Origin of the sequence: Klebsiella sp. BIGb0138, assembly GCF_004342285.1 — a bacterium.
Classification (GTDB): domain Bacteria; phylum Pseudomonadota; class Gammaproteobacteria; order Enterobacterales; family Enterobacteriaceae; genus Klebsiella.
This window is the reverse complement of the sequence record NZ_SMCV01000008.1, coordinates 170,850-284,980: the sequence shown is the minus strand read 5'-3', so window position 1 is coordinate 284,980 and position 114,131 is coordinate 170,850. Positions and strand designations below refer to the sequence as shown.

General features: G+C 57.3%; 101 protein-coding genes, 3 tRNA genes, 4 pseudogenes and 1 riboswitch (2 of these 109 cut by a window edge). Of the genes and pseudogenes, 53 read left to right on the top strand and 55 right to left on the bottom strand.

Translation table 11 applies throughout. The features are described from left to right. The 3 genes from EDF73_RS18905 to EDF73_RS18895 all read right to left on the bottom strand — a co-directional run. Positions 1 to 193: the start of an MFS transporter gene (locus tag EDF73_RS18905; protein ID WP_132730590.1), read on the bottom strand. Its footprint begins 1,034 nt before the window's first position; only the first 193 of its 1,227 coding nucleotides appear in the window; its start codon is at positions 191 to 193; the stop codon falls past the left edge of the window. A gap of 25 nt (positions 194 to 218) precedes the next feature. After that, the gene (locus tag EDF73_RS18900) at positions 219 to 536 is read right to left on the bottom strand and encodes a hypothetical protein (protein WP_132730589.1); all 318 of its coding nucleotides are present in this window, start codon (positions 534 to 536) and stop codon (positions 219 to 221) included. 322 nt (positions 537 to 858) lie between these two features. Beyond that, positions 859 to 1,389: a GNAT family N-acetyltransferase gene (locus EDF73_RS18895; protein WP_132730588.1), complete on the bottom strand. Its 531-nt coding sequence runs from the start codon at positions 1,387 to 1,389 to the stop codon at positions 859 to 861. A 155-nt stretch (positions 1,390 to 1,544) separates the two neighbouring features. Here EDF73_RS18895 and EDF73_RS18890 point away from each other — a divergent pair, with 155 nt between their 5' ends. Continuing rightward, positions 1,545 to 2,435, top strand: a complete 891-nt coding sequence (locus tag EDF73_RS18890) for an oxidoreductase (protein ID WP_132730612.1) — start codon at positions 1,545 to 1,547, stop codon at positions 2,433 to 2,435. A 70-nt stretch (positions 2,436 to 2,505) separates the two neighbouring features. On the opposite strand, the gene EDF73_RS18885 is transcribed toward EDF73_RS18890, so the two are convergent. Beyond that, positions 2,506 to 3,078, bottom strand: a complete 573-nt coding sequence (locus EDF73_RS18885) for a DUF1349 domain-containing protein (RefSeq protein WP_132730587.1) — start codon at positions 3,076 to 3,078, stop codon at positions 2,506 to 2,508. 266 nt (positions 3,079 to 3,344) lie between these two features. Between EDF73_RS18885 and EDF73_RS18880 the strand changes: the two genes are divergently transcribed. Both EDF73_RS18880 and EDF73_RS18875 read left to right on the top strand, forming a co-directional pair. Continuing rightward, positions 3,345 to 3,746 (top strand): VOC family protein, encoded by a 402-nt coding sequence (locus tag EDF73_RS18880; protein ID WP_132730586.1) that lies wholly within the window; start codon positions 3,345 to 3,347, stop codon positions 3,744 to 3,746. A 565-nt stretch (positions 3,747 to 4,311) separates the two neighbouring features. Then, entirely contained in the window at positions 4,312 to 5,865 is a 1,554-nt protein-coding gene (locus tag EDF73_RS18875; RefSeq protein WP_132730585.1) for a peptide MFS transporter, read from the top strand. Between the two features lie 66 nt (positions 5,866 to 5,931). Here the strand turns inward: EDF73_RS18875 and EDF73_RS18870 are convergent, their stop codons facing one another. The 3 genes from EDF73_RS18870 to EDF73_RS18860 form a co-directional block, all read right to left on the bottom strand. Beyond that, positions 5,932 to 7,107, bottom strand: coding sequence for a TCR/Tet family MFS transporter (locus tag EDF73_RS18870; RefSeq protein WP_132730584.1), 1,176 nt, complete (start codon positions 7,105 to 7,107; stop codon positions 5,932 to 5,934). A gap of 26 nt (positions 7,108 to 7,133) precedes the next feature. Next, on the bottom strand, positions 7,134 to 7,775 hold the full coding sequence (locus tag EDF73_RS18865) for a TetR family transcriptional regulator (protein WP_132730583.1): 642 nt from the start codon (positions 7,773 to 7,775) through the stop codon (positions 7,134 to 7,136). A gap of 205 nt (positions 7,776 to 7,980) precedes the next feature. Continuing rightward, on the bottom strand, positions 7,981 to 8,760 hold the full coding sequence (locus tag EDF73_RS18860) for an acetoin reductase (protein WP_132730582.1): 780 nt from the start codon (positions 8,758 to 8,760) through the stop codon (positions 7,981 to 7,983). A gap of 198 nt (positions 8,761 to 8,958) precedes the next feature. Here EDF73_RS18860 and EDF73_RS18855 point away from each other — a divergent pair, with 198 nt between their 5' ends. Further along, entirely contained in the window at positions 8,959 to 11,691 is a 2,733-nt protein-coding gene (locus EDF73_RS18855) for a LuxR C-terminal-related transcriptional regulator (protein ID WP_132730581.1), read from the top strand. Between the two features lie 59 nt (positions 11,692 to 11,750). Here EDF73_RS18855 and EDF73_RS18850 read toward each other — a convergent pair whose 3' ends face one another. Genes EDF73_RS18850 through EDF73_RS18835 form a run of 4 tightly spaced genes read right to left on the bottom strand, consistent with a single transcriptional unit; the run spans position 11,751 to position 16,477 of the window. Then, on the bottom strand, positions 11,751 to 13,214 hold the full coding sequence (locus EDF73_RS18850) for an MdtP family multidrug efflux transporter outer membrane subunit (protein ID WP_207896655.1): 1,464 nt from the start codon (positions 13,212 to 13,214) through the stop codon (positions 11,751 to 11,753). A gap of 5 nt (positions 13,215 to 13,219) precedes the next feature. Beyond that, the gene (locus tag EDF73_RS18845; RefSeq protein WP_132730579.1) at positions 13,220 to 15,160 is read right to left on the bottom strand and encodes an FUSC family protein; all 1,941 of its coding nucleotides are present in this window, start codon (positions 15,158 to 15,160) and stop codon (positions 13,220 to 13,222) included. Between the two features lie 9 nt (positions 15,161 to 15,169). Beyond that, positions 15,170 to 16,198 (bottom strand): multidrug transporter subunit MdtN, encoded by a 1,029-nt coding sequence (gene mdtN / locus EDF73_RS18840; protein ID WP_132730578.1) that lies wholly within the window; start codon positions 16,196 to 16,198, stop codon positions 15,170 to 15,172. 6 nt (positions 16,199 to 16,204) lie between these two features. Continuing rightward, positions 16,205 to 16,477 carry a YtcA family lipoprotein gene (locus EDF73_RS18835; RefSeq protein WP_132730577.1) on the bottom strand — a complete coding sequence of 91 codons (273 nt, stop codon included), beginning with the start codon at positions 16,475 to 16,477 and terminating at the stop codon, positions 16,205 to 16,207. 271 nt (positions 16,478 to 16,748) lie between these two features. Between EDF73_RS18835 and yjdI the strand changes: the two genes are divergently transcribed. Continuing rightward, a complete protein-coding gene (gene yjdI / locus EDF73_RS18830; protein WP_132730576.1) occupies positions 16,749 to 16,979 on the top strand; it encodes a 4Fe-4S mono-cluster protein YjdI in 231 nt (76 codons plus the stop codon). A gap of 11 nt (positions 16,980 to 16,990) precedes the next feature. Continuing rightward, the gene (locus EDF73_RS18825; RefSeq protein WP_132730575.1) at positions 16,991 to 17,263 is read left to right on the top strand and encodes a GNAT family N-acetyltransferase; all 273 of its coding nucleotides are present in this window, start codon (positions 16,991 to 16,993) and stop codon (positions 17,261 to 17,263) included. 79 nt (positions 17,264 to 17,342) lie between these two features. Here EDF73_RS18825 and EDF73_RS18820 read toward each other — a convergent pair whose 3' ends face one another. The 3 genes and pseudogenes from EDF73_RS18820 to EDF73_RS27735 all read right to left on the bottom strand — a co-directional run bounded on the left by EDF73_RS18820 (position 17,343) and on the right by EDF73_RS27735 (position 20,177). Further along, positions 17,343 to 18,581, bottom strand: coding sequence for an MFS transporter (locus tag EDF73_RS18820; protein WP_132730574.1), 1,239 nt, complete (start codon positions 18,579 to 18,581; stop codon positions 17,343 to 17,345). Between the two features lie 339 nt (positions 18,582 to 18,920). Further along, entirely contained in the window at positions 18,921 to 19,649 is a 729-nt protein-coding gene (locus EDF73_RS27740; protein WP_347812717.1) for a mechanosensitive ion channel domain-containing protein, read from the bottom strand. 107 nt (positions 19,650 to 19,756) lie between these two features. Next, positions 19,757 to 20,177, bottom strand: a pseudogene (locus tag EDF73_RS27735) (hypothetical protein). 356 nt (positions 20,178 to 20,533) lie between these two features. Between EDF73_RS27735 and EDF73_RS18810 the strand changes: the two are divergent. Further along, positions 20,534 to 21,010: a GNAT family N-acetyltransferase gene (locus tag EDF73_RS18810; RefSeq protein ID WP_132730572.1), complete on the top strand. Its 477-nt coding sequence runs from the start codon at positions 20,534 to 20,536 to the stop codon at positions 21,008 to 21,010. A 373-nt stretch (positions 21,011 to 21,383) separates the two neighbouring features. Here EDF73_RS18810 and EDF73_RS18805 read toward each other — a convergent pair whose 3' ends face one another. The 11 genes and pseudogenes from EDF73_RS18805 to EDF73_RS28005 all read right to left on the bottom strand — a co-directional run. Continuing rightward, entirely contained in the window at positions 21,384 to 22,802 is a 1,419-nt protein-coding gene (locus EDF73_RS18805) for an EAL domain-containing protein (RefSeq protein WP_132730611.1), read from the bottom strand. A gap of 55 nt (positions 22,803 to 22,857) precedes the next feature. Then, entirely contained in the window at positions 22,858 to 23,763 is a 906-nt protein-coding gene (locus EDF73_RS18800; protein ID WP_132730571.1) for a fimbrial protein, read from the bottom strand. Positions 23,764 to 23,780: 17 nt separating this feature from the next. Next, complete coding sequence (locus EDF73_RS18795) at positions 23,781 to 24,284, bottom strand: fimbrial protein (protein WP_132730570.1); 504 nt, start codon at positions 24,282 to 24,284, stop codon at positions 23,781 to 23,783. Positions 24,285 to 24,296: 12 nt separating this feature from the next. Then, positions 24,297 to 24,824, bottom strand: coding sequence for a fimbrial protein (locus EDF73_RS18790; protein WP_165905747.1), 528 nt, complete (start codon positions 24,822 to 24,824; stop codon positions 24,297 to 24,299). A 13-nt stretch (positions 24,825 to 24,837) separates the two neighbouring features. Continuing rightward, positions 24,838 to 27,474 (bottom strand): fimbrial biogenesis usher protein, encoded by a 2,637-nt coding sequence (locus EDF73_RS18785; RefSeq protein WP_132730569.1) that lies wholly within the window; start codon positions 27,472 to 27,474, stop codon positions 24,838 to 24,840. A gap of 74 nt (positions 27,475 to 27,548) precedes the next feature. Then, on the bottom strand, positions 27,549 to 28,274 hold the full coding sequence (locus EDF73_RS18780) for a fimbria/pilus periplasmic chaperone (protein ID WP_132730568.1): 726 nt from the start codon (positions 28,272 to 28,274) through the stop codon (positions 27,549 to 27,551). Between the two features lie 35 nt (positions 28,275 to 28,309). Next, the gene (locus EDF73_RS18775) at positions 28,310 to 28,849 is read right to left on the bottom strand and encodes a fimbrial protein (protein WP_132730567.1); all 540 of its coding nucleotides are present in this window, start codon (positions 28,847 to 28,849) and stop codon (positions 28,310 to 28,312) included. A 72-nt stretch (positions 28,850 to 28,921) separates the two neighbouring features. Continuing rightward, a complete protein-coding gene (fimA, locus tag EDF73_RS18770) occupies positions 28,922 to 29,470 on the bottom strand; it encodes a type 1 fimbrial major subunit FimA (RefSeq protein ID WP_132730566.1) in 549 nt (182 codons plus the stop codon). A gap of 494 nt (positions 29,471 to 29,964) precedes the next feature. Next, entirely contained in the window at positions 29,965 to 30,561 is a 597-nt protein-coding gene (gene fimE / locus EDF73_RS18765) for a type 1 fimbria switch DNA invertase FimE (protein WP_132730565.1), read from the bottom strand. Between the two features lie 538 nt (positions 30,562 to 31,099). Continuing rightward, positions 31,100 to 31,705 (bottom strand): tyrosine-type DNA invertase, encoded by a 606-nt coding sequence (locus EDF73_RS18760; protein WP_132730564.1) that lies wholly within the window; start codon positions 31,703 to 31,705, stop codon positions 31,100 to 31,102. Between the two features lie 1,080 nt (positions 31,706 to 32,785). After that, a pseudogene (locus EDF73_RS28005) lies at positions 32,786 to 33,158 on the bottom strand (hypothetical protein); the annotation flags it as partial. Between the two features lie 139 nt (positions 33,159 to 33,297). Between EDF73_RS28005 and EDF73_RS18750 the strand changes: the two are divergent. Then, positions 33,298 to 34,254, top strand: coding sequence for a nickel/cobalt transporter (locus EDF73_RS18750; RefSeq protein WP_132730609.1), 957 nt, complete (start codon positions 33,298 to 33,300; stop codon positions 34,252 to 34,254). On the opposite strand, the gene EDF73_RS18745 is transcribed toward EDF73_RS18750, so the two are convergent. After that, a complete protein-coding gene (locus EDF73_RS18745) occupies positions 34,251 to 34,757 on the bottom strand; it encodes a MarR family transcriptional regulator (RefSeq protein WP_132730563.1) in 507 nt (168 codons plus the stop codon). The genes EDF73_RS18750 and EDF73_RS18745 overlap by 4 nt on opposite strands. A gap of 81 nt (positions 34,758 to 34,838) precedes the next feature. Between EDF73_RS18745 and EDF73_RS18740 the strand changes: the two genes are divergently transcribed. Next, positions 34,839 to 35,711: an EamA family transporter gene (locus EDF73_RS18740; protein WP_132730562.1), complete on the top strand. Its 873-nt coding sequence runs from the start codon at positions 34,839 to 34,841 to the stop codon at positions 35,709 to 35,711. Positions 35,712 to 35,804: 93 nt separating this feature from the next. Here the strand turns inward: EDF73_RS18740 and EDF73_RS18735 are convergent, their stop codons facing one another. Beyond that, entirely contained in the window at positions 35,805 to 36,017 is a 213-nt protein-coding gene (locus tag EDF73_RS18735; protein ID WP_015585822.1) for a YdgH/BhsA/McbA-like domain containing protein, read from the bottom strand. A 384-nt stretch (positions 36,018 to 36,401) separates the two neighbouring features. Here EDF73_RS18735 and EDF73_RS18730 point away from each other — a divergent pair, with 384 nt between their 5' ends. From EDF73_RS18730 to EDF73_RS18695, 8 genes are all read left to right on the top strand, one after another. Beyond that, positions 36,402 to 36,728 carry an antibiotic biosynthesis monooxygenase gene (locus EDF73_RS18730; protein WP_132730561.1) on the top strand — a complete coding sequence of 109 codons (327 nt, stop codon included), beginning with the start codon at positions 36,402 to 36,404 and terminating at the stop codon, positions 36,726 to 36,728. After that, complete coding sequence (locus tag EDF73_RS18725; protein WP_132730560.1) at positions 36,721 to 37,110, top strand: amino acid-binding protein; 390 nt, start codon at positions 36,721 to 36,723, stop codon at positions 37,108 to 37,110. Before EDF73_RS18730 ends, EDF73_RS18725 begins: the two co-directional genes overlap by 8 nt. A 6-nt stretch (positions 37,111 to 37,116) precedes the next feature. Beyond that, positions 37,117 to 37,818 carry a winged helix-turn-helix domain-containing protein gene (locus EDF73_RS18720; RefSeq protein WP_132730559.1) on the top strand — a complete coding sequence of 234 codons (702 nt, stop codon included), beginning with the start codon at positions 37,117 to 37,119 and terminating at the stop codon, positions 37,816 to 37,818. A 498-nt stretch (positions 37,819 to 38,316) separates the two neighbouring features. Next, positions 38,317 to 38,925, top strand: coding sequence for a fimbrial protein (locus EDF73_RS18715; protein WP_132730558.1), 609 nt, complete (start codon positions 38,317 to 38,319; stop codon positions 38,923 to 38,925). Between the two features lie 96 nt (positions 38,926 to 39,021). Next, positions 39,022 to 39,723 (top strand): molecular chaperone, encoded by a 702-nt coding sequence (locus tag EDF73_RS18710; RefSeq protein WP_132730557.1) that lies wholly within the window; start codon positions 39,022 to 39,024, stop codon positions 39,721 to 39,723. Positions 39,724 to 39,734: 11 nt separating this feature from the next. Beyond that, on the top strand, positions 39,735 to 42,221 hold the full coding sequence (locus EDF73_RS18705) for a fimbria/pilus outer membrane usher protein (RefSeq protein ID WP_132730556.1): 2,487 nt from the start codon (positions 39,735 to 39,737) through the stop codon (positions 42,219 to 42,221). After that, a complete protein-coding gene (locus tag EDF73_RS18700) occupies positions 42,212 to 43,204 on the top strand; it encodes a fimbrial protein (RefSeq protein WP_132730555.1) in 993 nt (330 codons plus the stop codon). Before EDF73_RS18705 ends, EDF73_RS18700 begins: the two co-directional genes overlap by 10 nt. Positions 43,205 to 43,218: 14 nt before the next feature. Next, on the top strand, positions 43,219 to 43,869 hold the full coding sequence (locus tag EDF73_RS18695) for a type 1 fimbrial protein (protein WP_132730554.1): 651 nt from the start codon (positions 43,219 to 43,221) through the stop codon (positions 43,867 to 43,869). Between the two features lie 46 nt (positions 43,870 to 43,915). Here the strand turns inward: EDF73_RS18695 and EDF73_RS18690 are convergent, their stop codons facing one another. The 6 genes from EDF73_RS18690 to EDF73_RS18665 all read right to left on the bottom strand — a co-directional run bounded on the left by EDF73_RS18690 (position 43,916) and on the right by EDF73_RS18665 (position 49,291). Then, positions 43,916 to 44,632, bottom strand: coding sequence for an EAL domain-containing protein (locus EDF73_RS18690; protein ID WP_132730553.1), 717 nt, complete (start codon positions 44,630 to 44,632; stop codon positions 43,916 to 43,918). A 152-nt stretch (positions 44,633 to 44,784) separates the two neighbouring features. Continuing rightward, complete coding sequence (locus EDF73_RS18685; RefSeq protein ID WP_132730552.1) at positions 44,785 to 45,360, bottom strand: LuxR family transcriptional regulator; 576 nt, start codon at positions 45,358 to 45,360, stop codon at positions 44,785 to 44,787. Between the two features lie 5 nt (positions 45,361 to 45,365). Continuing rightward, positions 45,366 to 46,070, bottom strand: a complete 705-nt coding sequence (locus EDF73_RS18680; protein ID WP_132730551.1) for a PilZ domain-containing protein — start codon at positions 46,068 to 46,070, stop codon at positions 45,366 to 45,368. Positions 46,071 to 46,480: 410 nt separating this feature from the next. After that, positions 46,481 to 47,347 carry an aldo/keto reductase family oxidoreductase gene (locus EDF73_RS18675; RefSeq protein WP_132730550.1) on the bottom strand — a complete coding sequence of 289 codons (867 nt, stop codon included), beginning with the start codon at positions 47,345 to 47,347 and terminating at the stop codon, positions 46,481 to 46,483. A gap of 116 nt (positions 47,348 to 47,463) precedes the next feature. Continuing rightward, a complete protein-coding gene (locus tag EDF73_RS18670) occupies positions 47,464 to 48,693 on the bottom strand; it encodes an amino acid permease (protein WP_132730549.1) in 1,230 nt (409 codons plus the stop codon). A 136-nt stretch (positions 48,694 to 48,829) separates the two neighbouring features. Beyond that, positions 48,830 to 49,291, bottom strand: coding sequence for a multidrug/biocide efflux PACE transporter (locus tag EDF73_RS18665; RefSeq protein ID WP_132730548.1), 462 nt, complete (start codon positions 49,289 to 49,291; stop codon positions 48,830 to 48,832). A 137-nt stretch (positions 49,292 to 49,428) separates the two neighbouring features. Here EDF73_RS18665 and EDF73_RS18660 point away from each other — a divergent pair, with 137 nt between their 5' ends. The 3 genes from EDF73_RS18660 (at position 49,429) to EDF73_RS18650 (ending at position 52,544) form a co-directional block, all read left to right on the top strand. After that, positions 49,429 to 50,298: a LysR family transcriptional regulator gene (locus EDF73_RS18660; RefSeq protein ID WP_132730547.1), complete on the top strand. Its 870-nt coding sequence runs from the start codon at positions 49,429 to 49,431 to the stop codon at positions 50,296 to 50,298. 117 nt (positions 50,299 to 50,415) lie between these two features. Further along, positions 50,416 to 51,594, top strand: a complete 1,179-nt coding sequence (locus EDF73_RS18655) for an acetyl-CoA C-acetyltransferase (RefSeq protein WP_132730546.1) — start codon at positions 50,416 to 50,418, stop codon at positions 51,592 to 51,594. Between the two features lie 254 nt (positions 51,595 to 51,848). Beyond that, positions 51,849 to 52,544 (top strand): oligogalacturonate-specific porin KdgM family protein, encoded by a 696-nt coding sequence (locus tag EDF73_RS18650; protein WP_132730545.1) that lies wholly within the window; start codon positions 51,849 to 51,851, stop codon positions 52,542 to 52,544. A 176-nt stretch (positions 52,545 to 52,720) separates the two neighbouring features. On the opposite strand, the gene EDF73_RS18645 is transcribed toward EDF73_RS18650, so the two are convergent. Next, entirely contained in the window at positions 52,721 to 53,896 is a 1,176-nt protein-coding gene (locus tag EDF73_RS18645; RefSeq protein ID WP_132730544.1) for an oligogalacturonate lyase family protein, read from the bottom strand. Positions 53,897 to 54,446: 550 nt separating this feature from the next. Between EDF73_RS18645 and kduD the strand changes: the two genes are divergently transcribed. Both kduD and EDF73_RS18635 read left to right on the top strand, forming a co-directional pair. Then, positions 54,447 to 55,208 (top strand): 2-dehydro-3-deoxy-D-gluconate 5-dehydrogenase KduD, encoded by a 762-nt coding sequence (gene kduD, locus EDF73_RS18640; RefSeq protein WP_132730543.1) that lies wholly within the window; start codon positions 54,447 to 54,449, stop codon positions 55,206 to 55,208. 65 nt (positions 55,209 to 55,273) lie between these two features. Next, a pseudogene (locus EDF73_RS18635) lies at positions 55,274 to 55,540 on the top strand (MFS transporter); the annotation flags it as partial. Here EDF73_RS18635 and EDF73_RS18630 read toward each other — a convergent pair. Beyond that, positions 55,520 to 56,515: a LacI family DNA-binding transcriptional regulator gene (locus tag EDF73_RS18630; RefSeq protein ID WP_132730542.1), complete on the bottom strand. Its 996-nt coding sequence runs from the start codon at positions 56,513 to 56,515 to the stop codon at positions 55,520 to 55,522. The pseudogene EDF73_RS18635 and the gene EDF73_RS18630 sit on opposite strands and share 21 nt — an antisense overlap. 244 nt (positions 56,516 to 56,759) lie before the next feature. Here EDF73_RS18630 and EDF73_RS18625 point away from each other — a divergent pair, with 244 nt between their 5' ends. The 3 genes from EDF73_RS18625 (at position 56,760) to EDF73_RS18615 (ending at position 60,922) form a co-directional block, all read left to right on the top strand. Continuing rightward, positions 56,760 to 58,001 (top strand): MFS transporter, encoded by a 1,242-nt coding sequence (locus EDF73_RS18625; RefSeq protein ID WP_132730541.1) that lies wholly within the window; start codon positions 56,760 to 56,762, stop codon positions 57,999 to 58,001. A gap of 18 nt (positions 58,002 to 58,019) precedes the next feature. Next, entirely contained in the window at positions 58,020 to 59,453 is a 1,434-nt protein-coding gene (locus EDF73_RS18620; protein ID WP_132730540.1) for a glycoside hydrolase family 32 protein, read from the top strand. Between the two features lie 125 nt (positions 59,454 to 59,578). Beyond that, complete coding sequence (locus tag EDF73_RS18615) at positions 59,579 to 60,922, top strand: carbohydrate porin (protein WP_132730539.1); 1,344 nt, start codon at positions 59,579 to 59,581, stop codon at positions 60,920 to 60,922. A 102-nt stretch (positions 60,923 to 61,024) separates the two neighbouring features. On the opposite strand, the gene EDF73_RS18610 is transcribed toward EDF73_RS18615, so the two are convergent. The 6 genes from EDF73_RS18610 to EDF73_RS18585 form a co-directional block, all read right to left on the bottom strand. Then, positions 61,025 to 62,152 (bottom strand): oligogalacturonate lyase family protein, encoded by a 1,128-nt coding sequence (locus EDF73_RS18610; protein WP_132730538.1) that lies wholly within the window; start codon positions 62,150 to 62,152, stop codon positions 61,025 to 61,027. 63 nt (positions 62,153 to 62,215) lie between these two features. Beyond that, the gene (locus tag EDF73_RS18605; protein WP_132730537.1) at positions 62,216 to 63,502 is read right to left on the bottom strand and encodes an ABC transporter substrate-binding protein; all 1,287 of its coding nucleotides are present in this window, start codon (positions 63,500 to 63,502) and stop codon (positions 62,216 to 62,218) included. Between the two features lie 16 nt (positions 63,503 to 63,518). Beyond that, entirely contained in the window at positions 63,519 to 64,646 is a 1,128-nt protein-coding gene (locus EDF73_RS18600) for an ABC transporter ATP-binding protein (protein WP_132730536.1), read from the bottom strand. A 12-nt stretch (positions 64,647 to 64,658) separates the two neighbouring features. Then, on the bottom strand, positions 64,659 to 65,561 hold the full coding sequence (locus EDF73_RS18595; protein WP_132730535.1) for a carbohydrate ABC transporter permease: 903 nt from the start codon (positions 65,559 to 65,561) through the stop codon (positions 64,659 to 64,661). After that, entirely contained in the window at positions 65,554 to 66,444 is an 891-nt protein-coding gene (locus EDF73_RS18590) for a sugar ABC transporter permease (RefSeq protein WP_132730534.1), read from the bottom strand. The genes EDF73_RS18595 and EDF73_RS18590 overlap by 8 nt, the downstream gene beginning before the upstream one ends. 474 nt (positions 66,445 to 66,918) lie before the next feature. Beyond that, positions 66,919 to 67,245 carry a cupin domain-containing protein gene (locus EDF73_RS18585; protein WP_132730533.1) on the bottom strand — a complete coding sequence of 109 codons (327 nt, stop codon included), beginning with the start codon at positions 67,243 to 67,245 and terminating at the stop codon, positions 66,919 to 66,921. A 137-nt stretch (positions 67,246 to 67,382) separates the two neighbouring features. On the opposite strand from EDF73_RS18585, the gene EDF73_RS18580 reads away from it, so the two are divergent. Continuing rightward, complete coding sequence (locus EDF73_RS18580; protein ID WP_132730532.1) at positions 67,383 to 68,075, top strand: aspartate/glutamate racemase; 693 nt, start codon at positions 67,383 to 67,385, stop codon at positions 68,073 to 68,075. Here the strand turns inward: EDF73_RS18580 and EDF73_RS18575 are convergent. Further along, on the bottom strand, positions 68,062 to 68,988 hold the full coding sequence (locus tag EDF73_RS18575; RefSeq protein WP_132730531.1) for a LysR family transcriptional regulator: 927 nt from the start codon (positions 68,986 to 68,988) through the stop codon (positions 68,062 to 68,064). The two genes, EDF73_RS18580 and EDF73_RS18575, sit on opposite strands and share 14 nt — an antisense overlap. 134 nt (positions 68,989 to 69,122) lie before the next feature. Between EDF73_RS18575 and lysA the strand changes: the two genes are divergently transcribed. Next, entirely contained in the window at positions 69,123 to 70,385 is a 1,263-nt protein-coding gene (gene lysA, locus EDF73_RS18570; protein ID WP_132730530.1) for a diaminopimelate decarboxylase, read from the top strand. Here lysA and EDF73_RS18565 read toward each other — a convergent pair. Continuing rightward, entirely contained in the window at positions 70,382 to 71,380 is a 999-nt protein-coding gene (locus EDF73_RS18565; protein ID WP_165905746.1) for a LacI family DNA-binding transcriptional regulator, read from the bottom strand. The two genes, lysA and EDF73_RS18565, sit on opposite strands and share 4 nt — an antisense overlap. A 217-nt stretch (positions 71,381 to 71,597) precedes the next feature. Between EDF73_RS18565 and EDF73_RS18560 the strand changes: the two genes are divergently transcribed. Beyond that, entirely contained in the window at positions 71,598 to 72,077 is a 480-nt protein-coding gene (locus EDF73_RS18560; protein ID WP_132730528.1) for a GNAT family N-acetyltransferase, read from the top strand. On the opposite strand, the gene galR is transcribed toward EDF73_RS18560, so the two are convergent. Beyond that, positions 72,038 to 73,054, bottom strand: a complete 1,017-nt coding sequence (gene galR, locus EDF73_RS18555; RefSeq protein ID WP_132730527.1) for an HTH-type transcriptional regulator GalR — start codon at positions 73,052 to 73,054, stop codon at positions 72,038 to 72,040. The two genes, EDF73_RS18560 and galR, sit on opposite strands and share 40 nt — an antisense overlap. Positions 73,055 to 73,778: 724 nt before the next feature. Between galR and aas the strand changes: the two genes are divergently transcribed. Next, the gene (aas, locus tag EDF73_RS18545) at positions 73,779 to 75,938 is read left to right on the top strand and encodes a bifunctional acyl-ACP--phospholipid O-acyltransferase/long-chain-fatty-acid--ACP ligase (protein ID WP_132730526.1); all 2,160 of its coding nucleotides are present in this window, start codon (positions 73,779 to 73,781) and stop codon (positions 75,936 to 75,938) included. Next, complete coding sequence (gene lplT / locus EDF73_RS18540; RefSeq protein WP_132730525.1) at positions 75,931 to 77,127, top strand: lysophospholipid transporter LplT; 1,197 nt, start codon at positions 75,931 to 75,933, stop codon at positions 77,125 to 77,127. Before aas ends, lplT begins: the two co-directional genes overlap by 8 nt. A gap of 126 nt (positions 77,128 to 77,253) precedes the next feature. Here lplT and EDF73_RS18535 read toward each other — a convergent pair whose 3' ends face one another. From EDF73_RS18535 to EDF73_RS27725, 5 genes and pseudogenes are all read right to left on the bottom strand, one after another. Continuing rightward, entirely contained in the window at positions 77,254 to 78,294 is a 1,041-nt protein-coding gene (locus tag EDF73_RS18535; RefSeq protein WP_132730524.1) for an NADP(H)-dependent aldo-keto reductase, read from the bottom strand. Positions 78,295 to 78,509: 215 nt separating this feature from the next. Beyond that, a complete protein-coding gene (locus tag EDF73_RS18530) occupies positions 78,510 to 78,728 on the bottom strand; it encodes a YgdI/YgdR family lipoprotein (protein WP_004867116.1) in 219 nt (72 codons plus the stop codon). A gap of 123 nt (positions 78,729 to 78,851) precedes the next feature. Continuing rightward, positions 78,852 to 79,565, bottom strand: coding sequence for a TerC family protein (locus tag EDF73_RS18525; protein ID WP_132730523.1), 714 nt, complete (start codon positions 79,563 to 79,565; stop codon positions 78,852 to 78,854). A 63-nt stretch (positions 79,566 to 79,628) separates the two neighbouring features. Further along, the gene (mutH, locus tag EDF73_RS18520) at positions 79,629 to 80,324 is read right to left on the bottom strand and encodes a DNA mismatch repair endonuclease MutH (protein ID WP_132730522.1); all 696 of its coding nucleotides are present in this window, start codon (positions 80,322 to 80,324) and stop codon (positions 79,629 to 79,631) included. Between the two features lie 135 nt (positions 80,325 to 80,459). Continuing rightward, positions 80,460 to 80,564: pseudogene (locus tag EDF73_RS27725) on the bottom strand (hypothetical protein); the annotation flags it as partial. Between the two features lie 453 nt (positions 80,565 to 81,017). On the opposite strand from EDF73_RS27725, the gene rppH reads away from it, so the two are divergent. From rppH to recD, 12 genes are all read left to right on the top strand, one after another. After that, positions 81,018 to 81,548 (top strand): RNA pyrophosphohydrolase, encoded by a 531-nt coding sequence (gene rppH, locus EDF73_RS18510; RefSeq protein ID WP_132730520.1) that lies wholly within the window; start codon positions 81,018 to 81,020, stop codon positions 81,546 to 81,548. Between the two features lie 12 nt (positions 81,549 to 81,560). Continuing rightward, complete coding sequence (ptsP, locus tag EDF73_RS18505) at positions 81,561 to 83,807, top strand: phosphoenolpyruvate--protein phosphotransferase (RefSeq protein WP_132730519.1); 2,247 nt, start codon at positions 81,561 to 81,563, stop codon at positions 83,805 to 83,807. A 254-nt stretch (positions 83,808 to 84,061) separates the two neighbouring features. Then, a complete protein-coding gene (lgt, locus tag EDF73_RS18500; RefSeq protein ID WP_132730518.1) occupies positions 84,062 to 84,937 on the top strand; it encodes a prolipoprotein diacylglyceryl transferase in 876 nt (291 codons plus the stop codon). Between the two features lie 6 nt (positions 84,938 to 84,943). After that, positions 84,944 to 85,738, top strand: coding sequence for a thymidylate synthase (thyA, locus tag EDF73_RS18495; RefSeq protein ID WP_132730517.1), 795 nt, complete (start codon positions 84,944 to 84,946; stop codon positions 85,736 to 85,738). 187 nt (positions 85,739 to 85,925) lie between these two features. Then, positions 85,926 to 86,393 (top strand): prepilin peptidase-dependent protein, encoded by a 468-nt coding sequence (locus tag EDF73_RS18490; RefSeq protein ID WP_132730516.1) that lies wholly within the window; start codon positions 85,926 to 85,928, stop codon positions 86,391 to 86,393. Next, positions 86,384 to 86,947: a prepilin peptidase-dependent protein gene (locus tag EDF73_RS18485; RefSeq protein ID WP_132730515.1), complete on the top strand. Its 564-nt coding sequence runs from the start codon at positions 86,384 to 86,386 to the stop codon at positions 86,945 to 86,947. Before EDF73_RS18490 ends, EDF73_RS18485 begins: the two co-directional genes overlap by 10 nt. Next, positions 86,944 to 87,351: a DUF2509 family protein gene (locus EDF73_RS18480; protein WP_132730514.1), complete on the top strand. Its 408-nt coding sequence runs from the start codon at positions 86,944 to 86,946 to the stop codon at positions 87,349 to 87,351. The genes EDF73_RS18485 and EDF73_RS18480 overlap by 4 nt, the downstream gene beginning before the upstream one ends. After that, positions 87,336 to 87,659, top strand: a complete 324-nt coding sequence (locus EDF73_RS18475; RefSeq protein WP_132730513.1) for a prepilin-type N-terminal cleavage/methylation domain-containing protein — start codon at positions 87,336 to 87,338, stop codon at positions 87,657 to 87,659. The genes EDF73_RS18480 and EDF73_RS18475 overlap by 16 nt, the downstream gene beginning before the upstream one ends. Positions 87,660 to 87,671: 12 nt before the next feature. Further along, on the top strand, positions 87,672 to 91,043 hold the full coding sequence (gene recC / locus EDF73_RS18470; protein ID WP_132730512.1) for an exodeoxyribonuclease V subunit gamma: 3,372 nt from the start codon (positions 87,672 to 87,674) through the stop codon (positions 91,041 to 91,043). 123 nt (positions 91,044 to 91,166) lie between these two features. After that, positions 91,167 to 94,052: a pitrilysin gene (gene ptrA, locus EDF73_RS18465; protein ID WP_132730511.1), complete on the top strand. Its 2,886-nt coding sequence runs from the start codon at positions 91,167 to 91,169 to the stop codon at positions 94,050 to 94,052. Next, complete coding sequence (gene recB, locus EDF73_RS18460) at positions 94,049 to 97,594, top strand: exodeoxyribonuclease V subunit beta (RefSeq protein WP_132730510.1); 3,546 nt, start codon at positions 94,049 to 94,051, stop codon at positions 97,592 to 97,594. Before ptrA ends, recB begins: the two co-directional genes overlap by 4 nt. Next, positions 97,591 to 99,429, top strand: a complete 1,839-nt coding sequence (gene recD, locus EDF73_RS18455; RefSeq protein WP_132730509.1) for an exodeoxyribonuclease V subunit alpha — start codon at positions 97,591 to 97,593, stop codon at positions 99,427 to 99,429. Before recB ends, recD begins: the two co-directional genes overlap by 4 nt. Positions 99,430 to 99,535: 106 nt before the next feature. Here recD and argA read toward each other — a convergent pair whose 3' ends face one another. Further along, entirely contained in the window at positions 99,536 to 100,867 is a 1,332-nt protein-coding gene (argA, locus tag EDF73_RS18450) for an amino-acid N-acetyltransferase (RefSeq protein WP_132730508.1), read from the bottom strand. Positions 100,868 to 101,095: 228 nt separating this feature from the next. Here argA and amiC point away from each other — a divergent pair, with 228 nt between their 5' ends. From amiC to cobS, 6 genes are all read left to right on the top strand, one after another. Next, positions 101,096 to 102,349, top strand: coding sequence for an N-acetylmuramoyl-L-alanine amidase AmiC (amiC, locus tag EDF73_RS18445; RefSeq protein WP_132730507.1), 1,254 nt, complete (start codon positions 101,096 to 101,098; stop codon positions 102,347 to 102,349). A 17-nt stretch (positions 102,350 to 102,366) separates the two neighbouring features. Further along, positions 102,367 to 103,452: a threonine-phosphate decarboxylase CobD gene (cobD, locus tag EDF73_RS18440; RefSeq protein WP_132730506.1), complete on the top strand. Its 1,086-nt coding sequence runs from the start codon at positions 102,367 to 102,369 to the stop codon at positions 103,450 to 103,452. An 84-nt stretch (positions 103,453 to 103,536) separates the two neighbouring features. Beyond that, positions 103,537 to 103,700, top strand: a riboswitch (cobalamin riboswitch). Positions 103,701 to 103,853: 153 nt separating this feature from the next. After that, positions 103,854 to 104,813: an adenosylcobinamide-phosphate synthase CbiB gene (gene cbiB, locus EDF73_RS18435; protein ID WP_132730505.1), complete on the top strand. Its 960-nt coding sequence runs from the start codon at positions 103,854 to 103,856 to the stop codon at positions 104,811 to 104,813. A gap of 93 nt (positions 104,814 to 104,906) precedes the next feature. Beyond that, on the top strand, positions 104,907 to 106,430 hold the full coding sequence (locus tag EDF73_RS18430; RefSeq protein ID WP_132730504.1) for a cobyric acid synthase: 1,524 nt from the start codon (positions 104,907 to 104,909) through the stop codon (positions 106,428 to 106,430). Next, complete coding sequence (cobU, locus tag EDF73_RS18425) at positions 106,424 to 106,969, top strand: bifunctional adenosylcobinamide kinase/adenosylcobinamide-phosphate guanylyltransferase (RefSeq protein ID WP_132730503.1); 546 nt, start codon at positions 106,424 to 106,426, stop codon at positions 106,967 to 106,969. Before EDF73_RS18430 ends, cobU begins: the two co-directional genes overlap by 7 nt. Beyond that, complete coding sequence (gene cobS / locus EDF73_RS18420; RefSeq protein ID WP_132730502.1) at positions 106,966 to 107,709, top strand: adenosylcobinamide-GDP ribazoletransferase; 744 nt, start codon at positions 106,966 to 106,968, stop codon at positions 107,707 to 107,709. Before cobU ends, cobS begins: the two co-directional genes overlap by 4 nt. Positions 107,710 to 107,881: 172 nt before the next feature. On the opposite strand, the gene EDF73_RS18415 is transcribed toward cobS, so the two are convergent. The 3 genes from EDF73_RS18415 to EDF73_RS18405 form a co-directional block, all read right to left on the bottom strand. Then, positions 107,882 to 107,958: transfer RNA gene (locus tag EDF73_RS18415), tRNA-Met, on the bottom strand. Between the two features lie 46 nt (positions 107,959 to 108,004). Continuing rightward, positions 108,005 to 108,081 (bottom strand) — tRNA-Met (locus EDF73_RS18410). A 50-nt stretch (positions 108,082 to 108,131) separates the two neighbouring features. Further along, a tRNA-Met gene (locus EDF73_RS18405) sits at positions 108,132 to 108,208 on the bottom strand. 214 nt (positions 108,209 to 108,422) lie between these two features. Here EDF73_RS18405 and mltA point away from each other — a divergent pair. Together mltA and tcdA are read left to right on the top strand one after the other, a co-directional pair. Beyond that, on the top strand, positions 108,423 to 109,520 hold the full coding sequence (gene mltA, locus EDF73_RS18400) for a murein transglycosylase A (RefSeq protein WP_132730501.1): 1,098 nt from the start codon (positions 108,423 to 108,425) through the stop codon (positions 109,518 to 109,520). A 123-nt stretch (positions 109,521 to 109,643) separates the two neighbouring features. Beyond that, on the top strand, positions 109,644 to 110,450 hold the full coding sequence (gene tcdA / locus EDF73_RS18395; RefSeq protein ID WP_132730500.1) for a tRNA cyclic N6-threonylcarbamoyladenosine(37) synthase TcdA: 807 nt from the start codon (positions 109,644 to 109,646) through the stop codon (positions 110,448 to 110,450). A gap of 121 nt (positions 110,451 to 110,571) precedes the next feature. Here the strand turns inward: tcdA and csdE are convergent, their stop codons facing one another. Next, complete coding sequence (csdE, locus tag EDF73_RS18390) at positions 110,572 to 111,012, bottom strand: cysteine desulfurase sulfur acceptor subunit CsdE (RefSeq protein ID WP_132730499.1); 441 nt, start codon at positions 111,010 to 111,012, stop codon at positions 110,572 to 110,574. After that, complete coding sequence (gene csdA, locus EDF73_RS18385) at positions 111,012 to 112,217, bottom strand: cysteine desulfurase CsdA (RefSeq protein ID WP_132730498.1); 1,206 nt, start codon at positions 112,215 to 112,217, stop codon at positions 111,012 to 111,014. The genes csdE and csdA overlap by 1 nt, the downstream gene beginning before the upstream one ends. 443 nt (positions 112,218 to 112,660) lie before the next feature. On the opposite strand from csdA, the gene gcvA reads away from it, so the two are divergent. The 3 genes in view from gcvA to rlmM are tightly spaced (at most 19 nt apart) and all read left to right on the top strand, a layout consistent with a single transcriptional unit that may run on beyond the window. Then, positions 112,661 to 113,578, top strand: coding sequence for a glycine cleavage system transcriptional regulator GcvA (gene gcvA / locus EDF73_RS18380; RefSeq protein ID WP_015585849.1), 918 nt, complete (start codon positions 112,661 to 112,663; stop codon positions 113,576 to 113,578). Positions 113,579 to 113,597: 19 nt separating this feature from the next. After that, positions 113,598 to 113,993, top strand: coding sequence for a DUF423 domain-containing protein (locus EDF73_RS18375; protein ID WP_132730497.1), 396 nt, complete (start codon positions 113,598 to 113,600; stop codon positions 113,991 to 113,993). Continuing rightward, on the top strand, positions 113,986 to 114,131 hold the 5' end (the start) of the coding sequence (gene rlmM, locus EDF73_RS18370) for a 23S rRNA (cytidine(2498)-2'-O)-methyltransferase RlmM (RefSeq protein ID WP_132730496.1). Its footprint extends 955 nt past the window's final position; 146 of the gene's 1,101 nt are visible here — the first part of the coding sequence; the start codon lies at positions 113,986 to 113,988; its stop codon lies beyond the right edge, outside the window. The genes EDF73_RS18375 and rlmM overlap by 8 nt, the downstream gene beginning before the upstream one ends.

The following is a 114,131-nucleotide window of genomic DNA, read 5'->3' as shown; positions in this document are numbered from 1 at the left end:
TACCGGCGGCAAACATACTCGAGAACGCGCCGGCGACAGTAATGAGGGCAAACGGGATCGTGGCCAGCTCGCAAGAAGGTGCCAGCTGATAGCCCACCAGGGTGGCAATCGTCAGGTCTACGGATACGGCGCAGGTAAAGAAGAGATTACCGATCGCAAGGATAACCGGTATCCTCCCTGGAATATATCGCATGATGCCCTCCTTAACAGGGATATGCTTATCGGGAATAAAGTGAAAGAGCGGTCTGATCATCGCCGCCTGAATACTTTAGGGCGGACACAGGAAGGGACAAATAAATCGGGAACCGCTTGCGTCCAGCGATATTCACGCCGGTATATTCGGCAGCGCGGGCCTCTTTACAGGATTTATCTGGATCCTGATGGGAAACAGGATTAATCGCGATAGTGGCTATTCTCTCTGCAAAATTTTGAAGCAAATAGCCATCTGTATGACTTATCCATGAGCCTATCTGTACGAAGGGGCGGGCATCATGGCTCATATTGTAATTGCATAATCCAGACGCCATATTCATCATCTCTCTATCCGGGGAAATGGACTTAAGCAAAAAAGATGCCATGGAATAAACCGTTAAACCCATCCAGGATAATTGTCTTTTTGCACCTTATATGGGCAGGAATATTGATTTCTGGTGCAATGTCATTTGATTTACCAGCGTTATTATAGATATTGAATCGAGTCTCGTTTTTGCTGAGAAAGTTCTTTTTATCTGTCGCACGATGAGCGGGAGCGCAAGGCGAGTATCTGAACACCCGGGCAGGCTACCGGGATGTTTGGTCGGCGCTCAAAAACGTGCTCTGTTGCAATACGGTATGTGGCTGCTGCCATTCCCGGGAACCTCACCGACCTGACCACTCATGACGGCTGAGGCTGAACAGCAGGCTGGGTGGCGCATTGGCGACATCATTAATTTCTCTGACATATTTCAACCCGGCTTTTGACAGCACTTTTTGCGAGGCCAGGTGATTGCCTCTGACGACGGCTGAGATGGTATTGAGGGATAATTCCGCAAAGCCATAGCCAACGGCAAATCGAGAGAACTCGGTTGCCAGCCCTTTTCCCCAGGCCTCGGTCGCAAAACGGTAGCCAAGGTTATTGAGCGTTATCCCGGCGTAAGTACTCACGCTCAGGCCGCCAAACCCGATCACCCTCTCCGGCGCTTCATTCAGTGAAATGGCCCAGTTGCCGAAGGCCTGCGCTTTGCGGTGCGCTATCCAACGGCAAAGCACCGTTTGTGCATGGGCGATATCGGGGTAGGGACCGGCAGGGTTAAAGGTATTGGTGGCCGGATCGCCATAAATTCTGAACAGGTCGGCAACGTCGAATTCAGAAACAGGCCGCATGGTCAGACGTTGCGATGTGATATACATGTTGTTCTCCGCTGCGGGTAGGGACGTCAGAAGTTATAGCTCAGCTACGTATCCGTATGCCAATAAACAATCGCATTGCCGGCGACGGTCGGCGGTGCGACGAGTGTTCACCCCAAGCCGCTCAGGCGGCCACGGATAATCAGGAGATGTGCATGATGGCAAAAAATCCCAGCGTCGCGCTGATTGGCCCAGGCGCCATCGGAACCACGATAGCCGCCGCGCTGCATGAAGCCGGGCGTACGCCGGTGGTGTGCGGCCGCACCGCGCATCCGCAGCTGGTATTACGTTTCGACGGCCAGCAAATCATCGTACCAGGGCCGGTATTAACCGATCCGGCGGCAATTAAGCAGCCTTTTGACCTGGTTTTCGTTGCGGTGAAGACCACACAGCTGCCCGCGACGGCCGCGTGGCTGGCGGCGTTATGTCAGCAGAACACGGTGGTTTGCGCCTTGCAAAACGGGATCGAGCAGCAGGCGCAGTTCGCGAACTACGTCGCTGGCGCGACGGTGCTGCCCTCGGTGGTGTGGTTTCCGGCGCAGCGCGAAGCCGATGCTTCGGTCTGGCTGCGGGCTAAGCCGCGCCTGACATTGCCGGATACGCCGGCCGCGGAGCGGGTACTGAAGGTTTTGCAGGGGACGCGTTGCGAGGTTGAGGTCTGCGCCGATTTTCATACCGTGGCGTGGCGTAAATTATTGCAGAACGCGGTCGCCGGTTTAATGGTGCTGACAGGGCGTCGCGCGGGGATGTTCTCCCGCCGCGATATCACCGATCTGGCTTTCGCTTACCTGCAGGAGTGCCTCGCGGTTGCGCGGGCCGATGGCGCGAAACTGGGGGATGACGTCCCGCAGGAGATTATCGCCGGTTTCCATCGCGCGCCGGCGGACCTGAGCACCTCTATTCTTGCCGACCGCGAGGCCGGGCGCCCGCTGGAATGGGATATTCGTAATGGGGTGGTGCAAAGATTTGGCGGTCATTATGGCATTCCTACGCCGATGAGCGATCTGATTGTCCCGCTGCTTGCCGCCGCCAGCGACGGCCCCGGTTGACGGGAGATTGCTCTGGCTCTGCGGGCGGGCAGCAAGCGGATGAAAAGGCTGTGACTCAGGACGTCGGGAGTCAGCTCAGATCGTGCAGCGGCTTATCCAGCGGCGGGGAGAGCGCCATATCCAGAAACTCCACCGCTAGCCCGCGACGTTCGGGCGTACAGCACATCACGCCCACTTTCGCCGCACCGCGCGGGAAATGGCATAGCCGCAGCAGCGGCCAGTGATGGCCTTCCGCCGAATACTGTAATCTCAGCGCGTCGTCTTTACGGGTCAGCCGCAGCCAGAACTCTCGCGGATTACCGGAGAACAGACCGGTTGCCCAGTCCGAATGCTCCAGCGTCAGCACGCTACCGATGGCCGGCGCGCCGTCGTTGAATTCAATCCCCGCTTTCAGCCAGTGCCGCTCATCGGACATCAGCATGATGCCGGCCTGGTCATACAGCATGCTGAAATCCGCGCGTACCTTCACCTGGAAAGTAAAATCCCCGGCGACGTCAGTGGCGAAGATATGGCCGGAAAAACGTTCAAACCCGTACCAGGTTTTTCGCCAGAAATCGGTTTGCTCATCGGTGATGACGCTGAGCTTATCGTTATCGCGCTGCCATTGAGCGGGTGGGTTAATCCAGGAAAAAGAGCTGAGCATCGGGCCTCCGGGGCGGGGTTGTCGAAGTCCAGTATATGACTTCGCCGGGCGAATGTCGTGTCGCGTGCGCTCGCTTTTATTAACCCATCTCCGGGGATTCATTTGGATCAGCCACGCAACGTTCAGACGCTATCGCCAGTTCCTTCGCCCCTGGCTGCCCGGAGAGCAAGGGCTCTTCTCGACAAATGGCCACCTGAAACGTGGATAGATTAAGGGGGATGCCCTCCATCGCGGAGCGCGCGCCAGACCCGGAGGAGCCGGTTGCCATGTTTAGCCATATGCGAATTGCCCGACCCGTCACCCACCTTGAACGTACCTGCGCCCTCTACACTCAGGGGCTGGGGCTGATGCGAATCGCGGACTTCGTCGATCATGCCGGCTTCAGCGGGATTATGCTGGGCGGCGCGGATTTGCCCTGGCATATTGAGTTTACCCACTGCCATGTTCATCCGGTCCAACCCGCGCAGACCGAGGAAGATTTACTGGTTCTGTATTACCCGGACCGCGCCGACTGGCAGCGCGCCTGCGGCAGGATGGCGCAGGCTGGTTTTTGCACGGTCAGGGCGTTTAATCCCTACTGGGACGTTAACGGGCGGACATTCGTCGATCATGATGGCTACCGGGTGGTGCTCCACAACCGGAGCTGGCCAGTCTACGCCAGGTCATAGTTCTCTCGCCGGGGGGGAATGCGCTCTGGGTCGACCCGATGGACGAAATGGCAAAAAAAACAGACCGTTGGTACACATATATCGCGCAATAATCCCCGGCGGGTTAGCCGTCTTTAGCGTCCTTCGACGCACTTTCTCATCCTCGCCGCCGAGCCGCCATTTTACAAAAACCACAATAGCGCCATTTATCGCAGCTTGTTGCCATAGATAGCGCCAACCTCGTATTTACCCTGCTTTTTATCGTGTTATATCGCCAGCGCCCTCCGGCGATGAGTTTCCATATTCAATTTCACAACACATTGTTTATAAAGGTATAAGTTGGTTGTTTGTTATGATTTGAGATGTCAATCACATTTTGTCGTTAGCCAACTTAAAATCTATAAAAGTAGACGTTTGTCGACTTTTCATCTAAAAGATGGGGTGTAGGGGCTAGACAAAACCATTATCTGGTTATCAAATAGTTAAAAAACATCATGCCTAATGTAAATGATTGACCAGGTGAATAAATGGTCAACACGCTTTCCGCGGTTTATCAGCGCTGCGGCGCACCTTATTTGGAGAAGTTATGCATTCCTCTGTTAATAAAAATGAAAGCCGGACCTTCTTTGGTCACCCTTATCCGCTAGGTTCGCTATTCTTTACCGAAATGTGGGAGCGATTCTCATTTTACGGCATTCGTCCCTTACTGATCCTGTTTATGGCGGCCACCGTTTATGACGGCGGGATGGGGCTGGCGCGTGAAAACGCCTCGGCGATCGTCGGTATCTTCGCCGGCAGTATGTATCTGGCGGCGCTGCCCGGCGGCTGGCTGGCGGATAACTGGCTGGGTCAGCAAAAAGCGGTGTGGTACGGGTCGATTCTGATTGCGCTCGGCCACCTGTCGATCGCCTTGTCCGCGCTGATGGGCGACAGCCTGTTCTTCATCGGCCTGATGTTTATCGTGCTCGGTTCCGGTCTGTTCAAGACCTGTATCTCGGTCATGGTGGGGACGCTGTACAAGAAAGGCGATGCGCGTCGTGACGGCGGGTTCTCCCTGTTCTACATGGGCATCAACATGGGGTCGTTCATCGCACCGCTGATTTCCGGCTGGTTGATCAAATCGCACGGCTGGCACTGGGGCTTCGGTATCGGTGGTATCGGGATGCTGGTGGCGCTGGTGATCTTCCGGGTCTTTGCCGTTCCGGCAATGAAACGCTACGACAGCGAAGTGGGCCTCGACTCGACCTGGAACAGCCCGGTGGCGAAGAAGAACGGCGTGGGCGCCTGGCTGCTGGCGCTGGCCGTCGGCGCGGCGGTTATCATCACCCTGATTGCGCAGGGCGTGATAGTGATTAACCCGGTGGCGGTTGCCAGCATGCTGGTGTACGTGATTGCCGCCTCGGTGGTGCTGTACTTTATCTATCTGTTTATGTTTGCCGGATTAAGCCGCAAAGAGCGCGCGCGCCTGCTGGTGTGCTTTATTCTGCTGGTCTCTGCCGCCTTCTTCTGGTCGGCATTTGAACAGAAACCGACCTCGTTCAACCTGTTCGCCAATGACTACACCAACCGCACGATCGGCGACTTCGAGATCCCGGCGGTGTGGTTCCAGTCGATTAACGCCCTGTTTATCATTCTGCTGGCGCCGGTATTCAGCTGGGCATGGCCAGCGCTGGCGCGCAAAAGCGTGCGCCCGAGCAGCATCAGCAAGTTTGTCATCGGCATTCTCTGCGCCGCGGCCGGCTTTGGCCTGATGATGCTGGCGGCACAAAACGTGCTGAGCAACGGTGGGGCCGGCGTATCCCCGTTCTGGCTGGTGGGCAGTATTCTGATGCTGACGCTGGGCGAGCTGTGCCTGAGCCCGATTGGTCTGGCGACCATGACCCTGCTGGCGCCGGAGAGGATGCGCGGCCAGATGATGGGGCTATGGTTCTGCGCCAGCGCGCTGGGGAACCTGGCGGCAGGCCTGATTGGCGGTCAGGTGAAAGCCGATCGGCTGGATATGCTGCCGGACCTGTTCGCGCGTTGTTCGATTGCGCTGCTGATCTGCGCTGCCGTACTCTGCGTTCTGATCGTGCCGGTGCGTCGGATGCTGGAAAATGCCCAGAACAAAACCGCACAAAAACCGGTGACCAACGCCTGACGGCAATGGCTACTGGCTTCCCGCAGGCTGGCGCGTAATGCGCCAGCTTTTTTTTCGTCTGGCCCATCAGGACGGCGCGCGGGTGCAGCGATAGATCAACGGCACCGCGAAGATGTAGAGAACTACAACCGACAGCCAGATAGCCCCGGGCCATTCGCTACGCAAGCCGAAATATAAGCTTGAGAACACCAGCGGGGCGACAATCGATGCCAGGCTGACGGTTGACGCCAGCACCCCCTGAAGCTGCCCCTGCTTGTCGGCCTGCACCTGGCGGGTGGCCAGCGCCTGCAGGGCCGGCGTACCGATGCCGCCGAGGGCAATCAGCGGCATTACCGCGAAGACTATCCAGCTCTGCTGGGCCAGCGACAGGACAATTAATGCCGTGCTGGAGCAGGCTATCCCGCCGAGGATCGCCCCGCGCTCTCCCAGCAGACGGGTGGCCGGGCCGGGTAAAAATGCCTGCGCCAGAGTTTGACACACCCCGAAGGCGGCGAGCGACAGGCCAATCCATAGGCCGTTCCAGTGAAACATATCCTGACCCCACAGCGCCCAGCAGGTGCCATAGACCTCGCCGCTGGCGCTGAGGAAAAAGAACACCAGCGCGATAGTCAGCAGCCCTTTGACGGAGAATAGCCAGCGCATGGGGCGCAGGGGATTAAGCCCGGCGAACGCCATTTTCTGCCTGGCCGGCCGGCGCGACTCTTTCAGGGCGAAGAGGGCCAGCAGTACATTCGCGCTGTTCAGTCCCGCGGCGACGATAAAGGGTAGCCGGACGCCGTAATCCCCCAGCAGTCCGCCGAGCAGCGGGCCGATAATAAAGCCCGCGCCGAAGGTGGCGTTAAACAGCCCGAAACGGCTGGCGCGTTTCCCGGCGGGCGTAATGTCCGTCAGCCATGCCATCGCCACCGCGATATTCGCGCTGGTCAGCCCGGCGATGGCCCGCCCGAGCAACAGCAGCCACAGATGGCTGGCAAAGGCCATGATCAGGTAGTTAACCACCGCACCGGCCAGGGAGATCAGCAGCACCGGCCGTCGACCAAAATTATCGCTTAGCGCGCCAGCCAGCGGAGCGAAGATAAACTGCATCAGGGCATACAGCGCCGCCAGGATGCCAATGTAGTGGGCGATATCCGCGGTCTGCATCACCTCTTTGAGAAGCTGCGGCAGAATCGGAAAAATCAGCCCGATGCCAATCGCATCGAGCCAGATGGTCATAAAAATAACGCTAAGGGTTCTGTTCATGATGAGGTCAGTTCCGGCCGCGTGGCTCAGGCATAGGGCGTATCCTGCGCCGCCGCTTCAGCGGCGCGAAACCCGCTATCAAGCAGTGTCAGAAAGCGCTCCCGCACGGCGGTGGCGGCAAGATGTTCGGGCTGACGCAGCGCTTCGGTAAAAGCGATACGCCAGCTATTCAGAATGATGCTGGCAACCAGGCCGGCAACGGGATCGTGCTCAGGCGCAGAGAGACGCGCAGCGAGCATATTGCTGAGCGCCCGCGTCAGTTCGGCAAACTGTTCCAGGGCATACACCCGTAGCGCCGGGCTTGTGGCCACGCCTTGCCAGAAGTCGGCAACCCGCCGATCGATCCTGATAAGCGGATGTTCCTGCTCGATCAGTTCCCGGGTCAGGGCTCTGAGCGCCGCGACCGGTGACAGCGCACGGTGACGTTCCAGAGCCTCCTGCAGGAGCTGGTGGATTTCGTCGATGCGATCGAAGTAGAGCTCTTCCTTGCGCGGGAAGTAGTTAAACACGGTCATTTTCGACACCTTCGCCGCTGCGGCAATATCGCTCACGGTGACGTTATCAAAGCCCTGCTTAATAAACAGTTCGGTGGCGGTATTGGAAAGCTGCTGGCGCGTGAGACGCTTTTTTTGCTCACGTAATCCTTCCGCTTTTTGCCGGGTATTCATTGATGATGCGCTCCCTCAGCAGGCCTCTGCTGATGATTTTATTTTACCTGGTAAAAGTTTATGATCGGTATAAAATTAAGTCCAGCGCTTTTGCTACTGCGCTGGCAGAGGGCGGGTACGCTAATGAATGCTAAGAGCTACGCGAGGGGACAAAAACGGGAGAGCGGCTGACCGGGCTGGCGCAGACAACAGCCCGGTTCGGGGATTAACGGTAAACGATACCGCCATCAATCAGGATTGACTGGCCGGTGATATAATTGGAGTCCGGGCCGGCCAGATAAGAGACCAGGCTTGCGACGTCATCCGGCGTTTCAGCGCGGCCCAGGGCAATGCCTTCAACGTATTTTTTATAGGTTTCACCGACCGGCGCGCCGGTAATTTCGGCAAAGCGTTTGTCGATCTCGGTCCACATACCGGTCCCGACAATTCCCGGGCAGTAGGCGTTCACGGTGATCCCGCGGCTGGCGTACTCTTTCGCCGCCGCTTGGGTCAGGGCGCGAACGGCGAATTTGGTCGCGGAATAGATCCCCAGCAGGGCGAAACCGTCGTGCCCGGCAATGGAGCAGGCGTTGATAATTTTGCCGTTCTGCTGACGATCGATGAATTTTTTCGCTGCGGCCTGAATCCCCCACAGGGTCCCCTGGACGTTGATGCGCATGATGCGGTCAACCTCTTCAGGCGTGACGTCGGCGAGGGCCTGCACCTGAGCAATCCCCGCATTGTTGACGATAATATCAAAGCCGCCGAGCTCCGCTTCCGCCCGATCGACGGCGGCAAATACCTGTTCACGATCGGCGATATTGGCGACGAAGGTGGCGGCTTTGCGGCCCAGGGCCTCGACTTCCGCGGCAACCGCGGCAATCCCCTCAGGATTGACGTCGACGAGCATCAGCGACGCGCCATCGCTAGCCAGACGTAAAGCAATACCGCGGCCAATGCCCTGGCCGGCCCCGGTCACTAAAGCAACTTTATTTTCGATAGCCATGTTCTGTACTCACCTTGTACTGATTAAGAAATGTGGGATGCCTGATGGGCAAAGGCTGGCCGCGTGAAGCCGCACGTCTGGCGTAGCGCCCATCGGTTACCGTGGATAAAACTACTCTATAGGTATGGATAACCGTGGCCTACCCCCCGGTTGGGGGGGGATAATGGGGAACGCATGGGATGAAGAGGTAATGGCGCTATGGAATTTTTGCCCTTGACGGATGAGTCACTCACCGCGTTTGTTCACCAGGAACCGTTCCGCCTGACGCGCGGCTTACCGCTGATCGCCACCCGCTTTACGCCCCCGCGTTCGCCGGGCGCGCTGCAGCGGCGCGAGCGCCTGTTACAACGCCTGGATGCCGCTGCCACCAGCGCGTTGACGTTGGTGTGCGCCCCTGCCGGATTTGGCAAAACCACGCTGCTGGCTCAGTGGTATCGCCACCGCCAGCAGCAGGGCGATACGCTGGCGTGGCTGAGCATCGACGAAGACGACGGTACGCCCTGGCTGTTTATGCGCTATCTGCAGGAGGCGCTGCGTCCACTCTGGCAGGAGGGCAACCCGCCGTCGGCGGGGAATCCAGAGGGAGATTTCCGGCTGTTTCTGGCGGAGCTGATTAACCAGCTGCATCGCTGCCCGGCCCCGCTGTATCTGATTCTGGATGACTACCAGAATATTACCCACCCCGATGTGCATGATGGCCTGAACTGGCTTTTACAGCACGCGCCGCCGGCCTTGCATCTGATTATCGCCAGTCGCCGTCCGCCGCCGCTGGCGCTGAGCCGTCTGCAAATCGAGGATCGGCTGGTGGAGATCTATGATAATGAACTGCGTTTTGACCTTACCGAAGCCAGCACCTACTTTGCGAACGCGCGATCGCCGACGCTCGACCCGCAGGATATTCCCCGGCTGATAGCCCTGACGGAAGGCTGGATCGCGGGGATGAAAATGACCGCGCTATCCTGCGGCAACGCCCATGCTTATCATCCCGACGGTAAGCTAAACACCGCTTCCCGCGCTATCTCCCGCTATCTGGACGAAGTTATCTTCGCGCCCCTGCCGACGGAGGTTTTCGCTTTTCTCCTGCACACCTCGATGCTTAACCGCCTGCACCCGGCGCTGTGCGATGCCGTCACCGGGAAAAACAACGGCGAAGCGATGCTGGCGTGGATAGCGCAACGCAATCTGTTTGTTTCCGCTCTGGACGAGAGGGGGGTGTGGTTTCGCTACCATCCGCTGATGCGCGAAGCGCTGCTGGAACGCCTGCGGCAGAGCACGGAGGTTGATATCCGCGTCCTGCATGAACATGCCAGCAGCTGGTTTGCCGGCCAGCAGCTGTGGGCGGAGGCGATACGTCATGCGCTGGACGCCGGAAAGGCGGGAGCCGGGCATGCGGAAGCGGGGGCGCAGTCGCTGGCGGAGGAGGGGGATATCGACACGATGGTGCGCTGGATCCGCTATCTGCCGGCGAATCTGGATCCCTCAAGAATTGAGCTGCAAACCCACCTCGCGTGGGCGTTAGCGCACCGCTTTCGCTTTCAGGAGGCTCGCCAGCTGCTGGACACTATCGAATCGCTGGCGGCGGCCAGCCGTAGCGAACTAGCCCACAGTTCATGGGTGAAGTTACGCGTGGTTCGGGCTATTTGCGAAGCTTTTGCCGACAATATTGCGCAGAGTATTGCGATCGTCGAACCCTTATTGCATGAGGTTCCCTGCGGTGATGTTTGGGTCGACGGCCTGGTGTGCAATATTCTCAGCTATTGCCATCTGGCGCACGCCCGGCCACAGCAGGCGCTGGATGTGCAGCAGCGGGTCGCCGGCGTGCGGACGGCAAACCGCAACCTGTTCGTGGCCGTGTATCGGGCTTTCGTGATGGCCCAGGGGTATCTGCGCCAGGGCAACCTGGCCGAGGCGGAGCGACAGGCCATGCGCGCGTTCCGTCACGCCGAACAGCATACCGGCCCGTATTCCAGTAGCGGCGCAACGCTGGCGCCGATCCTCGCGGAAATTGCCTGGGAGCAAGGCGAGGTGCAGCGCATTCATGGCCTGCTGACGCTACGCCTGGCGATGATCGATGACTTTTGCCCACCGGAGGGCTTTAGCCGTTGTTATATCGTGCTGGCGAGGCAGGCGCGGCTCAACGGTCAGCCAGACGAGATGGCCTCATTACTGCTGCATGCCGAAGGTCTGGCGGTTCAGCGCGGGTGGCTCCGGGCGCAGGCGCCGCTGTTGGCAGAACGTATTACCCACGCGCTTGAGGCTGGCGATCGCGCCGCTGCCGAAGGCCTGCTCCAGCGGCTACAGCGGCTGGCGCCTGCGGCGGCGGGGAGAAATGACGGGGTTGCCGCCTGTATTATGTTGAGTCAGAGCCGCCTGTGGCTGGCGACGGGAGAACCTCTGGCGGCCGCGCGGCAGCTGGATTCACTGGCCGATGAGCAGGAACGCGGCGGGGAGTGGCTGTTCGCCGTGCGTCTGCGGCTCATTCAGACCGTCGCCCTGTGGCGGGCGGGGGAGCAGGAGCAGGCGCTCGCGCTGTGCATTCCCGTGCTACGCCGCGCGTTTCGCCAGAAGCTTTTACGTAGCCTGCTGGATGGCGGGAGGGATCTGGCCTTGCTGCTGGCGGTTTTGCAGCAGCGCGGCGGACAGGACGAGGCATTCAGCGACGATCTGGCGCAGCTCATCGCCAGATTTAGCGCCGCCGGGATCCTGCCGGCAGCCCCTCGCCTGGCTCCGGCGAATCTCCGCTTAACCGAGCGGGAACGGCAAACCCTGCTCCTGATTGCCGAGGGCTACTCGAATAAAGAGATGGCGCGGGCCTTAGGGATTTCAGCGGAAACCGTGAAATGGCATCTCAAGCAGCTGTATGAGAAGCTGCAGGTGAAGGGGCGCATTCAGGCGCTAAATCAGGCGCGGGAATGGCAGGTATTAAACTAACGCCCTGCTCCCGGCGGGCGAGCGTCGACGGGGCGCTTTTTGCCGCCCCGTCGACAGGCTTATCGTGCCAGCTTCTCCAGCGCCGGGCCGCGATAATCCCCGCCTAACGCCTTGATCAGCGTAATGTCGCTACTGAGCTGCTGCGCCTGAATATCCAGCAGCAACAGCTGCTGGGCGATAGCCGGACGCCGCGCTTCCTGGGCCGCATAGTAGCTGACCAGCCCCCGCCGATAGTGGGCGCTGGCGCTGTGAGTGGTCGCCATCGCCGCCGTCACTTTCAGCTTTTGCAGCGCTACCTGCTGGTTAAGATCGTTCAACTGACTGGAGCCGATCGCCACATCGCGCACGGCGTCCAGCACCGCCTGATTGTACTGCTTGATCAGAATATTGCTGGCGGTTCGCACCGATTTCAGATTGGCATTCAGACGCCCGCCGTCGAAGATCGGCAGATACAGGCCCGGCAGCAGATTGATCTGCTGGAATGATGATTTAAACAGATCGCCGACGCTGAGCGCGTTGTATCCCCAGAAGGCCTTGATATCGAAGTGCGGGTAAAATGCCGCTTTCGCCGCGTCCACCTGGTTTAATGAGGCGGTGACGTAGCCGCGCAGCGCCTGGAGGTCCGGACGGCGGGCCAGCAGCTCAAAGGAGAGCGAGTCGGGCAGCGTCTCCTGCAAGGTCGGCAGCGGCACGGGATGGATCGCCGGCATGCTCTGCGCGTCGGCGCCGATCAGCGCCCGCAGCGTCTCCCGGTACTGCGTCAGCGTGCCTTTGGCCGTAATCACCTGCTGCTGCGCCGCCAGCAGTTCGGCCTGGGCATTGGCGATATCGACGCTATCCTCAACCCCGCGCCGAGTGCGATGTTCATGCGCCTGCACCGAGAGGCGGGCAATCTCCTCCAGCTGGTTGAGCAGCTCAATCTTCTGGAAGGTGGCCTGCATCGCAAAGTATAGCTGCGCCACGCTGCTGGCGAGATCCAGCTCAATACCGGCGGTCTCAGCCTGGCGGGCGTTTTTCTCGCCAATGGCGGCGGCAACGTGGGCGCGATCGGCGCCCCATAAATCGATATTCAGCGTCGCGCCGACGCCGACGGTATTCAGCGTGTACCAGGGGCCGTTTTTATCGACCGGCAACGAATAGGAGTAGGGCCAGGTGAACTGCTTGTTGGTCACCCGCAGCCGGTTCTGCGCCGCCACGGCGGTGGCCTGCACGCCCAGCGCCGACTGCGCCAGCTCAACGGTGGACTGAGATTGCGCAATTCGCAGCCGGGCGGCCTGCATCGTCGGAGAGTTTTGCAGCGCGCGGTTAACCAGCATGTTGAGCTGGGCGTCGTGATAGCCTTCCCACCACCTGGCCGTCGGCCAGCCGCTGTTGGCCAGGTGAATCACCTGCGCGAGTTCGGCCTGCTGTGGGTTCACTATTTTCACCTGGCCGGGGTCGTCCTGAATTAACGCGCACCCGGTGACCAGCGTCAGGGCGAAGGCGAGGGGGGAATAGCGCAGGAAGCGCGCCACGGTGTCCATTTTTTTCATGACTTATCTGCCTGTCGCGGGATCGCTGAAGGTGTGGACGACCACCGCGGGAGTGTCGTCAGCAAGGTGGTCAGCGGCGCGCCAAAAGGATTATGGGGATCCGGATGTAGCGCGCCGGGGCGCGCCGGGGCCGCCTGCTGCTCAATATCATCGGCATAGGTCTGGAGCTGCGCGGCGCAGCGCTGGAGAAAATCATCTCCCGGCGCGGCATACAGCCGGTAGCCTTCGCTAAAGCGCACGATCTCCTGAGCCTGGCCGTAGGTCGCCTTCACCGGCCACGTTTTTGCCTGCGGATATGGGTGGGCCCAGGCATTGAGCGGTTCCGCCGCGACCCGGTGCATCAACGTTTCGGCGCCGTTCAGGGAGTGAAAGAGCGGCACCAGTTCGACCTCATCATCGCCGGCGCGCAGGGCATCCGCTATCTGCCGGTAGAGCCGCGCCAGCCGGGATTTAAGCTGCAGGGCTTCGCTATCCGGCCACAGGTAGAGATGCACAAGCGAGGAGACCAGCACGCCGAGCAAAATGCCGATCACCCGATCGCGCAGTTCGGTGAGATTGGTCAGCGGGCCAAACCAGCTGAGGAACGCCAGCGAAAAGGTAAAGCCGATCTGAATCCCGGCGTAGGCGATGCGTTCCGAGCCGGCCGCGATCCAGGCCGACAGCGCCATCACCGGCAGGGTCATGGCCAGTAGCCCGACGATAGATTCAGTATGCGGCTGCACATACACGATCATCAGCAGCGCCAGCAGCGTCGCCAGCAGGGCGCCGCCAATCCGTAGCCAGGTTTTTTGCAAGGTCGCGCCCAGTCCCGGCTGGGCGACAATCACGCAGCTGAGCATAATCGTGTGGATGCCCTGCCAGTCGGCGGCGGTATAAAAAACGTAGCACAGCAGCGTCGCCAGCAGCGTCTTTAAGGCGAAGTGCAGATAGGCCGGATTGGTCCAGGCGTCGGGCAGCAGCAGAGGTGCTTTTTCCTCTTCCCCGGCCGGCAGCGCGACCGCTTCGCCGCGCGCCAGTTTGCGCAGCGTGGCGGCCATTTCCTGCAAAATGACGCTGTTTGCCGTATCCCGCGCGATCGCGTCAGGCTGGTCGGCGCTTAGCGCGCCGCCGTGCAAATGTTCTGCCAACGATGAGAGCGTAGCGGAAAGCCGCTGGCGCTCGGCGGGGTGGTCATCCCCCGGCTGGAGCAGCGCGGACAGATGGTAGCAATGCAGCGCGGCCGCCATCAGCGACTGCCACGCCTGCGGGTCGGCGGCAATCTCAGGGCTGGAACGGGTAGCCAGCTTAAACAGGGACTGCAGCTGGGTCGATTGTTCGGCGATCGCTTTAAAGGTCGGCTGGTTTTGCAGCGTACCGCTCTGTACAACCAGCTGCGCCACCTGGCGCAGCAGTACGATGATTCGCGCTTTGAACTGATAGCCGGGAAACGCCTGTTGAAAGCAGGCGTTAACCAGCAGGGTGACCACGATGGCGAGGTTGATGACCACCCACAGCCACAGCAGCAGGCGCACCAGAATCTCACTCTGGCTGGTCATCGACGGGAAGGTCTGGGCGTAGATCACCACCAGCGCCACCACGAAGAAGGCCATCCCCAGCTTGCCCAGCACCCGCATCAGGTAGATGGCGCCGAAAAACAGCAGCACCGAGGCGACGAGGCGGATTAGCGGATAGTCATAGGTCCATTTGATGATCAGCAGCACGCAGCCCAGCGCGATGCTGACGGTGAGAAAAAACACCACGCTCACCAGTTTGATCATCAGCACATTGGGCTGGCTGACGTAAAACACCACGATCAGCGCCACGGCTAAAAAAGGGATCTGCAGGGTCATAAACAGGGTAATCAATACCGAGCAGCTGAGGGTCAGACGCAGGGTATAGTTCGCCCGCCCCGGCACATCGCGGAGTTCCCGGTGCAGAAACGACCACAAGTTGTGCATACCGCTTCCTTATTGAGGCTGAAGCACGGCGCTGGCCGAGGCGCCCATGCGGAACAGTTCCGGGTCGGGGTCTTGCACCGCGATTTTCACCGGGAAGCGCTGTGAAACGTGGACCCAGTTAATACTCTTCTGAATAATCGGCAGACCTTCAATCACGCTCCCGCCTTCGGGCAGTACCCCGGAACCGACGGAGTCGACCACCCCGGCGAAGGATTTGTCATGGTTGGTCATGATGGTGACCCGCGCCGGTACGCCGGGACGGACGTTTTTAAGATCGGTTTCGCGGAAGTTGGCGATCACGTACCAGCGATCGTCATCCATGAGGGTAAAGACCGGTTTCAACGCCGAGGCGTACTGGCCGACGGTGGTTTTCAGCGCCACCACCACGCCGTTGAACGGGGCGCGGACTTCGGTAAATTCAAGGTGCAGTTCGGCCAGCGCAATCTGCGCCAGAATCCCCGCCCGCTGTGCGACCATCGCATCGACGCCGGTGACGGCGGCGGAAGCCTGCTTCGCCTGTAATAGCGTCGCCGCCAGTTCAGCGCGGGCGGCTTTTTCCGCCGTCCTGGCCTGATCGAGATCTTCCTGCGAAGCAAAACCCTGCGGCACCAGCGGTTCCAGCCGCGTGCGCGACGAGGTGGTTTGTTTAACCAGCGCTTTGGCGCGCTCCACGGCGGCGGCCACCGACTGTGCGTTGTACTCCTGAGCCTTAATCGTACGTTGGGTCAGCATGATTTGCGCATCCAGGGTGGTGAGTCTCGCCCTGGCGTCATCGAGCATCGCCTGATAGGGACGTGGATCGATACGAAACAGCAGCTCGCCTTTTTTCACCCGCTGGTTGTCGCGGATCGGCAGCTCGACGATCCGACCGCTCACTTCAGGCACCACATCGATGGTGTCAGTATAGACATAAGCGTCATTGGTTTCCGGCGACGTCTGGAGCTGCCAGATAACCAGAATGAGCGCCACGATGGCGGCGAGGACGAGGGCCAGCAGAGGCCACTTTTTGCGGAATACGCTTGGGCTGGAGTTTGTCATAGCGGCTTAGTTAGCAAAGAAAAGGAACCACAGGATCGTGGCGAACAGGAACATCAGAGCCAGGTAGCTGAATACCAGCGGCGAAAACCGCGCTTGCCAGCCTTTACGGACGATCAGGATATGGCAGGGGATAAGTAAAAGCACACCGCCCAATAAACAGAAAAACCAGCCAGGAAATACGGCGCCTAATACCGGAATCGCTGGCGATAATGTACAACCAGAGAGGGAGAATAAAATTAAAAATAGTGCCGGGCGTGCCAGCTTCACCAGACGATTCAAGGGATCTTTCCTGAGCGCTCATACCATTGTGGAGTGAGTTTAATCGCCCTTATCCATAAATAAAAGCCAGCGGACAGACTAACTTCTTCTATTTCTGCCGTTCGTTGCGGGAAGGTTTGGCTAAAAAGATGAATAGCAATGCGTTTATTTCGCATTAACAATGGAGCGCCTGGCATATATCAGCGAGCGGTTTCTGTTGACGCCTGTGGTCAGCATCTGTGGCGAGGACTATGCTTAGTTGCTGAATAATAAAAATAACGGAGGCAATGTCATGGATAAGGAACTGCTGGAAGCGGGCTACCGTGCCTATAGCGGAGAGAAGATAGATGTCTACTTCAATACGACCATCTGTCAGCACTCGGGTAACTGCGTGCGCGGTAGCGCAAAGCTCTTCAATCTGAAGCGTAAGCCGTGGATCGTCCCGGATGAAACGGATGTCGCCACGGTGGTTCGCGTCGTCGATACCTGCCCGAGCGGCGCCCTGAAGTATCGCCAAAAATAAGCGAGGAGATAATGGAAATACTGGAAGGCTACAATAAATTTTACGTCAATGATGCCGAAGGGAATCAGGTCGCTGAAATTGTGTTTGTTCCCACCGGCGAGCATCTCAGTATTATTGAACACACCGATGTCGACCCCAGTTTGAAAGGGCAGGGGGTAGGTAAAAAACTGGTGGCGAAGGTGGTGGAAAAAATGCGGGGCGAGCAACGTAAGATCATCCCGCTATGCCCGTTTGCCAAACATGAGTTTGATAATACCCGCGCGTATGATGATATCCGCGCCTGAAATAAAGGCACCGGTGAAAACCGGTGCTAAATTTCAGGCTGCTGTGATGAAGGAGGAGCGTCTGCCTCCTGAAGATAAATCAGGTTACGCTTTCATTTTCCAGCTTCTGCCTTTTGCGCAGATGCGGGAAAATGGTCATCCATATGGCAACCACCACCAGCGTGCCTATACCCCCAAGGGCCGCAGCCGGAACGGCGCCCATCCATGCGGCTAGCAGGCCGGATTCAAATTCCCCAAGCTGGTTCGAGGTATTAATGAAGATGGCGTTCACCGCATTCACGCGACCACGCATCTCATCCGGCGTATCCAGCTGCACCAGCGCGCCGCGAATCACCATGCTCACCATGTCGAAACCGCCAAGCGTGGCCAGTGCCAGCAGGGAAAGCCACAGCTGCGTGGAAAGCGCAAACACCAGTGTCGCCAGGCCAAAGCCGGCGACCGAGGCAAACATGATCAAGCCAACGTTTTTCTCCAGCTTGTGGCGGCTAAGCCAGACGCCTACCAGCAGGGCGCCAACCGATGGCGCACCGCGCAACATCCCCAGACCCCAGGGGCCAGTATGCAAAATATCCTGGGCGAAGATCGGCAGCAGCGCCGTCGCCCCGCCGAGCAGCACGGCAAACAGATCGAGTGAAATCACGCCCAGCACATCTTTGCGCTCGCGGATAAAACGCACGCCGGCAAACAGGTTAGTGAGATTCATTGGCAGGCGGGTTTGCGTCGGCCGCTCGTAGCGCAGTCGGCTAACCAGCACAAGAGAGAACAAATAGAACAGCGCGGAAACGCCATACACGACTTCCGGACCCGCCACATACAGCAGGCCACCCAGCGTCGGGCCGATAATTACCGCCGCCTGCCCCCCGACTGAGCTGGCCGCCATCGCGCGTGCCAGGATCGGCGGCGGTACCAGCGCCGGCAGCATCGAGGTGATCGCCGGCCACTCGAGGGCCTTCGCCACCGAAATCAAAAAGACCAGTCCCCAGATCTCAATCTTGTCCGCCCAATGCAGCAGCGTCAGCGCCACCAGCCCGAGCAGCGCCACCCATTCAATGAATTGACCCAGCAGCACAATCCTGCGGCGATCGAACTGATCCGCCAGATGTCCGGCAGGTAAGGCCAACAATACTGAAGGTAAAAATTGCATCAGACCGATCATCCCGAGCGCCATCGCGCTATGGGTGATGGCATAAATTTGCCAGCTTACGGCAACTGAAAACATCTGAAAACCAAATGATGAACAGGTACGCGCCAGCCAAAATGCGACGAACGACCTGTGCCGCAGCAGTGAGTCTTCTGCTGTGGATACCTGTGAACCCATAGTCTTATCCCATTCTTGAACAAAATTATTCCGGCCGGCGTCGTGGCACCGGCCTGGTGAAAAGTCCGTAACGGACTCTCCTTATCTTTTTTCAGGTGACAAAGTGCGGCATCTTGTCTGTTCAGGCAGTGGCAAGGCGTGCGCTTTGCAAATCGTGCCTTATCTTAAAGAGTTTTATAGAAGTGCGTTAGTCATCGTTCAGGCCATAAATGGGGGCGATGTCAGCGGAGGGCCGGAGCTGAAACCGGTGACCATCTGGGGAACGTCATGGGCCGCTCTCAGCCCCGCTTCGGCGAAGCGCGGAAGATAGGCCGCACGCCGGAGCGGTATTTGAACAGCTTAACCATCCGCTGGAGGCCGCGCGCTATCCCGGATGCCGCTTTCCTGCGATAGGCGCCAGAAATCGTGACCCGCCGGATATTGATATAAGCGCAGGGAGAATTGTCCGGCGACCGCAGTAATATATTCAAATATTGCTGATTGAGTATTCTCATACTCCATCCACAACGTAGAAGAGGTAAAGCAATAAATTTCCAGCGGGATCCCGGACGGCGAGGGCTTCAACGTCCTCACCACAATGTACATATCTTTAATAATATCCGCTCGTTCGGCGAGATAGGCCATCAGATAGTGACGAAACAGCGTTAAATTCGTCAACCCGTTATCCATAAACCAACTGTCCGCCACCCCGGTGGGATCACGGCCATCGAGCAACTTTGCCAGCGGCTCATTCACCCCCCGTAGCGCAAGCATCGGGGCCAGCGTCTCCTGAGAGAGAAAGTTCACCGAGTGCTGATCGATATAGGTACTGCGCATAATTCGCCGCGCCCCGGAAGAAAACATGGCCTGCCAGTTGGTATAGGTTTCGGTCAGGAAATTTTTAGTCGGAATTCGTGAGATCGTATTATCCCAGTTGCGGATAGTAATCGTGTGTAGCGCAATATCGGTCACCTCGCCGCTCAGGTTTTTATCGGGCATTTCAATCCAGTCCCCCAGCTGGAGAACGTCATTTGACGAAAGCTGGACGTTGGCGACGAGCGACAGCAAGGTATGCTGAAACACTAACATGAGCACCGCCGCCACGGCGCCGAGGCTGGAAATAATGATGGCGGGCGATTTGTTCGACATGACGGCGAGGATCATAATCGCCGCAATGACGTGAATTAATATTTTTCCTATCTGGATATAGCCTTTAATCGAGTGATTTTTACGCTTGGTTTTGCGCAAATAAGAGCTGTTGACAATATCCAGCATCTCATTGAAAAAGACAGACAGAAAAATAAAAAACAAAATCCCACAGAAGGTATTAATCGCCGTCACCAGCGATGCCGGCATATTCGGCATAAACTGCAAAACGTAATAGACGATAATAACCGGAATGAAATTTGACAGCTTTTCGGCAATGCGCCGGTCCTTCTCCAGAGGAACGTCGTGTTTATGGCTGGCGAAGAAGACTCTGCGTACCACTTTAATCAGCAAAAATTTGCACATAAGGTGCGAAAACAAGCCAGAAATGATCAGCAGAATGATATTAAAACCCACCGCCAGCGCAGGATTTTGTTCAATAAATGTTAATAAATAATTCAAGTACGCCATCGTTCATCGCCTGAATAAGTATGCCATTTTGTATTCGCCACCGCCGGTGGACGACATATACAAAAATTTAACCCATTCGCATCATGACATGTCGGGGAGGTATAAGTCCACGCCTTAGGGCGCCTGACGTACCGGCATAAACTGTCACGCTCAGCCCCACCGTATTGTTGCAATTCAACCGAGATATCGCGTCTATCGCTTGAACTCACCGCCAGAAGTGGACGGTGAGATACCGCTTTAAGGCCATCAATTGCAATCAACCTGCTACCACCAGGGAATAATAATGGCGTTGCGTAGCCGTTAGCGCTATTAATATTGTCCTTTCATCCGTAGGGACTATCGCTAAGGAGTAATAAATGATCTCGTTTCACTCAATGACTGAAGACGAGTACCCTGCTTATCTTGAATATTTTATTCCTGATTACGCAGATGAGATCGCGTCAAATTATGGACTATCCCGCAGTGATTCCCTCGCGAGAGCGAAGCAGGAAATAGCGGAAGCGCTTACTGAGGGAGTTAATACGCATGGGCAAGTTTTACTGTCTCTTGTTGCGCAATTAGATGAGTCTGACAGGCATGTAGGCTATCTGTGGTATAAACCAGATGCGGCCAGGCGTAGCGTTTTTATCTATGATTTTCATATTTTCAACGCCTGCCAGGGACAGGGGCTTGGCAAACAGGCTCTGCGTGCTTTTGAAGCGTATCTGCGGGAGAAGGGGGTCAATGAGATCAGACTGCGTGTTGCAGGAGATAATACCCGAGCCCGCCATATCTATGAGACCAGCGGTTTTGGGGTCACGGGTATCAATATGCGCAAGGCTATCGCGGACTGAAATACTAAGAGCCTGTCCCATTAGGGCTATTTTACTTGCCATTTTGACGCTGCGCAGTGCTCGAAACCCTCACGTACTACGTGTACGCTTCGGTTTCTCCGCGCTGTCCGTGGTCAAACTGCCTGCGATAATAACGCCTACAGGGATAGGCTCTAAAGAATAGTCAGGGTAATGAGAATAACACGCTCGCGCCTCGCTCATTGCCGTCCTTTACTCCTGATGCGGCTCGTTTCTGCCAGAGGCTGAGATGACGAACATCGCGATACGTCGTCAGTCGCCGCAGGGCACGGCGCTGCGTGCGATGTCTTTTGTCGCTTTCGTCATCCGGCCTACGGCTGGGGAATGGCGCGGTCACTTATTCAGTAAACAGCGATTATCCGGCAATGCTGGTGGGGTAACGGCCGGGTGAAAAGCGCTGGATAAGAGCCGTCAGATTGTCGCCGCTGACCGGCGGGGAGATCAGGTAGCCCTGAAAACGATCGATGCCCAGCGTCTTCAGCCGGTTAAATTTCTCCAGGCTGTCAACCCCCTCGGCAATACAGCGGCTGCCGGAAAGCTGGCAGTAATAGATCAGGCTTTTGATCAGCGCCAACGCCTGCGGGTCGCTCTGCAGATCGTTGACGATGCTCATGTCCAGTTTGTACTCATTAAAGCGCACCGATCTGACCGGAAACATCACGCTGCTTTGTGAAAAGCAGTCGTCGAGCATAATACGAAAGCCCTGCTGCTGTAATTGCGTGATATTTTCACCGATTTTGCCATGACGGTTAAGATCGACAGTTTCGGCAAATTCCAGTACCAGTCTGTCCGCCCACGCAGGCTCCAGCAGCTGCTGCCGCGCCGTCTCCATCATGCGGATAATGTTGTCATTCCCGGCAATCTCCGGCGGGACGTTAACGGCAAAATAGTAGTCGCCCGGGTGTTGGTTAATCTGCTGTACCGCCTCCTGCAGGACAAACGCGGTTAACAACAGCCAGGCGTATTCCGCTTTGATCTGCGGCAGAAACTCGCAGGGACGCAGTACCTCACCATTGCGTCGCCAGCGGGAGAGTACTTCGATACCCTGCAACATCAAACGACCGTCGGTAATCGGCTGGAACACCGGAAAGATTTGCCGGCAGTGAATGGCATGGACGAACTCGCGTTCAAAGGCCGAAAGCGTGGTGAAGATCCGTGCCTTCGGCCCTTTTATCTGGCTGCCGGGAAAGCGGCCGGCCAGGTGGGGATGATGTTCCAGCATCTTTTTTAGTCCTGAACTTCTCTGGGTATAGAGGGTTTTGTGGCTGAGCCCCCGCCGCTGCGCCTGGTGATTGATGCTGTCTCCGGCGAGCCAGCCCAGCGCGGTCTCCAGCTCCGGTTTACTCACGCCTGCCGCCGGTTTGCCGCAGGCGGCCATCTCCTGAAACGCCAGTTGCTCCAGTAGAGGATACTCCGGCAAAGCATTGTGCCTGAGCAGCCTTGCCAGCTGCCGGCAGGGCAGGTCTGAGGCGACCGCGCGTACCGCCCCGAGATGGCGGCGGTGGGTGACCTGATAGAGCAGCGTGTGCCATAGCCAGTTTGCCGGGCTGCGGCTGAGAATCAGCATCGGTAGCGGAGCGGGGCTCTGCTGCAGTAGTCCTGCCGCCTGTCGCAGGGTGAACAGCAGCCAGAAGGGATCGTCCGGCAGGAACACCACAATGCGTCTGACCCTGGCCGTGTCGGCAATCCCGCGCCGATCGTCGGGGCGGAGGGATAAGCGCGCGGGGCGATATGGGCCGCCGCTCATCAGCGAGGAGAGCCCCTCGGCGGCCATCGCGCAGGGGGAGAGAATGTAGTCCTCCTGCGTCGCGTCCGGCGCCGGGCCGGCATTATTGATAGACAAACGTCACTCCAATAATGGACTGCACGTTGCCCGCCGTCACCTGACCGCTGGTTCGCGCGTAGGTGGCGGTTAAACCGAGGTTCACCGGCGAGGTGCCGACCGTGCCGAGAGAGACCGTGGTGTTGGCGGGCACGATGCCGCCGTTACGCGTCATCTGCACGCCAATCCCCTGCGCCGGCGAGGAGGACGCGGTATTGCTGAAAACCGAGTTGGCGGTATCGGCGGTGGTGCCCGAGAGATAATAACCAAGGTTCTGATTTTGCGCGCAGTGCACCGTGACCGGCACGGCCATCGAACCCGGGTAATCCGGTAAGGTCACCGTGACATCGCGGGCCGAAACATCACAGCCGCCGGTCGGCACCACCACATCATTATTCGCGTAAATGTTCCACACGAACTGAAAGTCGTCGCCGTCTTTGTTGTTGGTCTGCCGGAGAATAAGCACGGCGATTAATGATCCGGCGGAAATCGCCACCCCGCCAGCGGTGCTGACCGGCGTCAGGTAGAGCAGGGTCGGCCATGGCTTATCGGTTTTCGAGTCATAAATGACGCGGGCGGTTTCCGTGGTGGTGGGAAAAGGATATGAGGAACCGTTGTATTTTACGGTGCCGGAAAAGTTCGACAGCACGCCGCCGTAGGCCGATCCGCGCTGTAGGGTCACGTAGTCGGTAATGGTCTCCGGGTAATCGTTATGGCAGAAGATCTGCGTCGATAGATCGACCACCAGATTCTGCCCGACGTTGACCGCGGGCGTCAGGTTGACGTAGACGTTGGCGCTGCCGCCGCCGATGGGAATCGTTGCTCCGGAGGCGGTTTTACAGGCGAAGGACCAGGCATTGAGCGACCAGCTCATCAGCAGCAGCGTGGTTAACAGGGTGATCACTTTTTTCATCAACTTACTCTCCTGTTTCAGGCGTAGGTGTAGGTGACGTTAATCACCGCCTGAAGGGTCCCCTGGGTGGCGCCGCCGTTGACCGTCAGCGCTCTGACCTGCAGCGGGAAATGGGCGGACTGCGTCGCATCATCCACCTGCACCGATTTCTTCGCCCCATTATTCAACGTGGTGCCGCCGTCATCCTGCAATTCCAGCTGAATATTGCCCGCGGTCCCCTGGTTTTTGTAATACCCGGTGGCGTCCGCGGTGCCGCTAAAGCTGGCGGTGACTCGCGAGGTGCCGATCGGGCAGTTGCTCAGATCGAGCGCTACGCTGTGCCAGGCCGAGGCGGAACCTGGCGAAACCAGACTGAAGGTGTAGAGATCGCCGAGATCGACGGTGGCATTGGTGGTGGAAACCGTGCACGGTTTGGCGACCACCTTGCCGTTTACGGTGATGGTGATATCGGCCGCCTGCTGCGGGAAGGAGGCCAGGGCCAGCACGCCCGCCAGAAGCCATCCTGGGTGAGTCCATTTCATCTCAGCCTCCGGTTATTGAAATTCCAGCGTGAATGTCGCTGTCGCGTTGACGTGCCCGGCGGTGACCGGTACCTGGGTAGCCATCAGACGGGCATAAAAGTTCAGGATATTGGTTTGCCCGGGCGATAGGGTGGTCCAGGCGATGGTTGGCGAGGCGGCGTTCAGCGGCAGCATACTCTGCTGACTATCCAGAATTTGCACCCCCATGCCCGCCGCCGCCGAGGCGCCGCTATCGAGCTTTAACAGGCTGGCGTTGTTGCTATCCGCCACGCCGGTAAAACCGACTTTGACCGCAGTGACCGAGGTGCCGCAGGGCGACAGGACGATGCGAAACGGCACCACGGGAGTGGTGGCGCCGATGGTATTGAACTGTTTGGCGGCGTTATCCATCAGATCGACGGTAAAATCTTTCGACTCTCCCGCTACCGCGCAGGCGTTATCCCGGACATAGCCGCTAATGGAGATGGTGCTGTCCGCCGCGCACGCGTTGGCGATGGCCAGCGACAGCACGGCCGCCAGCAGATACAGTGATTTTGTCATCATCATTCCTTCCTTAGCGACACACGGCCGACAGCTGGCTCAGCGCCTGCTGCTGGCTCTCTGGCGGCAGGCGATAGTCGGCCACGCAGCGGGCGTCAGGCCCTTCTCCCCACGTCACCTGCACCCGGCCGGCCAGCGGCATCCCGCTGAGATAGACCTGGCCGTTATCCGCCACAATGCTGCCGTTCTGGTTACTCGTTGACGTCACTATGGCGCCGAAGGGGATCGGCTTGCCGTTGCGGGTCAGGGTCATCAGCAGTTTCATCCCCACGTGCGCTTTGAAATCAGCGCGCACGATGGCGCCGTGCGTCGGTACCACGCTGACCACCGCCTCATCAAGATCGACGTTGTCCGCCAGGGTATTGGTGTCCAGCGCCACCCGGTTTTCGCGATATTCGGTGGCGTAAGGCAGTACCGCATATCCGCGCCAGTCGGTACGCACCCCGGTCTGGTTTTCGACCTTCACGCTATCGGCCCCCGGGGCTTTGATCAGCACCACCGTGTCGTTCAGCGGCTGGCTGAGGGTGACCCCGTTACTATGGGCGAGCACGCCGCCGCTGACGCCGTAGTACAGCTGCTTCAGGCCATCGCTGCGGCTGTAGCCGACGTTGGCGTTGCCGTAACCGCCGCGATAATTCAGCGCCGCGTATCCGGTGCCGCCGCTGCTGCCGTTGCCGCCGCCGGCATAGCCGGTCTGCACGCTGTAGCTCAGGTTATTGTCCTCCAACAGCGTGCCGTACAGCCCGGCGAGGTTACTCATCCGGCCGTCGAGATCGTGCGACATGCTGTAGCTGGCGCTGGCATGTCGCCAGACCGATTTGCTATCGGAACGCATCCAGTGGCTGAACGGAATATTGACGTTGACCGCCAGCATCTGATCGCGCCCGTCCTGCCAGGCGTTTTTGTTCACGCTATAGCTCAGCGTCCAGTTGATGTCGTCAACGGCGGCGTTAAGTCCGGCCTGTAATTGTTCATCGGCTTTGTCGGTACCCCAGTAGCTTTGGTGGCTGCCGCTTAAGTAGAGCGTGGCGGTCCGCCCGAGCTGCTGGGTCACGCTGACCTGTACCTTGCCGCGTTTGCTGTAGGCGAGGTTGTAATAATCGGTGAACTTCGGCTTCACCTGAATCACGCCGTCCTGAGTCTCTACGTCATAGCCGCTCATCCGCCGGTAGGTGGTATCGGCGAAGCTGTAATAGCCGCGCGTGGAGTAGCGATAGCCGACCAGCTGGATATTGGTACCCACTTCATTGAGCGATTTGTTGTAGAGAAAACGCAGCGATTGTCCCTGGTGCTCGCTGTCGTCTGGCAGCGTGGCGTTGGCCTGGGTGACGTCCAGCGACACGGCGCCGAATTCCCCCATGTTTTTACCCACCCCGAGGTTAAACGCCCGGTAGCGGTCTGCCAGCTGGGTGCCGCCGTATAGCGTCCAGCCCTCCGGTAGCCCGTGCAGCAGCGTGCCCTGGACGAATTTGGGTTTTTCCTGTTGGCCGTTACCGCTGCGGTATTCGCCCGCCGTCAGGGCATAGCGGGTATGACCTTCACGCTGCAGCACCGGCACCGTGGACCACGGCACGGTAAAGACCTGGCGGGTGCCATCGGCTTCTTTCACCGTCACCTGCAGGTCGCCGCCGTTGCCTGCGGCATACAGGTCGTCAATGGTGAACGCCCCCGGGGGAACGGTGCTCTGATAGATCTCATAGCCGTTTTGTTTAATCGACACCTGCGCCGTACCGCGGGCAATGCCGTGGATCACCGGGGCGAAGCCCTTCTGGCTGTCCGGCAGCATATTGTCATCGGAGGCCAGCTGGGCGCCACGGAAGTTAATGCCGTCGAAGACATCGCCGTTGGTGTAGCTGTCGCCCAGCGTCATGCGTGAGCGTAAAGGGACGATGTCCCGCTCCAGCCAGCTGTTCACATGCTGCCATTTATTCTCGTTGCTCGACGAACTGCCGCCGCTGCTATAGCTCCAGGTGGTGTTATCGCGCAGGCGCCAGGCGCCGATATTCAGGCCGCTTTGCAGATTTAGCCAGGCGTAGCTGCTGCTGCCGCCAATGTCGTTATGCACGTTGTTGCCGGTGAAGTTGTAGTTCAGCAGCCCGGCGGTAATGCCGTCATCCCACAATTCCGGGGGAATATACCCGCGCGCGCGATTGCCCATAAAAGCCTGGGGAACGGTGAGATACAGGCGCTGCTGGCCCACGTCGAAACGGCTGGTGGCGTCCTCGATCATCTCCGTCAGCGGGACGCAGGCATCGGCGGCCAGGGCATCCATTCCCGCTACGGCAGCGCTATTGACCCCCATGCTGACAAGCTGCGCGCGGGTCAGGCAGGGAGCCAGGCCATGATGATTCTCCGCGCCCTTAAAGGTGACATCGCGGGTGGTCATAAAGCCGTTATTCAGATAGATATCCACGCGATAGGTGCCCGGCGGCACCTCCTGCCCCTTTTCGAACCCCGACAGATCCGCTACCGCGGCCGGATCGTCGGCGAGAAAGCGCGGGTTAAAATAGAGTTCCGCCTGCGCGGAAAAGGCCTGCAAAGCAAGCAAAAGGGCAAAAGGAAGCGGGGCAAATACGCCAGCCGATCCCGCGCCGTCGCGCCGCGCACGCCGGATGCCCAAGCGGTCCAGTCCATATTTCAGATGTGACATAGTCCCTCCGGTCCGAAGTCGCCCGGCTGTCAGTTCTTTTTATCTTTCAGGGGATAACGCTGGTTTCCCCGTGACTATTGCAGTGTGCTCTTCATCCGAGGGGTCAGTGCGCCATAGTCGTTAATCGTCCGCCAGGTGATATCACGACCGGCGTCGGACGGTAATTTCACCGAGGCTTCGCCCATGGGGGGGACCAGCGCATTTTCCAGCACCCGGGTGCCGGCATTCAGTTCGGTGACCGTCAGATAGTAGGGCGTCGGATTTATCAGCGTGAGGGTGCCCGCGCTGCGGCGAAACGTCAGCTTTTCCGCCGCCTGATCCGGCGACAGGGCGAGTTTGGCCGGGCGATAGTAGAGCTTGATGCGGCTGATAATCGCCAGCTGCAAGGTGTTGTCACTGAGCTTTGATTTGTCCATTGATGGGATGGCCTTTACGTTCATCCAGAACAGGCTTTCCCGATCCTGCGGCAGCTGATTGTTGGTGGCATCGATAATGCGCAAGGTATTCTCTTTTTTCCCCTGCATCGCGAACAGCGGCGGGGTAATGACAAAGCGTCCGTCTTTCTGACCGTCGGCGTTTTCCACCCATGACTGAATCAGATAGGTGCTATTGTCATCATTGTTGGTTACCGCCAGCTGGACCTGCTTTTGTCCGGCCGGATAAATAACCCGGGTCGCACCGAGCGCCACGCCGGCTTCGGCACGGGCGGTGAAACCGGTGGTGACTATCATCAATAATCCCGCCAGTAAACAGCGCGTCATCCCCAGTGTTGTTCTCACGTTTTCCCCTTTTATACTCACCGTTGTTTCCTGCATCCGGTATGTCCGCTGGTTAATTACTGATAGGTCAGAGAAAACCAGGCCTGAGCATTTGCGGCTCCGCCGGTAACCTGATGCCCGGTCGCCCGATATTTGGCGACAAAATGGAGCGTGGTCGGCCCCGTATACAGCCGCGACCAGACGCCCGGTGGGCTATTAAGCGGAATCAGGCGATCTTCTTTATCAAACAGCGCGACGCCGATACCGGTCGCGATGCCAGGACCTTCGCCAACCGAAAGCACGTCCGGATTTTTGCCATCGGCCACGCCGTGAAACGCCACGCCCACGCGTTGGCTGACGGCGGTGCTGCACTCCTGGAGATGAATATCGAAAGGAACAGGGTCTGTATCTTCCCCTGCTGCATGAAAACGATTGCTGCTGATCTGCCCCATATTGACCGTCAACTGCTGGTCACCTGCTTCAACGCGGCAGGATTCGGCAATGATGACGCCCTGAAAGCGCATGTTTCCGCCGGGTAGCGTCACATTCCACTGGTTTCCGGCAAGCGCGAGCGGCGGTAGCAAAAATATCAACAGACCTGATTTCATTCCTTGCATCGTTATCACCCCAGTTCCGTAGTGGATAACGGGCCATCCTGGCCCGAAGTGCATCCCTGCCTGATGTGTCAATTATTCGTACTGAACTTTGAAGGTCGCGTCGGCGTTAGCGGTACCAGCAGTGGCCGCGCCGGTCGCGTAGTAACGCGCCTGGAAAGGAATGATGTTAGTGCCATCGTTCAGCGTGGTTGCCGCGCTGAACGTCGCGCCGTCCAGACCCAGAGCGGTACCGGTTTTGTCGAGGATCTGTACGCCAACGTTCGTCGCGCCGCCCGCTGCGGAGTTTTGCAGCGCCAGTACGGTGGTGTTGGTGCTATCTACCGCAGTACCGGAGAAGGCAACAGAGGCTTTGGTTGCCACGGTGGTGTCGCAATCATCCAGCTGGATGTTGAAACCAACGGCAGAGCTGGTGCTGCCTGCGGTGGCGAGTTTCGCTGAACGCACCTGGCCCAGTTGAACGGTCTGATCGATAGAGCCGGCATCTACTGCACAGGCTGCGTTGACCACTTCCCCTTTAAAGTGCACTGTACCGCCGTTTACCGTGGTGGTATCAGCCAGGGCCGCTGCGGAACTCAGGGACAGGGCTGACAGAACAACGATTGCCAGTGTTTTGATTTTCATGTTGTTTTCCTTTAAACAATGTCGATATTACGAACCGAAATTGGCAGTCGTTGTGCCTTCCAGGCATTCCCTATTTCAGCCGAATGGTCCGACTGCCGGCTCTGCGCAGTTTTCGCCCAACTGATGAGTCAATTGGGGCCATTTTGACTCATTGAGATAAAGTTCTTATTTTCCTGTTTGTGCAATCATATTTTGGTTTATTGAGCTGATTTATTTTATTTTTTGGGTTTATATTCTGGCGTGTTGCTGGAGAGAGTCGGGGGAAGCGGGCGAGGTCAGCGCGGATGATATTGCAGGTCAGCGGAAAGGATGGAAAGATAAGTAAAGTTTCTTAAAGGTAAAATATGTTAATAATCAGATAGATAAATTTAATTTGTGGAAATATATGCACTTGCCAGTTGCAAAAGATTGCAAAACATTTTTATGATATAAACAGTTTGGCCCCAATTGACTTGTTCACTTCTAAAATTATCCTTGTTTATCAAATAAATATATCATTTCTTTTGTCCGTGCGAATTTTCTTCCAGCAGGTTATTTCTTTCCCATAATCCGGCGAAACGCGCGGCATTGCTGGCGGTATAGCGCACGGTATGCCGAATATTACGATGACCAAGGTAATCCTGAATCAAACGTGTATCTGTACCTCTTTCCGCGAGTTCATACCCGCAGGCGTGGCGCAGCATATGGGGGTGAGTATGGGTGGCGGTTCCGGCGACTTCGCCGGCGCTGCGAATAATGCGATACGCCTGCTGGCGGGAAAGCTGGGTTCCGCGGCGTGAGATAAAAATGGCGTTGGTTTGTTGCGCGGCCTTCCAGCCGGCACGGACCTGAGTCCAGCGGGCGATTGCTTCCAGCTCATCAAATCGCAGCGGGTGGATGGTGGAAAAGCCATTCTTTAAGCGTCGAACGTTGATTCGGCCCTCGTTGAGGTCAAGATCCCGGTAGTGCAGATCGAGCAGCTCGCTGATGCGCATCCCGTGCCGAAACGCCAGCAGGATCAGACAGTAGTCCCGTTCGCCGGTCGGCCCCTGTCGTGCCGCCAGCATCATGGCCTGCACTTCTTTGGCGGTAAGAAAACGACGTCGATTCACAATACATTGCTCCTGAAATAAAGTTGAACGAAGGTGCCCTCCTGAAGACGTTATCAGGACGGTTAAAAAATAATCCGCGATGTTAAAGGCGTATTATATGAAGGTATATATACCGTTCATCCTTCACGTTGCCATGGTGTTGGCACGGTAAAAATAGATGGTCACATTACATTTACACATAGTTAAAATATCGCCAGACGATAATTCTTATTTTTATAGATTTTATGTCATATCACAATAGCGCCATTCGTGCTTATTGCCAGGTATATCAAATTGCAGGGGGAAAAGTGAATGGTGGCGCCACTTTAGACGAAAAATATAATGCTGAATGGTTTTACCTGACAATAAATAGCGAATTGAAACCCAGATTATTTACAAGGATATCGGCGGTAGCGGCAGTGAGAATGAATTAAGAACTTGCAGGAACAATAATCATAATCACCGTATGGTTAATATTTATTAATGTTTTCAGCGGCCGCTGTTCACTTTAACGCCATCCATGGCGTTAAACGTCGCAGCCTGTCGTTGCCAGACGCCATTATTGCAAAATGTGGTTCCGCTGTTTCTCTTTCGCGTTGTCCCAGATTCCGTAAAAACGGCCTGCGTTGCTGGCGGTATACCAGACGGTATGGCGGATATTGCGGTGTCCGAGGTAGTCCTGGATAAGCCGGGTGTCGATCCCCATATTAGCCAGAGCGAACCCGCAGGAATGGCGCAGCATATGCGGGTGAATTTCAATCGTTAGCCCGGCGTTGCCGCCGGAGGACGAAATAATTTGATAAAACTGCTGACGGGAAAGCGGATTGCCTTTGCGGGATAAAAACAACCATTCGCTGTCAGCATGCGGATATGCCGCACGGATATCTAACCAGGTTTTGAGCGCCTGAATCTCTTTATTGAGTAACGGGTGAGTGGTCGAGAATCCTTTTTTAAGCCGATGGATGTAAATACACTTAGAGCGTAAATCAATATCAGAAATTTGCAGGCGACAAATTTCACTGGCGCGAAATCCATGAATAAAACAGAGTAATGTCAGGCAATAGTTACGTGCGGCATGCGTCCCTGTGTTGGCTGCTTTAAGAAGTGACTCAATCTCATTTTGAGTGAGGAAGTTCCTTTTTTTGATATCGGCGTTATTCTTCATTATATTCCCTTTTCTGTGCAGGCATATATTACATTCTGTCAGTCTTCGTCAGGCCAGCGTTATCGTCCGATTGCATTTGTAATCGTTTATTTTTTGCCATAGTACCAGGTGCTTTTTATAACGTATAAAGTTCTCCAGCATATATCATGCCGAACCGGGTTGTGAGAATGGCGCTATGGAGTTGAATCATGAAGTACCTCCGCCGGTGGGAGCGAGGCACTTCACGTAACATTCTGAGTCAAATGGATTTTTGTTAGTAAATGCTACATTTTCTGGAGGGGGCCACATCTTACTCATCCTTCATTCCTCGTGGTTATGCGCTCCGGAAATACAGAGGCACAGGCTATCGGTCTGGCGATAACCCGACGGATAGACACACCATTATGCAAGTCGCGCGGTACGGAGAACTCCCGATGACGAGGTTCCCTCGCTGCCGGAGATGGATCAGTAACATTTTGATTCTCCCTTGCTGCCTCAGCGCAGATTGCATGAGTGTGTGGATAGTATGGTAATAATTAAACACCCGGAGACTCACCGTCATTACTCACACAGGAGAATCCTGGTTTCCGCTTCCGGTGAATATTGCGCAAGATGCTTCGCAGAGCTCGAAGAACGATATGACAGTCTGGATAGCATTCACTGCATCACTACAACGGCAATTAAACCATACTGCAAAATTATGTCAGAGAATAGCAATAATAAGCCTGGTGATATGAATGATACCCTGTATAGCTTAATTGACGAAGAGAGCCGTGAGTGAATTTCAGGAGCTCATGAAGGCGTAGGGGAGAGGGAAAACAGTTTTTTTTGGAGTCTTTTGGAGTATGTTGTTGCAGGTGGTGAATGTATCTTATTATTTTTAAATAGCTTTAATGGTACCTGATGGTTTTTTATCAGTGGTTATTGGAGTTGTCAGGAGCTTGCTTTGCTGCATTTTTGACAACCTGCATTTTACACGTGGAATAGATCCTAAGCGCTCGCCGAAAAAATAGCTTTTTACGGCGCCGGACCTCTGTATACAGAGCTCAAATAGTTTAACGCAGGCGGTGATATATTTGTGCGGATTCGCTGGCGGCATTATCCCTGCCGGCTGTAGAAGAGCAGGAGCGCTATTGCCACCATAATGGCCCCGGACGCCATACTGACCCTTCTTGCCGCCTGCGGGCGGGTCGCTAATAGCCTTTTTGAACCGTAGCCAACCGCTAAATAGATCAGCGTGCAGGTCAGCAGATGGATACTGCCCAATGCCGACATTTGTATGGCCAGCTGTCGGCAGGGTCGGTAAATTGCGGCATCAGCCCCCGGAAACGCGAAAGATCGATATCGATTTTTTTCATTCGATTTCCATCAGCTGAGTATACTTGGCATAAACGTTAACCATCGGGAAGAAGGGAAACGCTTCTTTATGGAGGCGGCGTTCATGGCTGCTCAGCCGCGTTATGAGATTCCACAAGCGTCTCACGCTAGAATGGGCAGATGGTATGCGTATTCGCGGGCATGATAACCCGCAATATCTGCGTTTTTCAGCGTGCCGGCAGGGCAGATCCCCTCCCTGCCGGGGGCGATTCAGGTTCACATAATGGCAAAAAATGATGACAACTCGCATTCTCACTCGTGACCGGCGCCTGCTGTCGCTGGGGTTGCCTGTGCTGGCGCTGCTCTGGGCCGGGTTGGCGCTCCATGCGCACTGGGGGACTTTTCTTCAGTGGTGCCTGGCTACTCAGATCACGCTCCACCGCTATCTGGTGATGTATCTTTTACAGCTTAATAACCAGCAATATAGCGGCGGTATCTGGCTGCTGGGCGGAGCGTTTCTGTATGGCGTACTGCATGCCATTGGGCCAGGACATGGAAAATTCATCGTTACCACCTATCTCAGCACCCATCAGGAGAGTCTGCTGGCGGCACGAGTGGTGCCGTTTGTGGGTAGTCTGCTGCAGGGGGTAAGCGCCATCCTGTTTGTCTTTATTCTGGCGGTCGGATTGAATCTGGCGTCCGGCGATCTCAGCACCAGCCGTTGGTACGTTGAGAAAATCAGCGCGCTGATGGTAGGCGCCTTTGGCGCATATGTGATTTATCAAACGCTGAAAAGCCTGCGGCCGCGAAGAATGGTCAGCGGTTCGCTGGCTCCGCTCCATGACCATCCTGACCGCTGCGGCTGCGGGCACCATGGCGTCGGGCGCGAACTGGCGCACGTTGACTGGAAAACCCGGCTCGGCGTGGCGCTGGCGATAGGGGCCAGACCCTGCAGCGGCGCGATGATGATCCTGCTGTTTTCCAATGCGCTGGGGATTGTCAGCTGGGGAATCGCCGCGGTGATGACCATGTCGCTGGGAACGGCGTTATCGATTCTCGCTCTGTCTCTGGCGGTGCGCTACGCCCGCGAGCGTGCGGTCAGCCTGTTTGCCGTTCGGGACCGCCGCCTGAAATGGCTGGTGCCGGCGGTGAAAATTGCCGGCGGGGCGATCCTCATTTTATTTGCCTGCGTGCTGTTTCTGACGGTGATCCCGATGAGCGCCAACGGCGACTATATCGCCGCCGGCTGCTAGTCCGCTTCCAGCAGGCGCATAAAGACCGCCAGCGCCCGATCCAGCTGCTGGCGCTGTTCCGCTGATAGCCCCGCCAGCAGCTGGCGTTCGTTTTCTACGTGGGTTTCCACGGCCTTATCAATCCGCTCGCGTCCTTCCGCCGTCAGGGCGACCAGCAGACTGCGCGCATCGCCCGGATCGGGCAGCCGGGTGATAAATCCACGTTTTTCCAGCGCTTTCAGGCGGTGCGTCATGGTGCCTGAGGTGATCATCAGCGTGGAAAAAAGCCGGGTCGGCGAGAGAATAAACGGTGATCCGGAGCGGCGTAGGGTGGCCAGCATGTCAAATTCCCAGCGCACCAGATCGTGAGCCGTAAACGCCGCTTCGATACGCGGCTCCAGCAGCATGGCGCAGCGCTTCAGACGCCCCAGGGGGCCCATCGGGCTACAATCCAGATCCGGACGTTCCCGTTTCCACTGTTCCAGAATGCGATCTACGGCATCGGCCTGAGGTGATTTGTCCAATTGTGCTCACTTATCTTGATATCAAGATATTTATCGATACATACTTGAGTTACTAAATTACCTTGATATGAAGATAAAATCATGGCCTTTCTCTCACGCTCTCCCGGTGTCGATTTACTGTTGACCGCGTTGGCCCCGGCCATCTGGGGGACCACCTACATGGTAACCTCGCAGTTTTTGCCACCCGACCGGCCGTTTATCGCGGCGCTGCTGCGGGTGCTGCCGGCGGGGATCGCCCTGTTAATCTGGTGCCGTCGCTTTCCGCTGCGCAATGAATGGTGGAAGCTGGCGGTCACCGGGGTGCTGAATATTGGCGCCTTTCAGGCGCTGCTGTTTATTGCGGCCTATCGTTTACCCGGCGGCCTGGCGGCGGTCATTGGGGCGATACAGCCGCTGCTGGTGATGCTGCTGGCCTGGTGCGTGGACAGACAGCGTTCGCCGTGGACGGCGGTGCTCCCGGCGCTCAGCGGCATCATGGGGATGGCTTTGCTGCTGCTTTCGCCGCATACGGTGCTGGATGCGCTGGGGATTGGCGCGGCATTTTTGGGGGCGGTCAGCATGGCGCTGGGAACCTGGCTGTCTCGTCGTTGGGCGATAGCGCTGCCGGTGATGGCGCTGACGGGCTGGCAATTACTGATTGGCGGGGTGGTACTGGCGCCGGTGGCATGGTGGGTCGATCCGCCATTACCATCGCTGACGTTGACGCAGATCGCCGGCTATCTGTGGCTCTGCGTAGCCGGCGCTATGCTGGCGTACGGGCTGTGGTTTCGCGGGATTAGCCGCCTTCCCTCGGCGGCGGTGTCGGCATTGAGCCTGCTAAGCCCGGTGACCGCGGTCCTGCTGGGCTGGATTTTTCTCGGGCAGAAGATTCAGGGACTGGCGCTGGTGGGGTTGATGGTGGTCCTGCTAAGCGTGCTGTTGATTCAGCGCGCATTAACAAAAAAAGCCCCATAAGGGGCTCGACATTGCTGTGTGTTGATCAGCTGTGGGAGCGAGACGAGCCGCCGTCAGGCGGCCTGTCCGGCAGCTCCCTCTGCAACCATTCTCTTATTTAGACAGCTCGGCGGTCATATGCACCTGGTTACCGGTATAGGCTTCGGTAATGTGGTAAGACGCGCCCTGATCTTTAGCGATGGTGGCGATTTTTGCTTCCGCGCTGTCCAGGGTATCAGCGGTGACGCTGACCGGGTGTTGAGCGAAGCTGGCGAAAGAAACCAGGGACAGCATACCGGCAGCGGCAAGTAATTTTACGTTTTTCATGGTGTTTTTCCTTTTAACTTTTTAGGTGGAAAGCGCTGTGCTTTCGATGGGTTTATAATAAGCTTGCTAACTATAACGGGCGTTGCAAAAAGTGCGATTTAGATCACACTTTTATGGCAGCAAGATGAAGGCAGAGTAGGGGTTTAAATTATTTATTTAATAGAAACATATTGTTAGTCGAGTTTCTTCACCGTCTCGTTGAGCAAAAAAATGTGGCACGGCTGTTAATTTTTTTTAAGCGCCATGGTGACGCATGGTTTTGGTGAATGTCCTGGCGGTTTTTTGCCGCTGATGGCGGGGAGGCATACTTCGTTTACTGGCGAAGCATCGGGCTAACACTTCGCGATACCGTGGCGTCACCATTGCATGAGAAAGGACGACACGATGATTGCGGTACTCTTTGAAGCCGAGGTGACTCCGGCAAAGCAGGCACGTTATCTGAATCTTGCGGCGGAGCTTAAGCCGCTGCTCGTGACTATTGACGGCTTTATCAGCATCGAACGCTTTCAGAGCCTGACGACGCCGGGGAAAATCCTCTCACTCTCCTGGTGGCGGGACGAAGAAGCGGTGCTGGCATGGAAAAGGAATCTTTGCCACCTGGCGGCGCAGGCGGAGGGAAGAGCGACTATTTTTTCCGCTTACCAGATTCATATTGCGCAGGTTATTCGCGCATATGGCGTAGAAAAGCGGGAGGGACGCGGCGATGTATGATATTCATGTGATCCTGCCGAATCGGCCCGGGCAGCTGGCGTTGCTGGGGCAGACGCTGGGGAAAAACGGCGTCGGGCTGGAGGGCGGCGGGGTCTTCACCCTTGGCAATCAATGCCACGCCCATTTTCTGGTCGCGGAAGGGGAGCGGGCCAGAACGGTGCTGGAGCTGGCGGGGATCCCGGTGGTGGGCGTTTATCCGCCGCTTATCCGCAAGCTGAGACAGGAGCAGCCCGGCGAACTGGGCGCTATCGCCCATGCGCTGGCGGAGCAGGGGGTCAATATCCTGACCCAGTACAGCGACCATGCCAATCGTCTGATACTGGTGACCGATAATTTTCCGCTGGCGCAGGACGCGACGCGTTGCTGGGCCACCACTTTGTGAGGCGCTATGTTAAAACCTGCTGACGTTATTGTTAATGATGAGTCGTTGGCCGTCGCCATCACGACGGTGGCTTCCGCCATGGCGGACGCCTCGCGGGCGAAAATGCTCTGTGCATTAATGGACGGCCGGGCATGGACCGCCACGGAGCTGGCGACAGCGGCGGAGGTTTCCGCCTCGACCGCCAGCGCCCATCTCAGTCGTCTGGTCAGCAGCCGCCTGCTGGTGTGCCTGGCGCAGGGGCGGCATCGTTATTACCGCCTGGCGGGAGCCGACGTCGCCGGTTTGCTGGAAAATATGATGACGATGGCCGGGAAAAGCGCCATTGTGCTGACCACCCGGACCCCGGTCAATCTGCGAACGGCACGGACCTGTTACGACCACCTCGCCGGCGAAGTGGCGGTGGGTATCTATGATTTCTTATTGCGTGAAGCGTGGATCTCGCCGGACGGCAACGCGCTGACGGCGGCGGGGGAGGCGCATTTTGCTCGCCTGGGGATCGCCGTGCCGATCGGCACCCGGCGCAGAGTATGCTGCGCCTGCCTGGACTGGAGCGAGCGGCGTTTTCATTCCGGCGGGGCGGTAGGGGCGGGACTGCTGCGCCATGGTCAGCACAAAGGCTGGTTCACCCTGATCCCGGGGTTTCGGGAGGTGAATATCACCCGAACAGGCAGGCTGGCGCTGTGCGAGCATTTCCAGCTGACGCTCTAATGTGGCCGTTTAATGGCTGAGCCGCAGGCGACAGTGCCTGCGGGAGAATGTTTTATTGGGCTGCGCTTTGCTATTTCAGTAACCCGGGCCGCCGTATTATTCAGATTGTTCGCTATCGTCATGGAATAGCTTTTTTGCCATGATGTTTCCCTCCTCGATATATCCTTTGCGCCTTCTCCCCTCTGATGTAAATAACTTAATATTCGTTTTTGTCTATTGTTTTTTATTTATTGATAGTCAAAAATCATCAATGGTGCGATGTAACAAGTTATAAGCAAATGTATATTTGTCGGCGAAAAATAGCATTCTTTGACGCCGACAGCATTAACGAATTCTTTAAACGGAGTTCGCGTCCTGACGCCTTAAATATTGCGGCTCCCGGTCAGTCGAAGTTTCTATTCACAGTTGCACAAGTGAGCATCGCATAACGCTTCTGACTTTTGTGCAGGTTTACTGTTGGTTTATTGATATAAAACTCACTCTGACAAGGAAATGGCAATGAAAAAGGTTCTTCTCTCTGCAGCGATGGCAACGGCATTTTTCGGTATGACTGCGGCAAACGCTGCTGATACTACCGTTGGCGGTGGCCAGGTTAATTTCTTCGGTAAAGTTACCGACGTATCTTGTACTGTTTCCGTCAACGGCCAGGGCAGCGATGCTAACGTATACCTGTCTCCGGTTACGCTGACCGAAGTGAAAGCGGCCGCCGCAGACACCTATCTGAAACCGAAATCGTTCACCATCGATGTCTCCAACTGCCAGGCAGCCGACGGCACCAAACAGGATGACGTGAGCAAACTGGGCGTGAACTGGACCGGTGGTAACCTGCTGGCCGGCGCTGCGGGCAAGCAGGTTGGCTATCTGGCTAACACCGAAGCCGCTGGCGCACAGAACATCCAGCTGGTTCTGTCTACTGATGATGCCACCAACCTGACTAACAAAATCATCCCGGGCGACAGCACTCAGCCTAAAGCAACTGGCGATGCTTCCGCCGTTCAGGATGGCGCGCGCTTCACTTACTTCGTCGGTTACGCGACCAATACCCCGGATACCGTCACGACCGGTGTGGTTAACAGCTACGCGACCTACGAAATTACTTACCAGTAATTCGCGTCTGAAAATAAAACCGCCTTTATCCCAGGCGGTTTAAAACAATGATAAAGCGGCAACGGCTGCCGCTTATTTTTTTCTTTTGAGGTCAGCATGAAGCATATTGTCCTTTTTTTCTGTTTCATTTTTAGTTTTGCGGCCCATGCCAACAATATTATCGTCAATGGCACCCGCTTTATTTATCCAGGAAATGAAAAAGAAATAACGGTACAGCTTTCTAATACCGCCGACCGTCCGGCGCTGGCGCAGGCCTGGCTGGATAATGGTAATGCCGACGCTACGCCGGATACCATTACCACCCCATTTATTATTACTCCCCCGATTTCCCGGGTTGATGCGAAAAGCGGGCAGACCTTACGTATTAAACTGGGGAGCGCCGGCGGGCTGGCGCAAAATAAAGAGACGCTGTGGTGGCTGAATCTTCTGGAAATCCCCCCGGTGGTCGCCAATCAGAAAAATGAAGGTCAAAACATCCTGCAGCTGGCGATTCGCTCGCGGTTTAAGTTTATCTACCGCCCGAGCGGATTGGGCAACCGTGACGCTGCGCCGGAACAATTAGCGCTGGCCGCCAATGGCAGCAGCCTGTCGGTCACCAACCCCACGCCATTTTATCTCACCGTCAGCCGTATTTCCCGCGATGGCGGTAAGGCCCTGAACAGCAAAACGGTGATGCTTGCTCCGCAGTCCAGTCAGACCGTCGCCCTCTCTTCAGCAGTGAACCGGGGCGAGACCCTGACTATCAACAATATCAATGACTATGGCGCAGATGTGGCAGTGAAAGTAGCCGTTAAATAAGGGAAACGATCATGAAGCAGAGGTCCATCTGCCCGGGAAGATTAAGCACAGCGATCGCGCTGGCGCTGTTCTGCTTTCCGCCATTTTCCAGCGGACAGGAAAGCCCGGGAACGGTATACCAGTTTAACGATGGTTTTATCGTTGGCAGCCGGGAAAAGGTCGATCTGTCTCGCTTCTCCGCCAGCGCGATCGCGGAAGGGACCTATTCGCTCGATGTGTATACCAACAACGAGTGGAAAGGGCGCTATGAACTGAACGTCACCCGTGACAAAGATGGCAACATGGGGATCTGCTACACCCGTGAAATGCTCGAACGCTATGGTATTGCCGCGGAAAAGCTCAACCCGCAGCTGAGCCAGCAGGAAGGCTACTGCGGGCGTCTGAAGGCGTGGCATCATGACGACGCGGTGAAAGACAATCTGATTCAGTCCTCCCTGCGGCTGGAAATCTCCGTTCCGCAAATCTATGAAGATCAGCGCCTGAAAAACTTTGTCAGCCCGGAGTTCTGGGATAAAGGCATCGCCGCGCTGAATCTGGGCTGGATGGCGAACACCTGGACCAGCCACACCTCTGCCGCGAATGGTTCGGATAACAGCAGCGCCTATCTCGGGGTGAATGCCGGTCTGTCGTGGGACGGCTGGCTGCTCAAGCATATCGGCAACCTCAACTGGCAGCAGCAGCAGGGGAAAGCGCACTGGAACAGCAACCAGACCTACCTTCAGCGGCCGATCCCGCAAATGAACTCGATTGTCAGCGGTGGGCAGATTTTTACCAACGGTGAATTCTTCGACACCATTGGCCTGCGGGGGATAAACCTGGCGACCGACGACAATATGTTCCCGGACGGGATGCGTTCCTATGCTCCGGAAATTCGCGGCGTGGCGCAGAGCAATGCCCTGGTGACGGTGCGTCAGGGAAACAATATTATTTATCAGACTTCGGTTCCGCCGGGGCCGTTTACGTTGCAGGATGTTTACCCGTCCGGCTACGGCAGCGATCTGGAAGTTTCGGTTAAAGAGGCCGATGGTTCGGTGCAGGTCTTCAGCGTGCCTTATGCTTCGGTCGCGCAGCTGCTGCGCCCGGGGATGACCCGCTATGCCCTGTCGGCCGGTAAGGTCGATGACAGCTCGCTACGTCATAAGCCGATGCTGTATCAGGCCACCTGGCAGCATGGTCTCAATAACCTGTTTACCGGCTATACCGGGGTGACGGGCTTTGATGATTACCAGGCGTTTCTGCTGGGGACCGGGATGAATACCGGTATTGGCGCGCTGTCTCTGGATATCACCCAGTCGCGGCTGAAGAGCGACACCCTCGATGAGAAGGGGCAGAGCTACCGCGCCACCTTTAACCGGATGTTTACCGAAACCCAGACCAGCATCGTGCTGGCGGCGTACCGCTACTCCACCAAAGGCTATTACAACCTGAACGACGCGCTGTACGCCGTCGATCAGGAGAAAAACCGCAACAGCAACTACACCCTGTGGCGGCAGAAAAACGGCATGACCTTCACCGTCAACCAGAACCTGCCGGACGGCTGGGGCGGCTTTTATCTTAGCGGCAGCGTCGCGGATTACTGGAACCGTTCTGGTACGGAGAAGCAGTATCAGCTCAACTATAACAACATGTACGGTCGTCTCTCGTGGTCCGTGGGCGCGCAGCGCGTCTACACGCCGGATAACTCCGGCCACCGCCGTGACGACCGCGTTTCGCTGAACTTCAGCTATCCGCTGTGGTTCGGGGAGAACCGCACCGCCAACCTGACCTCAAACACCTCGTTTAGCAACTCGCACTTTGGCAGTTCGCAGATTGGGGTCAACGGCTCGCTGGATAGCGAAAACAACCTCAACTACGGCATTTCGACCACCACCGCCAGCGGCGGCCAGCATGATGTCGCGCTCAACGGCAGCTATCGTACGCCATGGACCACGCTCAACGGCAGCTATAGCCAGGGGGAAGGCTATCGCCAGAGTGGTCTGGGGGCCAGCGGTACGCTGATTGCCCACCGCCACGGCGTCGTGTTCTCGCCGGAAAGCGGCAATACCATGGCGCTTATCGAAGCCAAAGATGCCGCGGGCGCAATGCTGCCGGGCTCACCGGGAACCCGTGTCGACAGCAACGGCTACGCGATTTTGCCGTACCTGCGTCCTTACCGGATTAACGCCGTCGAGATCGACCCGAAAGGTAGCCAGGATGATATCGCCTTCGAACGGACCGTGGCGCAGGTCGTGCCGTGGGAAGGCAGCGTGGTGAAGGTGTCGTTTGGCACGACGGTGCAGAACACGCGCACCCTTCAGGCGCGCCAGGCAAATAGCCAGCCGCTGCCGTTCGCCGCCACTATCCTGGATCCGTCAGGAAAAGATATTGGCGTGGTCGGCCAGGGCAGCATGATGTTTATCAGTGACGCCAGCGTTCAGCGCGCGACCGTTAAGTGGAGCGGCGGACAGTGTACGGTGGATCTGGGTCAGGTAAAAACAAAGGAAACGGTATGTCGCTGAGTAAACGACTGATGATGGCGGTTGGCCTGCTGGCCCTGGGAACCTCCACGGCCTGGGCGGACTGCACGCGGAGAGCGGCCAGCACGGTTAAGCTGGATATGACGATGGGGCGCGTGGTTGTGTCGCCGGATCTGCCGGTAGGCGCGGTTATCGCCAGCCAGGACTGGACCATGCCAGCAGGCAACGGCGTCAGCTATTACTGCACTAACACCAACACCTTTAAAGCCGATATTGTTGCCGCCGGCGTCCAGGATCTGGGAAACAAGGTCTATTCAACGAACGTTCCGGGGATTGGCATGCGTTTTAGCCGCGGCGGCGCCACGGTCAATATTATCTATCCCGGGACCTTCACATCGAACGGCGGCAGAGGGACCAACTACTCTCTGGAAGGCTCGCGCTTTACCCTTGAGCTGATCAAAACCGCGGCGGTTACCGGAAGCGGTACCCTGGCAGCGGGAAAATATACCTCCTATGACTGGGAAAGGGGGAATAACCCGATTCTGGAAACCTACCTGAGCGCGAATGCGATCACCATCGTCTCCCCTTCCTGTACGGTGCTGAGCGGCAAGAATATGAATGTTGATGTCGGCAGTATTAAACGCAGCGATCTGCAAGGCGTCGGAACGACCGCTGGCGGGCGCGATTTCAATATTGAGCTGCAGTGTAGCGGCGGGTTGAGCGAGTCGGGATATGCCAATATCCAGACCTCTTTTTCCGGAACCCTGGCAACCAGCACGACGGTTAAGCAGGGGGCATTGCTCAATGAAAAAACCGGTAGCTCCGCCGCCAAAGGGGTCGGGATTCAGGTGCTGAAGGATGGCGTGCCGCTGGAATTTAACAAAAAGTACAGTGTCGGCACCTTGCGTTCTCAGGAGACGCGCTACTTTACGCAACCCTATCATGCGCGTTTTTACCAGTATCTGCCGACCACCAGTACCGGCGAGGTGGAATCGCACATGATCTTTAACCTGACATACGATTAATGCGGGAGGCGGGCATGAAGGAATATGGACGTGGCACCAACGGCAAACGGATCATCACGCTGGCCGTGGCAAGCGGGATGCTTGCCGCCTCATCGGCGTATGGTTTTATGACCAACGATGAACACGGGCGGGTCGAGTTTGTTGGCAAGGTGACGGATATCTCCTGTAGCGTAGCGCTTAACGGCGGCAATAATGCCGGGAGCGGCAATGTCTGGCTGGCGCCTGTGAGTCTGGCTGAGGTTCACGATCGCGGGGCCGGCGCCTTTATGAAGCCGCAGCCTTTTACGCTGGAGTTATCGAATTGCCAGTTACGTCATGATGGCGGCGCGGCGGATAAAAATGCCATTCGCTCGGTAAATGTGCGTTGGGTTGCTGGATTTACGCGCAATGACGTCGGCAACGAAGACGCGGGCTATCTGGCGAACACCCTGCCGGACGGCGCGCGCAATATCTACCTGGCATTGTCGACGAATGATAATAATACGTTGGATAAGCGTAATAAAATTGTCCCCGCCGACCCGGAGCAAAACCAGGTGTCGATTATGGAAAATGCGGTCAATGGCGGCGTATTTACCTATTATATCGGTTACGTCACCCCGACGCCGGAAAAAGCGACAAGCGGGCCGCTGACCAGCTGGGCAACCTGGGAATTAGTCTATAACTAACGGACGGTATTGTAGAGCATAAAAATACCGGATTGCTCCGGCATTTTTATGCGGTGATATTTTCCTGGACCAGCTGTTCAATGCTGACCTCTTTCCAGTAGTGACCCTGAACGGCAAACCACTCCATTCCCTGCAGCCAGTTTTTATGCGCTTCACTTTCTACGCCTTCAATAATGACATGATGATTATTACGAGCGAGGAAGGTTACCAGCGCATCCATTAATGGACGCCCCGATTCTTTCTGCATTAAATGCCAGAAAAAATCTTTATCAATTTTAACATAGTCAAAATGATATCCGCGGATAGCATTGATTCCGGCATAGCCTGAACCGAAGTCATCGAGCCATAACGTTGAGGTTTGCGGGTTATGCCAGTTGGCGAGTGCATTATTGAGCAGGTTGTTGGCATTTTCCGTGACCTCAAAATGCACACAGCCAAGACGCGCAATGTACTTTTCTATTTGAGGCTGATGTAGAATGCTGAGAATATGGTCATCAACGTTAATGGTGGCAGAGATACCGTTATTAATAAACCACGTTTTATGCTTTTCAATCAACGCCAGTTGTTCCATGAATATACTTTCACGTAGTGCTGCACTGGCATGGCGAAAGAAAAATTCCGGGGCCACGGGAATACAGTCGAAGCGACTCAAACACTCCACGGCGACCAGCGTGCCTTGCGGCGAAAACATTTTTTGGAAAACGTAACGCACAGAGATATCGCTACGGGATAACTTATAGTCGGAAAATATATTAGCGTCCATTTTCTCGTGTCAGGAGTTTTACGTACTATCGATGCAGGGTAAAATGATTATAAGTGACCTTTCTGCAGTTGGGAATGTTTATTAAAAGTAAGTTTTCAATTAATTCCCCGATTTTGATTGGCGGTCTGTTGCGTTTTTATACTCACGACGTTTTAGCATTGATAGAGGTTGACGATGCTGTTATGCATGGCCCTCGAATTGTCGATACCGAGCTTTTTCATGATATGGATTCGATGGCTATGAACCGTTTTATGATCAATGTCCAGCAGCGCGGCGATTCTTTTGTTGTTATGGCCAGCCACCGTCAGTTGCAGAACCTGGCGTTCCCGGGCGGAGAGTTTTTTCTGTACCGCCAAACCGCGCTCGTCGGCCGGTGTGCTGGCGACGCGATAAAAATCACTAAGTGATGATTTTTCTGTCAAAATCAATATATTGTCTATATCAATCAGCTCCTGGCACAGGCTGGCGATGTCGCTTTTGACCATCAGAACCAGCCGGGTACAGCGCAGCAGACAGCTGCGCATTTTGTTGAGTAACGACAGCGTTTCAGCAGCCGTCATCTCCTGATGAATGACATTAAAAATAACGATCCCGAGCAGGGGGGCGAGTGCCCCCTGGGTGATATCCTGATAACGAAAAGTGGTAATACTTTTATTGTTATCAATCATGTAGCGATGTATTGATTGGCCGATGATATTGTCATCGGTATACAGCAATATACTGTCCAAAGGGATCAGACTCTCTTTTTCCGCTTCGCTTCCAGAATCAGATCGAGCACCATTTTTTCTATTCTGGTCTTATCTTCATGATGGCGAAATTTAAACTGACAGGAAACCTGGTGATAGCTTTCTCTGTTTTCACTGTCTTCGTCGAATGTCATCTCGACCACATTCTTAACCGCCAGGTCGATGGTGATTTCACCATACTCGGCCAGCGAAAGAATTGAGTTTTTGAGAATCGCATTATGGGTGAGAAACTTCAGGTTGGGATTTTTGGCTATCAGCGCGCAGCCGCCATCTGAAATGTCTTTAATATCGAAAACATAGTTTTCACCGTTCTTATGCCGGCCGTGACAAAAAAAGTCATCGCGCTGGTGTAAGCGAAACCGGGGATCGCGACGTCGTTGAACCACCTGGATACATTCAGGTAACGCAAATGAGACTTTATTACCCTGGTGCGGGTCGGTTCCGTAATTCTTCTTCAGGGATGAGCAGAACTCTATCTTTCCTGAGTCACTATGCAGAATGAATTTCAATTTATGCCCGGGAGGGATTTTGCTGTGGGTGACGAGATGGAACTCAGCAAAATCTACCCTGGTGAGTTGAGTAATGATGTTTTTGTTATTAAAGAAAATTTCTATCTCTGACTGTTTCCTGAGTTCCTCTCTGAAAATAGCAATGATCTCATACTTACTGGTCTTTATTGTTCCCTCTGTCATGTAAATTCCTTGTTGATCTATTTATTGTGTGTAGTTAATTTTTCTTATAGCAATGACAACATTCTGATTGCATTAACCAGATGTTTTTATGAGCATTTGATGTTATTAGCTATCTTTGTCGCTAAATTGATTTGTATAAACGTCGAATCAGATATTGTTTTTCCTGTAATCAAGAGTGCGAAAAATTTTGGGAAGGGCAAAAACGACAGAGGTCTCCAATAAGGAGACCTGTCAAAATAGTATAACTCAATGCTGTATATAGGGTTATTCGCAGCAGAATAGCGCAGATCAACACCCATTTGTAGGATATATAGTGCCAGCAGTATTGGGTTAATTCCAGCCAAATAATAGGAGGGCGAAGGGCTGGGCGCCCGTGTAGCCGAAATCTGCACAGGCGCCGGGGGAGGGTATCAGACGGTTAATTTATCCAGGGTAGCAATGGCCTCGGGAGAGAGCGTTAATGCGCCCGCGGCGAGGTTTTCCTGCAGATGCTGGAGCGAGGAGGTTCCGGGGATCAGCAGAATATTAGGCGAGCGTTGTAGCAGCCAGGCCAGCGCGATCTGCATCGGCGTGGCCTCCAGCGCGGCGGCAATATCGTTAAGCTCCTGCGCCTGCAGCGGGGTAAATCCCCCCAGCGGGAAGAAAGGGACATAGGCGATATTCTGCGCCGCCAGTTGGTCGATCAGCCGATCGTCCTCGCGGTTGGCGACGTTATATTGATTCTGTACGCAGACAATGGGCGTTAGTTTTTGCGCATCCGCAACCTGTCTGGCGGTGACATTACTGAGGCCAATATGGCGGATCAGGCCGCGCTCCTTGAGCTCCAGCAGCGTCGTCAGCGGGGCTTCCAGCGACCCCTCTACCGGCCCATGGGTGCCGAGCATGCTGCGCAGATTGACCACCTCCAGGACATCAAGACCCAGGTTGCGCAGGTTATCTTCCACCGCCTGAGTCAGCTCTTCGGGCGACATCGCCGGCAGCCAGTTGCCTTTTTCATCGCGGCGGGCGCTGACTTTCGTCACGATGCACAGATCGTCTGCATAGGGATGCAGCGCTTTTCGAATCAGCTGGTTGGTAATATGCGGACCGTAAAAATCGGAGGTATCAATATGGTTGACCCCCGCCTCCACCGCCGCCTGCAGTACCCGAATGGCGTTATCCGGATCGGCCGGCGGGCCGAATACGCCTGGACCTGCCAACTGCATTGCTCCATACCCCAGGCGAAAAACCTGGCGATGGCCTAATGTTGCGCTTCCGGATAATGGTACGTTGGACATAGACTCTCCGCGACTCATGGGCAAACCATAAGTGTAAACCGGTCAGCGCGTTTCGAGTGGCGGGAATATTGGCAGAACGTGCGGCGACGGTGGTAACCGCCGCCGCAGGGGCGGGGCTAGCTAAAGAACATCACCGAAACGCAGAGTAAACCGACGACCAGAGTGATGAAATTCCCCACGGAGCGGTATGGCTTCAGCGTGGGAATGGTGTACGTCGACAGCGTTGGCATGATGAACAAAATCATGGCGATCAGCGGACCGCTGATGGCGTAGATCATTGAGATGGCGTTAGGGTTAACGAAGCAGACCACGAAGGTCAGCGTCGAAACCAGCAGAATCGACATCGCGCGATTAAAGGCGCGGCTTTTACGTATGCCGATCTGACCCAGAGAGGTTTTCACGATCTCGCTGGCTCCCTCTATCACCCCGAAATAGGTGCCGAGAAACGACTTCGACATCGCCACGACCGCCACCACGATCCCGGTCACCGCCAGCCATGCCGGGGAGCCAGGCATCATTGAGAGCGCGGAGAGAATCGTCACCCCTTCATTACGCGCGTTTTCAATATAAGAAACCGGAATCGCCAGCAGGCAGCTGAAGACAAAAAACAGTACGCTGGCGCAGATAATGGTGTAAGCCACCTTCATGATTTTTTTGCATTTACCCATGGCCTGCTCACCGTATTTCTCCTGCTGATCGATAGCAAAAGTTGAAATGATCGGCGTATGGCTAAAAGCGAAAACCATCACGGGAATCGAGATCCAGATTTGGTGGAACGTATACGGGTTCAGCTGCATCTGGCTGGTGAGATGCTCCGGTTGCCAGGCGCCAATCAAATAGATCGACAGGAACAGGAAACAGGCAATCAGCGGGAACACCAGAAAACCCATCACTTTAATCGTGATACGGCGACCCATCAAAAAGATCAGATTCAGTACCAGCACAACGCCCAGGCTGAGCAGCGCGCGAGCGGTTGGCGTAATCGGCATATGCCGGGCCAGCTGTTCGGCCAGCGAGTTGGTGATCGCCACGGCGTAAATCAGCACCACCACCAGGAAGGCGAGGAAATAGAGCGTGGTGATCAGGTTGCCGACTTTCTTGCCGTAGTAGTGGTTGACTGCGCCGGTGATCCCCGTACCGGCAGCGGCTTTAGCCGAGAGGATAAACTGACTCAGCGCTTTATGCGGCCAGTAGGTTAACGGCCAGGCGACCAGGGCGGTGATGAACAGGACAATGGCGCCGGCGGATCCCAGCTGGATCGGTAAAAATAGGGTGCCAGCGCCTACGGCAGTGCCATATAAGGCAAAACTCCAAAGAGTTTCTTCTTTAGACCAAATTTTAGACATTGTGTGAATTTATCAACCGTAAAACCAAAAAAAAAGGAGTGTAATTTACCACAACAATCAATGAGCCGTTGCGATACTTTAGGCTGACAAATCCGACGGGAGAGCGCCGGGCGTTGTCCCGGCGCCGCGCAATCCGTCAGCTGCGGGCGAGGATCCGCCGCTGACGATACTTCAGTACCCGCACGCGCAGCGTATCCCATACCCAGTTGAACAGCATGGTATAGGGCAGGAAAAACAGCATGAAGCCGATTTCCAGCATAAACGCCTGCATCAGCGAGACTCCGAGGATCAATGCCACGGCGGTGACCCCGATAATGATAAATCCGGATTCAAATCCGATGGCGTGCAGGGCGCGGACTTTCAGAGTACGCACCACCCGCGATACCGGCCAGAGGCGGTCAAAAATCGCGTTATAAATCAGGTTCCACACCATCGCCAGGGTGGCGAGCAGGATGCTCAACCCACCCATTTCCACCACCGAGCGCTGCATTAACCAGGCGGCGGCTGGCGCGAGAATCAAGGTGGCGAGTCCTTCGAAACTGACCGCATGGATGACACGTTCTGTCAGCGTTTTACGCTGTAAAGCGTTCTGTTGCATGGCTTACTACCTCCGAAAAGCCGTGTTCTGCCCGCGGCCAGAGCGCCACGGGGGAAGCGATTACAGGAAATTACTCCGCATTTTATGGATAAATGTGATAAACAAAAGATGGATTCCATCGATAAAGTAGATAGTTTATGCGCTATTCTCCCGAAGCCCTGACCGCGTTTGTTGAAGCCGTTGCCTGCGGTTCGTTTTCTGCCGCCGCCCGTCGGCTGCGCAAAAGCCAGTCCACCATCAGTACCGCCATCGCCAATCTTGAAGCGGATCTCGGCGTCGCGCTGTTCGATCGCGCCACCCGCCATCCCACCCTCACGCCGCAGGGAGAGCAGGTGCTGAGCTATGTCAAAGCGATCCTGGCGGCCAGCGACAGGCTGGATGAACTGGCTGTTTCGCTCTCCGACGCCACGGAGGCGCGCCTGACCTTTGTGCTGTCCGATACCCTGCATCCGGATGTGCTGGAGGATCTTCTCCAGCAGTTCGATCGTCATTTTCCCCATACGGAGTTCGAGTGTCTGATCGGTGAAGATGAAGATGTTATCGATCTGCTACAAAAGGAACGCGCGCAGGTGGGGCTGATTGAGGCCAGAGAGAGCTATCCGACGGAGATTGGCAGCACGCGCCTGCCGCTGCAAACCGCGATGGCTATCTACGTGGCGCCTGCGCACCCGCTGGCGGCGCAGGGCCGGGTGGCCTGGGATGAGTTGCACAGCTGGCGCGAATTACGCCTGAGCACCTTTCTCGCCAGCGCGTCAGAACCCGCCACAGGGCAGGTCTGGTCGGCGCCCAACTACCTACTGCTGCTCAGCATGGCGGTGCAAGGGCTGGGGTGGTGCATTTTGCCGAGCGCGCTGGTCGACGAGTTCGCCGGCTCCGGCGCGCTGGTCGCGCTGAATATTCCCGGCTGGCCCCGGGCGATCTCTGTCGATTTATTGTGGAATAAGAAGGCGCCGCCGGGAAAAGCCGGGAGCTGGCTACGCCAGCATTTGCAGCGCCATCAGCCCTGAGCGCGGCGCAAATCTTTGTGATTTGCCTCACTTTTTTTAAACAATTGCGAAATTTTTTGATAACAATTCTCTACTATGTTGCTGTTTCTTTGCGCAGAGGCAGGGCAGAGGTAGAGGATGAAAGATGTCGTGATCGTTGGCGCGTTGCGTACCCCCATAGGCTGCTTTCAGGGAACGTTGTCGCGGCACTCGGCGGTGGAGTTGGGAAGTCTGGTGGTCAAGGCGTTAGTGGAACGTGCCGGTATTGACCCGCAAAGCGTGGATGAGGTGATCCTCGGGCAGGTATTAACCGCGGGCACCGGGCAAAACCCTGCGCGTCAATCCGCGATTCGCGGCGGGCTGCCGAATACCGTTTCCGCGATAACGATTAACGATGTGTGCGGCTCCGGGTTGAAGGCGCTGCATCTGGCGACGCAGGCGATCCAGTGTGGTGAAGCCGATGTGGTGATTGCCGGCGGACAGGAAAATATGAGCCGCGCGCCGCACGTCCTTACCGATAGCCGCACCGGCGCCCGGCTGGGCAACAGCCAGCTGATTGATAGCCTGGTTCATGATGGTCTGTGGGATGCCTTCAACGATTACCATATGGGCGTTACGGCGGAAAACCTGGCGCGGGAGTATGGCATCAGCCGCGAACTCCAGGATGCATGGGCGCTCAGTTCGCAGCATAAAGCCCGGCGGGCGATTGATTCAGGGCGCTTTCGCGATGAAATTGTCCCGGTGACGACCGAGCTGAACGGCGCGCCGCGAACGATTGATACCGATGAGCAGCCGCGGGTGGATGCCAGCGCTGAAGGGCTGGCCAGTTTACAACCGGCCTTCGATCGGCTGGGTTCGGTGACCGCCGGCAATGCTTCAAGCATCAATGACGGCGCGGCGGCGGTGATGATGATGAGCGAAGCGAAAGCGCTGGAGCTCGGTCTGCCGATCCTCGCGCGGATCCGCGCATTTGCCAGCGTCGGCGTCGACCCGGCGCTGATGGGCATCGCGCCGGTACACGCCACGCGTCGCTGTCTGGAGAGGGCGGGATGGCGGCTGGATGAAGTCGACCTGATCGAAGCCAATGAGGCGTTTGCCGCCCAGGCGATTTCAGTGGGAAGAGTACTGGAATGGGATGAGCGTCGGGTCAATGTCAACGGCGGGGCGATTGCGCTGGGCCACCCCATCGGCGCTTCCGGCTGCCGTATTCTGGTCTCGCTGGTCCATGAGATGATTAAACGTGATGCCCGTAAAGGGCTGGCCACGCTGTGCATCGGCGGCGGCCAGGGCGTTGCGCTGGCGGTGGAACGCGCATAATCCTCGTCTACACTTCTGTTCTTCCAGGCCTCCGTCCGGGGGCTTTTTTATTGCCGTTTGTCTTGCCGGCTGTGACCGAATTCCGCGAAAACAGCGCCGCGAAGGCCTTTTTTGTTGAGCCTGGTCACGTCCTGCTGTGCCATGTTTTTTGAAACAAATAATTACGATCTCGATCACTAAAACGAGGGTGCTTAAAAAATAAAATGCAGTTTCATAAAATAGAAACATAATTTTAATTTTTAAAGGGGTACCCTATGTTTGCGAGATCTCTGGTCCTTGCTGCTCTCTGTGCCGCAACCTTTTCTGCTTCCGCTGTGACCGTCGATTTGCGTCATGAATTCATTGATGGTGGAAAAAGCGATAAGACCAACGCCGACCGCGTTTCTGTCTCCCACCGCTTTGCCAACGGCTTAGGTTTCTCCGTTGAGGCGAAGTGGAAGTCGGGAGGCGAGAATACTGACCAGCCTTATGCCGATTTCGTCGGCAGCGGTCATGAAGAGACCATTAGCTGGCGCTGGAAAGCGGCGCAGAACTTCTTTGTCACGCCTGGTTTCAATATTGAAAGTAACGACAGTCGTTCGATTTATAAGCCCAATCTGCACGTGCAATACAGTTTTGATAACGGCTTCTATCTCGCCGCTCGTTATCGTTATGAATACACGCGCTATCCGGCAAACGCCGGTAAAGACGACGATAAAGTGAACCGCGGCGATGCGTGGGCCGGCTTTGTTCTGGGCGACTGGCGTACCGAGCTTAACTACGTTTATGCCCGCAGTAGTGAAGGCGTGGCTCGCAATGACAACAAGCCGTACTCCCAGGAATATAATGTCAAAGTGGCCTATAAGCTGGATAAAAACTGGTCGCCTTATGGTGAGATTGGTAACGTTGGCGTGAACGATCGCAGCGATCGCCAGACCCGCTTCCGCGTCGGCGTGGCCTACTCTTTCTAAGCGCAGACAATTTTGCTGATTGCCCCGGAGCCGTTAGCCGGGGCTTGTTGTTTTTGTTGCCTGCCGGCGATGGCGGTTAGCAGAGCCGGCAGGCGGTAATGAAGCAAAAAAAGCCCTCCGTGAAGGAGGGCAAGGCCAGTGACAGAAACACTCACTCAAAAGGGGGGAAGCTCACTTTATGCCGGCAACATCACCGGTTGCTCCGGCAGCTTCGCAATATAGATAGCCGGCTTCCCGTCTTTATCCGAGCTGAACAGAATGGCGCCATCGTCCGGCGTAAAGGACGGGTGCGGATGGGTCACCTGGCGACTGTTGGCGACCGTGGCCCAGGAGGTATCATGGCGGGCTACGCGGCAGTAAGCCTGCTTCGCCACGTCGAAAACATACAGATAGGGGTCGTTATCAATGGTGTAACCGCTGGTATCGTTCACGTCGACCGGCGTCCCTGAACCGTCGCCAACCAGCAGCGTGCCGTCGAAATTACTCATCAGATGGGAACAGGCGGGCATCTGCATCAGCGCGGTGTTGACGCCGCTATCCGGGTTGAAGCGATAAATCGTCCGCCCCTGCTGGCCCTTCAAATAAGAGACATATATCAACGCCGAGCCGTCCGGAACCCAGAACTCGTGAGTACAGCTTTCACCCTCGGCGTGCGCTTTGACTTTACGCACGTTGCTGCCGTCTTCATTGACCAGCCACATGCGGGCGTCGACCAGATCGTGCGGCCCCTCATGGCAGAAGGCGACGGTATTGTCGTCGAAAGGTCGATAGATGGGATGGCCCAGCCAGTTCTTCTCTTCATGGATAACGCGGCTTTCACCGCTTTGCAGATCGACGCGGAGCAGGCGGCAGTGGGGGCCTTTATGGAAGAAGTCGTGGAATATTTGCCAGTCATTGAGCGGGGTCCAGTCGCTTTTTGCAATCTCGATGCCCACCAGCTGGCTGCACTCGCTGTTGGCGACCCAGGTGCCATAGCCGACCCACTGGTCAGCGACGCGATAGACTTCACGTTCCTGCAGGGTGGTGAGGTTCACTTCCCGCAGCGAGCGATCGTTTTTCACGTAATAGAGCGAAGCATCATCCGGCGAGAGAAAACCGCCGAAGGTATTATCGCCCGCCCCTTCCGTGAGCTGGATGGCCTCGGCTTTGGCGATATCTAACAGGTAGTAGTTCCAGTGGCCGTCGAACTCACCGGCAAATAACAGATGGCTGCCATCATTGAAAAAACATTTTTGATAGAAGTAGTTACGATGACAGGTTACTTCCGGAGGGGTTAAGCGGGTGATTTCCGCGCCGGTATCCGGATCGCGACTGACCTCATAGTTCAATGTTACCCGCATGCCTTTAGCCATGATGTGCTCCTTTTCCTTCCTGCGATGTCGCCTGCCTGGAGGGGACGTTTAGCCAGATGAAGTTGATTTAAAAGATGAGTGTCAATTTATCAAAACGACGTTTCATTATTTGTGATGGTGGGCGCAATTCGCCATAAAACCTTGCCCTGGATCGCAGTTTTCAGCCTCAGCGGGTGCCGATGTTCAGGCGAACTTTGTTTTTATGTTCGCTTTTTGCATTACGCTGTCGTTTTTCAAAGATCATTTAATTTGTTGTATTTTAATATATTTATTGGGTTTTCTCTCTCGGTGGATGCGCCGCTTCGTGATCCGTTTTGCATTTCTGGCAATTAGATGCTGAAAATATGAAACATCGTTTTAATAAAAATTGAAAAGCGCTTTTTCCAGGGTTAAGATGTTCACGCCATTAAAACAAAACTATGTTTTATTTTTTTTATGATGGGTAGCACCCGGAGCGTTTTCCCTGGTGTCAGAAGCCGTGCGGGTTGCGGATCGGACAAATAGAACCTTGCCTGTGTTGTACGGGCTCTGAAAGATTAAGGAACAAAGTATGATACTCGATGCATTCTCCCTACAGGGTAAAGTGGCGGTGGTGACCGGCTGCGACACCGGACTGGGCCAGGGTATGGCGGTTGGTCTGGCGCAAGCGGGCTGCGATATTGTCGGTATTAATATTGTCGAACCGGCGGAAACCATTGAGCGCGTCACCGCGCTGGGCCGCCGTTTTCTGAGCCTGACGGCCGATTTGCGCCACATTGATGGCATTGCGCAGCTGCTGGAGCGCGCGGTGGCTGAGTTCGGCCATATTGACATTCTGGTCAACAATGCCGGCCTGATTCGTCGCCAGGACGCCCTGGAATTCAGCGAGAAAGACTGGGACGACGTGATGGATCTGAACATCAAAAGCGTGTTCTTTATGTCTCAGGCGGCGGCGAAACATTTTATTGCTCAGGGCAACGGCGGCAAAATCATTAACATCGCGTCCATGCTCTCTTTCCAGGGCGGCATCCGCGTACCGTCCTACACCGCCTCAAAAAGCGGCGTGATGGGGGTGACTCGCCTGCTGGCGAATGAGTGGGCGAAGCACAACATCAACGTCAACGCTATCGCTCCGGGCTACATGGCGACCAACAACACCCAGCAGCTGCGCGCCGACGAACAGCGTAGCGCTGAAATTCTCGACCGTATCCCGGCGGGGCGTTGGGGTTTGCCGGACGATCTAATGGGGCCGGTGGTGTTCCTCTCCTCCCGCGCGTCGGATTACATTAACGGCTATACCGTGGCGGTGGATGGCGGCTGGCTGGCGCGCTAAGGCCGATGCAGACGGACAACAAACCCTGCTTTGACGGCAGGGTTTTTTATTGGCGGCTTTGCCCCGCGCCGGCGGTGTGGAGCCTGTACTCAGAAATTCAGCCGCGGAAATGCCGCGATTTTGGCATCACCTGTTCAACCGCCAGCAACCGGGGGGCGAACATGATTATCGGGCGACTTTCCTGACGCTGCTCGATACGATTGGCGCAGCGGGAACCTTCCGGCTGATCCCGGAAACCAAAAAGCGTCACGCTTGAGCATATCGAACGTAAGCTGATGTCCGGTGAAAAGCTGCGCAACATCGGCAATGAATTACAGCGACTCTCTGGGTAGCCACGGGCTGGCAATACGCACCGTGTCCCGATGGCTATCGCCGTTAATGATATGCAGGGCGCTCAGGCGCCCGATGTCATAATGGGGTAGCTGCACCGTCGACAGCGGCGGTACAAACAGATCGCCAATCCCGACCATATTATCGTAACCCACCACCGCCACGTCCTGTGGAATGCGCAACCCCTGCGCCAGTAGCGTTTGATAGACCATAAACGCGATACGATCGTTGCCGCAGATGACCGAATCAAACCGAGGTTTACCGCGGTCGATATTGGCCAGCACCATGGCGGGCATATCACGATAGTGCTGATCGCCATATTCCATATAACCATGTTCGAGGGTGTCCGGGTTGATACCGGCTTCCCGACAGGCGCGTTCCAGCCCCCTGCGGCGACGGACGGTCGCGAGATGGTTGGCCGGAAGATGCAAACAGAGCGGGCGACGGTAGCCCGCCGCGAGCAGAGCCTGCACGGCGGTGTACTGACCCTGTTCATCATCCGGAATATAGCTGGCGACCGGATCGTTGAGGCTTTCGCAGTTGGCGAGCACACAGGGGAGCGTTAACAGCTTGGCCGGCAGCGGCACCTGACGCAGCCCCATGGTGGTGTAGATAATGCCGTCAGGACGGTGCGAGAGCAGCAGGTCGACAATGGTTTCCGGGCTATCATCGGAAAACATGTTCACCACGAAGCTGTTCCAGCCGTGCGCGCGTGCGGTCTCTTCGATAGAGAGAGTGATTTCCACCGAGAACGGGGTGGTGACGGTATCCAGAGCCAGCACGCCAATGGTATTCGGTGTAGCGTGAGCGCCGCGGATCTTCTTGGCTGACAGGTCGGGGACGTAGTTGGTTTGTTCGATGGCAGACTGAACGCGGGCCAGGGTCTCTGGTTTCAGGCGCTCGGGGCTGTTCAGGGCCCGTGAAACCGTCATCAGAGAGACGTTTGCCAGTTTTGCCACATCTTTCAAGGATGCCATATTTGATACTCCACCGTTGCCACCATGCAACAGGCTATACAACTAAGTCGCTGATGTAAAAGGATCATACGATATTCTATCCCAGGCCGGGCGATCGCAGTGGAGAGGAATATTTGATCGCGATCTCATCTCTGTTATGTTAACGTTAACTTTTGTGATTAACATCATGTATCTCAGCAAAACGACATGATTTCGGTTTTTTGTTAACGTTACCATGCGTTCATTACTCCTACACGAGAATGTCATGATGAAAGCCCATCACTCTCACAGCTACCCGCTACTCAGTGCCTTACTGTTTTTCTTTTTCGTGACCTGGTCCGCTTCCGGATCGTTGCTCTCTATCTGGTTGCACCAGGAAGTGGGGCTGAAACCGGGAGATACCGGGATCATCTATTCCGTGCTTTCCGTTTCCGCGCTGTTTGCCCAAATCTGTTACGGTTTTATCCAGGACAAACTCGGGCTGCGTAAAAATCTGCTGTGGTATATCACCGCGCTGCTGATTCTCTCGGGGCCAGCCTATCTGCTGTTTGGCTACCTGCTGAAAATTAACGTTCTGCTGGGCAGCATCTTCGGTGGGATCTATATCGGCTTAACCTTTAACGGCGGTATCGGCGTGCTCGAGTCCTATACCGAGCGCGTGGCGCGCCAGAGTCAGTTTGAGTTTGGCAAAGCGCGCATGTGGGGATCGCTCGGTTGGGCGGTGGCGACCTTCTTTGCCGGACTGCTGTTTAACATCAACCCGCAACTCAACTTTGCGGTCGCCAGCTGCTCCGGACTGGTGTTCTTTATTCTCCTGGCGCGGCTGCGGGTCTCTTCCGCGCCGCAGGCCATGCAGGAGGCGATATCGGGCGGCAAAGTGACGCTGGAAGACGCTCTGCGTCTGCTGACCCTGCCTCGCTTCTGGGCGCTGGTATTTTTCGTGGTCGGGACCTGTATTTACGGCGTCTACGACCAGCAGTTCCCGGTCTATTTCTCGTCCCAGTTCGCGACCCTGCAGGAAGGCAACGCGATGTATGGCTACCTGAACTCGTTCCAGGTATTCCTTGAGGCCGCCGGGATGTTCTGCGCGCCGTGGCTGGTGAACCGCATCGGAGCGAAAAACGGCCTGATTTTCGCCGGGATGGTGATGGCGTTGCGTATGGTGGCCTCCGGCCTGGTGGAAGGGCCGCTGCTGATCTCCATTACCAAGCTGCTGCACGCGGTGGAGCTGCCGGTGCTGCTGGTCGCAATCTTTAAATACAACAGCGCCAACTTCGACAAACGACTCTCCTCCACGCTGTATCTGGTGGGCTTTGCCTGCACCAGCTCGGTGATTGCCACGGTGCTGTCGCCGCTGGCGGGCTATAGCTATGAGAAATACGGTTTCGCCCAGTCCTATTTGATTATGGGGCTGCTGGTGTTCTGCACCACCTTTATCTCCATCTTCTTGTTGCGATCCAGTAAGTCATCCGCCGAGCCGCGAATGCCGCAACCAACTGCTATCTGATTGAAAAGAGTGAAGAATATGATGTACTCAATTGCCAATGCTGAACAAGAACTGCAGGCTAAATGCGAGGCGCTGAACCCGCGCTGGTATCCACGCTACCACCTCGCCGCCCGTGCGGGCTGGATCAACGATCCCAATGGCCTGGTGTGGTTTGACGGCTGGTATCACGCTTTCTACCAGCATCATCCGTACTCCACGCAGTGGGGCCCGATGCACTGGGGCCACGCCCGCAGCAAGGATTTAGTCCACTGGGAACATCTGCCGGTCGCGCTGGCCCCGGAAGGGCCAGAGGATAAAGACGGCTGCTTCTCCGGCTCCGCGGTGGTGGACGGTGATACCCTGGCGCTGATTTATACCGGACATAAATTCCACGGTGACGCCAGCCATGAAGAGAATTTGTATCAGGTGCAGTGTCTGGCCACCAGTCGCGACGGTATTCACTTTGAGCGTCAGGGGATGGTACTGGATACGCCGCCGGGGCTGCATCACTTCCGCGATCCGAAGGTGTGGCGCGTCGGCGACAGCTGGTACATGATCGTCGGCGCCCGCGTGGGCGATACCGGTCAGGTGCGTCTGTACCGCTCGGACGATCTGCGTCAGTGGCATGAGGAAGGGGTCCTCGACGAAGCGGAAGAGAAGATGGGCTATATGTGGGAATGCCCGGACTTCTTCACCCTCGGCGATAAGCACGTGCTGATGTTCTCTCCGCAGGGGCTGGCGGCGCACGGCTACGAGAACCGTAATTTATTCCAGAGCGGCTACCTGCTCGGCGACTGGCAGTCCGGGCAGCGCTTTGCACGTGAAGGTCAGTTTGTCGAAATGGACCACGGGCATGACTTTTATGCTCCGCAAAGCTTCGAAACGCCCGATGGCCGCCGTATCGTCATCGGCTGGCTGGATATGTGGGAATCACCGATGCCGGAACAGCAGGACGGCTGGGCAGGAATGCTCTCTCTCCCGCGTGAGCTGAGCCTGAGTGAGGACAACCGCCTGCAGATGCGCCCGGCGAAAGAGGTGGAGTGTCTGCGTCGCGCCTGGTTCCCGTGGCCGGTCAGCACCGTGAAAAATCAGCAGTCGCTGATGGTGGAAAACTGTGAAGCGATGGAGGTTATCCTGCACTGGGATTGCGCCAACAGCACCGCCGAACAATATGGGCTGAGCTTTGGCGACGGCCTGCGCGTCTACGTTGACGCCCAGATGCAGCGTCTGGTGCTCGAACGCCACTATCCGCAGTACGGCCTGTGCGGTGTACGCAGCGTACCGCTCACCGCCGCTTCGCCGCTGAAACTGCGCCTGTTCTTTGATAGCTCCTCGGTTGAGGTCTTCGTCAATGATGGCGAGGCCTGCCTGAGTAGCCGTATTTATCCGGACGCTACCCGCCGGGAATTATCATTATTTGCCTGGAGCGGTACCGCCTTATTATCTGAGGGCGGCGCCTGGCAGTTAGAATAAATAAACTGAATGTTGTTAATAACCCGTCCGCGGCGACGGGCGGGTTATTATTGTCATCGTCGTCGCCGGTTTTTATCCATAAATAAAAAACTTCATTTAATTAAATAATAAGAAAGGGTTTACCGATGAAAAAGATCTGGGTCGGATGTTTGCTGACGTCTTTATTTACCCCCGTGGCTAATGCGCAGGAGTCGCTTTCGCTGGAAGCGCGGCTGGCGCAGATGGAGCAACGCCTGAAGGCGACGGAGCAAAGGGCTGCCAGCGCGGAGGCGGAGATTCGCGCGCTGAAGCAGCCTGCGGCCGTGCCGGTAACGGCAAGCGCGGCGCCGGTGAAACCGACATTACAGTTGAATGATTATGGCGAATTAAAATTCTATGGCGACGTTGAGTTTAATATGGATGGCGCCAGCCGCACCGGCAGCCTGACGTCGGTAAAAACCACTGCGAATAAAAACTGGGCGCCGGGGAATAAAGAGCGCTGGGATATTAACGGACGTATTCTGCTGGGCTTTGATGGCCTGCGTAAAGGCGCTGACGGGAAATATGCCGGCTTCAGCGTACAGCCGCTGGCGGATATGACCGGGAAAATGAATCTCGATGATGCGGTATTCTTTTTTGGCCGCGAAGATGACTGGAAAATTAAAGTGGGGCGCTTTGAAGCCTATGATATGTTCCCGCTTAATCAGGACACCTTTATTGAGTATTCCGGTAATACGGCCAACGATCTGTACAGCGACGGCTACGGCTATATCTATATGATGAAAGAGGGACGCGGGCGTAGCAGCAGCGGCGGCAACTTCCTGCTCAGCAAAACGCTGGATAACTGGTACTTTGAGCTGAATACGCTGGTGGAGGACGGCAGTTCGCTGTTCGTCAACCGCAGCTATCACGGCAACGCGCTGGATAATCGCAAAAACGTCGCCTATGTTCGCCCGGTCGTGGCCTGGCAGTCCGGCGCCTGGTCGGTGGCGGCCGCGGCGGAGAGCAACCTGGTGAATAACGCCTACGGTTATGACAAGCAAAATGGCGGCTGGGTCGATCGGTCCAGCCGTACCGGTTATGGGATGACCATGAGCTGGAATACGCTGAAAACCGATGCCGAAAATGGGGCGGTGGTGAATCTGAGCACCGCCTATCTCGACGCGGCGGATGAAAAAGATTTCAGCGCCGGTATCAATGCGTTATGGCATCGCGTTGAGCTGGGCTATATCTATGCGCATAACAAAATCGACCAGTTCAATATGTCCGGGGTGAGCGGGGAATGCGACGGCGACTGCGCGATTCTGGCGCCGGGACGCTATAACATCCATACCATTCATACCTCCTGGCAGTTGCCGAACATCATGGATATGCCGAACTTTAATATCTACCTCGGGGCCTATGCCTCCTGGCTGGACTCTTCGGCGGCGAAAACCGGCAATACGGATGACCGCTACGGCGCCCGGGTGCGGTTTAAATATTTCTTCTGACAGGGATCCCGGGCGGCGGCGTAAACGCCTCGCCCGGGCTACCGGATCGCAGACGGCGGTAGCCCGGCTAAGCAGCGCGCGAGCCGGGACGTTGCCGAATCACTACACCTCCGCCAGATACAGCGCCGGCATACCCTCTTTATCGGAGGTAAACAGCACCCAGCGTTCATCCGGCGAAAAGGACGGATGCGGATGCGTCACCTGACGATCGCCGTCGAGCACTTTCCAGGTCGAGTCATGGCGGCAAATCGCTTTTTGCTCGCCCGAGCGAATATCAAATACCCAGATAAACGGGTCGTTTAGCCGAATCTCGCCGGTGTTATGCGGCGAACCGTCGCCGACAATCAGCGAACCATCGTGGTTACTCATCAGGTGTGAGCAGGGAGGAATCGCCATCAGCTGGCGGTTTTCCAGCGTTTGCGGATCGGCGCGATACAGATAGCGCTGCGGATCGTTTTCCCGATGGGCGACATAGTAAAGCGCGGACCCATCCGGCACCCAGAACTCGTGGGTGAAGCTTTCTCCCGGCCGATGCTGGCGAACGTTGCGTAGGTGGCTGCCGTCGGGGTTGATCAGCCACATTCTGGCATCGATCGCATCGCGCGGTCCTTCATGGCAGAAGGCGATAGTCTGGTCGTCAAACGGGCGATAGAGCGGGTGGCCCAGCCAGCGTTTTTCCTGCAGAACCACCGAGCGTGCCCCGCTGCGCAGGTCGATATTGATCAGCCGACACTCAGGATGGGTAAAATAAAAGGCGCGGAACTTGCTCCAGTCGGTCAGCGGCCGCCAGTCGCTTTTTTTGATCTCAATGCCCACCAGTTTGCGGCAATCGCTGGTGGCGACCCAGGTGCCATACGCGACCCACTCATCATCCACTTCGTAGATGACCTGTTCCTCCAGCGTCGCCAGTTCCACCCGGCGTAGCTGGTGGTTATTTTTGACGTACCACAGCGCGCGGTCATCATCGGATAAAAAACCGCCGAAGGTATTATCCCCCGGGCCATCGGTCAGCTGCGTGGCCTGTTGGGCGGCGAGATCCAGCAGGTAGTAGTTCCAGTGGCCTTCAAATCCGCCGCCGAAAATCAGTCGACCGCCGTCGCGGGTGAAGCATTTCTGGTAGAAGTAGTTGCGGTGACAGACAACGTGCGGCGGCGTCATCCGCATCACCCGATGTCCGGTTTCGCTGTCTTCCGTCGTGCGGAAATCCAACGGGATAATCTTGCCCTTCATGGCTCACTCCTGACAAAGAATACCCCGCAGCCGGCGCTGCGGGGCAGGGGAGGTGACAAACACTTAGCGCATGGCGCGCCGTAAAATGCGGTCAGACTGACGCTGGAAGTCCATCGCCGTTTCTTCAACGCTTTTTTGTCCGTAGTCGATGTATTGCAGCGAGGTGCCGAACTGGGCGACGATCTGCGGATCGTCGAAGTAAGGCGAAACCGGGAGTTTGGCTGGCAGCGACTGCGCCAGTTTCAGCCCGGATACCGCCGGATCGTCGGTTTTGATCGTTCCGTTTTCGGTCAGATATTGCACCGCCACTTTGCTGAGCGGCACGCCGCGCTCAAGGCCCAGGGTATCGACCCCCTCTTTGCTGTTCAGCAGGAAATTAATGACCTTCGCCGCCGCTTCCGGGTTTTTGGTCGATTTGCCGATCGAGAGCATCTGCGCCGGTTTGAAGAACAGACCGGCATCGGTGGCGCCCGGCAGCATCGGGTAGTCGCCCAGCACCAGCTTCGCCGGCGGCTTCAGGTTATCGGAATATTTGTTAATGGTGGAGTTCCACATATAGGTTCCCGCCCACTCCCCCTGAATCCACGGCTTCATTTCATACATATTGCTCTTGCCGAAGGAGGCATAGTATTTGGTGTCCGGCATCACGTGGCTGTCGATCAGCTTTTTGTACATCTGGAAGAACTCGACCCACTGCTCTTTGCTGTAGGAGAATTTCTTCGTTTTCTCGTCGATAGCCGGCTGGTTGTACTTCTGAATCATGTAGGAGTTCAGCAGCGCCAGCGTATCCTGATGCTCCAGCACCACCGGATAGTATTGTTTCCCCAGCTTGCTCTCAAAGGTTTTACCTGCCGCCATCAGCGCGTCCCACGTTTTCGGGAATGCCACGCCGGCTTTTTTCCAGGTTTCATCGTTAAAGTAGAACACCCGGGCGGTGACGGAAATCGGGATACCGTTGAGTTTGCCGTTCACCGTCGTTGACTGCAGCTCTTTGGCATCGAACTGGCTGAGGTCGATGACATCCTTCATCTTATTCAGGTCGTAGAAGCCTTCGCCGTTTTTCGAGAAGATCGGCAGCCAGTTCCAGTTAGTCTGCATCACATCCGGCTCGGTGCCCCCGGCGATTTGGGTGGTCAGACGCGAGAGGTGGCCGTCCCAGCCGGTGTATTCGGCTTTGACATTAATGTCCGGATGCTGTGTGTGAAACTCTTCCAGCGCCTTCAGGGTGACCTGGTGGCGGCCGTTGCCGCCCCACCAGGACATGCGTAGATCGACATCCTTTGCCAGGGAAGGTAACGCGGTAAGGCCCAGAGTGGCGGAGATTGTGGCGCTTAAAAGCACTTTTTTCATTTTAATACTCCAGTGATTACAGAGAGATGTTCTGTTCGGTGGCGGCATCAAAGAGATGGCACTTATTCATGTCGAATTTGAACCACACCCGGCGATGAAGCCCTTTCGCAATCATCGGCTTCACTTCGTCGGAAGGGACGCGGGCGGTTAGCTCATAGTCGGCGACTTTCAGGTAGACGAAGAACTCGTGACCCATATTTTCGACCCGCACCATCTCGCCTGAGCAGCCGCCTTCGGCGAACGGTTCATCGGCAATGGCGACAAACTCCGGGCGGATGCCGTAGAACAGCGACGGATTTTTATAACCGCTGACTTTATCCTGCAGCGCATCGCTTAACGGCAGCAGCTCATCGCCGATGGTCAGGTGCAGACGGCCCGCGCGCTCAACCAGCGTGCTGGGGCGAATGTTCATCTCCGGCGCGCCGATAAAGCCGGCCACGAACATGTTTTTCGGTTTGTGGTACAGATTATCCGGGGTATCTACCTGCATGATGTGACCCAGTTTCATCACGCAGATGCGATCGCCCATGGTCATCGCTTCGGTCTGATCGTGGGTGACATAAACGGTGGTGGCCGGTTTGCCGGATTTCTTCAGCTGCTTGTGCAAATCGGAAATGCGGATACGCATCGACGCGCGCAGCTTGGCATCAAGGTTGGAAAGCGGCTCGTCAAACAGGAAGACGTCCGGCTTTTTGACGATAGCGCGCCCGACGGCGACGCGCTGGGCCTGTCCGCCGGACAGCTGGCGCGGCAGGCGGTCGAGGAGCTCCTCCAGTTCGAGTATTTTGGCCGCTTCATTGACCTGGCTGGCAATGTGTTCTTTCGGCAACTTGCTCAGCTTGAGGCCAAAGGCCAGGTTCTCACGCACCGTCATGTGCGGATAGAGCGCATAGTTCTGGAACACCATCGCAATCCCACGCGCTTTTGGCGCGAGGTTGTTGACGATTTTTTCGCCGATGCGCACTTCGCCGCCGCTGATGGTCTCCAGCCCGGCCAGCATTCGCAGGGTGGTGGATTTGGCGCAGCCGGATGGCCCGACGATCACCATAAACTCGCCATCGGCGATTTTCAGGTCGATAGCATGTACCGCTTTGAAGCCGTTGGAGTAAACCTTTTCCAGTTTGTTGAAAATAACTTCAGCCATGATATTTCCCTCTTAACCTTTAATTCCGCTGCTGGTTACGCCCTGTACGAAGTAGCGTTGTGCCAGGAAGAAGACGATGATGGACGGCAGAATGGAGATACTCGCCATTGCCAGAATTTCGTTCCACGGAGCGCCTTCCGTGACGTCGATGGACATTTTCAGCGCCAGCGCGATCGGATACTTATCGACGCTGTAGACGTAAATCAGCGGACCGATAAAGTCGTTCATCGACCACATAAACTGGAACAGCGCGACGGAGATAATTGCCGGTTTCAGAATCGGCACCACCACGTACCACAGCACCTGGATGGAGTTGCAGCCGTCAATCTGCGCCGCTTCTTCCATATCGCGCGGGACGCCGCGCAGGAACTGAATCAGCATGAAGACGAAGAACCCCTGGGTGGCGAAGGCCAGCGGCAGGTACAGCGGCAGATAGCTGTTCAGCATGCCCATTTCGCGGAACATCAGATACTGCGGGATCAGCAGCACGGTGCTCGGCAGCAGCATGGTGGTGATCAGGGTGGCGAACCAGAATTTCTTCCACGGGATCTCAAAGCGGGCAAAGCCGTAGGCCACGATGGTGGAGGAGATAATGGTCAGCAGCACTTTCGGGATCACATACTTAAAGGTGTTCAGCATGTAGTGGCCGAAGTTGTACTCGGTCCCGGTTTTCCAGCCGTTGATAAAGCCGTCCCAGGTGGCGTGGGCCGGCCACAGGCTGAGGGTGGTGAAGATCTCATGGTTCGGTTTAAACGACGCCGAGAACATCCACACCAGCGGATAGAGCATCAGCAGGCCGACGAACAGCAGAATGACGTAGCGGATCGTCCGGCTGATTTTTTCACGGCGCAGGGTGCGGGCAACTTCGCGCTCTGCAATTGCCATCGCCGGGGTGATGTGTTGAATATCAGCCATTTTTGCCTCCCTTATCGGCGGAGTAGAACACCCAGTATTTCGAGGATTTGAAGGCGATGGCGGCAAAGACCGCGACCACCAGGAACAGCACCCACGCCAGCGCCGCGCCGTAGCCCATGTCAAAGTACTTAAATGCGGTATCGTAGATGTAGAGCGAGAACAGATAGGTGGAGTAGGTCGGGCCGCCGCCGGTAATGACGTACGGGCCGGTAAACTCCTGGAACGCCTGGGTGGTCTGCATAATGAAGTTGAAGAAGATCACTGGCGTAATCAGCGGCACGGTGACTTTCATAAACATCTGCCACTTAGAGGCGCCGTCGATCATGGCCGCCTCGTACTGCGACTGCGGCACGTTTTGCAGCGCGGCGAGGAAGATAACCATCGCTGAGCCGAACTGCCAGACGCGCAGCAGCGTCACCGACATCAGCGCCAGCGATGGCTCGCCGAGCCAGTTAACCGGGTCAAAGCCCAGCACGCCGATAAAGCTGTTCAGCAGCCCGTCGATAGCAAACAGCGCGCGCCACAATACGGCAATCGCGACCGAGCTGCCGAGGATCGACGGAATATAATAGGCGGTACGGAAAAAACCGATGCCGCGCAGCTTAAAGTTGAGGACAAAAGCGATCCCCAGCGCGAAAGCCAGTTTTAACGGGATGGTTAAAAAGACATACGCAAAGGTCACGCCCATCGATTTCCAGAAGAGGGCATCTTCGGTCAGCATGTAGCGATAGTTTTCGATGCCGTTAAACACCGGCGGACTCATCAAATCGTACTCAGTGAAACTGAGAAAGAAAGATGAAACAAAGGGAAAGGCGGTAAAGACGATCAGCCCAATAATGTAGGGCGATATCCAGGCCAATCCCAGTAGCTTGTTCTCATTCATACATACCTACCTGGCTTACGAGTTTGTAAAACGGATTCGGGGTCATCACTTTTTGCTCGGTCGGAAAGTTAAGCGCTGGCTGGCCATCGCGTCTTTTTTAGCGGCTATTTGTTAGCGGGTTTTACTCGCCGCGTCCCTTGCTGAGCCGGTACGTTCCACGCTTTAACGCTGCGGTTAATTCATTTTATAAAACGCCGTTTTAATTTTATTTTATGGCAATTCATTACAGAGTCATGCGATTCATAACGGAAGTGTGATCAAAGTCGAAACGATGTTTCAAAAAATGAGATGACGCGCGATTTCCAGATAAATAGCGGTATGGAAAGAAATGTTGAAGATGGGATCTGGCGCAAGGAGGCGCAAAATGGCTGGCGGGATCAAGATCGGGGTATTACATATTTTCTAACAAAAGAAGCGAACGGAAAGGGGGAACGGAGTGGGCAGCGGGGCATCGCGGACCTGCCCCGGGAGAACTCAGTTTTGCAGAAAATCCTCACGTACCGGGGTAAAGGTATCCAGCAGGGTTCCCGGCTTAAGGCAGAGGCAACCATGCATGATATGGGGCTTTTTGTACAGCGTATCGCCGGCGCTGACCACGCGTTTTTCGTCGCCGATGGTGAATTCAAACTCGCCGGAGAGCACATAGGTTAGCTGCTCGTGAGGGTGGTTGTGCATCGGCCCGATGGCGCCGGCGGCGAAATTAACCTCTACGGCCATCATGTTGCCATCATGGGCAAGGATGCGACGGGTGACGCCATTGCCCAGATCTTCAAGGGTGGTCTCTTTGTGAAAAATAAACATCCGGCTGTCCTGTTATTGATTGAAACGACGTTTCATTTAATTTATCGCAGAATCCTGAAGAAAGAAACGACCGACAAGAGAAGTGGAAAGTTGATCACAAGTTTGTTTCACTGGAGCAAACCGATAAGGAGTGAACGATGAAAACGATTGGCCTGTTGGGCGGCATGAGCTGGGAGTCGACGATTCCCTATTACCGCCTGATCAATGAAGGCATTAAAGCGCGCCTCGGCGGCCTGCACTCGGCCAGCCTGCTGCTGCATAGCGTCGATTTCCATGAAATTGAAGCCTGTCAGTCATCCGGTGACTGGCCGCGGGCGGGCGAGCTGCTGGCGCAGGCGGCATCTGGCCTGCAGCAGGCGGGAGCGGAAGGGATCGTGCTGTGCACCAACACTATGCATAAAGTGGCCGGGGCGATAGAAGATCGTTGCCAGGTGCCGTTCCTGCACATCGCCGACGCCACCGGGCGCGCCATTGCGCAAAAAGGGCTGAGCAACGTCGCTCTGCTGGGGACGCGTTATACCATGGAGCAGGATTTTTACCGCGGCCGTCTGCAGGAGCAGTTCGCCATCGAGACCCGGGTGCCGCACAGCGACGATCGGCAGCGCATCAACCAGATTATCTTCGATGAACTGTGTCTCGGGACCTTTAGCGAGGCGTCGCGCGACTACTATGTGCAGGTCATCGAGGCGCTGGCGGAGGAGGGCGCGGAAGGGGTTATTTTCGGCTGTACCGAGATTGGTCTGCTGGTCCCTGTCGAAAGCAGTCCGCTGCCGGTCTTTGATACCGCCGCGATCCACGCCGCGGATGCGGTGGAGTTTATGCTCTCTTAAGGACCGCTTCCAGCGGGCCCTGAATCCGCGGCAGGCTGTTTTGCAGATGGGTAATAAAGGTCTCAACCAGCGCCGAGCCGGGCCGGTGCAGCGGACGGATCAGGCTGACGGTAAACGGTACCTCGACGCTGAAGCGGCGCACCGCCACGCCGCTTTCGGCATAGTCGAGGGCGGTCAGCGGGTTGACTACCGAAATACCGACGCCTGCGCGCACCATTGCACAAATTGAAGCCGCGCTGTGGGTTTCCACCACCATCCGCCGTTTGACCTGATGCGCAAGAAACAGGGCGTCGAGCAGCTGGCGATAGCTATCGGTGCGCGACAGGCTGATATAGTTTTCGCCGTGGAAATCGGCCGGCGTCAGCGTCCGTTTTGCGGCAAGCGGATGGCCCTGCGGCAGCACGCACACTTCGTTGAGCGTGAGTAGCGGCGTACGCTCGGTTCCGGCAGGGGTATGCAGGGTTTCCGTCAGGCCCAGATCGTGACGCTGCGCCGAGAGCCACTCTTCCAGCAGCGGGGACTCCTGCGGCACGATGTGCAGGCTGACCTCCGGATAGCGCGACAGAAACGGTTGTAACAGCAGCGGCAGAAACGACTGGGAAAATACCGGCAGACAGACCACCGACAGCTCTCCCTGGCGGAACTCGCGCAGACTCTCCGCGGCGCTGACGATCCTGTCCAGCCCGTACCACGAGCGCTGAACCTCTTCAAACAGACGCAGCCCTTGTACCGTCGGCTGCAAACGCCCGCGGGTCCGTGTAAACAGCTTCAGCCCGATGACCTTCTCAAAGCGCGCCAGCTCGCGGCTGACCGTCGGCTGCGAAGTGTGCAGCAGGCGTGCCGCCTCGGTCAGGTTGCCGGCGGTCATCACCGCATGGAAGATTTCAATATGGCGTAAATTAACGGCTGGCATGGCGGCTCTCGACAGGTATCCGGTATCCATATCATTTTTGCATAGACTCACGATAAAACGATATTTTTTATTCTCTTCAGGCTGTGGCGTAATCATAAAAAACCCGCTCAACGCAAATAACGCCGGAGTTCACCATGCCACGCTCGCTTTACGCCACCGATACCGACCTGACCGCAGAGAATTTGCTGCGCCTGCCAGCCGAATTTGGCTGCCCGGTGTGGGTCTATGACGCGCAGATTATCCGCCGCCAGATAGCGCAGCTCAGCCGGTTTGACGTGGTGCGTTTCGCCCAGAAGGCCTGCTCCAACGTCCATATTCTGCGCCTGATGCGCGAACAAGGGGTGAAGGTGGATTCGGTCTCTTTGGGAGAGATCGAGCGTGCGCTGGCGGCGGGGTACGATCCGCATCTGCATCCGGAAGACATCGTTTTTACCGCCGATCTGATCGATGACGCGACCCTCGATCGGGTGAAAGAGTTGCAGATCCCGGTGAACGCCGGATCGGTGGATATGCTGAGCCAACTGGGGGAAGTTTCGCCGGGCCATCGCGTGTGGCTGCGCGTGAACCCTGGCTTCGGCCACGGCCACAGCCAGAAAACCAACACCGGCGGCGAAAACAGCAAACACGGGATCTGGTACAGCCATCTGCCGGCGGCGCTGGAGGTTATGCGTCGTTACCAGCTGCAGCTGGTGGGGATCCACATGCACATTGGCTCTGGGGTCGATTATGGCCATCTGGAGCAGGTTTGCGGCGCGATGGTGCGTCAGGTGGTGGAGTTTGGGCAGGATCTGCAGGCGATCTCCGCCGGCGGCGGCCTGTCGATCCCTTATCACGAAGGCGAAGAGGCGATCGATACCGATCACTATTTTGGCCTGTGGAACGCCGCGCGCGAGCAGATCGCGAAACATCTTGGCCATCCGGTAAAACTGGAAATCGAGCCGGGTCGCTTCCTCGTGGCCGAGTCCGGGGTGCTGGTCTCGCAGGTGCGCAGCGTAAAAGAGATGGGCAGCCGTCACTTTGTGCTGATTGACGCCGGCTTTAACGATCTGATGCGTCCGGCAATGTACGGCAGCTATCACCACATCACCGCGCTGGCGGCGGATGGCCGCGACCTGAGCGCCGCGCCGCGGGTGGAAACCGTGGTGGCCGGGCCGCTGTGTGAATCAGGCGATGTCTTTACCCAGCAGGAAGGGGGCAAAGTGGAAACGCGCCCGCTGCCTGACGTCGTACCGGGGGATTACCTGGTGCTGCACGATACCGGGGCGTATGGCGCGTCGATGTCCTCGAACTACAACAGCCGCCCGCTGCTGCCGGAGGTGCTGTTCGACAACGGCAGCGCACGGCTGATCCGTCGTCGCCAGACGATTCAGGAGCTGCTGGCCTTAGAGCAGTTCTAAAAGTAGGGGCCCGTCGTGACCGACTCGCGCAACACCAGCGTGCCGGTAAACGGCGGGAGCGTTTCGATCGGCTGGTTGTTGGCGAGCTTGATCGCCTGATCGATAGCGGTGGTGATCATGTTATCGATCGGCAGATAGACCGTTGACAGCCCGGGCTCCAGCCATTTTGCGCTGGGGGCATCATCAAAGCCGAACAGCGACACGTCCTGCGGGATCCGCAGCCCCGCCTGGTGCAGCGCTTTCGAGGCGCCGAGCGCCATATCATCGTTACAGGAAAACAGCGCGCTAAACGTGGTTTTCTCCGCCAGCAGCTCGCGGCAGAGCTCATACCCGCGGGTCATCGTGGAGTCGCCATATTTCACTTTCGCCGGATCCCAGGCAATACCGTGTTTTTTTAGCGCCTTGCGATAGCCCTGCAGGCGGGCTTTCCCGGTCGGCGTATGCATCGGTACGGTCATGCAGGCGATATCGCGGTGCCCCTGGGTTATCAGATAATTCACCGCCTGAAAGGCGGCATCTTCCTGCTCGAAGAACACGCAGCGCTCGCGCGCCAGGCTAACATCGCGGTTGATGACAACCAGCGGCATATCGATCGATTCGATCAGCGACATGATCTTCTTTTCGCTCATGTGACGGGTATAGAGGATGATCGCATCGCACTGGCGGTCGGCGAGCATCTGCACCGCTTCTTCTTCACGTTCCGGCGCATCGTGGCCGTCGGTGACGATCAGCTGTTTACCCCAGGCCTCCGTCTGGCGCGAAGCCTGCTGCAGCAGGCGGCCAAAATAGAAGCCGTCGAAGGTGGAAACCACCAGTCCGATACTGTTGCTTGTGCGGTTCGCCAGCGAACGGGCGAGAAAGTTGGGCCGGTACCCGAGCTCTTCCATCGCTTTGAATACCTGTTGGCGGGTGCTCTCTTTTACCTGACCTGTGCCGTTCAACACGCGGGAAACCGTCGCTTTAGAGACGCCTGCGCGAATTGAGACATCCAGCATTGTAGCCATTCATCGATTCCTGATATCACGTGATAAGCCGCAGTTTATCACAGACATTCAGAGGGATATGCGCCCAACGGCGGGCAAAAAACTATCGCGATCACGCTTTTTGCAGGAAATGATGTAAATGGCTGCTTTTGCGTATTGATGCCTCAGTCGCGGGCCGCTGCGGGCGGCGGTATACTCGTCTCATACGGTTTTTCAGCAGGGGACAGGCATGCATATTCAGCCTTTATACGCCGCGCCGCAGCATGGCCGGCAGGTCACGGAGTGGCTGTGGCAGGCGTTCGGCGGCGAGACGCTGCCAAAGGCATTTTTCGCCAGCATTATTGCCCACAGCCAGACGCCGCAGGCGCTGCCGCTGACCTTTATTGCCGTTGAGGGGGAGACGCTGCTGGGCACGGTGGGACTGTGGCGCTGTGATTTAATCAGCCGCCAGGATCTGTTTCCGTGGCTGGCGGCGCTGTACGTTGCCCCGGACGCGCGCGGCCAGGGCGTGGCGGGGAAATTGCAGCAGCAGGTCATCGACTATGCTCGTCAGCTCGGATATCCGCAGCTGTATCTCTACTCCGCCTGCCGCGATTTTTATGAGCGCTTTGGCTGGCGCTATATCGGTGAAGGCCTGGATTACCCGGCCACCGCCGTCAGCCTGTATCGTTACGATTTATCGCTTTCCGCCGGCGAAACCACCGAGTGACGACGAACCAGCGTCGGGCTGAATAAATGGGTGATTTCAGGCGCCGGGCGCTGATCCGCCAGCGCTAACGCCAGTTCAGCCGCCTGGGTCGCCATCGTCACGATGGGGTAACGCACCGTCGTCAACCGCGGGCGAACATAGCGCGATATCAGGACATCATCGAAGCCGATCAGCGAAATCTCGCGCGGGACGTCGATACCATTATCATTCAGGACCCCCATCGCTCCGGCGGCCATCGAATCGTTATAGCAGGCGACGGCGGTAAAATTCCTGCCGCGCCCCAGCAGCTCGGTGAGCGCCTGCTCGCCGCCGCTTTCATCAGGCTCGGCAAAGGTAACCAGCCGCTCGTTGCACGGCAAACCGCTCTCTTTTAAGGCGGCGTAATAGCCCTGCAGGCGATCTTCCGCATCTGAAATGGCGTGGTTGGAACACAGGTAGGCGATCCGCGTATGCCCCTGCTGGATTAGATGACGGGTGGCCAGCCAGGCGCCGTAGCGGTCATCCAGCGCCACGCAGCGCTGTTCGAAGCCCACCAGAATGCGGTTGATCAGCACCATGCCGGGGATCTGTTTCATCAAGCCGGCGAGCTCGTCGTCCGGGATCATTTTCGCGTGCACCACCAGCGCCGCGCAGCGATGGCGAATGAGCTGCTCAATGGCCTGACGCTCTTTTTTGATGCTGTGGTAACCGTTGCCGATCAATAAAAAGTTACCGGTGTTGTAGGCCACCTGTTCGACGGCTTTGACCATGGCGCCAAAAAAGGGGTCGGAAACGTCGCCGACCACCAGACCTACGGTTTCCGTGGACTGCTGCGCCAGCGCGCGGGCGTTGGCATTCGGATGGTAATTCAGCGTTTCCATCGCCGCCGTAACCGACTGGCGGGAGGTTTCACTGGCTTTGGGGGAGTTGTTGATGACGCGGGATACGGTAGCGACGGACACTCCAGCGAGTCGGGCTACATCCTTTATTGTCGCCATACCAGACCTTTTTTAGGGTAAGCGTTTACATAGCGGTTATGTTACGGGAAAGCGCGGCAGATTCAAGGATGGTGGCGTCTGGCATCGCGCAAATGTGATGCAGCATGAACTGAGAGTGAAAAAGTTACACACCGATAGCGCAGCGGCAGGGGGAATGAAACGACGACGGGCGAATTCACACCTTTGCTTACACTTTGCGATTAGCTGTTGCGAATGTTCGCTGGTTTACCCATTCATTGCATTGATATTCTGGTTCTCCCAGAGGTATTGATAGGTGGAGTCAACTTCAGGTTGACCACTCTAATTACACCAGCCTGCGCAGATGCGCAGGTTTTTTTTTGCCTCAAGCCCGGGTTAGCGCGGCGCGCTGTTGCGGCGGTATGCGCCGCTCCCCGTCACAAGCCATCTACAGCATCATGCGGCGAATCGCCGCTTGCCGGCGCTCAGCGTTGTTACAGAAAACGAAAATGGCAATAACTGGTTGCACTTAGGCTCACTCCCTTGCGTTTTATCGCTGGTACGGCAGGGGCGAAAAACGGGACAATCAGGGTCCCAGAGGTATTGATAGGTGAGTTTTTAAGTACGCGTTTCGTACTGATTATCTTGCACCGACCTGCGCTGATGCGCAGGTTTTTTTTATGGCAAAAATTTCTCCCCGCACTGCTTTTCAAACGCCTTCTCGTGTAACCTGCAATGACTGAGTAACCGGTCAAATGGAGTTGTTATGCTGTTGGCATTTTTCAGGCTGTTGTGCAAAGGGTTGTATCGGGTCAGATTGACCGGCGACACGCGCCCCTTGCAGCAAAAAAAGGTTCTGATCACCCCTAATCACGTCTCTTTCATTGATGGGATCCTGTTAGCCTTATTTCTGCCCGTCCGACCGGTCTTTGCGGTATATAGCTCTATCAGCCAGCGCTGGTATATGCGCGCGCTGGCGCCGCTTATCGACTTTGTCCCGCTCGACCCGACGAAACCCATGTCGATTAAGCACCTCGTCCGCCTGATTGAACAGGGGCGTCCGGTGGTTATCTTCCCGGAAGGGCGTATCTCGGTCAGCGGCTCGCTGATGAAAATCTATGACGGCGCCGCGTTTGTCGCCGCGAAGTCGCAGGCGACCATTATTCCGCTGCGTATCGAAGGGGCGGAGCTGACCCCGTTCAGCCGGCTTAAAGGGCTGGTTAAACGCCGTCTGTTCCCGCGTATCCAGCTCCATCTGCTGCCGCCGACCCGTATTGAGATGCCCCAGGCGCCGCGCGCCCGCGATCGGCGTAAAATCGCCGGTGAAATGCTGCACCAGATTATGATGGAAGCGCGAATGGCGATCCGCCCGCGGGAAACGCTGTATGAAGCGCTGCTGGCGGCGCAGGATCGGTTTGGCGCGCGCAAAAACTGCGTGGAAGACATCAACTTTCAGCCGGACACCTACCGCAAGCTGTTGACCAAGACCCTCTTCGTGGCGCGGATTCTGGAAAAATACAGCGCCCAGGGCGAGAGAATCGGCCTGATGTTGCCGAACGCCGGCATCAGCGCGGCGGTGATCTTTGGCGCGATTGCCCGCGGGCGGATTCCGGCGATGATGAACTATACCGCCGGGGTGAAAGGCCTGAGCAGCGCGATTACCGCCGCAGAGATCCGCACGATTTTTACCTCCCGTACCTTCCTTGATAAGGGCAAACTCTGGCACCTGCCGGAGCAGCTGACCCAGGTGCGCTGGGTATTTCTTGAAGACCTTAAAGGCGACGTGACCCTCGGCGATAAGCTGTGGATTTTCGGCCATCTGCTGATGCCGAAGCTGGCGCAGGTCAAACAGCAGCCGGAAGAGGCGGCGATTATCCTCTTTACCTCCGGTTCGGAAGGCAACCCGAAAGGGGTGGTGCACAGCCACAAGAGCATTCTTGCCAACGTCGAGCAGATTAAAACCATTGCCGACTTTACCGCCAACGATCGCTTTATGTCGGCGCTGCCGTTGTTCCACTCCTTTGGCCTGACGGTCGGCCTGTTTACGCCGCTGTTTACCGGCGCGGAGATCTTTCTCTATCCCAGCCCGCTGCATTACCGCGTGGTGCCGGAGCTGGTTTACGATCGCAACTGTACGGTGCTGTTCGGCACCTCGACCTTCCTGGCTAACTATGCGCGCTTTGCCAACCCGTACGATTTTTATCGTCTTCGCTACGTGGTCGCCGGGGCGGAAAAGCTGCAGGAGAGCACGAAGCAGCTGTGGCAGGATAAATTTGGCCTGCGCATCCTTGAAGGCTACGGCGTTACCGAGTGCGCGCCGGTAGTGTCGATTAACGTCCCGATGGCGGCGAAGGTTGGCACCGTCGGGCGGATCCTGCCGGGAATGGATGCGCGCCTGCTGGCGATGCCGGGCATTGAAGAGGGGGGCCGCCTGCAGTTAAAAGGGCCAAATATTATGCATGGCTACCTGCGGGTGGAGAATCCGGGCGTGCTGGAAGCGCCAACGGCGGAAAATCAGCGCGGTGAAGTGGAAAGCGGCTGGTACGACACCGGGGATATCGTCACCTTTGACGCGCAGGGCTATGTACGGATTCAGGGGCGCGCCAAACGCTTCGCGAAAATCGCCGGCGAAATGGTTTCGCTGGAAATGGTCGAGCAGGTTGCCCTGGCCGTTTCGCCTGACAAGATGCACGCCACGGCGGTTAAACAAGATGCGACCAAAGGCGAGGCGCTGGTGCTCTTCACCACCGATGATGAACTGAATCGTGAAAAACTGCTGCGCTATGCCCGTGAACATGGCGTGCCGGAGCTGGCGGTACCGCGCGACATTCGCTGGCTGAAGCAGCTGCCGGTTCTCGGCAGCGGCAAGCCGGACTTTGTCACCCTCAAAGGTATGGTCGAACAGACGGAACATTCAGATGAGTGAGTCAGTACATACTAACAATTCTCTGTACTCGAAAGGCATGATGGCGGTCATCTGCGCGCAGTTTCTGTCGGCGTTTGGCGATAATGCGCTGCTGTTTGCCACCCTGGCGCTGATGAAGCAGCAGTTCTATCCGGACTGGAGTCAGCCGGTGATGCAGATGTTGTTTGTGGGCGCTTACATTCTGTTTGCGCCGTTTGTCGGGCAGTTCGCCGATAGCTTCGCCAAGGGGCGGGTGATGATGCTCGCCAACGCTATGAAGCTGCTTGGCGCCGGCTGCATCTGCTTTGGTCTGAACCCGTTCCTCGGCTATACGCTGGTGGGAATCGGGGCTGCCGCCTATTCGCCGGCCAAATACGGCATCCTCGGGGAACTGACCACCGGGGATAAGTTAGTGAAAGCTAACGGTTTGATGGAGTCGTCGACCATTGCGGCGATTCTGCTGGGGTCGATGGCCGGAGGCATTCTGGCCGACTGGCACGTGCTGGCCGCACTGGCCATCTGCGCGCTGGTATACGCCGGCGCGGTGGTGGCGAACCTGTGGATCCCGAAGCTGCCTGCCGCACGTCCGGGGCAGTCGTGGCGTTTCACGCCGATGACCCACAGCTTCTTCAGCGCCTGTCAGACGCTGTGGCGCAATGGCGAAACGCGTTTTTCTCTGATGGGAACCAGTCTGTTCTGGGGGGCGGGCGTGACGCTGCGCTTCCTGCTGGTGCTGTGGGTACCGGTGGCGCTGGGCATTACCAGCAACGCGATGCCGACCTACCTTAATGCGATGGTGGCGGTCGGGATTGTGCTGGGCGCCGGCGCGGCGGCGAAGCTGGTCACGCTGCAAACGGTCTCGCGCTGTATGCCTGCGGGGATTCTGATTGGTGTCGCGGTTATCTTTTTCGCCGTTCAGCATGCGCTGCTGCCGGCATTTGGCCTGCTGCTGCTGCTCGGTATTTTCGGCGGGTTCTTTATTGTGCCGCTCAATGCGCTGCTTCAGGAGCGCGGTAAGCATACGGTGGGCGCGGGCAATGCCATCGCGGTACAGAACCTTGGTGAAAACGTGGCGATGCTGCTGATGCTGGGCCTCTATTCGCTGGCGGTCAGCATCGGCATTCCGGTGGTGGGCGTCGGGATTGGCTTTGGCGCGGTGTTTGCGCTGGCTATCGCCGCGCTGTGGCTGTGGGGCCGACGTCAGGCGTAGCTGGGCAAATCGTTGACGGCTTATTCGGGGATCCCCGGCTTGCGCTGCGCTTAGCCGGGTTACGGTTGGGTATCTGTGGCCGTGGTAACCCGGATAAGGCGTCAGCCGCTATCCGGGGCCCGACGCTTACGGTGCCGGGTAGGTATAGACCTGGTGCACCGCTTCAATTTCCGCTAACACCTCTGCACTCAGCTCAAGGTGCAGACTCTCGACGTTGGTTTTGAGCTGTTCCAGCGTGGTGGCGCCCAGCAGGGTGCTGGCGACGAACGGCTGACGACGGACAAAGGCCAGCGCCATCTGCGCCGGATCGAGATTATGGCGTTTGGCGATATCGACATAGGCCGCCACCGCTTTCTGCGACTGCTCGCTGCTGTAGCGCGTGAAGCGGCTGAACAGCGTGTTACGCGCTCCGGCCGGTTTCGCCCCGTTCAGATATTTGCCGGTCAGCGTCCCGAACGCCAGGCAGGAGTATGCCAGCAGCTCCACGCCTTCATACTGGCTGACTTCCGCCAGACCCACTTCGTAGCTGCGGTTCAGCAGGCTGTAGGGGTTCTGGATGGTGACGATGCGCGGCAGGTCGTGTTTATCCGCCAGGTGCAGATAGCGCATGACGCCAAACGCCGTCTCGTTGGAAACGCCGATATAGCGGATTTTTCCGGCACGCTGGAATTCGGTGAGCGCTTCCAGGGTATCCAGCAGGGTAACGACCGGCATGTTGTCGGTCCAGGTATAGCCCAGCTTGCCGAAGCAGTTGGTCGGGCGCTGCGGCCAGTGAACCTGGTAGAGATCGAGATAATCGGTTTGCAGACGCTTCAGGCTGTCATGCAACGCGTCACGGATGTTTTTACGGTCCAGCACATGGTTAGGACGAATGCTGCTGTCGTTGTTACGCGCAGGGCCGCTGACTTTGGAGGCGAGGATCAGTTTTTCGCGATTGCCGCGTTTCGCCAGCCAGTTGCCGACGTAGGTTTCGGTCAGCCCCTGGGTCTCCGGGCGCGGCGGTACGGGATACATTTCCGCGACATCAATCAGGTTAATGCCCTGACTGACAGCATAGTCGAGCTGTTGGTGCGCGTCGGCCTCGCTATTCTGTTCACCAAACGTCATAGTGCCCAGCCCAAGCGTGCTGATTTCAAGAGAACTGTGTGGGATACGGTGATACTGCATAGCCGGCTTCCTTTTTTATTAACAAGGTCAGGAGTTCCCCGACAAAGGAGTATCAAAATGGCAGAGGGGAAGAAAAAGAGGAAGTAAAAAGATCAAAAAAAGCCGGGCTTTCGCAATCCGCACAGGCGACGCTACGAGTATCCCGACTCTTTTTTAAGACCGTGGGGTGTCGGAAAGGGCGACCTCGCCAGGCGAGCGCTGGCCGACGAATAGTCTTAGCGTTTAATAATCTGCGAAACGTCGTCGCGATTGATCTGCATTTTGTTGCCTTGCTGATCTTCGTAACTGATGAGGCCGGTATCGTCATCAACGGCCGGCTTGCCATCGGTCAGAATCATGCGCCCATCTTTCGTTGCCATCACGTAATCGCTGCTACAGCCGGAAACCGAGAACGCCAGTCCTACGGCGGAAATCAATACTGCCCATTTTTTCATTGTGACTACCTCTCTAATGGTCGCACCTCACACCAGTGTATTAATAGCCTGATTTGTGAGGCATAAAAAGCAGTAAAGTCTTAAAAAAGATTGCAGCCCGGTTTTGGGCTGCATTTTTGTGGCTTACAGCGGATTTTTTTTATTGCGCAGCAGATTGAGGCTTTCGACAGCAATCGAAAAGAACATCGCGAAGTAGATATAGCCTTTCGGGATATGGATCTCGAAGCTTTCCAGCATCAGGGTAAAGCCGACCAGGATTAAAAACGACAGAGCCAGCATTTTCACCGACGGATGGCGATCGACGAAATCGCCGATCGGCCGGGCAGCAAACATCATCACGCCGACGGCGATCACCACCGCAGCCATCATAATGAACAGATGATCCGATAGCCCAACCGCGGTAATCACCGAGTCGAGGCTGAAAATGATATCCAGTACCATGATCTGCACGATGGCGCCCATAAAGGAATGGACGTTGGTTTTCAGCCCTTCCTCTTCGCCCTCGATTGACTCGTGGATCTCTTTACTCGCCTTCCAGATCAGGAACAGACCGCCGAGCAGTAAGATCAAATCGCGAAATGAGATCGCCTGGTCGAAAACGGTAAACAGCGGATTGGTCAGCTTAACGACCCAGGCGATAGAGGCCAGCAGCCCCAGACGCATCAGCATCGCTCCCATCAACCCGATGCGTCTCGCGTGAGCACGCTGGGCGGTGGGCAGTTTGGCAACAACCAGAGAGAGGAAAATAATATTATCGATCCCCAGCACGATCTCCAGCAGCGTCAGCGTACCGAGCGCCAGCCAGGCGTTAGGATCGGTTATCCATGCAAATAACATTGTTCAAAGTCCTGCAAAAAAGAAAGGAGCAATTATATGCATCCCGGCAGGCAGAACAAAAAATTAATCGCCGGCGAGGAGAAAATGACGGGCCAGCAGGGCGGCGGTAAAGTTCTTTTTCAGATAGAAGCCGCGCGGCAGGGTGAGAATCGGTTCGCCGCGAGCGCCGATCGCCTCGGTCAACGCTTTGCTGTTGGCGGCTTTCGGGCGCAGTTGCAGCACTTCGCCGTGGCGGGCGGTGATGCGTTCCACCTGGCCGAGGACAATCAGATCCATCAGCTCTTCCCAGTCCATCCGTAACTGCCGCTCCTCTTCCTCATTCGGGCTCCACAGCAGCGGGGCGCCGACGCGGCGTTCCGCCAGCGGAATGGCGCGATCGCCTTCTACCGGTACCCACAGGACGCGTTTGAGCTTGTGGCGCACGTGGCTGCTCTCCCAGGTGACGCCGCTGTTGCCGGTGAGCGGGGCGACGCAGACGAAGGTGGTTTCCAGCGGTCGGCCCAGACTATCGACGGGAATAGTCTTCAGTTCGACGCCCAGCGCGGCGAAATCCTGCTCGGGCTTGCTGCCGGCGCTGGCGCCGAGCCAAATTTCCAGCAGGATACCAATCCACCCTTTATCCCGCTTCAGATCGCGCGGCACAGGAATGCCGGCCAGCGCCGCCAGCTCACCCAGCGAGTAGCCCGCGAGCCGCTGCGCCTGAGCCAGGAGCTGCTGCTGGGTTTGCGGTGGGGAAGAGAGCGGGGCGATGGCGGGCATAGACGGAAACCTCGGGCTAAAATCTGGCTAAAAAGTGAGCGCTAATCTGCTGCGTTGTGGATAGAGTTTACCTTTTCCTGGGTAACTATGACAATTTGATGATTCGTATGCCTTTTTTTTTATTTTTTTGCCGTTATGAAAACGGTGATAACGGGTTTTCCAGAACTGGTCACTGGCAATGAACAGGATCTTACACCATGTTATCCACAGAAAAATGGGATAACTGGGGAAAAGCGGCACTACTGTTTCCATTTACAGCCTTGACGTGCGACGAAAATCGAATTTTTAGATAAAATATGCCCACTGAACTCGTATAATCTGTGGATAAAATCGACATTGTTCGATCTTTCATCAGTTCCAGGATCTCATATGTGATGATCATCACGTTATACTGTAATTATTGAAAGGTATATGTGCTAACATAATGAATATAATGTGATTATTAAATCATGCTATAAGTAAGCGGTTCGGACTACTCTGGGTTTTCCCTGGGTAATTCCATACTTCTTCACAACTCTATCCACAGAAAAAGTGAATAAAATGGGCCGGCGATCGCTTCTGTTGTTTATAACTCTGCTGATTACTGTGAGTTATTCAAATGTTATCCGATCGCACTGTGACAACAGAGTGGTTTACCGTTTCCAGCGAGTGTGAAACAATCATTCACATTGAAGATTATTTTGAGGTAGTCCGGTGATTGATGACGATGGCTACCGCCCAAATGTCGGTATTGTAATCTGTAATCGCCAGGGCCAGGTTATGTGGGCCAGGCGCTATGGTCAGCACTCGTGGCAGTTCCCGCAAGGGGGCATCAATCCAGGAGAATCAGCCGAGCAGGCAATGTATCGGGAATTGTTCGAAGAGGTTGGGTTAAGTCGTAAAGATGTACGAATCCTGGCCTCGACCCGTAACTGGTTGCGTTACAAGTTGCCTAAACGTTTGGTGCGTTGGGACACAAAGCCGGTTTGTATCGGCCAGAAACAGAAGTGGTTTCTTCTGCAGTTGATCGGCAGCGATGCGGAAATCAATATGCAAACCAGCAGTACACCTGAGTTTGATGGTTGGCGCTGGGTAAGTTACTGGTACCCGGTTCGTCAGGTGGTGTCGTTCAAGCGCGACGTGTACCGCCGGGTGATGAAAGAGTTTGCCAGCACGACGATGTCGCTGGCGGAAAGTGCACCTAAACCGCAAAGCGCGCCTGCTTATCGACGTAAAAGAGGTTAAGCCACGCACATTATGCTCACTCGGTTACGAGAAATCGTCGAGAAGGTCGCGAGTGCGCCGCGTTTAAACGAGGCGCTGGATATCCTGGTAACAGATATCTGCACAGCGATGGAAACGGAAGTCTGTTCAGTATATCTGGCCGATCATGACCGACGCTGCTATTACCTGATGGCCACTCGCGGGCTGAAAAAACCTCGCGGGCGTACCGTTGCGCTTGCGTTTGACGAAGGCCTGGTCGGCCTGGTTGGGCGCCTTGCGGAGCCTATCAACCTTGCCGATGCGCACAAACATCCCAGCTTTAAATATATTCCGGCCGTGAAAGAGGATCGCTTTCGCGCTTTTCTCGGCGTGCCGATTATCCAGCGGCGGCAGCTGCTTGGCGTGCTGGTGGTACAGCAGCGCGAGCTGCGTCAGTTTGACGAAAGCGAAGAATCTTTCCTCGTCACTCTGGCGACGCAAATGGCCGCGATTCTTTCCCAGTCGCAGCTGACCGCGCTGTTTGGCCAGTATCGCCAGACGCGAATCCGCGCGTTGCCTGCCTCCTCCGGGGTGGCTATCGCCGAAGGCTGGATGGACATCAGCCTGCCGTTAATGGAACAGGTGTACGAAGCCTCGACGCTGGATACGGCTTCCGAGCGCGAGCGTCTGACCGGCGCGCTGGAAGAGGCGGCCAACGAGTTTCGACGCTACAGCAAGCGCTATGCCGCCGGGGCGCAAAAAGAGACCTCGGCCATTTTCGACCTCTATTCGCACCTGCTTTCTGACGCGCGACTGCGCCGCGAACTGTTCGCTGAGGTTGACAAAGGCGCGGTGGCTGAATGGGCGGTGAAAAAGATTATTGAGAAGTTCGCCGAACAGTTTGCCGCGCTGAGCGACGGTTATCTGAAGGAGCGGGCCGGCGATCTGCGTACGCTTGGCCAGCGTCTGCTCTTCCATCTCGATGATACGATTCAGGGGCCCAATACCTGGCCGGCGCGTATTGTGCTGGTGGCGGACGAACTCTCCGCGACGACGCTGGCGGAAGTCCCTCAGGACCGGCTGGCGGGCGTCGTTGTTCGCGACGGCGCCGCGAACTCTCACGCCGCCATTATGGTGCGGGCGTTAGGGATCCCGACGGTTATGGGCGCCGATATTCAGCCTTCGCTGCTGCATGGCCACATGCTGGTGGTGGACGGCTATCGCGGCGAGCTGCTGGTCGATCCCGAACCGGCGCTGCTGCAGGAATATCAACGCCTGGTCAGCGAAGAGAACGAACTTAGCCGGCTGGCGGAAGACGATCTGGAACACACCTCAGAGCTGAAAAGCGGCGAGCGGGTGAAGGTCATGCTGAACGCCGGCCTGAGCCTTGAGCATGAAGAAAAGCTCGGCAACTTTATCGACGGCATCGGCCTGTACCGCACCGAGATCCCGTTTATGTTGCAAAGCGGCTTCCCGTCGGAAGAGGAGCAGGTGGCTCAGTATCAGGGCATGCTGCAGATGTTTAATGAGAAGCCGGTGACGTTGCGTACCCTGGATATCGGCGCGGATAAACAGCTGCCGTATATGCCGATCAGCGAAGAGAACCCGTGCCTTGGCTGGCGGGGGATCCGCATCACCCTCGATCAGCCGGAGATTTTTCTCATCCAGGTGCGGGCGATGCTGCGCGCCAACGCTGCCACCGGCAATCTCAGCATTTTGCTGCCGATGGTGACCAGTCTTGATGAGGTGGATGAAGCGCGTCGCCTGATCGATCGCGCCAGTCGTGAAGTCGAAGAGATGATTGGCTACGCCATCCCGCGCCCGCGTCTTGGCGTGATGCTGGAAGTGCCCTCAATGGTGTTTATGCTGCCGCATCTGGCCAATCGCGTCGATTTTATCTCGGTGGGTACCAACGATCTGACGCAGTATATCCTCGCGGTGGATCGCAATAATACCCGGGTGGCCAGCCTGTATGACAGCCTGCATCCGGCGGTGCTGCGCGCATTGGCGATGATTGCGCAGGATGCGGAACGCTTCGGTATCGACCTGCGCTTGTGCGGTGAAATGGCGGGCGACCCGATGTGCGTGACGATCCTGATTGGCCTCGGCTACCGTCATCTGTCCATGAACGGCCGGTCGGTGGCCCGGGTAAAATATCTGCTGCGCCGGATTGATATCGCCGAGGCGCAGGAGCTTTCGCGCCGGAGCCTTGAGGCGCAGATGACGACGGAAGTTCGCCATCAGGTTGCGGCCTTTATGGAACGACGCGGTCTCGGCGGCCTGATTCGCGGCGGACGCTAAGCGCCCCTTTCCCGGCGGCGCTGCGCTCCGGGGGCTGAGCTTTCCGCGCAGCTGCACGGATAAGGCGTCCGCGCCGCTATCGGGAAAACGTCCCGGCGGTCGTTAGCATTCATATACATATCTTTTACAACAACGGCGCGGCCAGTGAATTAACCTTATGCTATTATTCGCCCCCTTGGAGCCCCCGTATTGGTCGGGCGTGTACGATCACCGCTGTCCACTTTCGGCGGAATAACAAGTCTTTATGGTGACAGATGAATAGTGGCTACCTGCATTTTCCGGATTTTGATCCGGTGATATTTTCCGTTGGGCCGATCGCCCTCCACTGGTACGGCATGATGTATCTGGTCGGCTTTGTTTTTGCGATGTGGCTAGCCACCCGTCGGGCCAACCGTCCGGGCAGCGGCTGGAGCAAAAACGAAGTCGAAAACCTGCTGTACGCCGGCTTCCTTGGCGTTTTCCTCGGTGGCCGTATCGGCTACGTTCTGTTCTATAACCTGCCGGTCTTCCTGCAGGATCCGCTGTATCTGTTCCGCGTCTGGGATGGCGGCATGTCGTTCCACGGCGGCCTGATCGGCGTCATTCTCGTCATGGTTATTTTTGCCAGACGGACCAAACGCACCTTCTTCCAGGTGGCTGATTTCATCGCGCCGCTGATTCCGTTTGGCCTGGGCGCAGGCCGTCTGGGGAACTTTATCAATGGTGAGCTGTGGGGGCGTGTCGATCCGAGCTTCCATTATTCGATGATTTTCCCAGGTTCGCGTGCGGAAGATCTGGCGCTGCTGCCGTCTCATCCGGAATGGCAATCGCTGTTTGATACCTACGGCGCGCTGCCGCGTCACGCTTCGCAGCTGTACGAGCTGGCGCTGGAAGGGGTCGTGCTGTTCCTGATTCTGAACCTGTTTATTCGCAAACCGCGCCCGACCGGCTCGGTCTCGGGTTTGTTCCTGATCGGCTACGGCCTGTTCCGCATTATCGTGGAATTCTTCCGCCAGCCAGACCAGCAGTTCACCGGCGAATGGGTACAGTACATCAGCATGGGGCAGATTCTTTCGATCCCGATGGTGCTTGCGGGTATCATTATGATGGTCTGGGCGTACCGTCGTCGTCCGCAGCAACAAACTTCTTGAGGAACCATGAAACAGTATCTTGATTTGATGCAGAAAGTGCTCGCCGAGGGCACGCAAAAAAATGACCGCACCGGTACCGGCACCCTCTCCATCTTCGGCCATCAGATGCGTTTTAACCTGCAGGAAGGCTTCCCGCTGGTGACGACCAAGCGCTGTCATTTACGCTCCATCATCCATGAACTGCTGTGGTTCCTGCAGGGTGACACCAATATCGCCTATCTGCACGAAAACAACGTCACGATCTGGGACGAGTGGGCGGATGAAAATGGCGATCTGGGGCCGGTTTACGGCAAACAGTGGCGTTCCTGGCCCGCGCCGGACGGCCGCCATATCGACCAGATTAGCACCGTGATGGAACAGCTGAAAAACGACCCGGACTCGCGGCGGATCATCGTTTCGGCGTGGAACGTCGGCGAGCTGGATAAAATGGCGCTGGCGCCGTGCCACGCGTTCTTCCAGTTCTACGTGGCGGACGGAAAGCTCTCCTGCCAGCTGTATCAGCGCTCCTGCGACGTGTTCCTCGGTCTGCCGTTTAACATCGCCAGCTATGCGCTGCTGGTGCATATGGTGGCGCAGCAGTGCGACCTGGAAGTGGGGGATTTTGTCTGGACCGGCGGGGATACTCATCTGTACAGCAACCACCTTGAGCAGACGGATCTCCAGCTGAGCCGCGAACCGCGTCCGCTGCCGAAGCTGGTCATTAAACGCCAACCGGCGTCGATTTTCGACTACCGTTTTGAAGACTTCGACATCGAAGGCTATGACCCGCATCCGGGGATTAAAGCGCCCGTCGCGATTTAATCTGCGCAGAGAAACAGACGATAGCGAATAAAAACCGGGGCCTCTGGCGCCGGTTTTTTTTTGTGTCTGAAGCCGCGCTTCCTGATTTTCTGCAACCCTCTGCATATTCTGCTCCCGCCTGCGCCGCGCTACGCGAATCTGCGTTTTGCCGGTCGTGCCCGCTGCATTTTTTCCCCATACTCGCCGTATGAACAGACAACGTGGCTACACCCTGATTGAAACCCTGATAACGCTGACGCTGGTGCTTATTCTCAGCGCTGGGGGGCTGTACGGCTGGCAGAGCTGGCAGCAGCAACAGCGTTTGTGGCAAACCGCCAGCCAGGTGCGCGACTATCTGGTATTGCTGCGCGATGACGCCAACTGGCATAACCGCAACCGGCTGGTGAGCGTGGTCCATGCCGCTGACGGCTGGTGCCTGAGCGCCTCTGACCCGGTGGCAGATTGCCGCGCAGCCACGCCTTATACCCTGCGCCCGCGCTGGCCAGACATTACCGTCAGCCACATCACGCCGGGGCTGGGGTTTTATGGCCTGCGCAATAGCGCCTGGGCCGGGCACATCCGGCTGCAAAGCGCGGGCGGCGGCTGGAATATCATCGTCTCTAACTGGGGGCGAATTCGCCTGTGTCACAATGAGGAGACCGCGTCGTGCCTGTAATCTGCCGGGGTTTTTCGCTGCCAGAAACGCTGATCGCCATGGCCATCAGTACGATTTTGCTGATGGGGACGTCGCGCTTTCTTCCTGCCCTGCAACGGCTGGTGTTGCGACAGACGCAGCAGCAGTCGCTGGACAACGAGCTGTGGCAGCGTCTGTATACGGTGGCTAAACATCTGCAGCGCGCCGGCTATTGTCATGGCAGCTGCGAGGGGCAACCGCTGCAGATCGCCAGCGGCGGCGACTGCGTCATCGTGCGGTGGGATGGCGACAGCAACGGGGTCTGGGAGGCTGCCCCGGAGGCCACTTCCGATACGACAGGGTTTCGTTTGCTAAACGGCGCGCTGGAGACGCGGCGCGGGGTGACCAGCTGCAGCGGAGGCGGATGGGAGAAAATGACCAATCCTGTGGCGATTGCGGTCACCCATTTTCAGGTTATCCGCCGGGATATCGCCGGTTTTGCCCCGGAGTTCACCGTGCTGCTGGCCGCCCGCTCGCAGGCGGATCCGACGATTTCAGTCCAGGCGGAATACCGCGTGACGGGATATAACCTGTGAGCCGTCAGCGAGGATTTTCCTCATTGCTGATGGTGCTTCTGCTGCTGGCGCTGGGCAGTATATTGCTCCAGGGGTTAAATCAGCAACAGCGTTCGCTGCTGGCGCAAACCGCCAGCGAAACTCAGGCGATCCGTCTTACGGCAGAAGTCCACTCCGCGCTCCAGTGGGGAAAAGAGCAGGAGTGGCCGATACATGCTGAGATCGCCTGCCGGCCGGCCGGTACTGACGGCGGGCGCGTCTGCCTGCGTATTCTCACCGATGCCTCCGTCCTGTTGATAGCCGGCAGCGGCGGCCTGTTACTCTGGCAATCTGGCCGGGTTACAGAGGGCGTCGTCCGTTTTTCCCCTCACGGCTGGAGCGATTTTTGCCCGCTCGCGGAGGCGCGCTTATGTCAGATGCCCTGATCTGCCGAAAAGGCTTTAGTCTGCCGGAAACGCTGCTGGCGATGGTGCTGCTGGTTATGGTGGTGACCGCGCTGGGCGGCTATCAGCGCGGGCTGGCGAGCGGCTTCATTCAGTTAAACCACTACCGCCAGCTGTGGCGTGATGCCTGGCGCTTTACTCAGCTTCATCCGCCGGGTATCCCGGAAGGCGGGCAGGTTACCCGCTTGCAGACATCGACAGCAAGATGTGTCAGCATCACGGTAACGATCATCATACCTGTGGAAAAACGGGTGCAGATGACCCGGCTGCATTGCCCGGTCAGTCAGTAGTCAGGAGCGAATATGTTAAGGGTCTACCACTCAAACCGTCTGGATGTTCTTGAAGCGTTGATGGAGTTTATCGTCGAGCGCCAGCGGCTGGACGACCCTTTCAACGCGGAAATGGTGCTGGTGCAAAGCACCGGGATGGCGCAATGGTTACAGATGACCCTGGCTAAGCGCTTTGGCATTGCCGCCAATATTGAGTTCCCGTTACCGGCGAGTTTTATCTGGGACATGTTTGTCCGCGTGCTGTCGGATATTCCCGGTGAAAGCGCCTTCAGCAAACAGAGTATGAGCTGGAAACTGATGACCCTGCTGCCGCAGCGCCTGGAGGACGATGCTTTCACTCTGCTGCGCCACTATCTGAGCGACGATAGCGATAAGCGTAAGCTCTTCCAGCTCGCCGCCCGGGTTGCCGACCTCTATGACCAGTATCTGGTCTATCGTCCGGAATGGTTGATGCGTTGGGAGGCCGATGAGCGAGTTGACGGCCTGGGCGACGCCCAGCAGTGGCAGGCACCGCTATGGAAAGCGCTGGTCGAACACACCGCCGAGCTGGGGCAGCCGCTTTGGCATCGCGCCAATTTATACCAGCGCTTTATCAACACGCTGGAAGCGGCGGATGCGCCGCCGGCTGGGTTACCGTCGCGGGTCTTTATTTGCGGCATTTCGGCGTTGCCGCCGGTCTACCTGCAGGCGCTGCAGGCGCTTGGCAAACACGTGGATGTCTACGTGCTGTTCACCAACCCCTGTCGCTACTACTGGGGCGACATTAAAGATCCCGCCTTCCTGGCGAAGCTGATGTCGCGCCAGCGCCGTCACCACCGCGAATCACGAGAATTACCGCTGTTTCGCGATACGCAGCAGGCGCCGGGCTTATTTAACGACGCCGGGGAGCAGGATGTCGGCAACCCGCTGCTGGCCTCGTGGGGCAAGCTGGGGCGGGACTACATCTACCTGCTGGCCGGGCTGGAGCGTTATGAAGAGCTGGATGCGTTTGTCGATATTACGCCGGATAACCTGCTGCATAACTTACAGGCGGATATTCTCGATCTGCGTAACGCGGCGGTAGCCGGACGCAGCGCGGAGGAGTTTGCCAGCAGCCACAGCAAGCGCCCGCTGGCGCTGGACGATCGCAGCCTGACGATTCACGTGTGTCATAGCCCGCAGCGGGAAGTCGAGGTACTGCACGATCGGCTGCTGGCGATGCTGGAAGAGAATCCTGAACTGACCCCGCGCGATATCATCGTGATGGTGGCGGATATCGACAGCTACAGTCCGTATATTCAGGCGGTATTTGGCAGCGCCAGCGGTGAACGCTGGCTGCCGTGGGCTATTTCCGACCGCCGCGCCCGCGAGTCGCACCCGGCGCTGCAGGCGTTTATTACGCTGCTTTCCCTGCCCGACAGCCGTTTTGCCAGCGAAGATGTGCTGGCGCTGCTGGATGTCCCGGTACTCGCGGCGCGCTTTAATATTGACGAAGAGGGGCTGCGCTACCTGCGTCAGTGGGTCAATGAGTCCGGCGTCCGCTGGGGTATAGATGACGATAACGTGCGTGAGCTGGACCTGCCCACCACCGGTCAGCATACCTGGCGCTTTGGCCTGACGCGGATGCTGCTGGGCTACGCGATGGACAGTAGCCAGGGCGAGTGGCGGTCGGTTCTGCCGTACGATGAGTCCAGCGGGCTGATTGCCGAGCTGGTGGGGAATCTGGCCTCGTTGCTGATGCAGCTCAACCTGTGGCGGCGCGGGCTGGCGCAGGAGCGCCCGCTGGCGGAGTGGCTGCCGGTTTGCCGCGATCTGCTGAATGACTTCTTCCTCCCCGACAGCGAAACGGAAGCGGCGCTGGCGCTGATTGAACAGCAGTGGCAGGCGGCCATTGGCGAAGGCGTCCTGGCGCAATATGACCAGCATGTCCCGCTTTCCCTGCTTCGTGATGAGCTGGCGCAGCGGCTGGACCAGCAGCGTATCAGCCAGCGTTTCCTCGCCGGGCCGGTCAACATCTGTACCCTGATGCCGATGCGCTCTATTCCGTTCAAAGTGGTATGTCTGCTGGGGATGAACGACGGCGTATATCCGCGAACGCTGGCGCCGCTGGGTTTCGATTTAATGAGCCAGAAGCCGCAGCGCGGCGACCGCAGCCGCCGTGATGACGACCGTTATCTGTTCCTGGAAGCGCTGATGTCCGCTGAACAGAAACTCTATATCAGCTATATCGGGCGCTCGATTCAGGACAACAGCGAACGCTATCCTTCGGTGCTGGTGCAGGAGCTGGCGGATTATATCGGTCAGAGCCACTGCCTGGTCGGAGATGAGGCGCAGGATTGCGATACCAGCGAGCGGCGGGTGAAAGCGCATATCACCCATCTGCATACGCGCATGCCCTTCGATGCGGCGAACTTCCGCGCCGATGAACAGCAAAGCTATGCCCGGGAATGGCTGGCGGCAGCCAGTCAGCAAGGGGAGGCGCAGAGTGACTTTATCCAGCCGTTGCCGGCGCTGGCTATCGAAACCCTGCCCTTTGAGCAGCTACTACGCTTCTGGCAGCACCCGGTGCGCGCCTTCTTCCAGCAGCGCCTGCGGGTCAACTTCCGCTCTGAAGAGAGTGAAATTCCAGATGACGAACCGTTTGCGCTGGAAGGGCTGAGCCGCTATCACCTCAACCAACAGCTGCTGAATACGCTGATTGAACAGCAGGACGCGTCGATAATGTATCGCCGTTTCCGGGCGGCGGGAGAGCTGCCCTACGGCGCCTTCGGCGAGCTGGCCTGGGAGACGCAGCGTCTGGAAATGCAGAATCTCGCGGAGCGGGTCATTGCCAGCCGCCAGCCTGCGCAAAGCATGGAAATCGATCTGCAATGTAACGGGGTCAACATAAGCGGATGGCTACAGCAGGTACAATCTGACGGCCTGTTACGCTGGCGGCCTTCGCTACTGAGCGTGGCGCAAGGGATGCAACTTTGGCTGGAACACCTTGTCTACTGTGCTGGCGGCGGAACCGGTGAAAGCCGTCTGCTGGTGCGTAAAGAGGGAGAGTGGCGCTTCCCGCCGCTGGCGCAGGAACAGGCGAAGGCGTACCTTGATGAGCTGGTAGAGGGTTACCTGCAAGGCATGTCCAGGCCGCTGCTGTTGCTGCCTGAAAGCGGCGGCGCATGGCTAAAAGTCTGTTATGACGCTGAAAAGGATGTCATGTTAATGGACGAAGAGACGCAGCAAAAAGCGCGCAGCAAATTTCTGCAGACGTATGAAGGCAATATGGTGGTCAGCGGCGAAGGTACGGATGTCTGGTATCAACGCCTGTGGCGCACCCTTGAGCCGGCCTACTATGACGAAATCATTGCGCAAACGCAGCGTTATTTGTTGCCGGTATTTCGTTTCCATCAGTCCGAATAAATTTGTAATAGTATAAAAATTGCGCAGGTAAGGGGGTTCAATTATCATGCGCAACGAATCACGGACTGATATGCATAACGCTGACGCTGTCAGCGCAAAGTTTGTTAATGATGAGGTTCGTGAATGCCCCGCAGTGTATGGTTCAAGGTTATTTTAGTACTGGCAGCCCTCTGGGCGCCGTTAAGTCAGGCCGATAGCGGATGGCAACCGATTCAGGAAACCATCCGCAAAAGCGAAAAAGATCCCCGACAGTATCAGGCGATTCGCCTGGATAATGGCATGGTGGTCCTGCTGGTTTCCGATCCGCAGGCGGTGAAATCACTGTCTGCGCTGGTGGTGCCCGTGGGGTCGCTGCAGGATCCTGTCGAACATCAGGGGCTGGCTCACTTTCTGGAGCACATGACGCTGATGGGCTCGCAAAACTATCCGCAGCCTGACAACCTCGCCGAATTCCTCAAAATGCACGGCGGCAGCCATAATGCCAGCACGGCCCCTTATCGCACCGCCTTCTATCTTGAAGTCGAAAACGATGCTCTCGACGGGGCGGTGGATCGGCTGGCGGATGCGATCGCGGCTCCGCTGCTGGATAAAAAATATGCTGACCGCGAGCGCAACGCGGTCAATGCCGAGCTGACCATGGCGCGTACCCGGGACGGGATGCGCATGGCGCAGGTGAGCGCCGAAACCATTAACCCGGCGCACCCGGCCGCGCATTTTTCCGGTGGTAACCTGGAAACCCTCGGCGACAAGCCCGGTAAACCGGTGCTCGACGCCCTGCATACTTTCCGCGACAGCTGGTACTCCGCGAATCTGATGAAAGCGGTGATTTACAGCAACAAACCGCTGCCGGAGCTGGCGAGCATTGCCGCCAGAACCTATGGCCGGGTAGAGAACCACAATATCAGCAAACCGGAAATTACCGTTCCGGTGGTGACCGATGCGCAAAAAGGCATCATCATTCACTACGTCCCGGCGATGCCGCGTAAAGTGCTGCGCGTTGAATTCCGTATTGATAACAATAGCGACCAGTTCCGTAGTAAAACCGACGAGCTGGTGACCTATATGATCGGTAACCGCAGTCCAGGAACGTTATCGGACTGGCTGCAGCAGCAAGGGCTGGTGGAAGGCATCCGCGCCGATTCCGACCCGGTGGTCAACGGCAACAGCGGGGTGCTGGCTATTTCCGCCACCCTGACCGATAAAGGCCTGGCGCATCGTGATGAAGTCGCGGCCGCGATCTTCAGCTATCTCAATGTGTTGCGTACTCAGGGTATCGACAAACGCTATTTCGATGAGCTGTCCCACGTTCTGGAGCTCGATTTTCGCTATCCATCGATAAACCGCGATATGGATTATGTGGAATGGCTGGCGGACACCATGATTCGCGTACCGGTGGAGCATGCGCTGGATGTGGTGAATATTGCTGACCGTTACGATCCGCAGGCGATTAAGGACCGGCTGGCGATGATGACGCCACAAAATGCGCGCGTGTGGTATATCAGCCCGCAGGAGCCGCATAACAAGAGCGCCTACTTCGTCAACGCGCCGTACCAGGTGGATAAAATCAGCACGCAGACCTTTGCCGACTGGCAGCAGAAGGCGAACGCTATCGACCTTAAACTGCCGGTGCTGAACCCCTACATACCTGACGATTTTACGCTGATCAAAAGCGATAAGGCCTACCCGCATCCGCAGCTGATCGTCGATGAGCCGACCCTGCGGGTGGTGTATGCGCCGAGCCAGTACTTCGCCAGCGAGCCGAAAGCCGATATCTCTCTGGTACTGCGTAATCCGCAGGCGATGGACAGCGCGCGCAGCCAGGTAATGTTTGCACTGAACGATTATCTGGCGGGCATCGCTCTTGACCAGCTCAGCAACCAGGCGGCGGTGGGCGGCATCTCCTTCTCAACCGGCGCCAATAACGGGCTGATGATGAATGCCAATGGCTACACCCAGCGGCTGCCGCAGCTGTTTACCGCGCTGCTGGACGGCTACTTTAGCTATACGCCAGACGAAGAACAGCTGGAACAGGCTAAATCCTGGTATGCCCAGATGATGGACTCGGCGGATAAAGGCAAAGCCTACGATCAGGCGATTATGCCGGTACAGATGCTGTCGCAGGTGCCCTATTTCCAGCGAGAAGAGCGCCGGGCGCTGCTGCCGTCGATAACCCTGAAAGAGGTGCTGGCGTACCGCGATAACCTGAAAGCGAAAGGGCGCCCGGAACTGCTGGTGATTGGCAACCTCAGCGCCGACCGGTCGATCGCGATGGCGCGCCAGATCCAACAGCAGCTGGGTGCCGACGGCGACGAGTGGTGTCGCAATAAAGATGTGCTGGTTGACAGCAAGCAAGTGGCGATTTTTGAAAAAGCCGGCAACAGCACCGATTCGGCGCTGGCCGCCGTCTTTGCGCCGCCGAACGTGGATGAATACAGCAGCACCGCCGCCAGCTCTCTGCTGGGGCAAATCGTTCAGCCGTGGTTCTATAATCAGCTGCGTACCGAAGAGCAGCTGGGCTATGCGGTCTTTGCCTTCCCGATGAACGTCGGTCGCCAGTGGGGATTGGGCTTTCTGTTGCAAAGCAGCGATAAACAGCCGGCTTTCCTCTGGCAGCGCTTCCAGGCATTCTTCCCGACGGCGGAAGCCAAGCTGCGGGCCATGAGTCCGCAAGAGTTTGCGCAAATTCAGCAGGCGGTGATAAGTCAGATGACCCAGGCGCCGCAAACCCTGGGCGGCGAAGCGTCGCAGCTGAGCAAAGATTTCGATCGCGGTAATATGCGTTTCGATTCACGTGATAAAGTAGTGGCTCAGATTAAACTGCTGACGCCGCAAAAACTTGCCGACTTCTTCCATCAGACGGTGGTGGATCCGCAGGGCATGGCGATATTGTCCCAGGTCTCCGGCAGCCAGAACGGCAAGACGGATTACGTCCATCCGCAGGGTGGTAAAGTCTGGGAAAACGTCAGCGCATTGCAGAAATCCTTACCCCTGATGCGAGAGAACGAATGACCGAAACCGCCGAGTCTCTGGATCCCCTGCGCTTGCCCCTGACGGGAGAGCGCCTGATAGAAGCCTCTGCGGGCACCGGAAAAACCTTTACCATCGCCGCGCTCTACCTGCGGCTGCTGCTGGGGCTTGGCGGTGAATCCGCCTTTCCTCGCGCGGTCAGCGTGGAAGAGCTGCTGGTGGTGACCTTCACCGAGGCGGCCACCGAAGAACTGCGTGGCCGTATTCGCAGCAATATCCACGAACTGCGCATTGCCTGCCTGCGTGACAGCGCGGCCGACCCCCTCTATGCCGCGCTGCTGGCAGAAATCCCCGATAAAAACCAGGCGGCGCAAACGCTGCTGCTGGCGGAACGGCAGATGGACGAAGCGGCGGTGTTCACCATCCACGGCTTCTGTCAGCGGATGCTCAGCCTGAACGCCTTTGAGTCCGGTATGCTGTTTGAGCAGCAGCTGATCGAGGATGAATCCCGGCTGCGCTATCAGGCCTGCGCTGACTTCTGGCGTCGGCATTGCTATCCGCTGCCGCGTGAGATCGCGGCCGTCATCCATGAGGCATGGAAAGGTCCCCGCGACCTGTTGAAATCTCTCGATCGCTGGTTGCAGGGTGAGGCCCCGCAGCTTAAATCTCCGCCAGCGCCAGAAGAGACGCTGGCCGAACGCCATCAGCAAATTATCGAGCGCATTAACGCCGTTAAAATGCAGTGGCGGGAGCAGGTTGGCGAGATTGACAGCGTGCTGGAGAATTCCGCTCTTGACCGGCGCAAGTTCAATCGCGGCAATCAGGGGAAATGGATCGAGAAGATCAGCGCCTGGGCGCAGGAAGAGACGCTCGGCTACCAGCTTCCTGAGGCGCTGGAAAAATTCTCTCAGGCCTTCTTGTATGAACGCACCAAAACGGGCGGCGAGCCGCCGGTGCATCCGCTGTTCAGCGCGATCGAGCAGCTGCTGGCGTCACCGCTGACGCTGACGGATCTGGTTATCGCCCGAGCGATGGTGGAAATTCGCGAAGCGGTCGCCCGGGAGAAGCGTCGTCGGGGTGAACTGGGCTTTGATGACATGCTTAGTCGGCTTGATGACGCCCTGCGCGGCGACAGCGGCGAAGCGTTGGCCAGCGCCATTCGTCAGCGTTTCCCGGTGGCGATGATTGATGAATTCCAGGATACCGACCCGCAGCAGTATCGCATTTTCCGTCGCATCTGGCGGCGGCAGCCGGAAACGGCGCTGCTGCTGATTGGCGACCCCAAGCAGGCCATCTATGCCTTTCGCGGCGCAGATATTTTTACCTATATGAAAGCGCGCGGCGACGTCACCGCCCACTATACGCTCGACACCAACTGGCGTTCTGCTCCTGGCATGGTGGAAAGCGTCAACCGCCTGTTCAGCCTGAGCGATAATCCGTTCATGTTCCGTGAGATCCCTTTTTTGCCGGTCAAATCGGCGGGGAAAAACCGCGGGCTGCGATTTACCGTCGATAACGACGCGGTGCCGGCGATGAACGTCTGGCTGATGCCCGGCGAAGCCGTTGGGGCGGGGGATTATCAGGCCTGGATGGCGCAGCTGTGCGCGACGCAAATTCGCGACTGGTTAAGCGCCGGCCAGCGGGGGAGCGCGCTGCTGTGGCGCGGCGAAAATGCCCGTCCGGTGCAGGCCTCTGATATCACGGTACTGGTGCGTAATCGCCAGGAAGCCTCGCTGATCCGCGATGCGCTACGGGCGCTTGCCATCCCGTCGGTGTACCTTTCCAATCGCGATAGCGTTTTTGAAACGCCGGAAGCGCAGGAGCTGCTGTGGGTGCTGCAGGCGGTGCTGGCCCCGGAACGCGAGAATACGCTGCGCAGCGCGCTGGCGACGGCGATATTCGGCCTCAATGCGTGGGATATTGAGTGTCTCAATCAGGACGAGCGGGCGTGGGACGCGCTGGTGGAGGAGTTCAGCGAATACCGGCAAATCTGGCGCCAGCGCGGCGTGATGCCGATGCTGCGCTCGCTGATGAGCGCCCGTCATATCGCGGAAAACCTGCTGGCGACGGCGGGAGGCGAACGCCGGTTAACCGACATCCTGCATATCAGCGAACTGTTACAGGAGGCGGCCAGCCAGCTGGAAAGCGAACATGCGCTGGTGCGCTGGCTGACGCAGCGCATCGCCGAACCGGACAGTAACGCTTCCAGCCAGCAGATGCGTCTGGAGAGCGATAAGCATCTGGTGCAAATCGTGACCGTGCATAAATCAAAAGGGCTGGAATACCCGCTGGTATGGTTGCCGTTTATTGCCCGTTTCCGTAAACAGGATCAGGCGTTTTATCACGATCGCGACTCTTTTGCCGCGGTCCTCGACCTCGGTCAGGAAGAGGGGAGTCTGGAGCTGGCGGAGGCGGAGCGTCTGGCCGAAGATTTACGTCTGCTGTACGTTGCGCTGACCCGTGCGGTCTGGCACTGCAGCCTCGGCGTTGCTCCCCTGAGCACCCGGCGCAGCGATAAGCCCGGGGCCAGCGATTTTCATCACAGCGCGCTGGGTCGGCTGCTGCAGGGCGGCGAAGCGCTGGATGCCGCCGGGCTGAGGGCGCGTTTGCAGGACTTCTGCTGCGACGATATCGCCCTGCAAACGCCCGCTGCGCCAGACGACACGCCATGGCAGGCGCCGCAGGAGGCCCTGCCGCCGCTGTCCGCGCGCAGGCTGACCCGCCCGGTGACCGATGACTGGCGGGTCACCAGCTATTCCGGGTTGCAGCAGCATGGCCACAGTTCGGCGCAGGAGTTGTTGCCGCGTCTTGACGTCGATGCCACAGGCGTCGGCGAGGTTGCCGAAGAGCCGCAGCTGACGCCGCATCAGTTTCCGCGCGGCGCATCGCCGGGGACATTTCTGCATAGCCTGTTTGAGGATCTCGATTTTACCCAGCCGGTCCCCGCCGACTGGATGGCAGAAAAGCTGCGGTCAGCGGGCTTCGATGAGCAGTGGACGCCGGTGCTGACGCAGTGGCTGGACGGCGTATTACGCACCCCGTTGCCGGGGGCGAGTATCGCGCTGAATCAGCTTACCGCCGGCGATAAACAGGTTGAAATGGCCTTCTATCTGCCGATTGAGCAACCGCTGGAGCCGCAGCGCCTGGATGCGTTGATTCGCCGCTACGATCCGCTTTCCGTCGATTGCCCCCCCCTGGATTTCCGTCAGGTCCGCGGCATGCTGAAAGGCTTTATCGACCTCGTGTTTCGCCATAACGATCGTTATTACCTGCTGGATTACAAATCGAACTGGCTGGGAGCGGACCGCGAGGCCTATACCCGGCAGGCGATGGACCAGGCCATGCGTACTCATCGTTATGATTTGCAGTATCAGCTCTACAGCCTGGCGCTGCATCGCTATCTGCGCCACCGTATTGCTGCCTATGATTACGAACGTCATTTCGGCGGCGTGATCTATCTTTTTTTACGCGGTATGGACGGGCAGGACGGCGGCCAGGGCATCTTTACCACCCGCCCGGCGCGGGCGCTGATTGACGGCATGGACGCGCTGTTTGCCGGAGACGTTCAGGAGGTCATGGCATGACGATGGATGAACTGTTGCTTGAAGCGGCAAATCAACGGTTGTTACGCCCGCTGGACGTGCAGTTTGCGCTGATGGTGGCGCAGGAAGCGCACCCGGCGGTAAAACTGGCGGCGGCGGTGCTCAGTCGGGATGCGGGCGAGGGCCACGTCTGTCTGCCGATTTCACGACTGCGCGCAGACGACCTGCTGAGCGGAAAAGCCAGCGATCTGCGTGAGCAGCTGCTGGCGCAGGCCGGTACGCCCGATGACTGGTCGGCGCTTCTACTCTCCTCGGCGGCGGTCAGCTGCGGCGATCGCCCGACGCCGATTATCCTCTGCGGCGAGCGGCTCTATCTTAACCGCATGTGGCGTAATGAGCTGACCGTCGCTCGCTTCTTTAACGAGGCGAATCAGGTGGTGGAGGTTGACGAGGCCCAGCTGGCCGCCACCCTGGACGCGCTGTTTCCCGCCAGTGCCGAGATCGACTGGCAAAAGGTCGCCGCCGCGGTGGCGCTGACCCGCCGTATCTCGGTCATTTCCGGCGGCCCCGGTACCGGGAAAACCACCACCGTCGCCAGGCTGCTGGCGGCGCTGATTCAGACCACCTGCCAGCCCCGCTGTCGTATTCGCCTGGCGGCGCCAACCGGGAAAGCCGCCGCGCGATTGACCGAGTCGCTGGGCGAGGCGCTGCGCCGCCTGCCGCTCACCGATGAGCAAAAAGCGTTGCTGCCTACCGAAGCCAGTACGCTGCATCGGCTGCTGGGGGCGCAGCCCGGCAGCCAGCGTATGCGTTATCATGCCGGCAACCCGTTACATCTGGACGTGCTGGTCGTCGATGAGGCCTCGATGATCGACCTGCCGATGATGGCGCGGCTGATTGACGCATTGCCGGAGCACGGGCGGGTGATTTTCCTTGGCGACCGCGACCAGCTGGCCTCCGTGGAAGCCGGGGCGGTGCTCGGCGATATTTGCGCCTGGGTGAACGCCGGCTATACCGCCGGGCGCGCGGCGCAGCTGAGCCGCTTGACCGGCCATTCGCTACCGGCGGGTGAAGGCGATATTGCCGGCGCGCTGCGCGACAGCCTGTGTCTGCTGCAAAAAAGCTACCGTTTTGGCAGCCATTCCGGCATTGGCCATCTGGCTCGCGCGGTGAACGGCGGCGATCGCCACGGCGTCCGGGCGACCCTACGTCAGCCGTTTGACGATATCGTTCTTCATGCGCTGAGCACCACGGAAGAATATGCCGCGATGCTCGACCAGGCGCAGGCGGGGTATGGCCGCTATCTGCAGCTGCTGCACGAAAGGGCCGAGCCGGAGGCGTTAATCGCCGCTTTCGGTGAATTCCAGCTGCTGTGCGCCCTGCGTGACGGCCCGTACGGCGTCAGCGGGCTCAATGAACAGCTGGAACAGATGCTCAACCGTAAACGAGTGATTACCCTGCCGCGACATGCGCGCTGGTATGAAGGTCGTCCGGTGATGATTTCACGCAACGATAGCGCACTGGGTCTGTTTAATGGCGATATCGGGATTGCGCTGGACCGCGGGGAAGGGCTTCGCGTCTGGTTCCCGATGGCGGATGGCAGCATTAAATCGGTGCAGCCGAGTCGCCTGCCGGATCACGATACCGCGTGGGCAATGACGGTGCATAAATCGCAGGGGTCGGAGTTCGACCATGCGGCATTGATTCTGCCGGCAAAGAGCGTTCCGCTGGTGACCCGCGAGCTGGTCTACACCGCGATTACGCGGGCGAAGCAGCAGCTGTCGATTTACGCCGATGAGCAGGTGCTGAGCCAGGCGATTGTCGCCCGCACCGAGCGGCGCAGCGGGCTGGCGGAGATCTTCGCCAGCCGCGAATAATCGCAATCTTCAGCTGTTATCGGAAGTCCCCGCCCGGTATTTCCCCGGCTGGCGCTACGCTTAGCCGGGCTACACGGGAGACGGGCCGGCGCCGGGGGCGGTGACATCAGCCGAGGTCGGCCATCAACACCTTGGAACGACGCTGGTAGTTGTACATCTCTTTCTTACTCTCCGGCAGCAGATCGATATCGACCGGGGTAAAGCCGCGTTCCTGGAACCAGTGAATGCTGCGGGTGGTGAGGACAAACAGTTTGCTCAACCCCATCTGCTTCGCCTGGGCGGCAATGCGGTTCAGCAGCATCTCCCCGCGCGATGAGCTGCGGTAATCCGGATGCACCGCGACGCAGGCCATCTCACCGATTTTTTCTTCCGGGAACGGATAGAGCGCGGCGCAGGCAATTGTCGTGTTATCGCGCTGAATGATGGTGAATTTATCTATTTCCATCTCCAGCTGCTCGCGGGAACGGCGCACCAGAATCCCCTGTTGCTCCAGCGGGCTGATCAGTTCAAGGATACCGCCAATATCGTTAATGGTGGCGCGGCGAATCTGCTCGGCGCTTTCCATGACGATCTGGGTCCCGATACCGTCGCGTGAGAACAGCTCCTGCAGTAACGCCCCATCTTCCTGGTAGCTGATCAGGTGGCAGCGCCGCACGCCGCTGCGGCAGGCCTTCACCGCGCCTCGCAGGAAACGCACCGTACCGGAGTTGTAATCTTCCTCCGCTTCCAGCTCTTCCACGCGAGCCTGCGCTTCGTTAGGAAACAGTTCGGAAACGATAACGCCATCCTGGTTATAGACGCCCTGCGACGAACAGAAGCCGATCATTTTTTCGGCCTTCAGCTTAATGGCCAGCTGAGTGGCAATCTCTTCCGAGGTCAGATTGAAGCTTTCGCCAGTAACCGAAACGGCAACCGGCCCCATCAGGACGATCGCGCCGTTATCCAGCTGGCGATGAATGGCCTCTTCATCAATACGGCGAATACGCCCGCTGTGGCAATAATCGACGCCATCGTCGACCCCCAGCGGCTGGGCGATAATAAAGTTGCCGCTCACCACGTTGATATGCGCGCCCTGCAGCGGGGTGTTATTCAGGCTCATCGACAGACGGGCGGTAATTTCCAGCTGCAGCATGCCCGCCGCCTGCTTAACCAGTTCGAGGGTTTTGCTATCCGTCACGCGGGTCTGTTTATGATAGATCGGCTCGTGATGGTGCTCCGCCAGGTTAGCGTCGATCTGTGGACGCGCGCCATAGACCACCACCAGGCGGATGCCCAGGCTATGCAAAAGGCCAATGTCATTGACAATGCTGGAGAAATTCTCATGCTCAATGGCTTCGCCGCCCAGCATGATGACAAACGTTTTCCCCCGGTGGGCGTTAATGTAGGGGACAGAATGGCGGAATCCTTCTACCAGTTCGGTGCGACGTTCCTTCACCATGACACAACCCTCAATGCATGATTATTCGTAATAAGTGTATTTTTATTCTGTTTTACTATTAAACGCAAGCCCAAATTTGCGGCAAAACTGATAAAAATCTGTGACCCAAAGCGTGCTGTCAAAGATTGTTTACCCTTTTATAGATGACAGGTTATGCGGCTTTCGTTAAAGTTTCCGGTCAATCTGTTCGTTTTGGGTTCAAATACGTCTTTATTGCTTGGGAGTGGCATGCCGGGATACAAGTCAGGGTTAAGCCGTCGTCGCTTTTTACAGGGGGCGGGCGCTATGTGGTTAATGAGCGTCAGTCCGGTAGGTTTCGCTGCCGTTGCGCAGGTCGTTGCCGTGCGCGTCTGGCCGTCGTCGACCTACACGCGCGTCACGCTAGAATCCAATCACGTGCTGAAATACCGGCAGTTTGCTTTAAGCAATCCGGAGCGGCTGGTTGTGGATCTGGAAGGGGTCAATCTGAACTCGGTGCTGAAAGGCATGGGCACCAGTATCCGCGACGACGATCCCTATATTAAGTCCGCCCGCGTCGGCCAGTTTGATCCGCAAACCGTGCGCATGGTATTTGAACTCAAGCAAGACGTGAAACCGCAGCTCTTCGCCCTCGCGCCGGTGGCGGGCTTTAAAGAACGTCTGGTGATGGATCTCTACCCGTCCACGGCGACGGATGTACAGGATCCGCTGCTGGCGCTGCTGGAAGATTACAACAAAGGCGATCTTGAGCGGCAGGTGCCGCCGGCGGAAAGCGGCCCTAAGCCGGGCAAAGCCGGGCGCGACCGGCCAATCGTTATTATGCTCGATCCGGGTCACGGCGGCGAAGACTCCGGCGCGGTGGGGAAATATCGTACCCGCGAGAAAGACGTGGTGCTGCAGATTGCTCGCCGGTTACGGGCGTTGATCGAGAAAGAGGGCAATATGAAGGCCTACATGACCCGCAACGAGGATGTCTTTATTCCGTTGAAGGTCCGCGTCGCGAAGGCGCAAAAACAGCGCGCCGACCTGTTCGTCTCGATTCACGCCGATGCCTTCACCAGCCGGCAGCCGCGCGGCTCTTCGGTGTTCGCGCTGTCCACCAAAGGCGCCACCAGTACCGCCGCGAAATACCTGGCGCAAACCCAGAACGCCTCCGACCTGGTGGGCGGCGTCAGCAAGAGCGGCGACCGCTATGTCGACCATACAATGTTCGACATGGTGCAATCGCTGACCATCGCCGATAGCCTGAAATTTGGTAAAGCGGTGCTGCAAAAAATGGGCAGGATTAACGATCTGCATAAGAACCAGGTTGAGCAGGCGGGCTTCGCGGTGCTGAAAGCGCCGGATATCCCGTCGATTCTGGTGGAAACGGCGTTTATCAGCAATGTCGAGGAAGAGCGCAAGCTGAAAACGGCTACCTTCCAGCAGCAGGTCGCGGAGTCGATTCTGGCGGGCATTAAGGCCTACTTTGCCGATAGCGCCACCCTGGCAAGGCTCGGCTAACCACACAGGAGCGGGCGATGGCCCTACTGAAGAGCGCGCACGGCGGCAATATCCGGGAGGCCGCCGCGCTGCTGGGCATCAACCCGGAGCAACTGCTGGATTTTAGCGCCAATATTAATCCCTTAGGGATGCCGGAAAGCTTAAAGCGCGCGCTCATCGACAATCTTGCGCGGGCGGAACGCTACCCTGACGTCGAATATCAACAGCTGCACGCCGCGCTGGCCGCGCATCATCAGATTCCCGCTTCCTGGATCCTCGCTGGCAATGGCGAAACCGAATCTATTTTCACCCTCGTTAACGGCCTCAGGCCGCGCCGGGCGATGATTGTCAAACCCGGCTTTGCCGAGTATCGCCGTGCGCTGCAGGCGGCGGGGTGCGCCATTGAGGAGTTTGCGCTACGTGAAGAGGAGGGCTGGCAGCTGAGCGGGAGGATGCTGCAGGCGCTGACGCCAGAGCTGGATTGTCTGTTCCTCTGTACGCCCAACAACCCCACCGGCTTGCTGCCGGAACGCCCGCTGCTGGAAGCGATTGCCGCGCGCTGTCAGGCGCTGGGGATTGCGCTCATCCTGGATGAAGCGTTTATCGATTTTATTCCCGACCAGCCGGGGTTTATCCCCCTTCTGCATGATAACCCGCATATCTGGGTGCTGCGTTCCCTGACCAAATTCTACGCCATTCCCGGCCTGCGTCTGGGGTATCTGATCAACAGCAATGAGCAGGCCGTCGCCCGGCTGCGTGAGCAGCAAATGCCGTGGTCTGTCAATGCGTTTGCCGCGCTGGCCGGGGAAATTATTCTCAAGGATCGCGCCTATCAGCAGGCCACCTGGCGATGGCTGGCCGAGGAAGGACGGCGTTTTTATCAGGCGCTCAGCCGGCTGCGCGGCCTGACGGTCTATCCGGGTCGAGCGAACTATCTGTTTTTACGCTGCGAGCTCCCGGAGGGCGACCTGCAGCAGGCGTTGCTTGCGCAGCATATTTTAATTCGCAGCTGCGCCAACTATCCGGGGCTGGGGGACGGTTATTTCCGCGTGGCGATCCGCAGCTATCAGGAAAACCAGCGCCTGCTTACGGCATTACATCATATTCTGGCTACCCGCCTCTGACTGCGCAAGCCGTCGCGACATCGCTGTGGCATAATGTCGTGCCTGATTGATCGACCATCAGGGCGAAAGCGAGCCGGGAGGCGTTCGCGAGATCAACCGACAGGTGCCAGGGAAGGGGGTGACGACTCCCCCGCAGCCCCCGTTGCTGTGATGCTGACGACCCCGTAAAGACCACCTGTCGCGAGATGGGGAAGGACGGGTAAGGATGACGCTAAGCCAGAAAACCTGCCTGTCGGTGATGACCAACAACTTCGGTGGGAAGTGGGTTGCTCAGAGGCGTACCGACGAAAGATTGCGGCGGGGGCCCCTTTACACCCCGACCACCCTGAACAGGAACAGGGTATGGCGGTAAGACTTGATGCATTTTTTCTCACCTGCCGGCAGAAGGCGAGGCTCGGGCGATGACGCTGCTTGCCTGGTGTACCGCGTGGCTCCTCGATTTTATGCTTGGCGATCCCCCGCACTGGCCCCATCCGGTGCGCTGGATGGGCAAACTCATCACCTTTGTGCAACCTATCATTCGCCGACACTGCCATCGCGACGGCGCGCTGCGGGCCGGCGGGGCGCTGCTGTGGCTGGTCGTGGTTGGCCTGACGTGGGGCATCACCTGGGGCGTGCTGCGGCTGGCGGAAAGCATCCATCCCTGGCTTGGCTGGGGGCTGGAGGTGTGGCTAATCTTTACGCTGCTGGCCGGCCGCTGCCTGGCGAGTTCCGCGCGTGAGGTCGAGCGTCCGCTGCGCGCGGGCGATCTGGCGCAGAGTCGGGAAAAACTCTCCTGGATTGTCGGGCGCGATACCTCGCGGCTCCAGCCTGCACAGATTAACCGCGCGGTGGTGGAGACGGTGGCGGAGAACACCGTCGACGGCATTATTGCGCCGCTGTTCTTCCTGCTGCTGGGAGGCGTACCGCTGGCGATGGCCTATAAAGCCATTAACACCCTCGACTCCATGGTCGGCTATAAGCAGGAAAAATACCGCGCGATAGGCATGGTCAGCGCTCGCCTTGACGATGTGGCGAATTTTATTCCCGCGCGCCTGAGCTGGCTGCTGTTGAGCCTCGCGGCGTTTCTATGCCGCAACGATGGCGCAGGCGCCCTGCGCATCGGCTGGCGCGATCGTTATCATCACAGCAGCCCCAACTGCGCCTGGTCAGAAGCCAGCGTGGCCGGCGCGCTGGGCATCCGGCTGGGGGGGCCAAACGACTATTTCGGCGAGCGGGTTGAAAAGCCGTGGATCGGCGATGCCGTACGTGACATCTCGCCAGACGATATTCCGCGGACGATTCGACTGATGTGGGTCGCTTCGACCCTGGCGCTGGCGCTGTTTATGCTGGTGCGCTATCTGCTGGCTGGCGTGGCCTGAAGATGAAACCTGGCGCGGCGGCAGAGCCGTTGCCGGATAATAGCAACACGGGACTGTAAAACAGATGCGAGCAAACGCGAGTGAGGAGGCGTCATGACGCAGGCAATCATGTTGCAGGGGACGGCGTCCGATGTCGGCAAAAGCGTACTGGTCGCCGGTCTGTGCCGGATTTTTTATCAAGACGGCCTGCGAACGGCGCCGTTTAAATCGCAGAATATGGCGCTGAACTCCGGGATTACCGCCGATGGCAAAGAGATGGGCCGGGCGCAGATCTTTCAGGCGGAAGCGGCGGGCATCGCGCCGGATGTGCGGATGAATCCCATTTTGTTGAAGCCCACCAGCGATCTCAACGCCCAGGTGGTACTGATGGGCAAAGTGGCGAGCAATATGGATGCGGTGAGCTATCACGAGTACAAACCGCGTCTGCGTGAACAGATCCTCGCGGTGTACCGCAGCCTGGCGCAGGAGTATGAGGTGCTGGTGCTTGAGGGGGCCGGCAGCCCGGCGGAGATTAACCTGCGCGATCGCGATATCGTCAACATGGGAATGGCGGAGATGGCGCAGTGCCCGGTGATTCTCGTCGCCGATATCGATCGCGGCGGCGTGTTTGCCGCGATCTACGGGACGCTGGCGCTACTCCAGCCCCAGGAACGCGCCAGAGTGAAAGGGGTGATCATCAATAAATTCCGCGGCGATGTGGCGCTGCTGCACTCGGGGATTGAGCAGATCGAAGCGCTAACCGGCGTGCCCGTGCTCGGCGTGTTGCCGTGGCTGGAGATCGATCTGGAAGATGAAGACAGCGTGGCGCTGCAGAAAGGGAAGTATCCCGGTAGCGCAAAGCGTGAGATCGATATTGCGGTCGTACAGCTGCCGCATACCTCGAACTTTACCGATTTCAACGCCCTCGCGGCGCAGCCGGACGTCCGCGTGCGCTACGTTCGTTATCCGCAGGATCTGGCGGCGAGCGACCTGATTATCCTGCCTGGCAGCAAAAATACCCTCGGCGACCTGGTATGGCTGCGGGAAAGCGGCATGGAGCAGGGCATACTGCAGGCGCATCGTCAGGGCATACCGGTGCTGGGGATCTGCGGCGGCTATCAGATGCTGGGCGAGACGATTAGCGATGACGTGGAGTCCGGGCTGGGGGAATTAGCTGGCCTGGGCCTGCTCAATACCGTGACGCGGTTTGCGCGGCATAAAACCACGACCCGGGTTGAGGCGACGATGTCGGCTGCGCTTCCCGGCTGGCTGGCGGGGGCTGGCGCCCTGAAAGTGCGTGGCTATGAAATTCATATGGGTGAAACTACCCTGCAAGGCGATTGTCAGCCGCTGATGCGGCTGGAGAAAAACGGGCAGCCGGTAGCGGACGGGGCGATGACGGAAGACGGGCTGGCGTTTGGCACCTATCTGCACGGTTTGTTCGACAGTGACGATTTCACCCGCGCGCTGGTTAACGGCCTGCGTGAACGCAAGGGGCTGCCGGCGCTGGACGTCATGGTTCACTACGCCCGGTACAAATCGCAGCAGTTTGATGTGCTGGCCGCCGCCATGCGTCAGCATATCGATATCGAAAAAATCTACCGCATCATGCAGCAGCATCAGGAGCCATCATGCTGATTCTGGTTACCGGCGGCGCCCGCAGCGGAAAAAGCCGCCACGCCGAGGACTTAATCGCCGGTTCGCCGCGGGTATTGTATCTCGCCACCTCGCAGATCGTTGACGACGAAATGGCGGCGCGAATTCAGCATCACCGCGATAGCCGACCGGCGCACTGGCGTACCGCCGAGCGCGGGCGCCACCTCGCGCAGCTGATTACGCCGGACAACGACCCGCAGGAGGCCATCCTGCTGGAGTGTATTACCACCCTGGTGACGAATATCCTGTTTGCCCTGGGGGGCGATAGCGATCCCGACGGCTGGGATTATGCGGCAATGGAACGGCAGATTGACGATGAAATCGCGACGTTGATTGCGGCCTGCCGACGTTGTCCGGCAAAGGTGGTGCTGGTCACCAATGAGGTGGGCATGGGGATTGTCCCGGAAAATCGCCTTGCGCGGCATTTCCGGGATATCGCTGGCCGGGTTAACCAGCGTCTGGCTGCGGCGGCGGATGAGGTCTGGCTGGTGGTATCCGGGATTGGAGTCAAAATAAAATGATCAAATTGTTCTGGGCAACGCTCTCTTTTCTCAGCCGTTTACCGGTGCCGGCGCGCTGGTCGCAGGGGCTGGAAATCGATCGGTATGTTCACGGCATTGTCACTTTTCCCCTGGTCGGAGCGCTGCTGGGGTTACTGAGCGGACTGGTGTTTCTCGCCATGCAAGCGTGGTGCGGTATCCCACTCGCGGCCCTGTTTTGTATTCTGGCGCTGGCGCTGCTGACCGGCGGTTTTCACCTCGATGGCCTGGCCGATACCTGCGATGGGGTATTCTCCGCCCGTGGCCGGGAGCGGATGCTGGAGATCATGCGCGACAGCAGGCTGGGAACCCACGGCGGGCTGGCGCTGATTTTTGTTCTGCTGGCGAAAGTGCTGGTGGTCAGCGAACTGGCGCTGCGCGGAACGCCGATGCTGGCTGCGCTGGCGGCCGCTTGCGCCGTGGGGCGGGGCGTCGCCGTGCTGCTGATGTACCGCCATCGCTACGCCCGGGAAGAGGGACTGGGCAATGTGTTTATCGGCAAAGTGAGCGGGCGCCAGACCTGCGTCACGCTGGGGTTGGCGGCGATCCTCGCCGCCATGCTGCTGCCGGGTATGCACGGCGTGGTCGCCATGGGGATCGCCATGGCGGCCATGTTTATCCTTGGGCAATTGCTGAAACGCACCCTCGGCGGGCAGACCGGCGATACGCTGGGGGCGGCTATTGAACTGGGTGAACTGATCTTTCTGCTGGCTCTGCTGTAGGCCAGAGCAAACCGCGCGAACGCTGAAGCCGGCGTTCTCCGCACCAGGATGCCCTGTCGGCTGCGAGGGGAAATCATATGGTTTTGCTGTCAGACGAGAAGATTTCAGCCTCAGGGGGGAACGGCAGGGGAGCGCAGAAACAAAAAAACACCCGTCAGGGTGTTCATTGTGTTGGTTGCGGGGGCCGGATTTGAACCGACGACCTTCGGGTTATGAGCCCGACGAGCTACCAGGCTGCTCCACCCCGCGTCCGTCTTTACTCTTCATCGAGTAAACTGTGCATCAGATTTTAAATTGGTTGCGGGGGCCGGATTTGAACCGACGACCTTCGGGTTATGAGCCCGACGAGCTACCAGGCTGCTCCACCCCGCGTCCGTCTTTACTCTTCCATCAAGTAAAGTTTACTGCTATCTGATTTTAATTGGTTGCGGGGGCCGGATTTGAACCGACGACCTTCGGGTTATGAGCCCGACGAGCTACCAGGCTGCTCCACCCCGCGTCCGTGGAAGCGCACTATACTCTGCTCGCGTTCTGATGCAACCCTTTTTCAGTAAAATCATCAAATTTGTAATAAATGGTGTATAAAGAATCACTTTCAGCTTGTTTTTTGAGCGAAATTGTATTTGTCGTGCGGTGGTGCATTTCAATAGCCCTGGCGGTTTGCTATCTTCCCTCATCACCCACCGGGGCCAGGCAGCAAAAGAAGAGATACCATGAAAGGATGTTGGGCAAAGTATGTAGCAACAGGGGCAATGCTGGCGATGCTCGCTGCCTGTTCCTCAAAACCGACCGATCGCGGTCAACAGTATAATGAAGGGAAGTTTTCCCAGCCGTTTTCGCTGGTTAACCAGCCTGATGCGGTCGGCTCGCCGATCAACGCCGGCGACTTCTCCGAGCAGGTCAGACAGATTCAGAGCGCCGCGCCGCGTCTCTATAATAGCCAGAGCAACGTCTATAACGCCCTCCAGCAGTGGCTGCGCGCCGGTGGGGATACCCGCACGCTGAGCCAGTTCGGGATTGATGCCTGGCAGATGCAGGGCGCCGACAGCTACGGCAACGTCCAGTTCACCGGCTACTATACTCCGGTGATCCAGGCGCGGCATACTCGCCAGGGCGAGTTCCAGTACCCGATTTATCGCATGCCGCCGAAGCGCGGTAAGCTGCCGTCCCGCGCCAGCATCTATGCCGGCGCGCTGAGCGACAACTATATTCTGGCCTACAGCAACTCGCTGATGGATAACTTCATTATGGACGTGCAGGGCAGCGGCTATATTGATTTTGGCGACGGCTCGCCGCTGAACTTCTTTAGCTATGCCGGGAAGAACGGCTGGTCATATCGTAGTATCGGTAAAGTCCTGATCGATCGCGGCGAAGTGAAGAAAGAAGATATGTCGATGCAGGCGATTCGCGAATGGGGTGAAAAACATAGCGAGGCCGAAGTTCGTGAGCTGCTGGAACAGAACCCGTCGTTTGTCTTCTTTAAACCGCAGTCTTTTGCTCCGGTGAAAGGCGCCAGCGCGGTGCCGCTGATTGGTCGCGCCTCGGTGGCTTCCGACCGCAGCATTATCCCGCCGGGCACCACCTTGCTGGCGGAGGTCCCGCTGCTGGATAATAACGGCAAGTTTAACGGCCAGTATGAGCTGCGGCTGATGGTGGCGCTGGATGTTGGCGGCGCGATTAAAGGCCAGCACTTCGATATCTACCAGGGTATCGGGGCGGATGCCGGGCATCGCGCCGGTTGGTATAACCACTATGGCCGCGTGTGGGTGCTGAAAAATGCGCCGGGCGCGGGTAACGTCTTTAGCGGGTAAGTTGGCACTTTCCCGGCCCCCCGGTTGCACAGTGCCGACCGGGGCGGCGAAAGCGTGCGCTCAGCTTGCCCGGATCCGTCGATGACGGTGTATCCGGGTTCTCCCATTTTATTCTGAGGTTTTATGTCTGTTGTAATCAGCGACGCCTGGCGCCAGCGTTTTGGCGGTACGGCGCGTTTATATGGTGAAAAAGCGCTGCAATGCTTTGCCGACGCGCATGTCTGCGTCGTCGGTATCGGCGGCGTCGGTTCCTGGGCCGCCGAAGCGCTGGCAAGAACCGGTATCGGCGCGATCACCCTTATTGATATGGACGATGTTTGCGTCACCAACACCAACCGGCAGGTGCATGCCCTCGGAGGCAACGTCGGGCTGGCGAAAGCGGAAGTGATGGCGGAGCGTATTCACCTGATTAACCCGGAATGCCAGGTGACGGTGATTGACGACTTTGTGACGCCGGAGAATGTGGCCGGGTACATGGGGGCGGGCTTTAGCTACGTGATTGACGCCATTGATAGCGTGCGTCCCAAGGCGGCGCTTATTGCCTATTGCCGCCGTTATAAAGTGCCGCTGGTCACCACCGGCGGAGCGGGCGGGCAAATCGATCCGACGCAGATTCAGGTGGCCGATCTGGCGAAAACCATTCAGGACCCGCTGGCGGCGAAGCTGCGTGAAAGGCTGAAAGGCCAGTTCGGGGTGGTGAAAAACAGTAAAGGTAAGCTGGGCGTGGATTGCGTCTTCTCGACCGAAGCGCTGGTGTATCCGCAGGCTGATGGCAGCGTCTGCGCGATGAAAAGCACCGCCGAAGGCCCGAAGCGGATGGATTGCGCCTCCGGCTTTGGCGCCGCGACGATGGTAACCGCCACCTTTGGTTTTGTCGCCGTCTCCCACGCGTTAAAGAAAATGCTGGCGAAGGCGGAGCGTCAGGGGTAAGGGGCGGGCTGTCCGCGGATCGCGGCGTAAACCCTTATCGGGCTATCACCCATCTTCACCCCGGCGCCAGCTCGTCTCCCCGGTGCCCGGATCCTGGCGCCAGCCGGGGAATATTGCCGGATTAAACCGCGCGCGCGGCGGCAAGCACCGCCTCGCTGAGCGCCGCCAGCCCCTGGCTGCGCGAGGCGCTGAGCTGGGAACGTAGCCCCAGCTCGTCAAACAGCGTCAGGGGATCCTCTTTCAGCAGTTCGGCGGGGCTTTTCCCCTCCACCGCGGTGAGCAGCACGGCTAACAGGCCGCGAACGATCCGCCCTTCGCTGTCGCCGAAAAAGTGCATTTTACCCTCAACGACGGTCGATCCCAGCCAGACGCGATTCTCGCAGCCGGCAATCTCCTGGGCCTGGGCCTTTTGTTCGTCCGTCAGCGCCGGTAGCCGTTTACCCAGTAAAATCAGCTGGCGATATTTGTCTTCCCACTGCTGTAGCGGGGCGAAGGTCTGGCGTAGGTTCGCGTCGGTGACGGCGGTGCCAAACGGATGGCTCATTGCAAGTGAAGTTGTCATTAATCCACCAGTATTTCCAGAGCGTGGTCAACGGCGTTGACCAGCGCATAAACATCATCCTGGGTATTATAGGGCGCAAACGAGGCGCGCAGAGTCCCGCTGACGCCAAGCGCCGCCAGCAGCGGTTGGGCGCAGTGCTGCCCGGCGCGTAACGCGATGCCGGACTCGGCCAGCAGGGTCACCATGTCGCTGTGGTGGATCCCGTCAAAATCGAACGCCAGCAGGCTGGAATCCTGGCAGCGGAAAGCGCGAAAGCCAGGGCGTTTCGCCAGTTCATCTTCCGCCAGCGTCGCCAGGCTGCGACTCCAGCTTTCGGCCTGGACGATATCGGTCTCTGCCAGCCACTCCAGCGCCGCGCTCAGGCCAATCACGCCGGCCACGTTAGGCGTACCGGCTTCCAGACGATAGGGCACCGGCTGAGTGCTGAACCCCTCGAAGCTGACCTGGGTAATCATCTTGCCACCGCCGAGCCATGGCGACATGGCATCCAGCAGTTCGCTTTTACCATACAGCGCGCCAATCCCCGTCGGGCCATACAGCTTGTGACCCGAGAAGGCGTAAAAATCGATATCCAGCTTCCGTACGTCGGCGGGAAAATGCACCGCCCCCTGTGCGCCGTCGACCATCACCACCATACCGGCGTTGTGCGCATGGCGAATCGCCGTTGCCAGGTTCGGGCAGCCGCCGGTCACGTTGGACATCTGGCCGAGCGCCAGCAGCCGGCTACGCGGCGTGATGAGTGCTGGCAGGCAGGCGACGTCCGGCAGACGATCGGCGCCGAGGGGCAGCTTCACCACCCGGGCGCCGGTTTGCTCCGCCACCATCAGCCAGGGAACCAGATTGGCATGATGCTCGGCTTCGCTGACGATGATTTCGTCTCCGGGCTGCAGGCGCGGGCGCAGATAGCTCTGGGCCACCATATTAATGGCTTCGGTGGTGCCTCGCGTCCAGACGATATTTTTCCCTGAGGGGGCATTAAGCAGCGCCGCCACCCGCTCGCGGGCGTCTTCATAGCGCTCGGTCAGGCGCTGCGCGGCGGCGAACTGGCTACGATGGACGTTGCCGGCGCTGAGGCGATAAAACTGGTCGCTGGCGTCGATGACGGCGAGCGGTTTCAGCGCCGTCGCTGCGCTATCAAGGTAAACGCCAGCATCGGCCAGCGCGGGAAACTGGGCGCGAAAGTGGGCAGGATTGAATGCGTTCATGGAATTCCTCGTTGCAATCTGGCGATCGTCGCGCAATTTATCCGTCAGGGCAAGGCTGACGAGAGGAAGAGAGAGGGATAATAGCGCCGGTGCGGTGAGCGACAGGCAAAAAAAAGCACCGCGTGTTGCGGTGCTACATTAAATCACTATGGACAGACAGGGTAAATGTACAGGAAGTGAAAAGGGTAGCTTTACTACCATGGTCTGCAAACACAGACCAATTGCAAACACAACAACACAACATCACAACCGTAAGCCAAAAGCTTGTTGGAACACGCATTCCAAAAAAAGCTCTTCGTTCCGGCTCAGGAAGTGCCGCCACTATAGGTATTTGCTGGTAGAACCTCAACGGACAAATTATAATGTCTCAGATAAAAAAAACTAATAGGTTAACCGTTGTTTCCTGTTTGTTAAATTGCCTTAACATCGAAGCCAGAATAACCATGTCAAAGCGATTACCACCCCTGAATGCATTACGTGTTTTTGATGCAGCCGCACGTCATTTAAGCTTCACCCGGGCAGCCGATGAGCTTTTTGTGACGCAGGCCGCAGTAAGTCACCAAATCAAGTCACTAGAGGATTTTCTGGGGCTCAAGCTGTTTCGCCGCCGCAATCGATCGCTGCTGCTGACGGAAGAGGGCCAGAGCTATTTTCAGGATATTAAAGAGATTTTTTCGCAACTGACCGAGGCGACGCGGAAACTGCAGGCCCGCAGCGCAAAAGGGGCCTTAACGGTGAGTTTACTGCCCAGTTTTGCGATCCAGTGGCTGGTGCCGCGACTCTCAAGCTTTAACTCAGCTTATCCGGGGATCGATGTCAGAATCCAGGCGGTGGACCGTCAGGAAGACAAGCTGGCGGACGATGTCGACGTGGCCATTTTTTATGGTCGCGGCAACTGGCCGGGGCTGCGCGTTGAAAAACTGTACGCCGAATATTTGCTGCCCGTCTGCTCGCCGGCGCTCCTTACCGGCGACAAGGCGTTGAAAACGCCTGCGGATCTGGCGCAACATACGCTGTTGCACGATGCTTCCCGTCGCGACTGGCAAACTTATACCCGCCAGCTGGGTCTAAGCCATATTAATGTGCAACAGGGGCCTATTTTCAGCCACAGCGCCATGGTGCTGCAGGCGGCTATTCACGGGCAAGGGGTCGCGCTGGCCAATAATGTGATGTCCCAGTCCGAAATCGAGGCCGGCCGACTGGTCTGCCCGTTTAATGATGTTCTGGTCAGCAAGAATGCATTTTATCTGGTTTGTCATGACAGTCAGGCTGAACTGGGTAAAATAGCCGCCTTCCGGCAGTGGATTCTGGCGAAAGCGGCAAGCGAACAAGAAAAATTTCGTTTTCGTTACGAACAATAAATAAGTGTAGGGTAAAAACATGACCAGCCGTTTTATGCTGATATTCACCGCGATCAGCGGTTTTATCTTTGTTGCTTTGGGTGCCTTTGGCGCACACGTATTAAGCCGCTCGCTGGGCGCGACGGAAATGGCCTGGATCCATACCGGTCTTGAGTACCAGGCCTTCCATACGCTGGCGATTTTTGGCCTGGCGGTGGCGATGCAGCGCCGTATCAGTATCTGGTTCTACTGGAGCAGCGTTTTTATGGCGCTCGGAACCGTATTATTCAGCGGCAGCCTCTATTGCCTGGCGCTGTCGCATTTACGCCTGTGGGCGTTCGTTACGCCGGTAGGAGGCGTGAGCTTCCTCGCCGGTTGGGTATTAATGTTAATTGGTGCAATTCGTCTGAAACGTAAGGGCGTTGTTCATGAATAAGGTTGTCCTCTATTGTCGCCCCGGGTTTGAGAAGGAGTGCGCAGCAGAAATTACTGATAAGGCCTCCCGCCTGGAGGTGTTTGGTTTTGCCCGGGTGAAAGAAGACTCTGGCTATGTCATTTTTGAATGCTATCAGAT

What these genes read in the sequence shown, in the direction of transcription:
- EDF73_RS18900 (WP_132730589.1), bottom strand. Translation starts at nt 536, where the DNA reads ATGATGAATATGGCGTCTGGATTATGCAATTACAATATGAGCCATGAT.
- EDF73_RS18895 (WP_132730588.1), bottom strand. Translation starts at nt 1,389, where the DNA reads ATGTATATCACATCGCAACGTCTGACCATGCGGCCTGTTTCTGAATTC.
- EDF73_RS18890 (WP_132730612.1), top strand. Translation starts at nt 1,545, where the DNA reads ATGGCAAAAAATCCCAGCGTCGCGCTGATTGGCCCAGGCGCCATCGGA.
- EDF73_RS18885 (WP_132730587.1), bottom strand. Translation starts at nt 3,078, where the DNA reads ATGCTCAGCTCTTTTTCCTGGATTAACCCACCCGCTCAATGGCAGCGC.
- EDF73_RS18880 (WP_132730586.1), top strand. Translation starts at nt 3,345, where the DNA reads ATGTTTAGCCATATGCGAATTGCCCGACCCGTCACCCACCTTGAACGT.
- EDF73_RS18875 (WP_132730585.1), top strand. Translation starts at nt 4,312, where the DNA reads ATGCATTCCTCTGTTAATAAAAATGAAAGCCGGACCTTCTTTGGTCAC.
- EDF73_RS18870 (WP_132730584.1), bottom strand. Translation starts at nt 7,107, where the DNA reads ATGAACAGAACCCTTAGCGTTATTTTTATGACCATCTGGCTCGATGCG.
- EDF73_RS18865 (WP_132730583.1), bottom strand. Translation starts at nt 7,775, where the DNA reads ATGAATACCCGGCAAAAAGCGGAAGGATTACGTGAGCAAAAAAAGCGT.
- EDF73_RS18860 (WP_132730582.1), bottom strand. Translation starts at nt 8,760, where the DNA reads ATGGCTATCGAAAATAAAGTTGCTTTAGTGACCGGGGCCGGCCAGGGC.
- EDF73_RS18855 (WP_132730581.1), top strand. Translation starts at nt 8,959, where the DNA reads ATGGAATTTTTGCCCTTGACGGATGAGTCACTCACCGCGTTTGTTCAC.
- EDF73_RS18850 (WP_207896655.1), bottom strand. Translation starts at nt 13,214, where the DNA reads ATGGACACCGTGGCGCGCTTCCTGCGCTATTCCCCCCTCGCCTTCGCC.
- EDF73_RS18845 (WP_132730579.1), bottom strand. Translation starts at nt 15,160, where the DNA reads ATGCACAACTTGTGGTCGTTTCTGCACCGGGAACTCCGCGATGTGCCG.
- mdtN (WP_132730578.1), bottom strand. Translation starts at nt 16,198, where the DNA reads ATGACAAACTCCAGCCCAAGCGTATTCCGCAAAAAGTGGCCTCTGCTG.
- yjdI (WP_132730576.1), top strand. Translation starts at nt 16,749, where the DNA reads ATGGATAAGGAACTGCTGGAAGCGGGCTACCGTGCCTATAGCGGAGAG.
- EDF73_RS18825 (WP_132730575.1), top strand. Translation starts at nt 16,991, where the DNA reads ATGGAAATACTGGAAGGCTACAATAAATTTTACGTCAATGATGCCGAA.
- EDF73_RS18820 (WP_132730574.1), bottom strand. Translation starts at nt 18,581, where the DNA reads ATGGGTTCACAGGTATCCACAGCAGAAGACTCACTGCTGCGGCACAGG.
- EDF73_RS27740 (WP_347812717.1), bottom strand. Translation starts at nt 19,649, where the DNA reads ATGTTAGTGTTTCAGCATACCTTGCTGTCGCTCGTCGCCAACGTCCAG.
- EDF73_RS18810 (WP_132730572.1), top strand. Translation starts at nt 20,534, where the DNA reads ATGATCTCGTTTCACTCAATGACTGAAGACGAGTACCCTGCTTATCTT.
- EDF73_RS18805 (WP_132730611.1), bottom strand. Translation starts at nt 22,802, where the DNA reads ATGGCCGCCGAGGGGCTCTCCTCGCTGATGAGCGGCGGCCCATATCGC.
- EDF73_RS18800 (WP_132730571.1), bottom strand. Translation starts at nt 23,763, where the DNA reads ATGAAAAAAGTGATCACCCTGTTAACCACGCTGCTGCTGATGAGCTGG.
- EDF73_RS18795 (WP_132730570.1), bottom strand. Translation starts at nt 24,284, where the DNA reads ATGAAATGGACTCACCCAGGATGGCTTCTGGCGGGCGTGCTGGCCCTG.
- EDF73_RS18790 (WP_165905747.1), bottom strand. Translation starts at nt 24,824, where the DNA reads ATGACAAAATCACTGTATCTGCTGGCGGCCGTGCTGTCGCTGGCCATC.
- EDF73_RS18785 (WP_132730569.1), bottom strand. Translation starts at nt 27,474, where the DNA reads ATGTCACATCTGAAATATGGACTGGACCGCTTGGGCATCCGGCGTGCG.
- EDF73_RS18775 (WP_132730567.1), bottom strand. Translation starts at nt 28,849, where the DNA reads ATGCAAGGAATGAAATCAGGTCTGTTGATATTTTTGCTACCGCCGCTC.
- fimA (WP_132730566.1), bottom strand. Translation starts at nt 29,470, where the DNA reads ATGAAAATCAAAACACTGGCAATCGTTGTTCTGTCAGCCCTGTCCCTG.
- EDF73_RS18760 (WP_132730564.1), bottom strand. Translation starts at nt 31,705, where the DNA reads ATGAAGAATAACGCCGATATCAAAAAAAGGAACTTCCTCACTCAAAAT.
- EDF73_RS18750 (WP_132730609.1), top strand. Translation starts at nt 33,298, where the DNA reads ATGACAACTCGCATTCTCACTCGTGACCGGCGCCTGCTGTCGCTGGGG.
- EDF73_RS18740 (WP_132730562.1), top strand. Translation starts at nt 34,839, where the DNA reads ATGGCCTTTCTCTCACGCTCTCCCGGTGTCGATTTACTGTTGACCGCG.
- EDF73_RS18735 (WP_015585822.1), bottom strand. Translation starts at nt 36,017, where the DNA reads ATGAAAAACGTAAAATTACTTGCCGCTGCCGGTATGCTGTCCCTGGTT.
- EDF73_RS18730 (WP_132730561.1), top strand. Translation starts at nt 36,402, where the DNA reads ATGATTGCGGTACTCTTTGAAGCCGAGGTGACTCCGGCAAAGCAGGCA.
- EDF73_RS18725 (WP_132730560.1), top strand. Translation starts at nt 36,721, where the DNA reads ATGTATGATATTCATGTGATCCTGCCGAATCGGCCCGGGCAGCTGGCG.
- EDF73_RS18720 (WP_132730559.1), top strand. Translation starts at nt 37,117, where the DNA reads ATGTTAAAACCTGCTGACGTTATTGTTAATGATGAGTCGTTGGCCGTC.
- EDF73_RS18715 (WP_132730558.1), top strand. Translation starts at nt 38,317, where the DNA reads ATGAAAAAGGTTCTTCTCTCTGCAGCGATGGCAACGGCATTTTTCGGT.
- EDF73_RS18710 (WP_132730557.1), top strand. Translation starts at nt 39,022, where the DNA reads ATGAAGCATATTGTCCTTTTTTTCTGTTTCATTTTTAGTTTTGCGGCC.
- EDF73_RS18705 (WP_132730556.1), top strand. Translation starts at nt 39,735, where the DNA reads ATGAAGCAGAGGTCCATCTGCCCGGGAAGATTAAGCACAGCGATCGCG.
- EDF73_RS18700 (WP_132730555.1), top strand. Translation starts at nt 42,212, where the DNA reads ATGTCGCTGAGTAAACGACTGATGATGGCGGTTGGCCTGCTGGCCCTG.
- EDF73_RS18695 (WP_132730554.1), top strand. Translation starts at nt 43,219, where the DNA reads ATGAAGGAATATGGACGTGGCACCAACGGCAAACGGATCATCACGCTG.
- EDF73_RS18690 (WP_132730553.1), bottom strand. Translation starts at nt 44,632, where the DNA reads ATGGACGCTAATATATTTTCCGACTATAAGTTATCCCGTAGCGATATC.
- EDF73_RS18680 (WP_132730551.1), bottom strand. Translation starts at nt 46,070, where the DNA reads ATGACAGAGGGAACAATAAAGACCAGTAAGTATGAGATCATTGCTATT.
- EDF73_RS18675 (WP_132730550.1), bottom strand. Translation starts at nt 47,347, where the DNA reads ATGTCCAACGTACCATTATCCGGAAGCGCAACATTAGGCCATCGCCAG.
- EDF73_RS18670 (WP_132730549.1), bottom strand. Translation starts at nt 48,693, where the DNA reads ATGTCTAAAATTTGGTCTAAAGAAGAAACTCTTTGGAGTTTTGCCTTA.
- EDF73_RS18665 (WP_132730548.1), bottom strand. Translation starts at nt 49,291, where the DNA reads ATGCAACAGAACGCTTTACAGCGTAAAACGCTGACAGAACGTGTCATC.
- EDF73_RS18660 (WP_132730547.1), top strand. Translation starts at nt 49,429, where the DNA reads ATGCGCTATTCTCCCGAAGCCCTGACCGCGTTTGTTGAAGCCGTTGCC.
- EDF73_RS18655 (WP_132730546.1), top strand. Translation starts at nt 50,416, where the DNA reads ATGAAAGATGTCGTGATCGTTGGCGCGTTGCGTACCCCCATAGGCTGC.
- EDF73_RS18650 (WP_132730545.1), top strand. Translation starts at nt 51,849, where the DNA reads ATGTTTGCGAGATCTCTGGTCCTTGCTGCTCTCTGTGCCGCAACCTTT.
- EDF73_RS18645 (WP_132730544.1), bottom strand. Translation starts at nt 53,896, where the DNA reads ATGGCTAAAGGCATGCGGGTAACATTGAACTATGAGGTCAGTCGCGAT.
- kduD (WP_132730543.1), top strand. Translation starts at nt 54,447, where the DNA reads ATGATACTCGATGCATTCTCCCTACAGGGTAAAGTGGCGGTGGTGACC.
- EDF73_RS18630 (WP_132730542.1), bottom strand. Translation starts at nt 56,515, where the DNA reads ATGGCATCCTTGAAAGATGTGGCAAAACTGGCAAACGTCTCTCTGATG.
- EDF73_RS18625 (WP_132730541.1), top strand. Translation starts at nt 56,760, where the DNA reads ATGATGAAAGCCCATCACTCTCACAGCTACCCGCTACTCAGTGCCTTA.
- EDF73_RS18620 (WP_132730540.1), top strand. Translation starts at nt 58,020, where the DNA reads ATGATGTACTCAATTGCCAATGCTGAACAAGAACTGCAGGCTAAATGC.
- EDF73_RS18615 (WP_132730539.1), top strand. Translation starts at nt 59,579, where the DNA reads ATGAAAAAGATCTGGGTCGGATGTTTGCTGACGTCTTTATTTACCCCC.
- EDF73_RS18610 (WP_132730538.1), bottom strand. Translation starts at nt 62,152, where the DNA reads ATGAAGGGCAAGATTATCCCGTTGGATTTCCGCACGACGGAAGACAGC.
- EDF73_RS18605 (WP_132730537.1), bottom strand. Translation starts at nt 63,502, where the DNA reads ATGAAAAAAGTGCTTTTAAGCGCCACAATCTCCGCCACTCTGGGCCTT.
- EDF73_RS18600 (WP_132730536.1), bottom strand. Translation starts at nt 64,646, where the DNA reads ATGGCTGAAGTTATTTTCAACAAACTGGAAAAGGTTTACTCCAACGGC.
- EDF73_RS18595 (WP_132730535.1), bottom strand. Translation starts at nt 65,561, where the DNA reads ATGGCTGATATTCAACACATCACCCCGGCGATGGCAATTGCAGAGCGC.
- EDF73_RS18590 (WP_132730534.1), bottom strand. Translation starts at nt 66,444, where the DNA reads ATGAATGAGAACAAGCTACTGGGATTGGCCTGGATATCGCCCTACATT.
- EDF73_RS18585 (WP_132730533.1), bottom strand. Translation starts at nt 67,245, where the DNA reads ATGTTTATTTTTCACAAAGAGACCACCCTTGAAGATCTGGGCAATGGC.
- EDF73_RS18580 (WP_132730532.1), top strand. Translation starts at nt 67,383, where the DNA reads ATGAAAACGATTGGCCTGTTGGGCGGCATGAGCTGGGAGTCGACGATT.
- EDF73_RS18575 (WP_132730531.1), bottom strand. Translation starts at nt 68,988, where the DNA reads ATGCCAGCCGTTAATTTACGCCATATTGAAATCTTCCATGCGGTGATG.
- lysA (WP_132730530.1), top strand. Translation starts at nt 69,123, where the DNA reads ATGCCACGCTCGCTTTACGCCACCGATACCGACCTGACCGCAGAGAAT.
- EDF73_RS18565 (WP_165905746.1), bottom strand. Translation starts at nt 71,380, where the DNA reads ATGCTGGATGTCTCAATTCGCGCAGGCGTCTCTAAAGCGACGGTTTCC.
- EDF73_RS18560 (WP_132730528.1), top strand. Translation starts at nt 71,598, where the DNA reads ATGCATATTCAGCCTTTATACGCCGCGCCGCAGCATGGCCGGCAGGTC.
- galR (WP_132730527.1), bottom strand. Translation starts at nt 73,054, where the DNA reads ATGGCGACAATAAAGGATGTAGCCCGACTCGCTGGAGTGTCCGTCGCT.
- aas (WP_132730526.1), top strand. Translation starts at nt 73,779, where the DNA reads ATGCTGTTGGCATTTTTCAGGCTGTTGTGCAAAGGGTTGTATCGGGTC.
- lplT (WP_132730525.1), top strand. Translation starts at nt 75,931, where the DNA reads ATGAGTGAGTCAGTACATACTAACAATTCTCTGTACTCGAAAGGCATG.
- EDF73_RS18535 (WP_132730524.1), bottom strand. Translation starts at nt 78,294, where the DNA reads ATGCAGTATCACCGTATCCCACACAGTTCTCTTGAAATCAGCACGCTT.
- EDF73_RS18530 (WP_004867116.1), bottom strand. Translation starts at nt 78,728, where the DNA reads ATGAAAAAATGGGCAGTATTGATTTCCGCCGTAGGACTGGCGTTCTCG.
- EDF73_RS18525 (WP_132730523.1), bottom strand. Translation starts at nt 79,565, where the DNA reads ATGTTATTTGCATGGATAACCGATCCTAACGCCTGGCTGGCGCTCGGT.
- mutH (WP_132730522.1), bottom strand. Translation starts at nt 80,324, where the DNA reads ATGCCCGCCATCGCCCCGCTCTCTTCCCCACCGCAAACCCAGCAGCAG.
- ptsP (WP_132730519.1), top strand. Translation starts at nt 81,561, where the DNA reads ATGCTCACTCGGTTACGAGAAATCGTCGAGAAGGTCGCGAGTGCGCCG.
- lgt (WP_132730518.1), top strand. Translation starts at nt 84,062, where the DNA reads ATGAATAGTGGCTACCTGCATTTTCCGGATTTTGATCCGGTGATATTT.
- thyA (WP_132730517.1), top strand. Translation starts at nt 84,944, where the DNA reads ATGAAACAGTATCTTGATTTGATGCAGAAAGTGCTCGCCGAGGGCACG.
- EDF73_RS18490 (WP_132730516.1), top strand. Translation starts at nt 85,926, where the DNA reads ATGAACAGACAACGTGGCTACACCCTGATTGAAACCCTGATAACGCTG.
- EDF73_RS18475 (WP_132730513.1), top strand. Translation starts at nt 87,336, where the DNA reads ATGTCAGATGCCCTGATCTGCCGAAAAGGCTTTAGTCTGCCGGAAACG.
- recC (WP_132730512.1), top strand. Translation starts at nt 87,672, where the DNA reads ATGTTAAGGGTCTACCACTCAAACCGTCTGGATGTTCTTGAAGCGTTG.
- ptrA (WP_132730511.1), top strand. Translation starts at nt 91,167, where the DNA reads ATGCCCCGCAGTGTATGGTTCAAGGTTATTTTAGTACTGGCAGCCCTC.
- recB (WP_132730510.1), top strand. Translation starts at nt 94,049, where the DNA reads ATGACCGAAACCGCCGAGTCTCTGGATCCCCTGCGCTTGCCCCTGACG.
- recD (WP_132730509.1), top strand. Translation starts at nt 97,591, where the DNA reads ATGACGATGGATGAACTGTTGCTTGAAGCGGCAAATCAACGGTTGTTA.
- argA (WP_132730508.1), bottom strand. Translation starts at nt 100,867, where the DNA reads ATGGTGAAGGAACGTCGCACCGAACTGGTAGAAGGATTCCGCCATTCT.
- amiC (WP_132730507.1), top strand. Translation starts at nt 101,096, where the DNA reads ATGCCGGGATACAAGTCAGGGTTAAGCCGTCGTCGCTTTTTACAGGGG.
- cobD (WP_132730506.1), top strand. Translation starts at nt 102,367, where the DNA reads ATGGCCCTACTGAAGAGCGCGCACGGCGGCAATATCCGGGAGGCCGCC.
- cbiB (WP_132730505.1), top strand. Translation starts at nt 103,854, where the DNA reads ATGACGCTGCTTGCCTGGTGTACCGCGTGGCTCCTCGATTTTATGCTT.
- EDF73_RS18430 (WP_132730504.1), top strand. Translation starts at nt 104,907, where the DNA reads ATGACGCAGGCAATCATGTTGCAGGGGACGGCGTCCGATGTCGGCAAA.
- cobU (WP_132730503.1), top strand. Translation starts at nt 106,424, where the DNA reads ATGCTGATTCTGGTTACCGGCGGCGCCCGCAGCGGAAAAAGCCGCCAC.
- cobS (WP_132730502.1), top strand. Translation starts at nt 106,966, where the DNA reads ATGATCAAATTGTTCTGGGCAACGCTCTCTTTTCTCAGCCGTTTACCG.
- mltA (WP_132730501.1), top strand. Translation starts at nt 108,423, where the DNA reads ATGAAAGGATGTTGGGCAAAGTATGTAGCAACAGGGGCAATGCTGGCG.
- tcdA (WP_132730500.1), top strand. Translation starts at nt 109,644, where the DNA reads ATGTCTGTTGTAATCAGCGACGCCTGGCGCCAGCGTTTTGGCGGTACG.
- csdE (WP_132730499.1), bottom strand. Translation starts at nt 111,012, where the DNA reads ATGACAACTTCACTTGCAATGAGCCATCCGTTTGGCACCGCCGTCACC.
- csdA (WP_132730498.1), bottom strand. Translation starts at nt 112,217, where the DNA reads ATGAACGCATTCAATCCTGCCCACTTTCGCGCCCAGTTTCCCGCGCTG.
- gcvA (WP_015585849.1), top strand. Translation starts at nt 112,661, where the DNA reads ATGTCAAAGCGATTACCACCCCTGAATGCATTACGTGTTTTTGATGCA.
- EDF73_RS18375 (WP_132730497.1), top strand. Translation starts at nt 113,598, where the DNA reads ATGACCAGCCGTTTTATGCTGATATTCACCGCGATCAGCGGTTTTATC.